This is a genomic window from Chryseobacterium sp. MHB01 (assembly GCF_034651565.1).
Classification (GTDB): Bacteria; Bacteroidota; Bacteroidia; order Flavobacteriales; family Weeksellaceae; genus Chryseobacterium; species Chryseobacterium nepalense.
In genome coordinates, this window is the sequence record NZ_JAYEDA010000002.1 from 230,686 (window position 1) to 346,028 (window position 115,343).

At 39.5% G+C, this 115,343-nt stretch carries 108 protein-coding genes and 2 pseudogenes (2 of these 110 only partly in view); 49 read left to right on the top strand and 61 right to left on the bottom strand.

Annotated features, from left to right (window positions below):
- From U9K52_RS04635 to U9K52_RS04645, 3 genes are all read right to left on the bottom strand, one after another.
- Window positions 1-808 carry the 5' portion of a multicopper oxidase family protein gene (locus tag U9K52_RS04635; protein ID WP_066434340.1) on the bottom strand. It extends 1,493 nt beyond the left edge of the window, so the window shows 808 of its 2,301 coding nt (coding positions 1-808); it begins with the start codon at window positions 806-808; its stop codon lies beyond the left edge, outside the window.
- Window positions 809-874: 66 nt separating this feature from the next.
- Entirely contained in the window at window positions 875-1,318 is a 444-nt protein-coding gene (locus tag U9K52_RS04640) for a DUF3347 domain-containing protein (protein ID WP_082738211.1), read from the bottom strand.
- Between the two features lie 35 nt (window positions 1,319-1,353).
- Complete coding sequence (locus U9K52_RS04645; protein WP_027384830.1) at window positions 1,354-1,575, bottom strand: heavy-metal-associated domain-containing protein; 222 nt, start codon at window positions 1,573-1,575, stop codon at window positions 1,354-1,356.
- A gap of 370 nt (window positions 1,576-1,945) precedes the next feature.
- Between U9K52_RS04645 and hppD the strand changes: the two genes are divergently transcribed.
- From hppD to U9K52_RS04660, 3 genes are all read left to right on the top strand, one after another.
- Entirely contained in the window at window positions 1,946-3,106 is a 1,161-nt protein-coding gene (gene hppD / locus U9K52_RS04650; protein WP_066434350.1) for a 4-hydroxyphenylpyruvate dioxygenase, read from the top strand.
- 63 nt (window positions 3,107-3,169) lie between these two features.
- Window positions 3,170-4,003: a helix-turn-helix domain-containing protein gene (locus U9K52_RS04655; protein ID WP_066434353.1), complete on the top strand. Its 834-nt coding sequence runs from the start codon at window positions 3,170-3,172 to the stop codon at window positions 4,001-4,003.
- Between the two features lie 100 nt (window positions 4,004-4,103).
- The gene (locus tag U9K52_RS04660; protein ID WP_322925576.1) at window positions 4,104-4,514 is read left to right on the top strand and encodes an OsmC family peroxiredoxin; all 411 of its coding nucleotides are present in this window, start codon (window positions 4,104-4,106) and stop codon (window positions 4,512-4,514) included.
- 193 nt (window positions 4,515-4,707) lie between these two features.
- Here the strand turns inward: U9K52_RS04660 and U9K52_RS04665 are convergent, their stop codons facing one another.
- The 12 genes and pseudogenes from U9K52_RS04665 to U9K52_RS04725 form a co-directional block, all read right to left on the bottom strand.
- Window positions 4,708-5,241 carry a universal stress protein gene (locus U9K52_RS04665; protein ID WP_308196694.1) on the bottom strand — a complete coding sequence of 178 codons (534 nt, stop codon included), beginning with the start codon at window positions 5,239-5,241 and terminating at the stop codon, window positions 4,708-4,710.
- Window positions 5,242-5,334: 93 nt separating this feature from the next.
- Window positions 5,335-6,417 (bottom strand): annotated as a pseudogene (locus tag U9K52_RS04670) (Nramp family divalent metal transporter); the annotation flags it as partial.
- A 260-nt stretch (window positions 6,418-6,677) separates the two neighbouring features.
- Window positions 6,678-8,885 carry a heavy metal translocating P-type ATPase gene (locus U9K52_RS04675; protein ID WP_066434355.1) on the bottom strand — a complete coding sequence of 736 codons (2,208 nt, stop codon included), beginning with the start codon at window positions 8,883-8,885 and terminating at the stop codon, window positions 6,678-6,680.
- A 157-nt stretch (window positions 8,886-9,042) separates the two neighbouring features.
- Window positions 9,043-10,350: an efflux RND transporter periplasmic adaptor subunit gene (locus tag U9K52_RS04680; RefSeq protein WP_066434357.1), complete on the bottom strand. Its 1,308-nt coding sequence runs from the start codon at window positions 10,348-10,350 to the stop codon at window positions 9,043-9,045.
- Window position 10,351: 1 nt separating this feature from the next.
- Window positions 10,352-14,669: pseudogene (locus tag U9K52_RS04685) on the bottom strand (CusA/CzcA family heavy metal efflux RND transporter).
- Between the two features lie 40 nt (window positions 14,670-14,709).
- Window positions 14,710-15,123: a hypothetical protein gene (locus U9K52_RS04695; protein WP_066439815.1), complete on the bottom strand. Its 414-nt coding sequence runs from the start codon at window positions 15,121-15,123 to the stop codon at window positions 14,710-14,712.
- A 118-nt stretch (window positions 15,124-15,241) separates the two neighbouring features.
- A complete protein-coding gene (locus U9K52_RS04700) occupies window positions 15,242-15,733 on the bottom strand; it encodes a Fur family transcriptional regulator (RefSeq protein ID WP_219071566.1) in 492 nt (163 codons plus the stop codon).
- A 48-nt stretch (window positions 15,734-15,781) separates the two neighbouring features.
- A complete protein-coding gene (locus U9K52_RS04705; protein WP_185113527.1) occupies window positions 15,782-16,309 on the bottom strand; it encodes a DUF2652 domain-containing protein in 528 nt (175 codons plus the stop codon).
- A 118-nt stretch (window positions 16,310-16,427) separates the two neighbouring features.
- Entirely contained in the window at window positions 16,428-17,723 is a 1,296-nt protein-coding gene (locus U9K52_RS04710) for a TolC family protein (RefSeq protein ID WP_066439822.1), read from the bottom strand.
- 9 nt (window positions 17,724-17,732) lie between these two features.
- A complete protein-coding gene (locus U9K52_RS04715; protein WP_066439828.1) occupies window positions 17,733-20,864 on the bottom strand; it encodes an efflux RND transporter permease subunit in 3,132 nt (1,043 codons plus the stop codon).
- A gap of 3 nt (window positions 20,865-20,867) precedes the next feature.
- Window positions 20,868-21,938, bottom strand: coding sequence for an efflux RND transporter periplasmic adaptor subunit (locus tag U9K52_RS04720; RefSeq protein ID WP_050377138.1), 1,071 nt, complete (start codon window positions 21,936-21,938; stop codon window positions 20,868-20,870).
- 239 nt (window positions 21,939-22,177) lie between these two features.
- Window positions 22,178-22,768 carry a helix-turn-helix domain-containing protein gene (locus U9K52_RS04725; protein ID WP_066439830.1) on the bottom strand — a complete coding sequence of 197 codons (591 nt, stop codon included), beginning with the start codon at window positions 22,766-22,768 and terminating at the stop codon, window positions 22,178-22,180.
- 207 nt (window positions 22,769-22,975) lie between these two features.
- On the opposite strand from U9K52_RS04725, the gene U9K52_RS04730 reads away from it, so the two are divergent.
- From U9K52_RS04730 to dapB, 3 genes are read left to right on the top strand one after another with little or no spacing between them, the layout of a single operon-like run.
- Entirely contained in the window at window positions 22,976-23,242 is a 267-nt protein-coding gene (locus U9K52_RS04730; RefSeq protein WP_050377136.1) for a hypothetical protein, read from the top strand.
- 45 nt (window positions 23,243-23,287) lie between these two features.
- Complete coding sequence (locus U9K52_RS04735) at window positions 23,288-23,599, top strand: hypothetical protein (RefSeq protein ID WP_066439832.1); 312 nt, start codon at window positions 23,288-23,290, stop codon at window positions 23,597-23,599.
- Between the two features lie 11 nt (window positions 23,600-23,610).
- A complete protein-coding gene (gene dapB, locus U9K52_RS04740; RefSeq protein ID WP_066439833.1) occupies window positions 23,611-24,411 on the top strand; it encodes a 4-hydroxy-tetrahydrodipicolinate reductase in 801 nt (266 codons plus the stop codon).
- Between the two features lie 61 nt (window positions 24,412-24,472).
- Here the strand turns inward: dapB and U9K52_RS04745 are convergent, their stop codons facing one another.
- The 9 genes from U9K52_RS04745 to U9K52_RS04785 form a co-directional block, all read right to left on the bottom strand.
- A complete protein-coding gene (locus U9K52_RS04745; RefSeq protein WP_322925579.1) occupies window positions 24,473-25,603 on the bottom strand; it encodes an iron-sulfur cluster-binding domain-containing protein in 1,131 nt (376 codons plus the stop codon).
- 48 nt (window positions 25,604-25,651) lie between these two features.
- The gene (locus U9K52_RS04750) at window positions 25,652-26,068 is read right to left on the bottom strand and encodes a helix-turn-helix domain-containing protein (protein WP_109568750.1); all 417 of its coding nucleotides are present in this window, start codon (window positions 26,066-26,068) and stop codon (window positions 25,652-25,654) included.
- Window positions 26,069-26,173: 105 nt separating this feature from the next.
- Window positions 26,174-26,419 carry a heavy-metal-associated domain-containing protein gene (locus U9K52_RS04755; RefSeq protein WP_066439837.1) on the bottom strand — a complete coding sequence of 82 codons (246 nt, stop codon included), beginning with the start codon at window positions 26,417-26,419 and terminating at the stop codon, window positions 26,174-26,176.
- Between the two features lie 107 nt (window positions 26,420-26,526).
- Window positions 26,527-27,036, bottom strand: a complete 510-nt coding sequence (locus tag U9K52_RS04760) for a plastocyanin/azurin family copper-binding protein (protein WP_066439840.1) — start codon at window positions 27,034-27,036, stop codon at window positions 26,527-26,529.
- 169 nt (window positions 27,037-27,205) lie between these two features.
- Window positions 27,206-27,544: a four-helix bundle copper-binding protein gene (locus tag U9K52_RS04765; RefSeq protein WP_066436100.1), complete on the bottom strand. Its 339-nt coding sequence runs from the start codon at window positions 27,542-27,544 to the stop codon at window positions 27,206-27,208.
- Between the two features lie 250 nt (window positions 27,545-27,794).
- Window positions 27,795-28,184 (bottom strand): hypothetical protein, encoded by a 390-nt coding sequence (locus tag U9K52_RS04770; protein ID WP_066436101.1) that lies wholly within the window; start codon window positions 28,182-28,184, stop codon window positions 27,795-27,797.
- A gap of 48 nt (window positions 28,185-28,232) precedes the next feature.
- On the bottom strand, window positions 28,233-29,183 hold the full coding sequence (locus U9K52_RS04775) for a cation diffusion facilitator family transporter (protein WP_066436104.1): 951 nt from the start codon (window positions 29,181-29,183) through the stop codon (window positions 28,233-28,235).
- An 88-nt stretch (window positions 29,184-29,271) separates the two neighbouring features.
- Entirely contained in the window at window positions 29,272-31,683 is a 2,412-nt protein-coding gene (locus tag U9K52_RS04780) for a heavy metal translocating P-type ATPase (protein ID WP_066436105.1), read from the bottom strand.
- 90 nt (window positions 31,684-31,773) lie between these two features.
- Entirely contained in the window at window positions 31,774-32,337 is a 564-nt protein-coding gene (locus U9K52_RS04785; RefSeq protein WP_066436106.1) for a helix-turn-helix domain-containing protein, read from the bottom strand.
- A gap of 229 nt (window positions 32,338-32,566) precedes the next feature.
- Between U9K52_RS04785 and U9K52_RS04790 the strand changes: the two genes are divergently transcribed.
- The 8 genes from U9K52_RS04790 (at window position 32,567) to U9K52_RS04825 (ending at window position 44,898) form a co-directional block, all read left to right on the top strand.
- Window positions 32,567-33,412 (top strand): RteC domain-containing protein, encoded by an 846-nt coding sequence (locus U9K52_RS04790; RefSeq protein ID WP_066436109.1) that lies wholly within the window; start codon window positions 32,567-32,569, stop codon window positions 33,410-33,412.
- A 262-nt stretch (window positions 33,413-33,674) separates the two neighbouring features.
- Window positions 33,675-34,028, top strand: coding sequence for a helix-turn-helix domain-containing protein (locus U9K52_RS04795; RefSeq protein WP_109568748.1), 354 nt, complete (start codon window positions 33,675-33,677; stop codon window positions 34,026-34,028).
- Between the two features lie 11 nt (window positions 34,029-34,039).
- Window positions 34,040-34,348: a helix-turn-helix domain-containing protein gene (locus tag U9K52_RS04800; RefSeq protein WP_002978404.1), complete on the top strand. Its 309-nt coding sequence runs from the start codon at window positions 34,040-34,042 to the stop codon at window positions 34,346-34,348.
- Between the two features lie 85 nt (window positions 34,349-34,433).
- Window positions 34,434-35,912, top strand: coding sequence for a DUF3945 domain-containing protein (locus U9K52_RS04805; RefSeq protein ID WP_213189188.1), 1,479 nt, complete (start codon window positions 34,434-34,436; stop codon window positions 35,910-35,912).
- Between the two features lie 6 nt (window positions 35,913-35,918).
- On the top strand, window positions 35,919-38,012 hold the full coding sequence (locus U9K52_RS04810) for a type IA DNA topoisomerase (RefSeq protein ID WP_213189189.1): 2,094 nt from the start codon (window positions 35,919-35,921) through the stop codon (window positions 38,010-38,012).
- Window positions 38,002-38,883: an ORF6N domain-containing protein gene (locus tag U9K52_RS04815; protein WP_109568747.1), complete on the top strand. Its 882-nt coding sequence runs from the start codon at window positions 38,002-38,004 to the stop codon at window positions 38,881-38,883. Before U9K52_RS04810 ends, U9K52_RS04815 begins: the two co-directional genes overlap by 11 nt.
- Before the next feature lie 146 nt (window positions 38,884-39,029).
- Window positions 39,030-39,467: a DUF1896 domain-containing protein gene (locus U9K52_RS04820; protein ID WP_066434609.1), complete on the top strand. Its 438-nt coding sequence runs from the start codon at window positions 39,030-39,032 to the stop codon at window positions 39,465-39,467.
- Entirely contained in the window at window positions 39,454-44,898 is a 5,445-nt protein-coding gene (locus tag U9K52_RS04825; RefSeq protein ID WP_213189190.1) for an N-6 DNA methylase, read from the top strand. The genes U9K52_RS04820 and U9K52_RS04825 overlap by 14 nt, the downstream gene beginning before the upstream one ends.
- Window positions 44,899-44,963: 65 nt before the next feature.
- Here U9K52_RS04825 and mobC read toward each other — a convergent pair whose 3' ends face one another.
- From mobC to mobA, 3 genes are all read right to left on the bottom strand, one after another.
- Window positions 44,964-46,961: a conjugal transfer protein MobC gene (gene mobC / locus U9K52_RS04830; RefSeq protein WP_109568746.1), complete on the bottom strand. Its 1,998-nt coding sequence runs from the start codon at window positions 46,959-46,961 to the stop codon at window positions 44,964-44,966.
- Between the two features lie 101 nt (window positions 46,962-47,062).
- Window positions 47,063-48,349, bottom strand: coding sequence for a conjugal transfer protein MobB (gene mobB, locus U9K52_RS04835; protein WP_066440843.1), 1,287 nt, complete (start codon window positions 48,347-48,349; stop codon window positions 47,063-47,065).
- Window positions 48,350-48,357: 8 nt separating this feature from the next.
- Window positions 48,358-48,789 (bottom strand): conjugal transfer protein MobA, encoded by a 432-nt coding sequence (mobA, locus tag U9K52_RS04840; RefSeq protein WP_322925582.1) that lies wholly within the window; start codon window positions 48,787-48,789, stop codon window positions 48,358-48,360.
- 698 nt (window positions 48,790-49,487) lie between these two features.
- Here mobA and U9K52_RS04845 point away from each other — a divergent pair.
- The 4 genes from U9K52_RS04845 to U9K52_RS04860 are packed head-to-tail and all read left to right on the top strand — an operon-like array spanning window position 49,488 to window position 52,174.
- Window positions 49,488-50,255, top strand: coding sequence for a ParA family protein (locus U9K52_RS04845; RefSeq protein ID WP_003002404.1), 768 nt, complete (start codon window positions 49,488-49,490; stop codon window positions 50,253-50,255).
- A gap of 12 nt (window positions 50,256-50,267) precedes the next feature.
- Window positions 50,268-50,672 (top strand): DUF3408 domain-containing protein, encoded by a 405-nt coding sequence (locus U9K52_RS04850; RefSeq protein ID WP_002978223.1) that lies wholly within the window; start codon window positions 50,268-50,270, stop codon window positions 50,670-50,672.
- Window positions 50,673-50,674: 2 nt separating this feature from the next.
- Complete coding sequence (locus tag U9K52_RS04855) at window positions 50,675-51,310, top strand: hypothetical protein (protein ID WP_002978226.1); 636 nt, start codon at window positions 50,675-50,677, stop codon at window positions 51,308-51,310.
- Between the two features lie 30 nt (window positions 51,311-51,340).
- Window positions 51,341-52,174 (top strand): hypothetical protein, encoded by an 834-nt coding sequence (locus U9K52_RS04860; protein ID WP_115050585.1) that lies wholly within the window; start codon window positions 51,341-51,343, stop codon window positions 52,172-52,174.
- Window positions 52,175-52,339: 165 nt separating this feature from the next.
- Here U9K52_RS04860 and merA read toward each other — a convergent pair whose 3' ends face one another.
- Genes merA through U9K52_RS04890 form a run of 6 tightly spaced genes read right to left on the bottom strand, consistent with a single transcriptional unit; the run spans window position 52,340 to window position 56,326 of the window.
- A complete protein-coding gene (gene merA, locus U9K52_RS04865) occupies window positions 52,340-53,992 on the bottom strand; it encodes a mercury(II) reductase (RefSeq protein ID WP_115050584.1) in 1,653 nt (550 codons plus the stop codon).
- A gap of 30 nt (window positions 53,993-54,022) precedes the next feature.
- Complete coding sequence (merB, locus tag U9K52_RS04870) at window positions 54,023-54,634, bottom strand: organomercurial lyase (RefSeq protein ID WP_002978232.1); 612 nt, start codon at window positions 54,632-54,634, stop codon at window positions 54,023-54,025.
- 19 nt (window positions 54,635-54,653) lie between these two features.
- On the bottom strand, window positions 54,654-54,908 hold the full coding sequence (locus U9K52_RS04875) for a hypothetical protein (protein WP_228370512.1): 255 nt from the start codon (window positions 54,906-54,908) through the stop codon (window positions 54,654-54,656).
- A 43-nt stretch (window positions 54,909-54,951) separates the two neighbouring features.
- Entirely contained in the window at window positions 54,952-55,299 is a 348-nt protein-coding gene (locus U9K52_RS04880; protein ID WP_002978237.1) for a heavy-metal-associated domain-containing protein, read from the bottom strand.
- Between the two features lie 47 nt (window positions 55,300-55,346).
- A complete protein-coding gene (gene merTP, locus U9K52_RS04885) occupies window positions 55,347-55,952 on the bottom strand; it encodes a mercuric transport protein MerTP (protein ID WP_002978239.1) in 606 nt (201 codons plus the stop codon).
- Window positions 55,949-56,326: an ArsR/SmtB family transcription factor gene (locus tag U9K52_RS04890; RefSeq protein WP_002978241.1), complete on the bottom strand. Its 378-nt coding sequence runs from the start codon at window positions 56,324-56,326 to the stop codon at window positions 55,949-55,951. The genes merTP and U9K52_RS04890 overlap by 4 nt, the downstream gene beginning before the upstream one ends.
- Before the next feature lie 378 nt (window positions 56,327-56,704).
- Here U9K52_RS04890 and U9K52_RS04895 point away from each other — a divergent pair, with 378 nt between their 5' ends.
- The 14 genes from U9K52_RS04895 to U9K52_RS04960 all read left to right on the top strand — a co-directional run bounded on the left by U9K52_RS04895 (window position 56,705) and on the right by U9K52_RS04960 (window position 67,391).
- Window positions 56,705-57,010 (top strand): DUF4134 domain-containing protein, encoded by a 306-nt coding sequence (locus tag U9K52_RS04895; protein ID WP_034871415.1) that lies wholly within the window; start codon window positions 56,705-56,707, stop codon window positions 57,008-57,010.
- Between the two features lie 11 nt (window positions 57,011-57,021).
- On the top strand, window positions 57,022-57,354 hold the full coding sequence (locus U9K52_RS04900; RefSeq protein WP_115050582.1) for a DUF4133 domain-containing protein: 333 nt from the start codon (window positions 57,022-57,024) through the stop codon (window positions 57,352-57,354).
- The gene (locus U9K52_RS04905) at window positions 57,351-59,855 is read left to right on the top strand and encodes a TraG family conjugative transposon ATPase (RefSeq protein WP_322925584.1); all 2,505 of its coding nucleotides are present in this window, start codon (window positions 57,351-57,353) and stop codon (window positions 59,853-59,855) included. Before U9K52_RS04900 ends, U9K52_RS04905 begins: the two co-directional genes overlap by 4 nt.
- A 27-nt stretch (window positions 59,856-59,882) precedes the next feature.
- Window positions 59,883-60,515, top strand: coding sequence for a DUF4141 domain-containing protein (locus U9K52_RS04910; RefSeq protein ID WP_322925585.1), 633 nt, complete (start codon window positions 59,883-59,885; stop codon window positions 60,513-60,515).
- 3 nt (window positions 60,516-60,518) lie between these two features.
- Window positions 60,519-61,514: a conjugative transposon protein TraJ gene (traJ, locus tag U9K52_RS04915; protein WP_024566595.1), complete on the top strand. Its 996-nt coding sequence runs from the start codon at window positions 60,519-60,521 to the stop codon at window positions 61,512-61,514.
- Between the two features lie 19 nt (window positions 61,515-61,533).
- The gene (gene traK, locus U9K52_RS04920; RefSeq protein ID WP_322925586.1) at window positions 61,534-62,157 is read left to right on the top strand and encodes a conjugative transposon protein TraK; all 624 of its coding nucleotides are present in this window, start codon (window positions 61,534-61,536) and stop codon (window positions 62,155-62,157) included.
- An 11-nt stretch (window positions 62,158-62,168) separates the two neighbouring features.
- On the top strand, window positions 62,169-62,597 hold the full coding sequence (locus tag U9K52_RS04925; protein WP_002978258.1) for a hypothetical protein: 429 nt from the start codon (window positions 62,169-62,171) through the stop codon (window positions 62,595-62,597).
- A 23-nt stretch (window positions 62,598-62,620) separates the two neighbouring features.
- Window positions 62,621-62,908 (top strand): hypothetical protein, encoded by a 288-nt coding sequence (locus tag U9K52_RS04930; protein WP_002978260.1) that lies wholly within the window; start codon window positions 62,621-62,623, stop codon window positions 62,906-62,908.
- Window positions 62,895-64,244, top strand: a complete 1,350-nt coding sequence (gene traM, locus U9K52_RS04935) for a conjugative transposon protein TraM (RefSeq protein ID WP_115050580.1) — start codon at window positions 62,895-62,897, stop codon at window positions 64,242-64,244. Before U9K52_RS04930 ends, traM begins: the two co-directional genes overlap by 14 nt.
- 24 nt (window positions 64,245-64,268) lie before the next feature.
- Entirely contained in the window at window positions 64,269-65,162 is an 894-nt protein-coding gene (gene traN / locus U9K52_RS04940; RefSeq protein WP_115050579.1) for a conjugative transposon protein TraN, read from the top strand.
- Between the two features lie 20 nt (window positions 65,163-65,182).
- On the top strand, window positions 65,183-65,743 hold the full coding sequence (locus tag U9K52_RS04945; protein WP_323673781.1) for a conjugal transfer protein TraO: 561 nt from the start codon (window positions 65,183-65,185) through the stop codon (window positions 65,741-65,743).
- Between the two features lie 12 nt (window positions 65,744-65,755).
- On the top strand, window positions 65,756-66,205 hold the full coding sequence (locus tag U9K52_RS04950; RefSeq protein WP_074964051.1) for a DUF3872 domain-containing protein: 450 nt from the start codon (window positions 65,756-65,758) through the stop codon (window positions 66,203-66,205).
- Window positions 66,206-66,307: 102 nt separating this feature from the next.
- A complete protein-coding gene (locus U9K52_RS04955) occupies window positions 66,308-66,580 on the top strand; it encodes a molybdenum ABC transporter permease (protein WP_003002444.1) in 273 nt (90 codons plus the stop codon).
- Between the two features lie 10 nt (window positions 66,581-66,590).
- Complete coding sequence (locus U9K52_RS04960) at window positions 66,591-67,391, top strand: TIGR02391 family protein (RefSeq protein ID WP_002978276.1); 801 nt, start codon at window positions 66,591-66,593, stop codon at window positions 67,389-67,391.
- Between the two features lie 39 nt (window positions 67,392-67,430).
- Here the strand turns inward: U9K52_RS04960 and U9K52_RS04965 are convergent, their stop codons facing one another.
- Both U9K52_RS04965 and U9K52_RS04970 read right to left on the bottom strand, forming a co-directional pair.
- Window positions 67,431-70,082, bottom strand: coding sequence for a hypothetical protein (locus tag U9K52_RS04965; protein WP_115050576.1), 2,652 nt, complete (start codon window positions 70,080-70,082; stop codon window positions 67,431-67,433).
- On the bottom strand, window positions 70,082-71,683 hold the full coding sequence (locus U9K52_RS04970) for a hypothetical protein (protein WP_322925587.1): 1,602 nt from the start codon (window positions 71,681-71,683) through the stop codon (window positions 70,082-70,084). The genes U9K52_RS04965 and U9K52_RS04970 overlap by 1 nt, the downstream gene beginning before the upstream one ends.
- Before the next feature lie 169 nt (window positions 71,684-71,852).
- Here U9K52_RS04970 and U9K52_RS04975 point away from each other — a divergent pair, with 169 nt between their 5' ends.
- The 3 genes from U9K52_RS04975 (at window position 71,853) to U9K52_RS04985 (ending at window position 73,106) form a co-directional block, all read left to right on the top strand.
- Window positions 71,853-72,164, top strand: a complete 312-nt coding sequence (locus U9K52_RS04975; RefSeq protein WP_135834316.1) for a helix-turn-helix domain-containing protein — start codon at window positions 71,853-71,855, stop codon at window positions 72,162-72,164.
- Window positions 72,145-72,444, top strand: a complete 300-nt coding sequence (locus tag U9K52_RS04980) for a helix-turn-helix domain-containing protein (RefSeq protein WP_049038341.1) — start codon at window positions 72,145-72,147, stop codon at window positions 72,442-72,444. The genes U9K52_RS04975 and U9K52_RS04980 overlap by 20 nt, the downstream gene beginning before the upstream one ends.
- Before the next feature lie 272 nt (window positions 72,445-72,716).
- Window positions 72,717-73,106: a response regulator transcription factor gene (locus U9K52_RS04985; protein WP_037438467.1), complete on the top strand. Its 390-nt coding sequence runs from the start codon at window positions 72,717-72,719 to the stop codon at window positions 73,104-73,106.
- Between the two features lie 11 nt (window positions 73,107-73,117).
- Here the strand turns inward: U9K52_RS04985 and U9K52_RS04990 are convergent, their stop codons facing one another.
- The gene (locus U9K52_RS04990) at window positions 73,118-74,107 is read right to left on the bottom strand and encodes a hypothetical protein (RefSeq protein ID WP_322925588.1); all 990 of its coding nucleotides are present in this window, start codon (window positions 74,105-74,107) and stop codon (window positions 73,118-73,120) included.
- Window positions 74,108-74,202: 95 nt separating this feature from the next.
- The gene (locus U9K52_RS04995; RefSeq protein WP_219071557.1) at window positions 74,203-74,670 is read right to left on the bottom strand and encodes a DUF1905 domain-containing protein; all 468 of its coding nucleotides are present in this window, start codon (window positions 74,668-74,670) and stop codon (window positions 74,203-74,205) included.
- A 397-nt stretch (window positions 74,671-75,067) separates the two neighbouring features.
- Here U9K52_RS04995 and U9K52_RS05000 point away from each other — a divergent pair, with 397 nt between their 5' ends.
- Together U9K52_RS05000 and nhaA are read left to right on the top strand one after the other, a co-directional pair.
- Complete coding sequence (locus U9K52_RS05000; RefSeq protein ID WP_322925589.1) at window positions 75,068-76,111, top strand: IS110 family transposase; 1,044 nt, start codon at window positions 75,068-75,070, stop codon at window positions 76,109-76,111.
- 221 nt (window positions 76,112-76,332) lie between these two features.
- Window positions 76,333-77,520, top strand: coding sequence for a Na+/H+ antiporter NhaA (nhaA, locus tag U9K52_RS05005; RefSeq protein WP_002978293.1), 1,188 nt, complete (start codon window positions 76,333-76,335; stop codon window positions 77,518-77,520).
- A 2-nt stretch (window positions 77,521-77,522) separates the two neighbouring features.
- On the opposite strand, the gene arsB is transcribed toward nhaA, so the two are convergent.
- The 20 genes from arsB to U9K52_RS05105 form a co-directional block, all read right to left on the bottom strand.
- Window positions 77,523-78,563, bottom strand: coding sequence for an ACR3 family arsenite efflux transporter (gene arsB, locus U9K52_RS05010; protein ID WP_002978295.1), 1,041 nt, complete (start codon window positions 78,561-78,563; stop codon window positions 77,523-77,525).
- Window positions 78,564-78,565: 2 nt separating this feature from the next.
- Complete coding sequence (gcvH, locus tag U9K52_RS05015; RefSeq protein WP_002978297.1) at window positions 78,566-78,943, bottom strand: glycine cleavage system protein GcvH; 378 nt, start codon at window positions 78,941-78,943, stop codon at window positions 78,566-78,568.
- A gap of 16 nt (window positions 78,944-78,959) precedes the next feature.
- On the bottom strand, window positions 78,960-79,733 hold the full coding sequence (locus U9K52_RS05020; protein WP_002978299.1) for a metallophosphoesterase family protein: 774 nt from the start codon (window positions 79,731-79,733) through the stop codon (window positions 78,960-78,962).
- Window positions 79,734-79,776: 43 nt separating this feature from the next.
- Window positions 79,777-80,904 carry a chromate efflux transporter gene (gene chrA, locus U9K52_RS05025; RefSeq protein WP_002978301.1) on the bottom strand — a complete coding sequence of 376 codons (1,128 nt, stop codon included), beginning with the start codon at window positions 80,902-80,904 and terminating at the stop codon, window positions 79,777-79,779.
- Window positions 80,894-81,325 (bottom strand): DoxX family protein, encoded by a 432-nt coding sequence (locus U9K52_RS05030; protein WP_002978304.1) that lies wholly within the window; start codon window positions 81,323-81,325, stop codon window positions 80,894-80,896. Before U9K52_RS05030 ends, chrA begins: the two co-directional genes overlap by 11 nt.
- A 12-nt stretch (window positions 81,326-81,337) precedes the next feature.
- Window positions 81,338-81,811 carry a DUF6428 family protein gene (locus tag U9K52_RS05035; protein WP_002978305.1) on the bottom strand — a complete coding sequence of 158 codons (474 nt, stop codon included), beginning with the start codon at window positions 81,809-81,811 and terminating at the stop codon, window positions 81,338-81,340.
- A gap of 66 nt (window positions 81,812-81,877) precedes the next feature.
- Window positions 81,878-82,207 (bottom strand): ArsR/SmtB family transcription factor, encoded by a 330-nt coding sequence (locus tag U9K52_RS05040; RefSeq protein WP_002978307.1) that lies wholly within the window; start codon window positions 82,205-82,207, stop codon window positions 81,878-81,880.
- A 111-nt stretch (window positions 82,208-82,318) separates the two neighbouring features.
- On the bottom strand, window positions 82,319-83,854 hold the full coding sequence (locus U9K52_RS05045; RefSeq protein WP_002978310.1) for a SulP family inorganic anion transporter: 1,536 nt from the start codon (window positions 83,852-83,854) through the stop codon (window positions 82,319-82,321).
- Between the two features lie 474 nt (window positions 83,855-84,328).
- A complete protein-coding gene (locus tag U9K52_RS05050) occupies window positions 84,329-85,135 on the bottom strand; it encodes a PRTRC system ThiF family protein (RefSeq protein ID WP_156309112.1) in 807 nt (268 codons plus the stop codon).
- Window positions 85,135-85,857, bottom strand: a complete 723-nt coding sequence (locus U9K52_RS05055; RefSeq protein WP_156309113.1) for a PRTRC system protein B — start codon at window positions 85,855-85,857, stop codon at window positions 85,135-85,137. Before U9K52_RS05055 ends, U9K52_RS05050 begins: the two co-directional genes overlap by 1 nt.
- Window positions 85,854-87,017: a hypothetical protein gene (locus U9K52_RS05060; protein ID WP_156309114.1), complete on the bottom strand. Its 1,164-nt coding sequence runs from the start codon at window positions 87,015-87,017 to the stop codon at window positions 85,854-85,856. Before U9K52_RS05060 ends, U9K52_RS05055 begins: the two co-directional genes overlap by 4 nt.
- Window positions 87,018-87,032: 15 nt before the next feature.
- The gene (locus U9K52_RS05065; protein ID WP_037438461.1) at window positions 87,033-87,251 is read right to left on the bottom strand and encodes a PRTRC system protein C; all 219 of its coding nucleotides are present in this window, start codon (window positions 87,249-87,251) and stop codon (window positions 87,033-87,035) included.
- 18 nt (window positions 87,252-87,269) lie between these two features.
- Entirely contained in the window at window positions 87,270-87,881 is a 612-nt protein-coding gene (locus U9K52_RS05070) for a PRTRC system protein E (protein ID WP_156309115.1), read from the bottom strand.
- 12 nt (window positions 87,882-87,893) lie between these two features.
- A complete protein-coding gene (locus U9K52_RS05075) occupies window positions 87,894-88,076 on the bottom strand; it encodes a 3-isopropylmalate dehydratase (protein WP_156309116.1) in 183 nt (60 codons plus the stop codon).
- A gap of 18 nt (window positions 88,077-88,094) precedes the next feature.
- Window positions 88,095-88,436, bottom strand: coding sequence for a hypothetical protein (locus tag U9K52_RS05080; protein WP_322925590.1), 342 nt, complete (start codon window positions 88,434-88,436; stop codon window positions 88,095-88,097).
- A gap of 11 nt (window positions 88,437-88,447) precedes the next feature.
- The gene (locus tag U9K52_RS05085) at window positions 88,448-88,930 is read right to left on the bottom strand and encodes a hypothetical protein (RefSeq protein ID WP_003002504.1); all 483 of its coding nucleotides are present in this window, start codon (window positions 88,928-88,930) and stop codon (window positions 88,448-88,450) included.
- A 52-nt stretch (window positions 88,931-88,982) separates the two neighbouring features.
- The gene (locus tag U9K52_RS05090) at window positions 88,983-90,056 is read right to left on the bottom strand and encodes a DUF932 domain-containing protein (RefSeq protein ID WP_322925591.1); all 1,074 of its coding nucleotides are present in this window, start codon (window positions 90,054-90,056) and stop codon (window positions 88,983-88,985) included.
- 45 nt (window positions 90,057-90,101) lie between these two features.
- On the bottom strand, window positions 90,102-90,494 hold the full coding sequence (locus U9K52_RS05095; RefSeq protein ID WP_112376281.1) for a single-stranded DNA-binding protein: 393 nt from the start codon (window positions 90,492-90,494) through the stop codon (window positions 90,102-90,104).
- Between the two features lie 648 nt (window positions 90,495-91,142).
- Window positions 91,143-92,393, bottom strand: a complete 1,251-nt coding sequence (locus U9K52_RS05100; protein WP_045754447.1) for a site-specific integrase — start codon at window positions 92,391-92,393, stop codon at window positions 91,143-91,145.
- A gap of 381 nt (window positions 92,394-92,774) precedes the next feature.
- On the bottom strand, window positions 92,775-93,890 hold the full coding sequence (locus U9K52_RS05105) for an ATP-binding protein (protein WP_248394275.1): 1,116 nt from the start codon (window positions 93,888-93,890) through the stop codon (window positions 92,775-92,777).
- 256 nt (window positions 93,891-94,146) lie between these two features.
- Between U9K52_RS05105 and U9K52_RS05110 the strand changes: the two genes are divergently transcribed.
- From U9K52_RS05110 to U9K52_RS05120, 3 genes are read left to right on the top strand one after another with little or no spacing between them, the layout of a single operon-like run.
- Complete coding sequence (locus tag U9K52_RS05110; RefSeq protein WP_248394276.1) at window positions 94,147-95,445, top strand: hypothetical protein; 1,299 nt, start codon at window positions 94,147-94,149, stop codon at window positions 95,443-95,445.
- A gap of 1 nt (window position 95,446) precedes the next feature.
- Window positions 95,447-96,040, top strand: coding sequence for an LPS export ABC transporter periplasmic protein LptC (lptC, locus tag U9K52_RS05115; protein ID WP_248394277.1), 594 nt, complete (start codon window positions 95,447-95,449; stop codon window positions 96,038-96,040).
- Between the two features lie 4 nt (window positions 96,041-96,044).
- Window positions 96,045-97,088 (top strand): anhydro-N-acetylmuramic acid kinase, encoded by a 1,044-nt coding sequence (locus tag U9K52_RS05120; RefSeq protein WP_322925592.1) that lies wholly within the window; start codon window positions 96,045-96,047, stop codon window positions 97,086-97,088.
- A gap of 26 nt (window positions 97,089-97,114) precedes the next feature.
- Here U9K52_RS05120 and U9K52_RS05125 read toward each other — a convergent pair whose 3' ends face one another.
- Complete coding sequence (locus U9K52_RS05125) at window positions 97,115-97,504, bottom strand: SRPBCC family protein (RefSeq protein WP_263602569.1); 390 nt, start codon at window positions 97,502-97,504, stop codon at window positions 97,115-97,117.
- Window positions 97,505-97,543: 39 nt separating this feature from the next.
- On the opposite strand from U9K52_RS05125, the gene U9K52_RS05130 reads away from it, so the two are divergent.
- Window positions 97,544-98,155 carry an NUDIX hydrolase gene (locus U9K52_RS05130; protein WP_282569135.1) on the top strand — a complete coding sequence of 204 codons (612 nt, stop codon included), beginning with the start codon at window positions 97,544-97,546 and terminating at the stop codon, window positions 98,153-98,155.
- On the opposite strand, the gene U9K52_RS05135 is transcribed toward U9K52_RS05130, so the two are convergent.
- On the bottom strand, window positions 98,148-99,419 hold the full coding sequence (locus U9K52_RS05135) for a UDP-N-acetylmuramoyl-tripeptide--D-alanyl-D-alanine ligase (RefSeq protein ID WP_322925593.1): 1,272 nt from the start codon (window positions 99,417-99,419) through the stop codon (window positions 98,148-98,150). The genes U9K52_RS05130 and U9K52_RS05135 overlap by 8 nt on opposite strands.
- Window positions 99,420-99,482: 63 nt before the next feature.
- Window positions 99,483-101,078, bottom strand: a complete 1,596-nt coding sequence (gene gldJ, locus U9K52_RS05140) for a gliding motility lipoprotein GldJ (protein WP_248394281.1) — start codon at window positions 101,076-101,078, stop codon at window positions 99,483-99,485.
- Between the two features lie 164 nt (window positions 101,079-101,242).
- Here gldJ and porU point away from each other — a divergent pair, with 164 nt between their 5' ends.
- The 3 genes from porU (at window position 101,243) to U9K52_RS05155 (ending at window position 109,193) form a co-directional block, all read left to right on the top strand.
- On the top strand, window positions 101,243-105,139 hold the full coding sequence (gene porU / locus U9K52_RS05145; protein ID WP_322925594.1) for a type IX secretion system sortase PorU: 3,897 nt from the start codon (window positions 101,243-101,245) through the stop codon (window positions 105,137-105,139).
- Window positions 105,140-105,199: 60 nt separating this feature from the next.
- Entirely contained in the window at window positions 105,200-106,363 is a 1,164-nt protein-coding gene (gene porV, locus U9K52_RS05150; protein WP_263602565.1) for a type IX secretion system outer membrane channel protein PorV, read from the top strand.
- 547 nt (window positions 106,364-106,910) lie between these two features.
- On the top strand, window positions 106,911-109,193 hold the full coding sequence (locus U9K52_RS05155) for an FUSC family protein (RefSeq protein ID WP_312172629.1): 2,283 nt from the start codon (window positions 106,911-106,913) through the stop codon (window positions 109,191-109,193).
- Here U9K52_RS05155 and U9K52_RS05160 read toward each other — a convergent pair.
- Window positions 109,174-109,788 carry a 4'-phosphopantetheinyl transferase family protein gene (locus U9K52_RS05160; protein WP_248394289.1) on the bottom strand — a complete coding sequence of 205 codons (615 nt, stop codon included), beginning with the start codon at window positions 109,786-109,788 and terminating at the stop codon, window positions 109,174-109,176. The genes U9K52_RS05155 and U9K52_RS05160 overlap by 20 nt on opposite strands.
- A gap of 179 nt (window positions 109,789-109,967) precedes the next feature.
- Between U9K52_RS05160 and ahcY the strand changes: the two genes are divergently transcribed.
- The 5 genes from ahcY to U9K52_RS05185 form a co-directional block, all read left to right on the top strand.
- The gene (gene ahcY, locus U9K52_RS05165; protein ID WP_248394291.1) at window positions 109,968-111,281 is read left to right on the top strand and encodes an adenosylhomocysteinase; all 1,314 of its coding nucleotides are present in this window, start codon (window positions 109,968-109,970) and stop codon (window positions 111,279-111,281) included.
- Between the two features lie 204 nt (window positions 111,282-111,485).
- Complete coding sequence (gene yiaA, locus U9K52_RS05170; RefSeq protein ID WP_248394293.1) at window positions 111,486-111,878, top strand: inner membrane protein YiaA; 393 nt, start codon at window positions 111,486-111,488, stop codon at window positions 111,876-111,878.
- A 238-nt stretch (window positions 111,879-112,116) separates the two neighbouring features.
- On the top strand, window positions 112,117-113,670 hold the full coding sequence (locus U9K52_RS05175) for a BspA family leucine-rich repeat surface protein (RefSeq protein ID WP_322925595.1): 1,554 nt from the start codon (window positions 112,117-112,119) through the stop codon (window positions 113,668-113,670).
- A 21-nt stretch (window positions 113,671-113,691) separates the two neighbouring features.
- Window positions 113,692-115,074 (top strand): BspA family leucine-rich repeat surface protein, encoded by a 1,383-nt coding sequence (locus U9K52_RS05180; RefSeq protein ID WP_322925596.1) that lies wholly within the window; start codon window positions 113,692-113,694, stop codon window positions 115,072-115,074.
- 2 nt (window positions 115,075-115,076) lie between these two features.
- Window positions 115,077-115,343, top strand: the beginning of a protein-coding gene (locus tag U9K52_RS05185) for a BspA family leucine-rich repeat surface protein (RefSeq protein ID WP_322925597.1). The gene runs 1,233 nt beyond the window's last position; the window shows 267 of its 1,500 coding nt (coding positions 1-267); it begins with the start codon at window positions 115,077-115,079; its stop codon lies beyond the right edge, outside the window.

Genomic DNA, 115,343 nt, shown 5'->3' on the forward strand with positions numbered 1-115,343 from the left:
AGTAAGACGATGCACCCCCATTGGAAATGCGTAAACGTACTTTATCGCCTGCTTTTAAGGGCTTGCCGTCAATGCTTTTTAAATCGGTATGATGATTACCGTTCATCATTACACGGTCGTAATACACATCGCTCACGTCCATTGCCAACATACGCTTCCATTCGTTGTTCAGCTTGGTTTTGAATTTTCCGCTTCTAATGGCTTCGGCGTAGCTTTGTGTTGCGCCTTTCCTTATCGCAAACCAGTCGCTTGCTGCGTGCAGCATACGGTGTACATTTTCGGGCTTCAGGTTCGTCCATTCGCTTAGCATTATGGGAATTTCCGGTAAATCGTCAATTCCTTTCCTAAATGTTTTATCATCAGCCCTTTTGCGCATTATAAAGCTGCCGTACATTCCAATCTGTTCCTGCAATCCCGAATGTGAGTGATACCAATGCGTTCCGTTCTGAATAATCGGAAATCGGTAAGTATAAGTTGCGCCCGGCTCAATCGGCATTTGCGTTAAGAAAGGTACGCCGTCTTCCTTATTCGGCAGGAACAAGCCGTGCCAGTGCAGGGATGTACTTTCTTTTAACTGGTTATGCACTACGATTTCTGCCGTGTCGCCCTCTGTAAATTCAAGCGTGGGCATCGGGATTTGCCCGTTTACAGCAATTGCCCTCTTTTCCTTGCCCGCATAATTTACAAGCGTATCTTTTACATACAGGTCGTAATGAACTACCTTTTGTGCAATGCTGACTTGTGATATAAAGATTGCCAACAGGGTTAGCGGCAACAGCTTTTTGTAAAGAAATTTTTGATTATCCATTTTAAAAATCGCATTGGTTATAAAGATTAAAAGGCATTGCCCATTGAGCAATGCCTTTGTGGGTTATTATTTAGTTTCGGTAACTTTACCACAAGTAAGCATAGAAGAACCGTAGTAAGGATTTTTAATCTCCTTTTCTTTGCTTAACCAATATGCTTTTTTCATCGGGCAATATTGGTAGTAAACGGGTTGGTTTACTTTGTCTGATGATTTTACCACTTTCCACAGTACGGTTGATACTTCGTTGAAAGCGGCTCTTTGCTTTTCAAGGTTGTTACCTGCCTTACTTAATTTGTCGGTGGCTTTCTGCAATTCTGCTTTCTGTGCAAAATCGCCCTCGCTCTTAACGGCTTCGTTCAGTGCGCTAATGGCGGTGCTTGCCGCTTTACTATCGCTGCTTACCAAAGCATTTTTTACGCTGATGTAGTTGTTCAGCAGGTTGCCTGTATTTTGCGCAAAGGCAGAAAATCCAAACAACATTACGGTCATTGCTACTATTAACTTTTTCATTTTTTTATCCTTTTTAATAATGAGTGAATGGCTGATTATTCTGAAATGGGTTCAGCTTTAAACCCTTTTTTCTTGATGATGGCGACAACCTCGTCTTCGGTAATGCCCTCTGCTTTTACAGTCAGGATTTTATCGGCGTTGGTCGTATCAACGTTCCATTCGCAGATACCGCCTGCGTTATCTAAATCTGCCTGCACTTTTGATACACAGTTGCTGCAATTAAGGTTTGTCTTGAATTGAAGATTTTTGCTTTCCATTGTCTTGAACTTTTATTTGTTTTTGCTGATACAAAAATCGGTAGATAATGCGCTAAGCTGTTTGTGAAATTCCTTGTTTGATTTATGATATTTACTGATTGCATTTCAAAAACGGTTCCGCTTGTAATATTCCGGCTTTGTTTTATGACTTTTACTGATTATAGTGCTCGTTCAGAATAAGCGGAATACTTTTATCGAAGTATAACGCTAACTGTTTTATAAAATGGCTATCAAAACCTTTCTCTCCGTTTTGCATCGGGCTATGTTGTAGCTTCGGGTTCCCAACCCCAACACGATTGCACAAATCTTCTTTGTGCAACAATCTTTATTGCAAAATCACACATAACATAATTTTTAAAAATCATATATAATGACAAACGATTTAAAGAACGTCGAATATGGCTTGGATAAGATATTCGAGGGCGCACAAGATTTTTTACCGATTTTAGGAACAGACTACGTGGAATTTTATGTAGGCAATGCGAAACAGGCTGCTCACTATTACAAATCAGCTTTCGGGTTTCAGTCGTTGGCGTATGCCGGACTGGAAACAGGCTTACAGGACAGGGCTTCTTACGTGGTAAAGCAGGACAAAGTGAGACTGGTATTAACGACCGGGATGCGCTCTAATTCCGAAATTAACGGACACGTAAAGAAGCACGGCGACGGCATCAAAGTAGTGGGTCTTTGGGTAGAAGATGCCCGCAAAGCCTTTGAAGAAACCACGAAAAGAGGTGCTAAAGCCTATATGGAACCAACTGTAACTACCGATGAAAACGGCGAAGTGGTACAATCGGGCATTTATGCGTATGGCGAAACGATTTTTATGTTTACCGAACGCAAAAACTACAACGGTATATTTATGCCGGGCTATGAGCAATGGGAAACCGAATATAACCCTGCGCCTGCGGGACTAAAATATATTGACCATATGGTGGGCAATGTGGACTGGAACCAAATGGACACCTGGGTAAAATGGTTTGAGGATGTAATGGGATTTGAGAACTTCCTGTCATTCGATGATAAGCAGGTTTCTACCGAATATTCTGCCCTGATGTCTAAAGTAATGGCAAACGGTAACGGCAGAATTAAATTCCCGATAAACGAACCCGCAGAGGGCAAAAAGAAATCACAGATTGAAGAGTACCTTGAATTTTACGAGGGCGAGGGCGTTCAGCATATTGCCGTAACTACGGATGATATTGTAAAGACCGTAAACGACCTGAAATCAAGAGGGGTTGAATTTCTGTCAAGACCGCCACAAGCGTATTATGATGCCATTCCTGAACGCTTAAAAGCGCATATGCACCGCTTTAAAGAAGATATCAAGGAATTGCAGGAGTTGGGTATTCTGATTGATGCGGACGAAGAGGGCTATTTGTTACAAATCTTTACCAAACCAGTTGAAGACCGTCCTACATTTTTCTTTGAGGTTATTCAAAGAATGGGTGCAAGAGGTTTCGGCGCAGGAAACTTTAAGGCATTGTTCCAATCTATCGAAAGAGAGCAAGAACGCAGAGGAACATTATAATTTTTGTAACTTTAGCAAAGTCCTGATTTATTTCAGGGCTTTGTTGTTTATATAAAAAGGAGAATGGATATAGCGACCGAGAACAATCAGGATAAAATGATAGGTTATTTCGATTTTTTTGGAATGCCAGATGGGATTGTAAGCAACACAGTTTGGTTTGACGAGAATTATAAAATTGTTTTCTTAAAAGAAGGACGTGTTAATGTTGATTTTGTTGACTATGATTTTGAAGAAAGTACATTGCTTTTCTTTAGTATAGGGCAACAATTCAAAATATCTAAAAATTCGGAAGGAAGCATTGTTTATTTTAACCCGAATTTCTATTGTATCGCTTTTCACGATAAAGAGCTTGCTTGTGACGGACTTCTTTTCGACAACGTTTTTGAACTTCCTTTTATAGCGCTCACCGCACATCAAAGAGACATTTTTCAAAAAATACTTATTTCTATTAAAGAGGAAATTGCGGTAAAAGATTTTTGGGCGGAAGAAATGATTAAGACCTATATCAAGCAGGTTGTTATTTTTGCTACCCGAACTCTTGCAAAAAAGGACTACGATATTTATCACCCCGTATCATTCGATAAAGAGCTGGCGAGAAAATTTAGCCAATTGGTAGAGCAAAATTATCGAACTATCCACTCCGTAGCAGATTATGCATCTATGCTCAATCTTACACCTAAAAACCTCAACCGAAAAATAGTAACAGAAAAACAGATTGCTCCAAATACAATTATCAAAAATCGAATTATCCTTCAGGCAAAAAGATTACTTGTCAATACAACGTTAAGCATTAAAGAAATCGCTGTTTATCTCGGGTACGAAGACTATTCTTATTTTCTTCGCTTTTTCAAATCACAAACGGGCTCTTCACCTCTTACATTCCGAAATTCAATGTAACCCTACTTATGGGTAAAATGTCCTATTAAGTGTGAAGTATGTGTATTGATAGCCTTTCTCTGAAGCAGTAATTTTGTTATGTAATTAAAAATAGAGTACAATGAAAGCAAAAATCACAGCTAAATGGCAAGGTAATTTTAAAAACGGAAATGGAAATTTTGATGCATCGCGTTCTACTATTGGTAGAAGTGTTTTTAAACACAATAAAGCAGAAGGAGAAACTACTGCTACTAATCCGGAAGAATTAATGGCGGCAGCGCACGCAGCTTGTTACACAATGACATTAAATTATATCCTCACGAGCAACGGTATAGAGGCAGAGAAAATTGAAACATCCTGTACTATAACCGCAACAAGCTTCGATATTACTAATTCCGATTTGGTACTGGATGCAGAAATACCTGGTTTAACCAATGAAGATTTTTTAAAATACGCTGAACAGTCAAAAGCAATGTGTCCTGTAGGAAAAGCATATAATTTAGAAATTTCATTAACTGCCACCTTAAATTAAAATCAGGTCAATTTTGGGGGATTGAGTTCATTAGTTTAATCAAATTAAAGTCACGGTATATCCCGTGACTTTTTAGTTTGCAATATTTACATAAAGTACTTTAAGAACTTTGGATTAACAACCCAAGAAGCGACGACAATAGCAGTACGCACTTCCAACAATTCAGTTTATTCATATTATCAATTTTTAAAGGTTAAATTTTTACTATTTCAGTGTTTTCTTTAGGGATAACCAGCACAGGTACATTTACCAAATGCCTTACCTGATTTATGGTTGCGCCGTACAACAAATCTTTCAATCCCTTATGCCCGTGTGCACCCATTACCACCAGTTCAGCACCGGACTGATTGACGATTTCGGCAATGGCATTGGCAGTCCTTCCAAAGCCTAGTTTTGCATCAGCAAAATATCCGTTGTCCTGTAACTGCTTTGCGTATTCCTCCAAAAACTCCCTGTCTTTTACAGTTTCCTCGTCGGTACTGTCGTGAAAGTGCGATGCGGATGCCACACTCTCCACGATATGAATGAGCGTGTACCTGCTGTCTTTACCGCCCTGCGTAATGGCGTGGTTGATAACCTTGTGGTCAAGGGTCTTAAAATCCACAGTAAGCGCAATATTCCGGTATGGCACGAATGGTTGTAGCTGCAAAGGCTCCGGCTTGTCGTGCGGTGTTATTTCACAAAAGGCTTTTCTACTGAATAATGGGTACAACGTAGTATATGCCATCAAAATGATAAAACCTATCCCACCCAAAATGATTAAACTTTTACAAGCTATGTTACCTGAAGTAGCAAAAAAACTAAATGCTTCCTCTGCTAATAGTTTGGAATTTAGATACACCAGTAGGATTGTTATAACCCAAGCCGTTATTTTTATCAAGGGCTTGATGGCAAATTTGCCCATTGTCCTTTTATCACTTACAAAATGTATAAGTGGAATAACTGCAAAACCCAGTTGCATACTCAATACCACCTGGCTGAAGATAAGCAGGCTATCTACATTGTCCTCGCCATTGATTAGGATTACCAAAGCTGCCGGAACTATGGCGAGTAACCTCGTGATAAGCCTTCTTAATAAAGGGTTTATTCTAAACCGCAGATAACCCTCCATTACGATTTGGCCGGCAAGCGTACCTGTAATGGTACTGCTTTGCCCGGCAGCTATCAATGCTACGGCAAAGAGTTTGGCTGTAAAATTACTTCCGAAATGTTGAGGTAATAGCTCGTAAGCCTGCTTTAGCTCCGCCACATCAGAACGCCCGGTTTTGTAAAAAACCGTAGCGGCAAGAATTAATATAGCAGCATTTACAAACAATGCCATATTTAATGCAATAGCACTGTCCCAAAAATTTAGCTTGATTGCTTTTTTGATGCTGGCGTCATCACGGTTAAACTTTCTTGTCTGTACCAATGCAGAATGGAGGTATAGATTATGTGGCATTACCGTCGCACCGATAATGCCGATGGCGATATACAATGCTGTATCGTTCTGAATGTGTGGTATCAGTCCTGTCGCTATTTCTCCTACATTGGGATTAGCTACCCATATTTGCACAAGGAATGACATTCCGATAACGAATATCAATCCAATAATAAAGGCTTCTAGTTTTCTCATTCCCCATTTTTGTAGGGTCATCAACAAGAATGTATCTAACGCAGTAATTGCAACACCCCAAATCAAGGGCATTCCTGTAAGTAATTGCAAGCCTATCGCCATACCCAATATTTCAGCAAGGTCTGTGGCCACAATAGCTATTTCTGCAAGTAGATACAGTATAAAGTTTATTTTCTTCGGGTATGTTTCCCGGTTTGCCTGTGCCAAATCCCTATTACGAACGATGCCCAACCTTGCTGACAAGCTCTGGAGCAATAAACCCATAATGCTACTCATCAACAAAACCCAAAGTAATGAATATCAGAACTGGCTGCCACCCGCCAAACCAGTTGCCCAGTTGCCTGGGTCCATATACCCAACACTGACAAGATAAGCTGGCCCGAAAAAAGCCAGTACTCTCCGCCAACGGGATTTACCAGGAGTGGTCGTATCGACTGAATTATGTATTTCGCTTAGTGAAGCCTGTGATTGTTGTTTACCCATTTCCAAAATTGCTTACGATAAAAAAACTGCCGCAAAAATAATCTTGCGGCAGTCCAACTTAACAATTAAAACTTCATTCTTTGTATCCGCACCGCATTAAGAATTGCTAATAAGGCTACACCTACATCGGCAAATACAGCTTCCCACATTGTTGCTAATCCTCCTGCACCAAGTATAAGCACGATTGCTTTTACTCCGAATGCCAATGCTATATTTTGAAAGACGATTTTTTTAGTCTGTTTTCCGATATTAATAGCCATTGGTATTTTGGATGGCATATCGTCCTGTATCACAACATCGGCTGTTTCAATAGCAGCATCACTTCCTAAACCGCCCATTGCGATACCTGCATCACTCAACGCAATTACTGGAGCATCATTTACACCATCACCTACAAACGCCACGCTGCCATTACGGGATTTGATTTCCTTTACTTTATTTACTTTGTCTTCAGGTAATAAATCCCCATACGCACTGTCAATGCCCAACTGTCCCGAAACAAACTGAACAACGGTATTTTTATCACCACTCAACATTGTGGTTTTTACACCCATTTTACGCAGATTTTCAATTGCTGCTTTTGCATCTACTTTAATGCTGTCCGAAATGGTTAAATATCCTACGAACTTTCTATCATAAGCAATCGCTATTACTGTGTAAACTATGTTTGCGGTATCTGCATCGTGGCTGATGTTAAATTTATCGAGCAATTTGAAATTACCTACTAAAAGCTCTTTACCGTTAACGGTGGCTTTTAATCCGTGTCCTGCTATTTCTTCAACATTTGCTAAATTTACGTCGGCATCTACCTCTCCCCAATAATTGTGGATTGCGGTTGCAACAGGGTGTGTACTTTGACTTTCCAATACGTTGACGAGGTTGAGTATTTCGTCTTTATTGAATTCTGGTTTGATAAAGACTTCCTGGACTTTGAAAACACCTTCGGTGAGGGTTCCCGTTTTATCCATCACTACATTTTCTACTTTGGCAAGAATATCAAGGAAATTAGACCCTTTAAGCAGGATACCGTTTCGACTTGCTGCCCCAATACCACCAAAATAACCCAGAGGGATGGAGATTACCAAAGCGCAAGGACAAGAGATAACCAGGAATACCAATGCTCTATACAACCATTCACTGAATACATAATTATCTACGAAAAGTGCGGGAAGTAAGGTAATAGCAATAGACAGATATACGACTATCGGCGTATAAATTTTGGAAAATTTACGGATAAACAACTCGGTTGGTGCTTTTTGCGATGTGGCATCCTGAACCAGTTCCAAAATTCTGCTTAACTTACTATCCGAATAATCGGTTGTTACCTTTATTTGGCTTACAGTGTTGAGGTTAATCATACCTGCCAATACAGCTTCGCCTTTACTTTTTGTATCAGGTTTGCTTTCTCCTGTAAGGGCTGCTGTATTGAAAGAGGCGGTTTCTGAAATCAACTCGCCGTCCAATCCCAATTTTTCGCCCGGCTTTAACTGAATAACATCGCCTATGTAAGCATCTTCAGCTTTTACAACAATAGGCTTACCTGCTCTGATAACCGTTACCTCATCAGGGCGTTGGTCTAATAGGGCTTTAATATTACCTTTTGCTCTTGATACCGCAATAGTCTGAAATACTTCACCTACGGAGTAGAACAGCATTACAGCTACTGCTTCAGGATATTCGCCAAGTGCAAATGCACCGATTGTCGCAATCGCCATCAAGAAAAATTCTGAAAAAAAGTCTTTGTATCGGATACTTTCAATAGCTTCTTTGATTACTGGCAATCCGACAGGTAAATAAGCGATAACGTACCAGGCAATTCTAACCCAACCAGTGAACCAGTTTTGAGTAAAGTAATTATCAAAACCGATAGCAACAAGTAATAAAGCTAAAGATATACCCGCAGGCATAAATAACTGAAATGGCGTTTTGCCCTCTATGTCGTGACTGTGGTCGTGGTCATCACCGTGGCTGTGCCCGTGGTGATCGTGATTGTGTCCGTGGTGGTCGTGATTGCGTCCGCTTTTTTCTATATGGTTGTGGTCATCATCACAATGTTTAGTATCGGCTTTACTGCAACTTTTGCCGCCAGTGTGTCCGTGTCCGTCATCGGAATGATTAGCATCTTTCAGCAAATCTGATGCACCTGCATTTTTATAAATCTTTTCTGTTTTCAAACAGCATAGTTGATTTCCCTGTGTATCATATTTATGTTTATGCTCTTTTTTATTTACCAGGTTCAGACTATCGTCTGTACTACAACATATTTTTGACATATCTAAAATTTTTTTTATTTCTATTTGTAAAACAAAATTACTCTGCCATTTTGGGAACCTGGTTGCAAAAGCGAAACAGCTACCATTTTAGCAAAACCCTTATATTTGATTTACTGGCTGATTGCTTATTAGGAACAATCAGAGGGTATTTGTTATTTTAGTGTGCGTGAGCGTGACCGCCACCACCTGATAATTTCGCATTGATGAAAAACGCACCTTTGGTAACTATCCTTGCATCTTTGGGAATTTCCGTTACTGGAGTAATGCTCGTATAACCCATTTCTGTAACACCTGTAACCACTTCAATTTTTTCAAAATTTACCGTGCCTGCCGCTTCCTCTTTATGCGCTGTCTTTTCATCGCCGTGGTCGTGCCCGTGTCCGTCTTCTTCTCCGGCTGCCTGCGGCTTTTTGTTGGTAATGACAAAGATGTATTTCTTACCGTCCGCATCTACCACCGCATCATTTGGAACTGACGGGGAAAGCACATTGTTGAGGCTCACAATCGCCGTAATGTTCATCCCGTCAATCAGTCCCTTTACATTGCCTTTTACACGGGCGTGTATGGGAATGGTTTTGCTGTCGTTTTCAAACGCCGAACCAATACCGTATATCACGGCATCGTGCTCGTTTACCGGATTATTGGTCAGGGTAAAATGTATGGTCTGCCCGGTTTTCAGCAAGGGCAAATCTTTTTCAAATACATTCAAATGCAAATGCAGGGAACTGTTATCTACAATTTCAGCCACAGGCGAAGAAACATCTACATAGCTGCCGATTTTGCCGTACACATTGCTAATGGCTCCGCTAATGGGGCTTGTAACTATCAGTGAGGATTTAAGTGAACTGTTGCTGACTGAATTTGGATTGATGCCCATTAGCTGTATTTGTTGATGCAAAGAGGCTTTGCGGGTTCTTAACGCATTGAGTTCGGCGGTGGCATTTTGCAGGTTTTTCAATGCCCCGGCATTGCCGGTGTTCAGTTCTTTTTGTCTTTGCATTTCCTGTTCGGCAAAAGTTATTTTACTGTTGATGGTCAGGTATTCTTCCTGCAACTGGATAAACTGCGGGTTGGCAATGGTGGCAATAACCTGTCCTTTGCGTACATAGTCGCCAATCTGTACATTAATAGATTTTATCACGCCACCGTATAAAGAGGTAGCATTTGCCTTGCTACTGTTGGGCAAACTCAAAATACCGTTCGCTTTAATAGTGGCGGTTAGTTCTTTCATTTCCACCACACCGTATTTGATACCTACAGCTTCAATCTGTTGGGGCGTAAGTGCCGCAACGGTGGCAGCGCCCTCTTCGGCTCCGTGCTCGTGTCCGTGCCCTGTATCGGCTTTTGCTTCCGTTTTGTGCTCGTGGTTATGACCGTCTTCGCTTTCCTTTTTTTGACTATCTCCACAGGCGGTCAGGGAAACTGTAAAGAGTGCTGCTAAAAACATTTTCGATATATTGTTCATCTTATTTGTTATTAAGGTAATTGTATTGAATTGCTGAGTGATTGTAACTGTTCAGAACGTCCAGATAATTTTGGCGGATATTGATTGCCTGCGTTAAGAACTGGCTTAGTTCTGCAAAGCTGATATCTCCCGAGCGGTAGCTTTGTGACGCCGCTTCGGTAATATCCTTTGCCTGTTGCAGTCCCGATGTTTCAAAGAAGCTCAACAAAGCCATATTCTTTTCCATTTCTGCGATGGCAGATTTCTTGTCCGTTGCCATTACCTGCGTTTGGTAAGACAATAGGTTTTCCTGTACTTCCTTTTCCTTGTTGGCTACATTCACTTTGTTTTTATACGCACCTGCACCAAACAACGGGAAGCCTACCGAAACCGAAAAGCCCGTAAACGGGTCTGAAACGCCGTACAATCTCTGGCTGAATACCCTTGCTGAAAATTCGGGCAAATTGCTTTTCTTTTGTATCTTGATATTTGCCGCCGCAACGCTTACATTTTGCTGCTGCAACTGCAATACCGGGTGTACATTGTTTTCATCATACAAGTTCGTTTCCAATTTCTGTAACGGCTCATCTATTGGGAGTATCCATTCGTTACGATTGAGCAATACCATTAATTGCTGTTGCTGTATTACAATTTCCTTATTGTTCTGCTCCACGTAGGCTTTTAACTGTTTGAGTTGGGCATCTGCCGCAATCTGGTCGAGCTTTGCGACGTCGCCCGTTCTAACCCGAACCTGTGTTGTATTGAAGAGGTTGGTGTAAATGCTGTCAAGGCTTTTCAGTAACAGATTTTTATCCTGCAAAAACCACAACTGGTAATAAGCGGTTCTAACGTCTTTTCGGATATTGGCATTCATAACCTCTGTATTCAATTCGGAATATTTTAGCTGTGCTTTTAAATAGTCCTTGCGGGCAGCATATAAGCCGGGCCACGCAATACTTTGCGTAAGCCCGATTTTCCATATACCCGTTTTGTCCGATGGTCTTAAATCTTCATTTTCTACAAATACCTGTGTCATTGGTATATCGTTAGCGGTCTTTACATTGTATTTAGCCGCATCAATCTCCGACTTATTGACGTTGACCTGCCCATTGCTTTGCAATGCGGTATTAATAGCAGTATCTATGCTTACCCTTTCCTGGGCATTGGCAGTGGTCATACCTCCGATACCCAGTAAAAGAGCGATTACGGTTGTTTTCACACCTTTACTGTTTTTGAAATTAAATTTTGAATTGAATATGATGTAGAGCAATGGCAATACAAACAGGGTAAGAAATGTAGCCGTTATTAATCCGCCAATCACTACTGTAGCCAATGGCTTTTGTACTTCTGCCCCGGCACTGGTGCTGATTGCCATCGGCAGGAAGCCCAGTGATGCTACCGTTGCCGTCATCAATACCGGACGTAACCGGATTTTTGTTCCCTCGATTGTCCGTTTTATCACATCATCCAAACCGTCTTTTTTCAGTTGGTTGAATGTGCCTATCAATACAATACCGTTCAATACGGCAACACCGAACAGGGCAATAAAGCCGATACCTGCGCTAATACTGAAAGGCATTCCCCGCAGCATCAAAGCAAACACACCGCCGATGGCACTCATCGGGATGGCAGTAAATATCAAACCTGCCTGCTTGAATGAACGGAATGTGAAATAAAGCAATGCGAATATCAATAACAGCGATACTGGTACGGCAATCATCAGGCGGTTACTGGCTTCTTTCAGGTTCTCAAACTGACCGCCGTAAGTAAAGTAATACCCTGTGGGCAATTTTACTTTTTCGGAAAGCTGCTGCTGAATATCGGTAACAACGCTTTGCACATCACGTCCGGCTACGTTAAAGCCAATCACAATGCGGCGTTTTCCCGCTTCACGGCTGATTTGTGCGGCATCCAATTTGTAATTGACATCAGCAACCTGCGATATGGGTATCTGAAAGCCTGTATTAGTTGGTATCATCAGGTTCCTTACATCTTCGATGCTGCTGCGGTGTACGCTATCCAACCTTACCACAAGCTCAAACTGCCTTTCGTTCTCATAAATAACCCCGGCTGCTTTACCTGCAAATGCGGTACTCACAATATCGTTTACCTGTTGTATCGTCAGCCCGTAATTTGCCATCCGGGTACGGTCGTAGTCGATGTTAATCTGCGGCAAGCCGTTTACCTTTTCCACCTGTGGCGGTGTGGCTCCTTTTACCTGCTGTACTACTTCGCTAACCTTATTGGCATACACGCTTAACGTGTCCATATTCTCCCCGAATATCTTAACGGCAACGTCCTGACGAATACCTGTCATCAATTCGTTGAAACGCATCTGTATCGGTTGGTTCTTCTCAAAGAAAACGCCCGGAATAACGGACAGCCTTTCCATCATTTCATCCCCTAACTCGTTGTAGCTTTTCTTGCTTTTCCATTCGTCCTGCGGTTTGAGGATAATCATCATATCCGTAGCTTCAGGCGGCATCGGGTCGGTAGGCACTTCGGCAGCTCCGGTCTTGCCGACTACCATTTTAACCTCGTCAAATTCTTTAAGAATGCGGGATGCCTGCATCGACGTTTCTATACTCTGATTGAGCGAACTTCCCTGAGGTAAAATACAGTGAAAGGCAAAATCTCCCTCCTGCAACTGCGGGATGAACTCGCCGCCCATTCTGCTGAACAGAATAACGGCAACTACAAATACCGCAGTGGTAACGCCCACTAACCAATATTTAACCCTGATAGCTTTCTGCAACAAAGGTTGGTAGAAGCCTTGCAGCTTATCCATAAACTTGTCGCTGAAATTCGGCTTGTCGTGCCCTTTTTTCGGCAGGAACAACGCACACATCATTGGGATATAGGTCAAGGACAATATCAATGCGCCGAAAATGGCAAAGCCTACGGTTTGCGCCATCGGTGTGAACATTTTACCCTCAACGCCTACCAACGTCAGGATTGGGATATATACGATAAGGATAATGATTTCGCCAAATGCGGCACTTGTCCTGATTTTGGAAGCGGACAAAAATACTTCCTCGTCCATTTCGCTTTGGGTCAGTTTATTGGTGGATTTCCGCAAGCCCAAATGGTGTAGGGTTGCTTCCACGACAATAACGGCACCGTCCACAATCAAACCGAAGTCAATCGCTCCCAGGCTCATAAGGTTGGCACTAACGCCAAACACGTTCATCATCCCCAATGCAAACAGCATCGCTAACGGAATGGCTGATGCTACGATTAGCCCGGCTCTTAGGTTGCCCAGAAACAGCACAAGCACAAAAATCACAATCAAAGCTCCCTCAATCAAGTTCTTTTCCACTGTGTCCATTGCCCTGCCTACTAATTCGGTACGGTCTAAATACGGCTCGATGGTTACATCTTCCGGTAATGATTTCTGAATGGTGGGTAATTTCTCTTTTATCCGTTTTACCACCTCGTTACTGTTCTCGCCTTTGAGCATCATTACCACACCGCCCACGGCATCTACTTCTCCGTTATAGGTTAGTGCGCCGTAACGCACGGCACTACCGTAACGCACATCGGCTACGTCTTTAATAAAAATGGGTGTATGCCCCGTGATTTTTACGGGTATATTTCTAATATCTTTCCAACGAAGTAGCCAAGCCCACACCACGGATAAAATAAGCGTTAGGCTTCTTGTCGATATATGCACCGCCCGTATTCTGATTGTTTTGTTCCAGTGCGTTGAATATGTCGGGAATACTTACGGTCATCGCTCTCAATCGGTCGGGGTTTACCGCAACCTCGTATTGTTTCAATTCTCCGCCAAAGCTGTTTACTTCGGCAATGCCTGGCGTGCCGTACAACTGGCGGGCAACAATCCAATCTTGCATTGTACGCAGGTCTTTGGCGTTGTACTTATGCTCGCTGCCTTTTTTGGGGTGGATGATGTATTGATAGACTTCTCCAAGCCCTGTACTTACCGGAGCCAGTTCAGGCGTGCCGATACCTTTCGGAATTTTTTCTTCGGCTTCTTTCAGTTTTTCATTGACCAACTGCCTTGCAAAGTAGATGTCTACATTTTCTTTGAACACTACCGTAACGACGGAAAGCCCGAACCGGGATATACTTCTTGTTTCTACTAAATCGGGAATGTTGGCGATGCTCTGCTCAATGGGGAACGTAACCAACTGTTCCACTTCCTGCCCCGCCAGTGTAGGACAGGCAGTAATAATCTGTACCTGATTATTGGTAATATCCGGTACGGCATCTATTGACAATTTGGTTGCACTCCATACGCCCCAAATGATAAGAACCAATGTCATTATAGCAATGACGATTTTGTTCTTGATGCTGAATTTAATTATACTATCTAACATTTGAATTTGTATTAAGCCTGAAATGTTTTGTATTTGGTGTCTACTGCGGATATTCCATCATTAAAAAGCAGCCGGAATATCGGTCGTCAATCATAATGAGAATTACAGGCTCCCGCAGTTCGTCGAGGCTTTCATCGTAGAAGAAGTCATAAGATTTCATCAGGGCTAAATTGCCAATGATGACTTCGTGCCCGTTTACAAATCCTTTGATACCATAACCAGGTATCTCTTCAAATTTTTCGACCTTGTAATCGGATAGCGTGATACCCGGAAGAAATTTGAGCAAACTGCTTGCTATACGGTGCGTGGAATGGGATTGCATTGCTGCCGTATAAGCAATCACGATTTCTTTTTCGGGTACTGCACATTCAAAGGAAATTACATCAAACAGGCGGTTGCTTTTGTAGGCTGTATCTATATCTGCTGAATAATGATTTTTTATTGCCATTGTCATATTATTTTAATTTACAAGGCAAAATTATCAGTCGGTTTTGGGAACCTGGTTGCAAATACAAACAGCCATATCGGGAAATATGGCTGTTTGTAAATTTAAAGATGAGTATCATAAAATATTATTTTGTTTTAACGAACCTCGAACATTCGTTGCACATTCCTTTCATTACAAAATTGATACTCTCCAACAAAAATTTGTCGGGCAACTGGATAGGCGGAATGGCAATACTTTCGAGGCAGAAGGTATTCTTGCATCGGTTACAGTTAAAGTGCACGTGCAAGTCGCCAACGGTGCACATACAGTTATCGCTGCAAATAGAATACTTCATTGCGCCGGAGCCATCATCAATAGTATGAATGAGTAGGTTATCGTGAAAGAGGGTCAACGTCCTGAATATGGTCGATTTATTGACCGTTTCCAGTTCGGTTTCCAAATCAGTCAGGCTGAAAGCCTTTTTAAAGTCAGACATTCTTCTAAAGATTAACAGCCTAACCGAAGTTGGTTTTATGTTCCTGCGCAATAGTTTTTCTTCTAAATCTTTCATTTTGTCATTGTCGGTTTTAGAACCGTATTTAAAATCTAATGTAAAATTATAGAAGCTGCTATGCACAAGTATTATAATTTCCTTTGATAAATTTGTGATTTTTACTGTTAGGTTTTATAGGTAATGGATATAACCTATTTCGGGCAGGTATTTACAGTCTTCGCAGTTGTCATACGCAACGGTTGCTTTTTCGGGTTGGTCAAAATTGATTTCCAAAAACGCATTAGAAAATAACGCATATGGCGGGTATTCCGCAATGTGATTTTTCAGCATCTTGTGGGCTTCTACCACTGGTGCTCCGTAGAGCTTCTCGAATTTCCCGATTTTGTATTTGGTAAATTCCCCGTAGTGTACAATTATCTTTAATGATAAAGGAATTTCTATTGCCAGTTGTAATGCGAGGCGTTTGCATTCCTTTTGAAAATCGTTGTACATCTGTTCTATCTGCATCAATGTTTCTTCAAAGGTGGGCAGGTTGTGGTACTTGTAAAAAAGTATCGCATCGCCCTCAACCTCGGAAATTTCAAGGCAAAGGATATTGCTATCCATTACTGATTTGAGCAGGCTTTCTGTTATGTATTTTCCAACAAACATATTTGATTTGATAACGAAATCCGTAAAGCCTGAAATGTCGGGTATCATTATCATACCGTTTTTATTGGCAGTATCGTGTTGCATTTATATCATCGTATTAACCATTAAAAATGCAGGGGCTTGTTACCGTCCCCCGCAAATTGAGTGTATCTCACTCCAACAAAAACTATTTTATCTGCCCAGTAGCTTTGTGGTACACAGCTTCGGCTATTTTGTACCGTATTTTTGCATCCAACATATTGCTGTATGCTCTTTGCCAAAGCGTTTCAGCTATCAGCACATCTTCTCCGGTAATGGTTCCGGCTTTAAAGCGGTCATTGCTCAACTTCAAATTTTCGTCGGCTTCAATTAATGACGCCTGCATCAAATCAATGTTATTCGCCTGCAATTGCAGATTAAGCATTGCGTGCTCAATCTCCACCGTGATTTGGCTTTTCAGTTCTTTCAAACCGTATTCAGCCGAACGTATATTAGCTTCCTGCTGTTTTACTTTTTCTTTTCTGCTACCCCAGTCAAAAACCGGGATTTTCACGCTTAGCATACCAAAGTAGGTTAGCATATGGTTTTTGGTCGGGTCGCCAAAGTTAATACCCTCTTTTCCAAAGGCAGCCATTCCATTGAGCGATAAGCCTACCGATGGTTTCAGGTCGGCTTTGAGCATACTTTTGGTAAGCTGGCTCATTTTAATGCCATTGGTTGCCAACTCAATTTCCGGTCGGTTCGCATCGACAGCATCCAAAACACCCTGCTTAGAAAAGTCGCCCGTACTCAATGTATCGGCTACGTCTATACCTGTTGGGGCTTCCATCCCGATTAACTGGCTCAATCTTCTTTTTGCCAGGATGAGCTTATTCTCCGCAGCCTGCAAACGGGCTTCGTTTTCATTCTGGAGCACCTTTGCCCGCAATACATCGTTTTTGTAAATCAATCCTGCCCCAAACTGGTTGTTCAGGAATGTATAATGCGAAGCCAGTTGCTTTTTAACCTGCTGTTCCAGTTTGATTTCTTCCTTAGCCTGCACTAAAAGCCAGTAAGCGGTTTCGGTAGCCAGTAATACTTCGTCTTCCACCAATCGTTGTTGCGCATTGCTCATCTGTATATTGGTTTCTGCCATCTGCTTGCCGTACTTAATCTTACCGCCTGTGTAAATCGGCTGTGTAACGCTGACCATCGGTGCAAACCCGTATTCGGGCAGCATTGTGTTCAATGGCTCGCCAAAGTAAAAGGCGGTTGCCGAAGCATCCAGTTTTGGTCTGCCTGCCACATCCGCAATCAGCTTGTCGGATTGGGTGGCAATTACGTCTTCTTTAGCTTTGCCTATTCTGTTATTGTTTTTTAATGCCAGTTCTTTGCTTTCCGCAAGGGTTAGCTGCTGTTGTGCAAAGAGGTTGTTTGTTCCCTGCAAAAGAACGAAACCGCATATAAAAACCTTTATGACTGTTTTATATCTTTTCTGTAACATAATCCCTTTTTATGATAAATATTTTTGGTGGTGAACATCGGTATCGGTATTGCGCTCGTGCTGTTCATCCGATTGTTTGTTTTTAGGTGGTTTTACGAACCTGTAATACAGTACCGGAACGATAAATAATGTGGTAATCATTGATACCAGAATACCGATTGAAATGGTACTTGAAATCGGTCCCCATTCCGGCGAGCCACTCGCCATTAACGGTATCAAACCGATTGCTGCCGCCATTGAGGTAAGGAAGATTGGTCGCATTCTTCGTTTAGCTGCAAACAGGGCTGCTTCTCTAATCGTATGACCGTGCTCCCTTACCAGTTCATCTGCATAGTCCACGAGGATAATCCCGTTACGGACTACGATACCCAGTAAGGCGGTAATACCGATGATTGCCATAAACCCGAACTCGTACCCTGTAAGGAACAAGCCCAACATTGCGCCCAGTAAACTCAACGGGAACGAAGCCAGTACAATGAATACTTTACCCACACGCTTGAACTGGAATAACAGCACAAGGAAGATGAGAACGAAACTTATCATAAAAGCCTTTCCCATTTTGGGACCGCTTTCCAGTCCATCCTCATACTCGCCGCCGTAGGCAATCTTAATGCCTTTAGGCAGTTTCAGGCTGTCAATTTTAGGCTGTACTTCTGCAAATACTTCTGCGGGTTTTCTGCCCAACTGCGCTTCGGAAGAAACGGTTAAGGTTCTTAACCCGTTACGGTGTACAATAGCCCCAGTATGCCACGACGGTTGTAAATCTACCACCTGCTTTAGAGGAACCTTAGCACCGAATGTTGAATTGATGTACATATTGCCCAAAGCATCCAGATTTTCCCTGTCGCTTTCGTCTGTACGCAATACAATGTCGATGGCTTTATTGCCCTCCCACATCTGCGATACCGGGTATCCTTTTATCTTTGCACCCAATGCCTGTGCTATCTGCGCTTTGGTAACGCCCAAACGCAAGGCTACATCTTCTTTAACCACGGCTTTCAGCCCTACATAATCATTCTGATAATCGGTGCGCACCCAGTTAGAACCTTTAGTGTTTTCCAGTAATGCTGCAACCTGCTTGGCTACTTTTTTCTGCTCGGTCATATCCTTGCCAATCACACGGATTTCAATCGGTGCGTGCTGCTGCTTCTTGCTTAGCTGCCTAACCCGCACATAACCGTTCGGCAGGTAGTTGTTGAATTTCTGTACATACTCGTCTATCATTTCTGCCGTTGCATCTTTGCTTGTGGTATTGATGAATACCTGCGCAAAGTTTTCCCGTGGGTGCTCCGGTGCATAGGTAGAGTAGAAACGTGGCGAGCTTGTACCGATAAAACTTGCTGTGTTTACAATGCGCTTATCGCCTGCAATTTCCTTTTCTATCTTCTTAACGGCTGCTTCGGTTTCGTGGATATTCGTACCGTTATCCATCCACAATTCAAGGTTGAACTGGTTTCTTTCCACGATAGGGAAAAATTCGGTTTTAACCTGACTACCTACCACGAAAGACAGTAAGAAGATAACCAAACCTGCTACCAACGTAGTTTTCTGCCATTTCATACAGAACTCGATTGCCCGGTCGAAACCGTCCTGCATCCGGTCTAAGAAATTGCGTTTTTTGGGTTTATCATCGTGCTTTTTCAATCCTTTTTTCAGGAAGTGGTAACACATATACGGCGTAAGGAACAAGGCTACAAGGAACGAAACCGCCAAAGCTATGCTTACGGTAATCGGTATCCATTGCACAAACTCTCTCGTAAGCCCGGTAAGCGTAAATGCCAACGGCAGAAACGATAGGACAATGGTAAGCGTAGCCGTGAAAATGGGAACCATCAACTGCGTGGCACTCTGCCAGGCGGCAGTCCACGACGGTATTTTTTCGTCCACTTTCTCGATGTAATTATCCACTACGATAATGGCATCATCGACCACCATCCCCAGTACGATAATCATTGCCGCCAAACTAACCTGGTGCATTTCGATACCCAACAAATTGAGGATAGCAAATGTTACGGCAATGGTAACGGGTGCTGCAATGGCTGAAATGGTGGCAACCCTGAACGGCAGCAGGAGCATTACGACCAAGATAACGGCTGCAATGGCGATACCGAACTCGATAAAGAAATGCCCCAAATTCATATCAACCACTTCGGGTTGGTCAACAATGGTGCTGACCTGCACATCTGATGGCAGGATTTCTTTTACTTCAGCAACTTTCTGTGTCAGCGCATTACCCAAATCGACAATGTTCTGTCCGGGCTGCATTTCTACGGTCAGCATCATTACATCGTTTCCTGAAACGGTAATTTTGCTTTTCAGGTCTTCATATCTTCTCTCGATGTTGGCTATATCCCGCAAACGGATATTGCCGCCCTGCGGGGAACTATATACAATCAGGTTCCCGATTTCATTTTCATTCTGATACTGCGCATCCGTGAAAATAAGGAAACGGTTTTTGTCAATTTCAATATCGCCACTCGGAATAGTTACATTCTGTTGGCTTAATGTGTTTGTGATTTCGTTGATACCGAAACCGTATTGCTTCAATACATCTTCTCGCAGGGTAATAAATACCTGCTGCTTCTGTCCGCCGTAACGCTTGATTTTGGAAACGGACGGTATCGTCTTAATGCCGTCTTCCAGTTCATCCAAATAGTTTTCCAACTGGGCGTAAGAACGACCGGGGGCTGATACGGCAATCATCTGAACAACCACATCGCCGAAATCGCTGTTCACATACGGTCCCTGTACGCCCCGTGGCAATGCTAAAGGCATATTGGCATCCAAACCGTGCTGTAAAGTATTCCAGAATTTTTTGGTGTCCTTTACATAGTCCTGCAATTCTACCGTTACAACCACCTGTCCGGGCTTACTTTCCGAATGGGTTTTTTCTTTTTTGATTTCCTCGAAACCGAACAGGTATTGTTCCAGCTTGTCGGTTACTTCTTTCTCTATCTGCTCTTCGTCGGCTCCGGGGTAGAAAGCCACAACAAGCCCCTGTCTAACTGTTACACGGGGGTCTTCACTTCTCGGCATCGTCATTAATGAAATTAACCCGGCAAACACCATAATAACGGTAATCGCTATCGGTACTTGCGGAAATTTCATTGCCGCTTCAATGAGGTTTATCTTTCTTTTCATAAATTATTCAGATTTTGGGGCTGATGCTGTTACCGATGTAGTTTGCGCTTTTACTTTCTGCCCGTCTTTCACGTTATTTTGCCCGGCAAGGATAATGGTCTGGCTTTCGTTAAGACCATCGGTTATAATAACCGCATCGCCTACGATTTTGCCCACTGTAACCCTCGTCAGCTTAGCGGTGTTGTTCTTATCTACCACGTACACGTGCGGGATTTTATCTACATTGTTGATGATGGCGGTAAGTGGTACACGTACCTGCTTAACCTTTACCGGGACGCCTGCAAGCACTTCGGTAATCATTCCCGGCATCAGCACGCCGCCCGGATTGTCCAAGCGTACTTTAAGGGTAAATGCTTTTGAAATTTCATCGGCTACGGGATTAATGATGGTGATTTTACCCGTGAAATTGCGTTGCAATGTAGGAATATTCACATCTACCTGCATCCCTTGTTTAAAGCTGCCGATTTCGCTTTCGGGTACGGCAAACTGCGCATATACCATATCTGTTTTTACAATGGTAAAGGCAGGAACGCCCGGTGCTGCCATACCGCCAACCTCGGCAGTTTTCACGGTAATTATACCATTGGTAGGCGAATGCAAACGGCTGTCGGCAATGCGCTTGCGGTTGATTTTTTTGTTGGCTTCTGCCTGCGCTACTTTGGTCTTGATGTCGATGTAATCCTTTTCAGGGAAACTTCCTTTTTTGTACAGTTCATCAAATCTTCTGAACGCATCCTGGCTCTGCTCTAAACTGGCATTGGCAATCTGCAATGCCGCTTCGTACTCGGTGGCATCAATGCTTGCAAGAAACTGTCCTTTGCTCACTCGCTGCCCCTCATTTACACCCACACTGTTAATCGTGCCGGGAACGGCAAAACTTATGGTAGTCATATTGTCGGGAACAATGGAACCCGAATAGGAAACGGATTGCTCGGTTTCCGAACTGTTGATAGTGGCTACGGTTACTACCGGAGGCTCATCTTTTAACTGTTTTTCTTCTTTTTGTTTGCAACTCTGTATCAATCCGGCTCCGATAAGGAAGAGGGATAACAAACCAATTTTACTTGTTCTCATCTTACATTTATTTTGTTACGCTTCTTTGTTTAGTTAAACTTTGAAAATTTTAAATACAGGGGCAAAGGTCGGGTTACAGCTAAGGTGCAGCTATACGAAATGACGGGTAAAAGTTGTGAAATTTACTTTTTTGATTTGGTGGTATCTGCCTGAAACAAACAGAGCTACTGATGTTTCAGTAGCTCCGATGCCTGCATTAAAAAAATAGCAAAATGCTTGGGGGATGGATTGGAAAACCCTTAATGCGGGGGTTGCGCTTCGTCCATCTGCATAGTAACGGCTTCCCCGTGTTCCTGCTTTACCTGCTTGAAATAGCTTGATGTAAAGCCCGTGTGTTTTTTCAACTGGTTGGAAAGGTATGCCTGACTGCTGTACCCCAGTACGTGGGCAATCTCGGTCAGCGACATTTCGGTATGTACCAAAAGGTCTTTTACCTTTTCAATCTTCCGACGAATGATGTACTTTTCGAGTGTAATTCCCTCCACTGAAGAGAATAAGGCACTCAATGTATCGTAGTTCTTGTGCAGCTTGCCACTGATTAAGGTTGTGAATTTGGTAGGTGTGCCGCTTTGCAGTTGCAACGTGATACCTTTCTCCACCAACTCTTTTATCCTGTTTATTGTCTTTTGGTTTTTGTCATACATCAGTTCCAAGCCGATGCCTTTCAGCATCGTTTTGATTACTCCCAACTTCTGCGAAAAGTCTGTCGTATCCTTTATGATGGCTTGCCCCAGTTTTATATCCAAAACCTCAAAACCCAAAGCTGTCAATTCCTGTTCAAGAACATAGGTACATCTATTGCACACCATTCCTTTTATTAATAGTGTCATATCTTCTAAAATGTATAAGTTCCTTTATTCAATGGTCAAAATTCTGCATTTGCCCCCGACAAACTATTATGATATTCCGGCTTTGTTTTGTGAAATTTTATGAAAATCGGTGCAGTAACATTAAATATCATAAACTAAATAAGGAAAAGTACATAGCTACTTCCGACCATCTTACGGAATTTTGTAATAGACAACATCCGTATAAAAATGAAGAACAAAAAGAGCAACGAACATCAGGTTTTAAAGGTGCTGAAAGATTACAACGCAGGTAAAAGCGGACTGGAACTTTTCGAGAAATACGGCGTTTACGGCACGAACATTTTTGAACTGAAACACAAATACAAGGATTTAGGGATGGATATTCTTGTAGAATTGGTAAATTTAAACGAAGAAAACAGCAGGCTGAAAACAATGTATGCCGAACTGTGCATACAGCACCGGAAGCTCAAAGACCTGCTGAAAGAAGATTTCTGACAGGACAGTCGGGAGCGGTAAGCAGCAATTTAAAATACTATTACTATGACAAATGTAACGTACAAATACGCTACGGTTTTGGTAGCAATACAGAACCTACGCAACGAGGGGTATAACGTGGATTTCAATCTCGAAGAGAACTGTTTAATCTGCGGCGATAACAAATATACCATTGATGATTTTGAGATTGAGCAGGTCTATCGCTATGAGGGCGAAAGCAACCCAAGCGATGAGGCTACGGTGTATGGCATTGCCTCGAAAGACGGTTTAAAAGGAATTTTGGTTACGGCTTATGGTGCTTATACCGATAGTATGAGTACGGCAATGCTCCGCAAACTGGCACTAAAAAACGATTAAGATTTTAAAGTATGATAAAAGTGTTTATAGCCGGAGCCACCGGGTGGGCAGGCTCGGCAATCGCAAAAGGTGTTTATAACGAAAAAGGAATGCAACTGGCAGGCGGCTTGTCACGCTTCAATAAACAAGAGAATTTAGCCGAAATCCTGGATTTCGGAAATGATGAAATCCCATTGTTCGGAACCATAGAAGAGGCACTGGAGCAAGTGGATTTTGATGTACTTGTCGAATTTACCAAACCAGATATTGCCAAAAAGAATATCCTGTCAGCCTTAAATAAAGGAAAAAAAGTTGTGGTGGGTACTTCGGGACTTACTAATGAAGATTATACCGAAATAGAAAAGGCAGCCAACGATAATAACACTTCAGTACTTGCCGCAGGCAACTTTGCCATTACAGCCGTCCTGCTATTCAAGTTCGCTTCTATTGCTGCGCAGTATATTCCCAATTATGAACTCATAGACTACGCAAGCCAAAACAAAGTGGATGCGCCGAGCGGCTCGGTAGCGGAACTGGCGCATCGTTTGTCGGGCATACAGCAATCGAATATTACGGTTCCCGTTAAGGACACCATTGGCAGCAAAGAAACAAGGGGTGCAGATATTGAGGGCGTACAGGTGCACGCTGTAAGGCTTCCGGGTCACGTGTTGGGTATTGAAGCCATCTTTGGAATGCCGGACGAAAAGCTGATTTTAAGGCACGATGCGGGAAACAGTGCCGAACCTTATGTAAAGGGCGCAATCCTTGCCATCGAAAAAGTAAGCACGTTCAAAGGGTTGAAAAGGGGTCTTGATGCGGTAATGGATTTCTAAAAAAACAAAGTGCAAAATAATAGCTGAAACTGATATTTTGCCTTTTTTCTATACCCGGTATTTACTGCACCGTCACACAAACATCGGCATTCATCGGGTAGCTTTGGCAAAGCAAAATTATTCCCTCTGCGATATCCTGTTCTGTCAGTGCCCCGTTATGGAGCATCCGAACTTCGCCATCGGTTTTTACTGCCCAACAAGCCCCGCAGGTTCCATTCTTACAGGAACTCGCCACTTTGATATGGTGCTCTTTCATCGCATCCAGAAGCGACTGCTTCGGCTGTACCTCAATGAGCGATGTGCATTCATACGTTTGCTTTTCCTCGTTCTCGTAGTAGTCCTCGTAATAGTTTACAATCACATCTTTAACAGTACCGTCCGTTTCCAAATCGCCCGCATTCCCCGGAACCGGGTCGAAGTATTCCAAATGGATATGGTCTTCGGGAATGTACAAGCCCGTTAAGGCATCCTGGTACAAATCCATCAGCCCGTTGGGTCCGCAGATGTAATAATGGGCTGCAGCAACATCGCCAACCAGTCTTTTAATGACCGAACGTAAAACAAGCAGATTGAACCTGCCTGCAACGTGGTTGAGTTTGGTGGAAATAAAATCAGGTGCAGTAAAGGAATAACAAATATTCAATTCTTGCGCTGCCTGCATCGCTTCCAGTTCATTCCAAAATATGGTTTCTTCCGGTGTTTTATTGCTGTACACCAGTAAGGGTATCCGATTGCTGTTTTCAACGCTTTTCAGCATTGCGTATAACGGGGAAATACCGCTACCGCCTGCCAGTAAAACAATTTGGGATTGCTCGGCTATCGGTTTTTCTAAAACAAAGCTGCCAAATGGGGCTTCTATTTCCCAGGCTTCGATGTTGTCTGCATTATTTAAGATGTAATTGCTCATCTTTCCACCTGTAACCCTTTTAATAGTAATGGCGGGAAATTCGTCAGACGGCACAGAACTGAACGAATACGAACGTATGAGCAGTTCGCCGTTTACGGTAAGCCTGATGTTGAGGTACTGACCGGGCAGGTAGGTAAACGCCTGCTGCTCCGTGTCAAAGTATAGGGTAATGGTATCTTCGGTTTCCTTTATAATTTTATGTGTTCGCCACGTGTATTTCTTCATCCCTCGGTTTTTAATGTCTTGCATTGCTGATAAAAAGAAAACCTCTGCTCCTGTACACAAAGCGAGGTTTCATAAAGACTTCTATTTAAAAGTTTGCTGTTCTGATAATTATAGTTCGTTTTGCTTTTCCTGTTGTCTTCTGATGATTTCGAGCTTGTTTTTTCGTATCTGCTTAAAATGGGCAGACGTTAATCCCGTATAGGTCATTAATTGCTCGGACAGTTCCGTCGGCTTTTGATAGCCTAACGCCTTTGCGATTTGTGACAGCGATTGCTCGGTGTACACCAGTAACTCTTTTACCTTTTCGATAATGCGCCTGATATAGATAATTTCAAGGCTCATATCATATTTAACAAGGAACAGATTGTTCAACTGGTGATAATCTGCTTTCAATTCGTTTGTAAGCTGTACGGCAAACGGTGCAGATTTACCTGTGTCCAACCTGTTCTGTATAATCCGGTCTGCTACATTGCAAACTTTCGTCATTATCTCCGAACAGTCGCCTGAATTTTGTTTCTGTAACATTGCTTTTTATTTATGGAACGAGATTTAACTGTTTCATACGCTGGGTAGCTTTGGTAAAAAATACCGGAGAAGTACTGGTGTGCTTGCTCCGGGACTGTCCAAAACTTATCCGCAGCATCCTGTTGAACAACTTGAAGCCTTTCCGCTGTCGTCGCCGCCAACTTTGTAGCCTGCTTTTTCAATCGCCTCAACCAACTCTTCTTTCACTTCGTCGTTTTCAACTGAAACAGATAATTTTCCTGCTTCCAGTTTTTCTACTTTAATGCCGTCAATGTCTTTGATTGCTCCGTTTACTCTCGACTGGCAGTGTGCACTTTGCATATCTGGTATGCTTAATTCTACATTTTTCATTTGAACTTATTTTTTATTGTGATACAAATTTCCGTATTAAACGAGGTGTTACTATTATGGTATTCCCTGTAAGATTTGTGATTTTTACTGATTTTGAAATCGCCGTGTTATTCCACGATTAATTTACCTTTCATATAGATGTAATGACCGGGAAACGAGCACAGGAAATCATACGAGCCTTTTGCCGGAGCCGTAAAGGTAATTTCTGTGGTTTGCCCACCGCCAATCATATCCGTTTTTGCGATTACGGCGTTTTCCATTCCTTTAGGTATGTAGCCGTTGTCCTTAGCATCTATCGCAGCATTGGCAAAAGTGTTGAAGTCTGTGCCCTGGGCAAGTATAACAACATTGTGCCCCATTGCCTCAATCGGTGCTTTTCCGATGTGCTTTAAAATGAGCTTTACGGTTTCGCCTGCTTTGGCTTTCAGTTCGGTTTTGTCGAATTTCATATCATCGCCGCCGCTAATGGTAATTACATTTTCGTTCCCTGTTTCTGCGGGGGCAACTGTTTCTTCTATTACAGGCTGATTGCTCTCCTGTGTGGTCTTGTCTTTTTGCTGATTGTTGTTACAGGCAGTAAATGCGATTACCGACAATGCTAACACTAACTTTTTCATTTCTATTTGAGATTTTATTTTGTTATCTGATAGTGCAAATTTCAGTACATAAGGTCACTTCCTCATTACGCTTTTCCCTGTTTGATTTGTGATATTTACTGATTGGACAGGGCACAAAAAAGAGGGCTGCAATAACCCTCTAAATTTTAAACAAAAAAAAATGCCAGTATTACGCTGCCATTTCCTCACAAGCCTTTGCACAAGCTCTGCACGCTTCTGCACATTCTTTACAATGCTCCATACCCATTGCAGCGTGTTTCTCACACTCTTCAGCACAAGCGTTGCAAATGTCAGCACATAGTTTGCAAATCTCTTTGCTAAATTTACCATCAAGACTTAATACGTTTGCTGCCGCTTGGCAAATAGCTGCACATTCCAGGTCTAACTGGATACATTTCTTTACGTGTGCAACATCATCTTCATTTAAACAAGCAATGGCACATTGGTTACAGATAGCTACGCACTTCAGGCAAGCCTCGATACACGATTGAAATTTTGTTTGTATCATAATATAAAATTTAAAAAATTAAGAAATAGATTTTATACTGTTTCTAACAAATATCAGTCCCTTGCAAAAGAAATGCTTTGTAAAATTCCTTGTTTGAATTGTAAGATTTACTGATTTGATATTTCGTAATATAAGGCTATATAAATAAAACCTACCTAATATTATTTCTGTAAAGAATTAGAATAAAAAAAACGACAGTCCCAATTAAGGAACCGCCGTTTTAGCAAACGCAATAAAGCTAAGTTCTACATTATTTTTTCAGTTTGTCGGCAGGAGGATTGTAATCAGACAATGTTGTTACCCTTACGGTATCAACCCCGGTAATATCCCAAGTGATAGGTATCATAGTCATATACTCACATTTCGGACACATATCACCCTCTGAACCTATCATTTCTTTATGACCGGGACAGCCTGTAATCAAATGTCCGTGGGCATCAATCAGCTCGCCTTTTTCGTTCCTGTCTTTTGCTGTAATTTTTTCGGCGGGTTTTTCAACCACCTGTTCCGTAGCGTGGTCGTGCCCGTCGCCCTCGGTGTGTGCGTGTCCGTCTTTTGCTGTTTTGGTATCGCCCCCGCAAGATGCTAAGAAAATCGCTAAGGAGGCAAATACGCCTATCAATAATTTGTTCACTTTCATTTCTATTTATTTTTTAGAGATTAAAAACTTGATTTTATTCCAGTAAGATTAATGATTATGATGGTCGTGTGCTGACGGTTCAGCCTTTACAATACATAGCACCGAATTATCGTGTAGATGTGCTGGTGTTTCCAACTGGATGGTAACGTGATGGATATTCATATGCTCTAATTCGTGTTCTACTTTACGAAGTAATATTTCACTTTCTTCGATAGTCATTTTTTCATTTACAACGGCGTGGCACGTAAGTGCATTCAATCCACTTGTAATTGTCCAAATATGCAGGTCGTGAATACTTTTAATACCATCGGTTTTAAGGATTTTTTCATTGACCTTATCCACTTCAACATTTTCGGGTGTGCCTTCCATCAATACGTGTACCGATGATTTAGTAACTAAATACCCACTTCTCAATACCAGTATCGAAACAATAACGCTTGCCAACGGGTCTGCCCACCCCCAACCGAAAAACATAATGAGCAACGCTGCGATAATTGCACCAACCGAACCGAGCATATCACTGATGACGTGCAGGTAGGCTCCACGCATATTGAGGTTTTCCTTTACGTCAGCACCACGCATCATTATCCAGGCTACAAGCACATTAACCAATAAGCCTACAATTGCTACAATGAGCATACCTCCTGATTGAATTTCCGGTGGGCTCTGAAAGCGTTCTATCGCCTCGTAAATGATATAAACTGAAATCAGGATAAGTGTTGCACCGTTGATAACTGCTGCAAGTATTTCAAAGCGCTTATAGCCGTAGGTCTTACTGTAATCGGCTATTTTACTGCTGAACTTAAAGGCCATCAGCGCAATGAAAAGCGATATTGCATCACTCAACATATGTCCGGCATCGGCTAATAAGGCAAGGCTGTTTGTCAGAAAACCTCCCACTACCTCCACTACCATATATGTAGTGATGATTACCAAGCTAATGGTCAGGGTCTTTTTATTCGCAGTATGCGAGTGGCTGTGTCCGTGGTCTTGTCCCATATTTACTTGTGATTATTGTTTCACTGCTGCAAATATCAGCAGCAAAACGTTTCTATCTATTTTAATATTCTTTGTGTGATTTATCGGTTTACTTCTTCCATTTCAAACGTAAACTGTTACTTACCACACTTACACTACTCAACGCCATTGCGGCTCCGGCAATCATTGGGTTTAGTAAGAAACCATTGATTGGGTAAAGAATACCTGCTGCAATCGGAATACCTATAAGGTTATAGATAAATGCCCAAAACAGGTTCTGCTTAATGGTTGATACGGTTTGTTTTGATAGTCTTATGGCTTGAGGTATTTTGGTAAGGTCTGATGAAATAATGGTCATCTTCGCCACGTCCATTGCGATATCCGAACCTTTACCCATTGCGATACTTACATCGGCAGTTGCCAGTGCTGTACTGTCATTGATACCGTCGCCAACCATTGCTACTACTTTGCCTTGCTGTTGCAGTTCTTTCACAAAATCAGCTTTGTGCTGTGGCAAAACTTCGGCTTTGTAATGCTTGATACCAGTTTGCTCGGCGATAGCTTTGGCGGTAGCCTCATTATCTCCCGTCAACATATACAGTTCGATATCCGCATCCTGCATTTCTTTGATAGCCTGTACCGATGTCTCTTTAATTTTGTCGGAAATAGCGATTACAGAAAGAGCTTGTTTACTGTTTGCAAACCATATAACGGTTTTAGACTGTGTGCCCCATTCGTCCGCCTGCTTTTGCAGTTGGTCGGCAATGGTAATGTTGTTTTCGGCTAACAGTTTTTTATTACCTACATAGTAAGTGTCGCTGTTGTAATCGGCTTTTGCGCCTTTACCTGTTATACTGTCGAAGTTTGATAATAAAGTTGTAGAAACGCCCTCCAAATTTTTCACAACGGCTTCCGCTAATGGGTGCTCCGATTGCTTTTCAATGCTCAATAAAACATCTTTCGTCGCATCGTCATTGTTCAGCCATTGGATGCCTGTAACCTGTGGTCTTCCCTCGGTAATCGTACCTGTTTTATCCAGCACGATAGCGTTTACTTTCTTCGCTAATTCCAAACTTTCCGCATCTTTAATCAGGATGCCGTTTTCTGCACCCTTACCAACGCCCACCATAATAGCGGTAGGAGTAGCCAAGCCTAAAGCACAAGGACAAGCAATAACCAATACAGTAACGGCTGCTAAAAGACCTTGTACAACACCATTCTCGCCTCCTAAGAAGAACCAAAGAATAAATGTCAGGATAGCAATACCGATTACTACCGGAACGAAAATACCTGCGATTTTATCCACCAGTTTTTGTACGGGTGCTTTACTTCCCTGTGCATCCTGCACCATTTTGATGATTTGGGCAAGCATTGTTTCTTTACCCACTTTTACCGCCTTGAACTGGAAGCTACCTTTTTGGTTGATGGTTCCGGCAAATACCTTTTCGTTTTCCTTTTTCAGTACCGGAACAGGTTCGCCGCTTAGCATACTTTCATCTACATACGAATTGCCCGATACAACTGTACCATCCACCGCAATTTTTTCGCCCGGCTTAACCAAAATAATATCGCCTGCGTTTACATCTTCGATGGCTTTTTGTCTTTCCGTGCCGTCTGCTTCTATTACGATAACCGTTTTCGGTTGCAAGCCCATCAGCTTTTTAATGGCTGATGAGGTATTGCCTTTGGCTTTTTCTTCCAATAGCTTGCCCAATAAAATAAAGGCAACGATTACGGCTGCGGCTTCAAAGTACACGTGTGCGTGTAAACCTCTTTGATGCCAAAAGTCCATAAACAGCATATTGAATACGCTGAATATATAGGCGATACCTGTACTCAATGCGACAAGTGTGTCCATATTGGCAGAACGGTGTTTCGCCTGCTTCCACGCATTGATAAAGAAGTCTTTACCTAACCATAAAACTACCGGAGTGGCGAATGCCCACATTATTTCATTACCGTAAGGCATATCCATAAAGAACATACCGATAATGACCACCGGTAGCGATAGGATTACTGCCCAAATGGTTTTGTTTTTAAGTTTTCTGAATTTTTCGGCGTGGATAGCTTCTAAAGTTTCCTGTTGCTTGCTCTCGTCTTCGAGCAATAGGTCATAACCGCCGTCCTGTACCGCTTTCCTGATTTGCTCGGAATTGGTTATATTCGGCAGGAATTCAACGTTGAGGTTTCCCGTACCGTAATTCACTTCGGCACTTACTACGCCCGGCGTATATTTTGCCATACTCTCGGCACTGCCTGCACAAGATGCACAGGTCATACCTAAAACGGGATAAGTCTTTTTAACAGTGGGAACGCCGTAGCCTAAATCTTTAATTGCTTTTACAGCTTCGCCTACTACCTCGTTATCATTAACGGTAATAGCCGCCCTGCGGTTATTTAGCTCTACTTTGTGGGTTTCTACGCCTTTTACCTGTGCCAGTCCTTTTTCGACGATTAATGCACAGTGCTCGCTTTCTACATCCTCTAAAGGAATGTAAATTGTTTCTTTATTGGTTGCCATATCTCGATTGCTTTATTTTCATAATGCAAAGGTGGCAACAATAAAGAGGAGTTCTATTGTGAAATTCTGGGTTTGATTTGTAAGATTTACTTAAACCTTATCCAGTGGCTTGCGCTTGTCTTCCCTTATCTGCTTGAAATGGCTCGGTGTAAGCCCTGTTACTTTCTTGAACTGGTTGCTCAAATATGCCACGCTCGAATAATTCATACGGTCGGCAATCTCGCTTAACGACAGCTCATCGTACACCAACAGTTCTTTTATCTTTTCTACTTTCTGTGCGATAAAGTACTTCTCAATGGTCGTACCCTCAATATCGGAAAACAGGTTGCTAAGGTAGTTGTAATCGTGGTGCAGCGCATCGCTCAACACATCCGAAAGATTGGTTTTCGCATCGTTGTCCTGATGGTGCACCAGGTCAATGATAACGTTCTTTATTTTCTCAATCATCCGGCTCTTCTTGTCGTCGATGACCTGAAAACCCAAAGGGTCTAAAACGTTTTCCAATGCCTCACGCTCTGCTGTGGTTAAATCTTTTTTAAGGATTATTTCGCCCAGTTTTATATTGGTAGCCTCTATGCCGAGTTTGTCGAGTTCGTTCTGAACTACGAGAATACAACGGTTGCAGACCATATTTTTGATAAATAATGTACTCATATTTCGCTAAATCACAATTCATTTTGTTGCATCAATACGCAACCACAAATTTAAGATTAAAAATTAAGTATTTATTGATTATGAGTGACTAAGTGATGCAAACGACGGTTTTCATAGGGGAAAATAGCTAAAATATTCCCCATTGTAGGGGAATATTGGCGGTTAAAGTGCTGTTTATTAATAACATTTGCTAAGGTACTCTGATATTGATAACGTAATCCTCCCTACTATGAGAAAGTTATTAGGAACTATTGTTACCGAAATTCAGGAGCAGGAACGGAAACTGTCAATTACGTGCTCGGGGCTAATTGAAGAGGCTTTTCAAATGACGGTCTTTCTTCAGGAGCTATTGGTTTCGGCAAAAGAATGTGTGCTAAGTTCGGAATTTGAGAACGATGCAAAAGAGATTGAGTTCTTTAAAATGATTAAGCCCCAAATCCTGGGCAAACTCATCTATTATAACAAGCTCTACCGGATAGAAACCTCGTGCCCGGTCAATAACGGGAAAATATATCATAACTATTTCTCGAACCATTTAACGGAGCTAAAGATTGAGTTTAGGGAACACATCTGCAACTCCCATTTTTATCGCTACTACCGTTCGGGCAGGGTGGATAAAGACCACGAATATTTTAAGCGTGGGCAGATAAACTACCTCGATGGGCTTAATAGTTACGTATTTGAAATCGACCCGCAATTCTCTACCTATTACGATTACAAAGTAGCCCGCATCCTCGCCAACGACCTCTTATACGCCTACCTCTTAACCAAAATCAGCCCCGAAGAAAATTCCGATACATTTTTCAGTAGCGCCAGCGAAATTAAAGAGCTATCCTGGACGGACAGCAAGAATGCTCTGATTGAGCTAACGTATGCCCTCTACGCATCAGGTGCTATTTCAGGAGGTAAGTTAGGCATCCGGAAGCTCACTGCTATTTCACAAGTGTTGTTCCGAATACCACTGACCGATGTGCATCACGCATTCCACCGTATGAAAACCCGTGCAGGCTCTCGCACCTTGTTTTTAGACCAGTTGAAACAAGCACTGGAAGAATATATGGATAAAGACTTATAAACACTCCATCAATAAAGGCTTTGAAAGCAATACGCATTCCGTATTGCTTTTTTTTGTGCCTGCGTTCGCCAATATATGGCAATTGGCGAACGGGCATATTTCCTTATCCCAAAATCGGAAAATCTGCCGAAACGCTTATTTAATAAGGCTTTCCGGCAAATTGTAAAATTTTCAAAAAACCGCTTTTTCAATTGGCAAGCATTGGCGGACAAACACTGCCACAATTCTGAATTTTGCCCTGTGAACATTAAACGACAGCGCAATGAATATAATAACAGTTGACGAAGAAGTGTGGCAGCACCTTAACGAACGGTTGAAAGCCATTAGCGAATATATCCTGAAACTGGAAGATACAAGCTATGATAGTTTGTGGCTCAACAATCACGAAGTCTGCCAGTACCTCCACATCAGCGAAAAAACATTGTGGCGTATGCGCACCAACGGGCAGATAGCCTTTTCAAAAATGTACGGGCAGTATTACTATACGATTGGTGCTATCAAGGAAATGCTTAACGCCAATGCCGTACAAACTACCGATGAGTATGTGGAGCAGCTTATGGCGAAAGGCAAAAGCTACATTAAACAAGGCAGAAAGCTAAAATCAGGTAATAAGTAAAAGTTTTGGGTATGAATATCGACAAAATGGAATTTGTGGCGTGGATGGAACGCATAATGGATAGGCTTGACATTCTCGGCAACCACATAGACGATTTACAAAAGAAGCGCAATAGCATAGACGGAGAAGAATTACTGGATAATCAGGATTTATTACAAATGCTGAAAATCAGCAACCGTTCCCTGCAACGGTATCGCTCCATCGGTAAGCTGCCTTACTATACCATCAGCGGAAAATTGTATTACAAACTATCCGATGTGCATCAGTTCATCAGGGAAAGTTTTAACCCGCCTTTGCCCAAACTGGATGCCAATAAGTGACAAACACTGCCTTTGAGTGCCACATAGTGCAATACGGTGCAGGCTTCCTTTACATTCGACAGCGAACTTTTAAAATTTTCAGAATATGAGTGAAGAAACAACTAATAAACAGGAAATGCCCGAACAGCTTTCGGACATATTACTCGTACTGGATAAAGAAAAAATGAAAATCCAGGCAGTGAAGAGTATCGACGAAAACGGGAAAATGGAAACCGTCGAACCCACGAAGAAAAACCAAAACCAGTTTATGCGTGTGGACAAAAGCGGCGATTTCTTTTCCAACTTCTTTTCCAATTTTTTCAGCCAGTTAAAGAACCCTACAAACTTTACTTTCTTCAAAGTACCCGCCCCTATTGCTGCTGAAAAAGCACAGGAATTACAAAAGCACGTAGATAAGCCCACTCCCGATGGCGAGAAAGTGCTGAAAGAACTCGAAGTAAAGGCAGAACCGCAACAGGACAAAAAACAAGAAAATCAAAATAATATGGCAACAGCACAAACAACAACGGAAACGAGTGAATATCGCTACAAGCCGGAGCAGATTGATTGGGACACAATGAAAAACCTCGGATTAAGCAAAGAGTATCTTGAAAAAAGAAACCTGCTTGACCCTCTATTAAGAGGTTACAAAACCAATGAACTCTTACCGATAGGCATTAACCTCGGCGGTTCTATTCTGCGCACGGATGCCCGCTTGTCTTTACAGCAAGCGGAAGACGGTAATGTTATCGTGGCAATACACGGTATCAAAAAAGAGCCTAACCTCCATTTTGAGTTTTTCGGTCACAAGTTTACGGACGAAGACAAGAAAAACCTGCTTGAAACGGGCAATATGGGGCGTGTAGTCAATTTGGTAAATTCTAAAACGGGCGAACTGATGCCGTCTATTATCAGCATTGACAGGCTTACCAATGATGTAGTGGCATTGCGAACTGATTTCATAAAAATACCTGATGAGTTAAAAGGTGTGAAACTGAATGACGAGCAAAAGCAAACCTTAATGGAAGGCAAACCGCTTTATCTGCAAGGTATGATTTCTACCAAAGGAACAGAGTTTTCTGCAATGGTACAGTTTAATGCGGACAAACGATATGTAGAGTTCCTGTTTGACAGAAGCAATAACCATCAGCAGGCGCAAACCAACCAACAAACCAATCAACAGGGCAATCAGCAGAATAATCAGCAAAGCCAACCGCAGGAAGCTCCGAAAACTTTCAGGGGCAAAGAACTGGACGATGAGCAGTACAACAAATTCAAAGCCGGGCAAACCATATATGTGGAATTGAAAGATAAAAAAGACCAACCCTACAAGGGTTATATCACTTTCGACAAAGATACCGGAAAGACCAACTTTGAATTTCCCGGTCAGTATAAAGCACGGGTAGAAACTGCCGAAACCCATAAAACACAGACTGCCGTTAATTCAGAGGGTAAGACCAATGAAGCAACCAAGAACATCAAAGAGCCTTTGAAGTCCGGGCAACAAAGACCGAAAAATGAAAAGCAGCAGGAACAACAAGAAAAACCCGAAACTCCTGCAAAATCCAAAGGCAGAAAAATGTAATACAGTATGAAAACAATTATAGCAGAAAAACCAAGCGTAGCAAGGGAGATAGCCGGCTTGTTGGGAGCATCTGAAAAAAAGGACGGCTACCTGACAGGTAACGGCTATTTTGTTACGTGGGCATTCGGTCATTTAATAGGACTGGGAATGCCCGAAGATTATGGGATTACGGGATTTGACAAAGCCGCTTTGCCTATATTGCCTAACCCGTTTTTATTGACCGTTCGCAAAGTCAAAAAAGATAAAGGCTATACTGCCGATGCTGGCGCATTAAAGCAACTGAAAGTAATCAAAGAATTGTTCAATAAAAGCGATAGCATTATCGTGGCGACAGATGCAGGTCGTGAGGGCGAACTCATTTTTAGGTACATTTATGAATACCTGAAATGCAACAAGCCGTTTGAACGCCTTTGGATTAGTTCGCTTACAGAAAAGGCAATTAGGCAGGGCTTTGACAACCTTAAAAACGGAAAAGAATTTGACGGGTTATATCAGGCTGCACAAGGCAGAAGCCGTGCCGATTGGCTTGTAGGCATCAACGCTACACAGGCGTTGAGCATTGCCGCAGGCAATGGTATTTACTCGCTCGGAAGAGTGCAAACTCCGACGTTGGCTTTGATATGCAAACGCTATCTCGAAAACAAAAATTTCTCTGTAAAGAAATATTGGCAGATACAATTGCTACATCACAAAGCACAGGTTGATTTCAAAAGTATTTCCGTTACCAAGTGGGATGAAAAGCATCTTGCTGATGATACGCTGAAAGCCATTCAGCGCAATGAAATTGCAACCGTTACATCGGTAGAAACCAAAAGCGTTACAGAACAACCGCCCTTGCTTTTTGATTTGACGGGCTTGCAAAAAGAAGCCAACAAAAGGCTGAAATTATCTGCTGAAGCAACGCTCAATATTGCGCAAAGCCTGTACGAAAAGAAGTTTATTACTTATCCCCGTACCGGAAGCAAATACATACCCGAAGATATGTGGGCAGAAATTCCCAACCTTGTGCGGGCATTGCAGAACCGTGAAGATTGCAAACAAGCCCTTACCAAAATCAAATGGGGACGGTTCAATAAACGTATCGTGAATGACCTCCGTGTAACGGACCATCACGGTTTATTGATTACCGACAAAGTGCCGTCTGTACTGAATGCAGATGAAGATAAGATTTACAATATGATTGCACTTCGCCTGCTCGAAGCCATATCACAAGCCTGTGTCAAAGAGATAACCGATGTATCATTGCAGGTGTTGCACTACGATTTTACGGCAAAAGGTTGTAAAATTCAGGAAGCAGGTTGGCGTTCCATCAAAGGAAGTTTTACCGATGATGGCGAAGAGCCAGTGCAGGAACTACCCGAACTGACTAAAGGCGATGAACTCAAAATAAAAGAAGCTGCCGTTTTGGAAAAGCAGACCAAACCACCAGTCCTTTATACCGAAGCCGGGCTTCTATCGGCTATGGAAACCGCCGGAAAAGAAATTGAAAACGAGGAAGAACGGAAAGCCCTGAAAAATATTGGTATTGGTACTCCGGCTACAAGAGCCGCCATTATCGAAACCTTGTTTACCCGTAATTATATCCAAAGGGATAAGCGTTCTTTAATACCTACAGAAAAAGGATTGCAGGTGTACGGGCTTGTTAAAGAACGCAAGATTGCAGATGTAGCTATGACCGCAGAATGGGAACTGGCATTGCAGAAAATTGAAAACAACGAAGCGGATGCCGGAGCATTTCAAAAGGAAATGGAAACCTATGCGAAATCTATTACCGATGAACTGCTGCAAACTTCTATTGCAAATACTAATCAGCCAAAATTGACCTGTCCGAAATGCAAAAGTCAGCAACTCATCATTCGTGACAAGATTGTGAAATGTTCTGATGAGGCTTGTAATTGGGTGCAGTTCCGTACCGTCTGCGGGGTACAAATCAGTATCGAAAATATTGTAAGCCTTATCAATAAGGGTAAAACGGCTTTAATCAAAGGAATGACGAGCAAAGCCGGAAAGAAATTCGATGCTTATATCGTGCTGAAAGAAAATGCAGAAACCTCCTTTGAGTTTGAAAAAAACAAAAGCAATAAGCGTAATGGAAAATAAATCGTCTATTATACCCAAAGAAATAAGGAACCTGATTTATACTATTCGGGGCAAACAAGTAATGTTGGATAGTGACCTTGCTGCCTTGTATCAGGTGGAAACAAAGAACCTCAACAAAGCCGTAAAACGGAATATCGAGCGTTTTCCTGCTTCGTTCTGCTTTCAACTGACTGAAAAGGAAGTTGAAAACTTGAGGTTCCAATTTGGAACCTCAAGTTTAAATTACGGTGGCAGACGTTATTTACCCTATGCTTTTACCGAACAGGGGGTTGCAATGGCATCTGCCATACTCCGTTCGGACATAGCGGTAAGAATGAGTGTTCAAATAATGGAAGCCTTTGTAGAAATGCGGCGTATGCTCATTAGCAATGCTTCTTTGTTTCATCGGCTAGATAATATTGAATTGAAACAACTGGAAGCCGACCAAAAATTTGAAGAGATTTTTAAGGCTTTGGAAAGCGACAAGCTGCACAGCGAAAAAGGTATCTTTTACAACGGACAGGTTTTTGATGCCTATGCTTTTGTTTCTGATATTATCCGTAGTGCCGGAAGTTCCATTATCCTGCTTGATAATTATGTGGATGATACGGTGCTTACTTTATTGGGTAAGCGCAATGATAATGTAACTGCCACTATCCTTACCAAAAGTATCAGTCACCAGTTACGGTTGGATTTACAACGCTACAACAGCCAATATACTGTAATAGATATTGAGATTTTCTCCGATGCCCACGACCGTTTTTTAATTATTGACAATACAGAGCTTTACCATATAGGGGCATCGCTCAAAGACCTGGGCAAAAAATGGTTTGCCTTTTCTCGAATGGATATTGAAGTCGGCAGGATGCTCCAAATCCTTAACAAGCCATAAAAATGAACCTCTGAATTTTTCAGAGGTTTTTTATTGTCCATTACGCCAAATACCGCCTCTCAAAGCCAAACCCTGCAACATTCACAAAGGCATTTGCTTTCGCTTATAATTTTAGGATTTAAGTAAAATTCTAAACAAAATATAGTATGGACGTACAGCAAAAAGACCTATCGTATTTCAGATTACGACTGCAAGAATTATTAAACAGCAGCTTCCCCGAAAAGGTACACGACCAAAAATTTATAGACCAACGGTCTTCGTGGGCTGCCAACGCTTATGAGGGGGCGTTCCGGTCGGGAAACGCCTTAGAGCAATGCAATGAAATAGCTAATTACATATTGTTTGAGGGCTTACACTTCTCCAAGTTCGACACGGTTTTTAAAGTGGTATGCAATGAGTTTGATACCATAATGGCAGATGAGGAACTGCGACCGTTCGCCCTGAAAATGTTTCCTGTTTGCGAACCTGTATTTGCAGGATATGAATTAACCGATGATTTCATCCACGGGTTTGAGTTCGATTTACTCTATACCGAACTGACCGGAACCATCGCAATATGGATTGAGGAAAATGGGCTTCAGTAAGCGGTTCCATCTCCAACAGAATATTGATGCCCTGCGAATTGTTTTTAAACTGGAAAAGGAGAAACGGCAAGCCACCGTAGGCGAAAGACTGCTAATGATGCAATACAGCGGATTTGGCGGTCTTAAATTCGTTCTGAACCCCTTTGAAAATGAAATAGACATCAATAATTGGAGAAAAACGGAACACGACCTCTTTCCGATTACGCAGGAACTCCACCAACTACTCAAAGAAAATTCCGAAGACGATAAGCAATACCGCAGGTATGTGGATAGTATGAAAAGTTCTGTTTTAACGGCTTTTTATACCCCGCCAGAGGTCATAGATGCCATTTCATCAGCCTTGCGGGATAGCGGTCTGCATATTGATAAATTCCTCGAACCCTCCGCAGGTATCGGCTCATTCATACAATCCTTTTCGGAAAGTCAAAAAGCCAATGTTACTGCCTATGAAAAGGACTTGCTGACAGGCAAGATTTTAAAGCAGCTCTATCCCGAAAGCAATGTACGTGTAAGCGGTTTTGAGGAAATTCCCGAAAGGGAACAAAACAGCTATGATGTAGTAGCCAGTAACATTCCTTTTGGCGATACTTCCGTATTCGACCTTTCTTATTCCCGAAGCAAGGACAATGCAAAAATACAGGCTGCCCGAAGCATACACAATTACTTCTTTCTGAAAGGTGCTGATATGCTCCGTGAGGGTGGTTTGTTAGTTTATATCACTTCACAAGGCATATTGAACAGCCCTAAAAACGAACCCATACGCAGGGCGTTAATGCAGGATAATAATTTGGTATCGGTTGTAAGATTACCTAACAACCTGTTTACAGAATATGCAGGTACGGAAGTGGGAAGCGACCTGATTATCCTGCAAAAAAATACGGCAAAAGAAAATCTGACCGACAGGGAAGATCTGTTTTGCCGAAGCAATCCAACCGAATACAATACACCAGGCAATGCCTTGTTTCAAAACAGTGCAAGGATTGTGCATACAGACTACAAATTAGATACTGACCCATACGGACAGCCTGCCTTAATCTATACGCATAAAAATGGTGTTGATGGGATTGCCAAAGATTTGAAACAAATGCTTTCCGAAGATTTCGGTAAGCATCTGAATTTGGGTTTATACAAAGGCAAACGGAACGATGAGCCTATTATACAAATTCCGATTGAGCCAAAGGTTATACCTCCGGTAATAGAGCCTGTAACCATTCGGCAAAAACTACAACCCGAACCAACTCCGGTAGTCCGTCAGGAAAGCCCGCAGGAATTGAAACAACTAAGCATTTTCGACCTGTTTGAAAGTGCGGGCGAACCTGTTGCCGTAATTGCGTTACCCAAAAGAACTACCCGAAGCAAAAAGCAAAGCACCCGAAAAAGCAGAGATACAATAGGTCGCCAAACCGATCTGTTCAGTGGTGCATTGCAGCAAACCTATATACCGCCAAAAACCAACGGTACTGCTAACGGTACTCCAAAGATAAACAGCAAAAATCAGGAAGCAATTGGCGACCTGTTTTCACAAATAAACGGGAATGGCCAGACTGATAAGTCAGCCGTTCCCAATGCCATTAATAACGCCATTCCCGAACCTACCCCGTATAGTGGCGAACTGCAATCATTCCACCGTAATGATTGCCTTGTTGCGGATAATGGTTGGGTTGGTTATCTGCAAGATGTCGAAAGAAACGAAGAAAAATCATCAGCAACCTTTCATACATTGCAATTACCGACTTTACAAAAAGCAAGAGCCGAAGCCTATATTGCCGTAAGGGACAGTTATATTAACCTCTATCAAAAAGAAGCTGAAAGGCAAACCGAACACAAGGAAGAACGGGAAACGCTGAACCTCCTTTATGATGCCTTTACTAAAAAATACGGCAATCTGAATGCTGCCGACAATGCCAAGCTCATAAAGACAGACAGCGCAGGTAAGGAAATACCGTATCTGGAGCGTATTATCGGGGGCGTAATTCACAAAGCAGATATATTCAGCCGCCCCGTTAGTTTTTCTACTACCACATTAGCAACCGACAATCCCGAAGAGGCTTTAGCGTCATCGCTGAACAAATACGGAAGCGTGGATTTGGATTTTATGTCCGAAATCAGCAGCCTGCCTGCCTATACGCTGAAAGAAGCCTTGCACGGGCGGTTGTTCTACAATCCGCTACAACAGGAATATGAAATTGCTGAACGGTGGATAGCGGGCAATGTTGTTGAGAAAGCAAATGATGTACGAGCATATCTCGAAAACAATCCTGATGATAAGGAAGCCAAAGAAAGCCTTACCGCTTTAGAAGAAGCCCGACCAAGACGGATTGAATTTGAGGAACTTGATTTTAACCTCGGTGAACGGTGGATACCCACGGGAATTTATGCCCGGTTTGCTTCGCATTTGTTTGATGCCGATGTACTGGTTCATTATTCGGAAAGCTCCGACGACTTTTCCGTAAAGTGTCATCAGGGCAATATGCACATTTGGGAAAAATATGCAGTCAAGGCAGAAAGCCGAACATTTGATGGTATTGCGCTGCTCAAACACGCCCTTGTCAATACCACGCCGGATATTACCAAAAAAGTAATGGTTGGCGACCAAGAGGTCAAGGTACGGGATATGGAAGCCATACAAATGGCGAACACCAAGATTGATGAAATCCGTACCGCCTTTACCGACTGGCTACACGCACAGAACGATGAGTTTAAAAACAGGCTGACCGACCAATACAACGATACCTTTAACTGTTTTGTTCGCCCGAACTATGACGGCAGCCATCAGGACTTTCCGGGATTAGACCGAAAGGCAGCAGGTATTGAAGACCTGTATTCAAGCCAAAAGGACACCGTTTGGATGATAAAACTGAACAACGGCGCTATCTGCGACCACGAAGTAGGTGCAGGAAAAACGCTGATAATGTGTACAGCAGCACAGGAAATGAAGCGGTTGGGCTTAGCCCATAAACCAATGATAATTGGGCTGAAAGCGAATATACCTGCCATTGCTGAAGACTACCGCAAAGCCTATCCACACGCTAAAATCCTTTATCCAGGTATTGATGATTTTACACCTCAAAAACGCCTCCGGATTTTCGGGGATATTAAAAACAACGATTGGGATTGTGTGATACTCACGCACGACCAGTTCGGAATGATACCGCAATCGCCCGAAATACAAAAGGAAATCCTCGAAATAGAATTAGACAGCGTAGAGCGCAACCTCGATGCCCTGCAATCGCAAGGTAAGGAAGTAACAAGAGGGATGCTTGCGGGTGTAATCAAAAGGAAAGAAAATCTTGAAGTAAAACTGAAAACACTCCAACACGATATTGAAAACCGCAAGGATGATATTGTGGACTTCAAAATGATGGGTATAGACCATTTGTTTGTGGACGAAAGCCACCAGTTCAAAAACCTGATGTTCAACACCCGTCATACAAGGGTAGCCGGACTGGGTAATGTGGACGGGAGCCAAAAGGCACTTAACCTGCTCTTTGCTATCCGCACCATTCAGGAGCGAACCAATGCGGATATGGGTGCAACCTTTCTTTCAGGTACAACCATCAGCAATTCCTTAACAGAACTGTACCTGCTGTTCAAATACCTGCGCCCTCGTGCATTGGAAAAACAGGGCATTCATTCTTTTGATGCGTGGGCAGCTATCTATGCAAGGAAAACGACCGATTATGAATTTTCGGTAGCCAATAATATAGTCGCTAAAGAGCGTTTCCGCTACTTCATCAAAGTGCCGGAACTGGCACAGTTCTATTCTGAAATCACAGATTACAGGACGGCAAAGGATATTGGTATTGACCGCCCCGAAAAGAATGAGGTATTGTACAATATACCGCCAACGCCCGACCAAGAAGATTTTATCCAAAGCCTGATGCAGTTTGCTAAAACGGGCGATGCTACTTTGCTCGGAAGATTACCGTTATCGCAAAGGGAAGAAAAAGCAAAGATGCTCATTGCTACGGACTACGCCCGTAAGATGTCCCTTGATATGCGAATGGTAAGCGGAATGTATGACGACCATCCCGACAACAAGGCTTCGCATTGTGCGGCAAATATTGCCAAGTATTACAACCAGTTTAATGCACAAAAAGGAACACAGTTCGTTTTCTCTGATTTGGGAACCTACAAGCCAGGCGAATGGAATGTGTACTCCGAAATAAAACGCAAGCTCGTGGAAGACCACGGCATACCTACAAACGAAGTAAGGTTTATTCAGGAAGCCAAAAATGATAAGCAGCGTAAAGACCTCATCAACGGAATGAACGAGGGTAAAATCCGTGTGCTGTTCGGCTCTACCAGTATGTTGGGAACGGGTGTTAATGCACAGAAAAGAGCCGTTGCCGTTCATCATTTAGATACGCCGTGGCGACCGAGCGACCTTGCACAAAGGGACGGGCGGGCTATCCGAAAAGGCAACGAGATAGCCAAATTCTTCGCTGATAATAAAGTTGCTGTGATTATCTATGCCGTTGAAAAATCTTTGGATAGTTATAAGTTCAACCTGCTGTATAACAAGCAACTTTTTATCGACCAGTTAAAGACTAATAACCTAAGCAAAAGAACGATTGATGAGGGAAGTATGGACGAAAAATCGGGAATGAACTTTTCGGAATATGTGGCAATCCTATCAGGAAATACAGACCTGTTGGATAAAGCCAAACTTGAAAAGCAGATTGCCGGATTGGAAAGCGAAAAGCAGGCGTTTAACCGTTCTAAATCCAGTGCCAAATTTAAGGTGCAGGATTATACGGAAATGTTGCAAAGTACCCAATCCCGTTTGAACCGGATGAGTACAGACTGGGAAAACTTGCAGCAACGCCTACAAAAGCATTCAGACGGAACAATCGCAAATCCGGTGCTGTTGGATGGCTTACCGCCGAATGCAAACCCGAAACAAATCGGTACGAAACTCAACCAGATTGCGGATAAAGCTCGTACCGCAGGGCGATATGAAGAAATCGGCAGCTTGTATGGTTTTACGCTGTTGGTTAAAACTGAAATCTCTGAAAAAGAGGGAGCAGATATTAGGGTAAACCGTTTTTTGGTTCAGGGCGAGGGCAACATCAAATACACCTACAACAACGGCATAATGGCGAAAGACCCTGAAACCGCAGCAATGAATTTTTTGAGGGCTTTAGAAAAGCTGCCGGGCTTTATTAAGCAGGAGCAGGAGAAAATTTCTGAAATACAAAAAGACCTGCCCATACTTCAGGAAGTGGTTAACGGTACGTGGGCTAAGGAAAGCCGATTGAGCGAACTTAAAACGGAACTGGCTGCTGTTGAGAGGAAAATACAGCTATCCATTACACCGGAAACAAAAGCAGATACTCCGGAACAAGTGGAAAAGCAGAAAGAAACCCCAATGGTTCAGGAAAGCATTGTACGGGCAAAAGGTATTCATATACCTCGTGGTATATTGTAGTAATATAGCATACGGGCAAAATAAAAGGGAGGTGTTAGACGGTGTTAGACTTCCCTTTTATTTTATCACTCCTGTACCAAATGCTGTAAATCGGGGTCATTCTTGATGCGTTCCATTTCACTTACAACAATATTTAGTATATCTGATTTTATCTGTTTGTAATTGGCTTCAATTTCCTGCTTCATTTTATCTTCACCCTGCTTATCAACAAAGGACAGGATTTCCGGTATTTTCTGATAGGCTTTTGTTTCGGCAGCAACTGTTTCATTATCTACCACAATTTCGGCGTGAAATATTTTTTGCTCGATACGTTCATCAAAGTTATCCGATACAGAACCTACAAACATACCTTGTGTCAAAGTTGAGATTTTTGATGCAGGTATGAGGCTGTCTAACTGTGTGGATATCGAAGTAGATTTATCATTTCTGTTAATGGTCATACTTTGGCGTTTCTGCAACACCTTGCCGAAGCGTTCAGATAAACTTTTTGCCGTTTCTCCAACCACCTGACCACTGAATATATTACCAACCGTGTTCTGTATTACCTTGCTCTCTTTGTCGCCGTAATCCCTCGTTAATTGCGAAAAGTCCTGAAAGCCCAGGCAAACGGCTACCTTATTACTTCTCGCCGTTGCGATAAGGTTATCCAGTCCCCTAAAATAAATTGTGGGCAACTCATCTATGATAACCGAACTCTTTAACTGCCCTTTTTTATTGATGAGTTTTACAATCCTTGAATTGTACAAACCCAAAGCTGCGGAGTAAATATTTTGACGGTCAGGATTGTTACCAACGCATAAAATCTTCGGCTCGTTCGGGTTGTTGATGTCGAGCGTGAAGTCGTCGCCAGTCATTACCCAATAAAGCTGCGGGCTTATCATTCTTGATAAAGGAATTTTTGCAGAAGCAATTTGCCCCTGTAACTGGTCTTGTGCGCCGCCTTGCCAAGCATCCATAAAGGGCGATAAATAATTCTCTAAATCAGGGTATGAGGTAAGAATTGTGAATACGTCCGAATACTTTTTATTCAGTAATTCAATGGCGTGCGGGAATGTGCAATACTTGCCGTTTTCATAGATTTTCAGATACCAAATAATAGCTGCAAGCAAGATAATTGGGCTTTCCACGAAAAAATCCCCTTGCTTCTGTATCCACGACCTGTTGAGGTTCAGCATTATGGTATAAGCTGCTTCGTAAGCATCGGAAATATCCGTCATAAAGTCGGGATTGAGTGGATTGCAACGATGGCTCTTGCGTGGGTCGTCAAAATTTATCACATAGAATTTCGGCTGAATTTTATACTTGTCGCGATGCTTCAGTAAGTGATTGTAGGCAATGGTAGAAAGGTCGTCGAATTTGAAATCGTAGATATACATACTAAAGCCTTTCTCAATCTGCTGCTTGATGTAGTTATTTACGATAGCATAGGATTTTCCTGAACCCGGAGTACCCAACACGATAGATGCCCTGAAAGGATTTACGATGTTTATCCAACCGTTGTTCCATTTGCCCTTGTAGTAAAATTTGGTGGGCAAGTTGACGGAGTATTCATTTTCCATCAGCTTGGTTTCCTGTTGGAAGCTCTCGTTTTCATTATTGAAAACGTCGTCCATAAGGTTAGTACGGAGCAAACGGCTCATCCATACACCTGCCATCAATAAGGAGATATAACCTAAAGAGATGGTAAGGATATACAGAAATGTGCCTGTTGCCGGAGATAGCTTTAATAATGAGGTATTAAGAAAAAACAGCACAAAGCCTACCCCCAAAGCCACATAAATTTTAGACCAGGTTATCTTCTCATTTTTTACGCCTTTCGTTCCTAAGCAACTCAAAGCCAACAAAACCAAAGCAAATGCTTTGGTGTATAAGGTATGTGAGAACAAACCTGCCGTTCTGTCGAAATTGCCCAGTATTTTGTTGATTACTTCCAACGTCCACCCACGTTCTAAAAAGAAACCGTAGCAGAACCAATAAAGGTGCATCAGTACCAAAAGAATACTGACTGCCCGCATAAAAGCCATTATCTTGGCAAGCCCTCTTAAATCGTCTTCTCCCTGCATTATTTTAAGTTTTAATGTTCGGGCGTGAATTTAAAGGCTCTATGGAGTGGCTATAAGAAAGTGGCAGCCAGTGGCGTTGTGTGGCAGTATTTGGCTGATTACTATTTCTGACCTCTTTGGCGTTTGCGTTTCTTCTTCATCTTGTTAGCAAAATCCAATTCTTCATAATCCTCGCCCTGGGCTTCGGGTAGCAAACCGCCCAATGCTTCAATCAAACCGTCTTCGTGTTTTTCCGTAGTTAAGAAATCGAACAAATGGTGTGCTTCTTCCGCAGGAAGATCCGCATCATTTGATGTGGATATTTTGGGTTGCTGTAAAGCAGGTTCTTTTATCTCCGGTTTGATGTTATTGTTCCAATAATCATTAAAGACATTGGCAGAAAGTTCCTTTGCTAAGCGTGAACCGTTCCAAACCGTTTTAGAATTATGGTCTATAAAAGTCATTCCGTAAATGCGACCTGTATCATTCCGGCGTACCACTACGTTAATGCCCTGTTCAGCCAATTGCTTTTTGAAAGCCTGCTCATCGCTCGTTGTTTTCAGGGCAATGGTAGCGGCAGCTTTTAGGGTTTGCTTGCTTGGGTGGTCTTTTAAAGCTGTTTTGCATTTCGCAAAATGCAATTCCAAAGCAGGTAGCCCTGCGCCCTTGCCGAAGAGGGAAGCCTTAAACGGATGCCCGGCTCTTTCGCCTTTTTCATTTAATGGAATGTACAATAAACCCTGCTGCATTTTTCCCTGCAATTCTCCTTCGATTTTCTCGGCGGTAATATTGAAAAGAGATAGCAAGGCATTGTATTCGCCCAAACTTTGGTACTGGTAATAGTTCGGCAGGTGTCGGACTACCGAAGCGATTTGGCTTTTTACATCGCCTGCCCTATAATCTACCGGACGGAAAACCTTATCATTCTGATTGCGCTCTTTATCTGTTGCGGGTATCAACCCGTGTTTTTTTTCCAACTCCCGGCACAGGTTCATAGACCGCATTTTCTCGAACTTATCCGAAATTTTTTTGCCCTGCTCATCAACACAAACCGATACAATATGGATGTGGCTGCGGTCAATATCGGTGTGTTTGAATACTACAAAAGGCTGTTCGCCGTAACCCATTTCACGCATATATTCCTCTGCTATTTCCCGAAATTTATCATCGCTTACCTTGTCATTCGGGTCGGGGTTGAGCGAAATATGCAAAGTATGTTTCTCGGTATTTCGGTTGGCAATCAGATAGGGCGCAAAAGATTGGGCTAATTGTGCAACGGAATAATGCCCGTTAGCGGTTTCAATTATCTTATTGGCGAACAAAATTTGTCCGTTTTCATTTTCTACTTTGAGCTGATTGTACGCCAATGCTCCGTATAAATTCCCGCTTCTGCCAATCTTTGCTATCATTTCTACCGCTATTTTTTGAGGTATTTTGCATCAAATTCCTCGCTCATCTGAATGATTTTTTGACAGAGCATCGCCATTTCAGCCGTTTGTTTTTCCAGTTTGTACAGGAATGCTGCGGCTTTTTTCTCCGAAAAATTCTTGTACCACAGCTTTACAATTTGGTTGTAGTTCACGCCTATGGAACGGAACTGGCTGTGAAAAGAGGTCAGCCGCATATAAAAATCAACTGTTCCTTTGTCAATCTGAATGGTCTTTATGGTCTTGTCAAAGATGCAGGACGTAATAAAATGCGCCTTTACCTGCATACCTGATTTGTCAAAAAGAGCAAGAAAACGGGCGTGTTCCTGCTCGTTAAAGGAAATCGTGTATCGGATGTTCGCCGGGTCTTTTTTCGGGCGGCGTCCGGTCTTCTTCTGTTGCTTATTGTTATTATCATTCATCACTAATCCATTTTAAATCCATACAAAACCCTGACTTCGGAAGGTGTTTTCTGCCCCTGCAAAGGGCAAGTTGTTTTGAGCATCGGAAATCATTCCGAGATGCTCAAAACACAACTTGCCGTGTTCTGTTGAACACAAAAATCCGCCCTGCGGGACGGATTAAATGTAATAGGGAAAAACGGCTCGATGCCGTTCCCGTTACCTTCCGTTTTGTAAAAAGACTTTTGCATAAATCCGTTAATAAAAATATTTGTACAAAGTAAAGCCCTGTTTACGAAAGCATTGTATTGTATAGTAGTGCCAAACAGTGCCTTTGAACGCCAAACACTGCCACAGCTCAATCAGCGGTTAAATCAATCGCTTTATTTGCCGTATAATTTTAGTGCAGGTAATAAAAAATGTATCTAAACAAAGAAGAAAATCAGGTTTGCAAACAGGTAGTTTGGAATAAAAGCATAAGGTTTTAAAAGCATAAAACAATAAAAGTGTAAAAGCATAAAAGCGGTAAAGCAATTTACCTGTTGCAAGTTTTTCCACTTGCCAAAGAATGTACCTGACAAGGCAAAAATGAAAGCAGATACCTGTGCAGGAAAGTACCCAAAAGGGAATGCAGGAATATAGGAATGAGGTAATAATCAGATAAACCAATATTCAATCCTGCAAAACAAATAAAGTGTGTAACAATAAATTTTTAAATAATGGAAACAACAAAGAAAACTTTAAAAATCAGCTTCTCCACCCAAAAAGGCGGTGTGGGAAAATCTACAATGACCACTTTGCTGGCAAGTGTGCTTCACTACCGTTTAGGTTTTAATGTGCTGGTGATGGACTGTGACTTTCCGCAGCACAGCCTGACCAATATGCGTGAACGGGATAAGAGAACCATAATGCAGAACGACTACCATAAAAAGGCGGCAATGAAGCAGTTTCAAGCCATCAACAAAAAAGCGTACCCGATTATTAAATGCAAAGCTGAAACAGCTTTGGAGAAAGCATCGGAATACAGAAGCCAGTCGGTGGTTGTACCGGATGTTATTTTCTTCGACCTGCCGGGAACAGCCAATACCAAAGGCGTACTGACTACCTTAAAAAAAATGGACTTCATCTTTTCGCCCATTACTGCCGACCGTTTGGTAGTGGAAAGTACATTGAGCTTTACCAAAGCCTTTCTCGGACTTCCAAAAACGGACGAGGGCAATCCCGAACAAGAGATGTGGCTGTTTTGGAACCAAGTGGACGGCAGGGAAAAAACAGGTTTGTATGATGCGTATCAAAGTGTCATCAAAGAACTCAACCTGCCTATAATGGAAACAAGAATAATGGATAGCAAGCGTTTCCGAAAGGAAACAGACGATACAGGTAGTTATGTATTCCGGTCAAGTTTGCTGCCTGCCGAACCACAGTTAATGAAAACAACTAAAATGGATTTGTTTGTCGAGGAATTTTTAAAAATCACTCATCTATAAAAATAGTAAAGTATGGCTTCAGATAACAAAAACAACGATTTTGAAAAGCCCAATGTTGATGAGGAATACCTTATGAACATCATAAGCGGCGATGAGCCTGTTGCTCCACCGAGCAATAACAAAAAGCAGGATGTACCAAAGGAAACAAAGCCCAGGGAAAAAGTCCGTAACAGTTCATCAAAGAAAGCGGACTATGAGGAAACGTTTTTGGTCAATCGGTTTCCATCGGGGCGTAACGGCAAGGTCGTTTACATACGTCCCGAATACCACGAAAGGTTAATCCGCATTGTGCAATTAACAAGAGAAGAAAAGACTACACTCTATTCTTATATCGACAACATCCTTGAACACCACTTTAGGGAGTTTGGGGATGATATTACTGATTATTTCAACGAACGTTTTAAACCCATTTTATAGTTATGGAAATAGTAATTGTGATATGCCTGCTGATTGTGATTGCCCTGCTTGTGCAGGACAAGATTGTAATCAAAAAAAGTTCAGAAAGAAAACCGATACAGGAAAAAAGCAACCCTAAACTGCCCGATATTATGGGGCAACCTAGACCTAAGAGAAGCCTTTCGGTGCCAAACAATGCCACCGAAAGCCAAGTTGAAAAACCAGAAATAAATCCTGATAATTTTGACATAGAATACGACGAAAATGAAAACGTCGGCATTCAAATTCCGCAGGAAGAGCTGGACGAAGTTTTCAGTAATATGCCTGATTTTGGGGAAGAGGAGGAAGAATGGAATAGGTACGAATTATCCGATGGCGATAACGGTTTCGCCCAAGGGGTTACCTTTGAAGAACTAAGCTCCGTGGGGATACTGCTTCAAAAAGAAAAACTGGAGCAATCTCAAAAGGAAACAGCGATAGCTATAGTTCAGAAAATACAGGGAACCGAATTATTCAGCCTTTTGGAAAATTCTATGGAAGGCACTTCTCGTAAAATAGCAGAGCTATTGGATAGTAGCCTTTCTTCTGAAACGGAAACCAGTTCTTCCACTTTGCGGAAAAATGATTTGGAAAATTTCGACATTGGGGAGTTTGTATAGACTTCCCTTTGTCTTTTAAAACAACGAAGTATGGAAAGAGAATTGCCCAGTATAAATATCGAGGGAACAGATTTCTTGATCGATATAAATAAGGTCGAGTTAAGGGAAAAAAACAATCCAGTCAATACCATTTCAATTTACGTAATGAGCGATGTAGAAGATGGCTACGCTTTTAACTATAGTCTACAGGAGAAGAACATTCCGAACCTTATAAGTAACGGAGAAGACACTTCAGTAAAGATACCGGAACTCGTTGTGCTTGATCCAGCAGGAATGGCAGAAAAGTATAAGCTAACACCCCAAGAATTAGAAAATAAAACAGACTTCGACTTGATGGTGGATCAGACGGCATTCAATGACAGAACCCAAAAGGGAATGCTTCCTACAATCAATATTGAAGGTCATACATTTTATGTTGATATACGCATGGATATGCTTCGCCCCAAAGATGATTTCTTGTCAAAAGGAATTGTCTTTGATGAAATAGATCATTATTTCTCCGAGGAAGCGAATGCTTACATCATTCCCTACAACCCTAAAACACGCGAATTTCAAGAGTTAGATTATGATAGTATTCTGGTATTTCCAAAAGACCTTATCGCCGTTCAATTTCCTTTTCAAAGAGATCTTGATCCAATTGGTTGGAACCGAAACGGAGGTTGGAATATCAAAGAAGATTTAAAGCGTATAGGTCTAAAATCTCATTTTGAAGCAAAGACAATTCCCTGGAAGGAAACATTCCTACCACAAATAATAACAGAAAATCTGATGGTGCTGAAAGAAAAAACGATCAAGAAAAAACTCCAAAACAAGTCTGTTTCCTTTTCAAAAAAAGAGCAAGGAAGCAAAGGGCGAAAAATGTAACCTCTTTAAAAGAGGATTAGTAAGAAGCACGTCGAACATCATTTTGTTCGATGTGCTTCTTACTAATAGCTACCAATTAAAATGGCACTCACTGCCAAGTAATTCCTCTCACTATCAATTTTGGAAAACGGTGGAAATTAGGGGCTAAAAGCACAAACCTATTCATCAACTCGCACAACAACTCAACTTTGAGACGTCCTTTCCAAATGTTATGGCTGCTAATTTTATGCCTTCTCCTAATGTCAAATAAGGATAGAAACTCTCAGCCAATTCCCTTACTGTAATACCGTATTTGATAGCCATACTTAATAGTTGAATAAGTTCCCCGCCTTCGGGTGCAACTACTCTTGCACCTATCAGTTTGTCAGTTTCGGTATTGCGAATGAGTTTGATAAAACCCCTTGTGTCGTTTGCTGCAATGGCTCTCGGTACGTCTTTAAGTTCCAGTTTTGAAACTTCAAATGGAATGCCTTTTGATTCTGCCTGTGCTTCATCTAAACCTGCCCCTGCAATTTGTGGGTCAGTAAACACCACCCAAGGTAAAGAAGAATAATCGGCTTTATTATCTGTTCCTGAGAACGCATTTTCAACGGCAATTTTACCTTCAAAAGCGGCTGTATAAACAAATGCAGGGGTGTTGGTTACGTCACCTGCTGCGTAAATGTTAGGTAGATTGGTTTCCATTTTTTCATTTACAGCGATATGTCCGCTTTTGGTGAGTTCCAAACCAATGTTATCTAACCCTAATTGGCTTGTATTGGCTTTTGTGCCTGTGGCAATTACTACCTTACCTTTTTCTATAATTTGCGTAAATGAACCGTCAGCACATTTACAGTGAATGATGGTTTCATTCCCTTGTTTCTCGAATTTCACGGCTCTGAAATTAGGTAAGATTTCAATGCCTTCTTTTCGCATTTGGGTTTCCAATGCTTCACTGATGTCTGGGGTTTGTGTCCGTAGAACACGGTCGGTAAATTCAATGATTCGGACTTTAACGCCTAAACGATTGTACGCCATTGCAATTTCCAAACCTATGTAACCTGCTCCCATAATGGTCAAGCTTTCGGGTTTTTCTTCCAAGTCGAAAAGGGAAACGTTGGTCAAGTAGTCAATTTTGTCCAATCCTTCAATAGTCGGAATGTTGGTCGTAGCTCCCGCAGCAATTAAAAATTTGAAGGCTTTGTATTCCTTGCCATCAACCAAAATGGTTTTGTTGTCTTTGAATTTTGCCCAACCTTTTAGCATAGTCAGGTTTTCAAAATCGCTTACCACATCCATATATTTTTTCTCTTGAAGTGTGGCTACTAATTTTTTCTTGTCTTTGATGATTTGAGCGAAATCAATATCAACTCCTTTTGGCTTGATGCCTTCAAAGTTGGAATGTGTAGCGTGATAAGCCGACTCGCCTGCACGAATAAGATTTTTAGAAGGCACACAACCCACGTTGACACAAGTACCGCCAAAGTCCAAACCACCGTTTACCATTAAGGTCGATAAACCTAAACTTTCGGCTTTGATAGCTGCCGAAAATGCAGCCGAACCACCACCGATAATTATTAAATCAAATTGATTATTCCTACTATTTCCATTTTCAGAAATTTCACTTTTTACACGATAGTTTTTTGTGCCGTTAATGGTATTGATGATTTCTTCTTTACTTGTTTTGGTAGGGTCAAAAGAACATTCACAAGTAGCTTTTGGGTAGCTCACATTGGCTTCTTTAACACCCTCATTTTGTGAAAGCATTTTTTTTATTCCTGTGGCACAATGGTCGCAGGTCATACCTGCAATTTCCAATTTTATTTTTTCTTCTTTCATCTTATTTTTTTAATTTATTTAGGACTATACTTAACAACATTTCATTCCTATGTTTTTAGGCTCAAAGAAATCCTCAAGCGTCAATATTTTTCCATCAGGATTATTTTTTAACCATTGTTTTGCTGTTCTTTCGCTTGCAAAAAATGAAACGTGATTACATAGCGACCCTTTAATATTGCAGGTGTCAACAGATTCTACCCAAGAAATAAATAAAGGATAAGGAGTTGTCCATAATAGCTGACCTCCGTTTATTTGTAATTCTATGAGAGAACTATCAATTGGGTCGGACGAATGAACATTGACTTCCACATCTAACCATTCAGCAAACAGAATGGCATCTACTACACACCATGTGTATAACATCTTACCATTTACAATAAAGCGATGTTTGGTAGGAACTGTAGATAGACCAGAAAATGCAATAATATTTCCTTGTACATCGGTTTCGCCCAGTTTATTCAAAATAGCGTCCGCTTTATCTTTGGACACTTTTATTAGTTTATAAAATCTGTTTTTAGATATAGAACTGCCTTGCATCAATTCTTGAAATATTCGTAAAATAAAATCGCTATTCTTTATCTTAAATTCAGAAAAAAGAATGTCGTTTAATTGACCGTCAATATATTTTCGTTGATTTTTCATAAGTTTTCTATTTTGGGTTTTACTGCAAACATGCTTTACTTCCTATAATATCGCCATCTGATGCACTCCAGATATAAGAAAGACCATCTCCTGTTGCTGTAGCTGTTACTTTTGTGGTTGCCCCAATCGCAATGGTGCTTTGTTCCGCACTCAAATCTGTGTAAGAAATGGTCGAAGTACCTGTTGGGGTGGAAGAATTAGTACCGGGAGTTGAAGAATTTGTTGGTTTTACTTCCGGTTCCTGTACTTCTTTATTACAACTAGCTACTATCATCCCGATAGTAACAATGCCTAAAATTAATTTTACAGTTTTCATATTATTTAGAATTTTCTTTAATGATTTCGGCTTTATAACCTGTTTTTTCAATTACTTTTATGATAGCTTCAGGATTTGTTTTGCTTGGGTCGTACTGGATAGTTGCCAAATCGCCCGGATATTCCACTTTGTGTTCAATAATGCCGTCCACTTCTTTGAGGGCATTTGAAATATGGTTGGAACAACCTGCACAAGTCATTCCCGTGATTTTCAGTTGCAGGGTCTTACCTTCTTGCTGGTTTGTATTTGCTGTTTGTGCTTTACTGTCAGTCGGTTTGCAACATTGAGCATTAAGCTGAGCAATTCCAATTAGGAACAAAGCACTCAATAGAATTAAATTCTTTTTCATAGTATAATTATTTAATTAAGTTCTTAAATACGAGGGGCAAAAAAATACTATTTCTTGCCAACCACTTTGTAACCTGTACCGTTGATGGCTTCTTCAATTTGAGCAAGACTCACTTTGGTTTGGTCAAATTCTACTTTGGCAGTCGCTTCTTCATAAATCGCATCTACCTTAACAATGCCTGGCAATTTGTTCACATCATTTTCTACGTGTGAAGCACAACCATTGCAAGTCATTCCTTTTACATCAAAAGTTACCGTTTGGATGTCAGAAGCATTGACGATTACAACTTCCTTGTTGTCGTTTGAAGGATAGAAAATGTGTGCGTAGTTCGGAAAAGCGAGCATCAAGGCTGCAAATACGGTTACAATTCCCAAGAATGTTTTGGTCTGCATAAAGGGTTTCTTTTCGTCTTCTTCGCAATCACATTGAATTTCTTCGGCTGTTCGTGGTTTAAGTTTCTGATACCAAGCAAAACCCAACACCAAAACAGTGATACCGATTAGATAAGGTCTTGCTGGTTCCATCCACGAAAATGTAGATGCCACTCCTGACGCTCCTGAAATAAGAGCCAATACAGGTGTAATGCAGCAAAGTGATGCTGCTACTGCCGAAAGCACTCCCGCTCCGACAAATCTGTTGTTTTTCTTGTTCATACTGTTTCCTTTTTTGAATTGTTTATGATGTGTTTAAAAAATGGACGAAGTAAAGTCAGTTGCTCTTGTTTCAAAGAGTAGAAAATGGTTTGTCCTTCTCTTCTCCCTTCAATGACGTTTCCGTCTTTTAGTTTTCTGAGGTGTTGCGAAACGGCAGGAATGCTCATTCCGAGAATGTCTGAAAGGTCGCAAGGGCAGAGTTCGTTTTCTTCTTCTAAGAGAAATAAGATTTTCAACCTTACTTCGTTTCCTGCCAATGCTAAAAGTCCACTCAGTTGGCTGAATGCCTTGTCGTTGGTTTGAAGTATTACTCTACAATTGTCTATTTGAACCTTGTCGGCAAACACACGGATACACGATTGATTGTTTTCCATAATTTCCTTGTTTAGGATTTAATAACGCAGCAAAAATACAAATAGTTTTCTTATTTAAGCAAATACTTAAATGATAATTTTAATAAATCTTTTTTTTAAGCGGTGGGTCTCTTGGGACTTTGTTAAGGGGATAAATAAATACCCAGTGTCTTTTTAGGATAATGGAAAACTTATAAAATCATAAGGGAGAAATTTTATCAGCTATTCTGTATCGAAATGTTTGGCATTTTTTCATGCTCCATTATCAACTATAACGCCACTCACTGCCAAATCATTCCTTTGACTGTCACTTTATTATAACGCCTTGATTTCTGAAACACCTTTGTTCAGAAAGCCCGCGAGAAGTGGGAATACAATAACAAATTAATGTGTTTAATCATGAAAAAACAAAGAAAAAAAGTTTTGCTGGCAGCTACATTGATGCTCTCAGGAATCGGTGCATTCGCCCAGGGAAATGGTACAGCAGGTATCACAGAAGCTACCCAAATGGTCACCTCTTATTTCGATCCCGCCACACAGCTTATCTACGCTATTGGTGCCGTAGTAGGACTCATCGGAGGTGTTAAAGTGTACAACAAATTCAGTTCGGGCGACCCCGATACATCCAAAACTGCGGCAAGCTGGTTTGGTGCGTGTATCTTTTTAATCGTGGCAGCTACCATCCTGCGTTCATTCTTTCTTTAATCCTCTAGTTTATGAACAATTACAACATAAACAAAGGCATAGGAAGAACGGTGGAATTTAAGGGTCTGAAAGCACAATACCTGTTCATTTTCGCAGGTGGGCTGCTCGGCACGCTCATCTTCGTGATGATACTATATATGACTGGCTTAAACTCTTACATCTGCCTTTTTCTCGGAGCAGGCGGTGCTTCGCTGATTGTGTGGCAGACCTTTTCACTGAACAGGAAATACGGCGAACACGGATTAATGAAGATAGCCGCTAATAAAAGGCATCCTCGATACATCATCTGTCGCAAGCCTGTACACCTCTATTTAAAATTCACATCTAAACAGAATGCAGTATGAGAAATGTATCTAAAACAACAACGCTGGAAAATAAATTTCCTTTATTGGCGGTAGAAAACAACTGCATTCTTTCCAAAGATGCAGATATTACCGCCTGCTTTGAGGTTCGTTTGCCGGAACTGTTTACTGTAGCTTCTGCGGAATATGAAGCCATTCATTCCGCCTGGCATAAGGCTATCAAGACCTTGCCTGATTTTACAGTTATTCACAAACAGGATTGGTATATTAAGGAAAGCTATACGCCCAATTTGGCAATCGAAGACCAGAGCTTTTTATCGAAGTCTTACCAACGTCATTTTAATGAGCGACCGTTCCTAAACCATTACTGCTACCTCTTTTTAACCAAGACAACTAAAGAGCGTATGCGTATGCAAAGTAATTTTTCATCGCTTTGCAAAGGTTCGCTGATACCAAAGGAAATCAGGAACAAGGAAACAATACACCGCTTTATGGAAGCGGTGGCACAGTTTGAACGTATCGTGAACGATAGCGGTTTCATAACCCTGAAACGTCTTACCGAAGATGACATTATCGGAACGGACGAAAAACAGGGATTATTGGAACAGTACCTTACGCTATCAAGGGAAGCTGGAACACCGATGCAGGACATCGCTCTCGGAACGGAAGAAGTCCGTATCGGGAACAAAAGGTTGAGCCTGCACACCTTGTCCGATACTGACGATTTACCCGGAACGGTATCGGCTGATACCCGTTTTGAAAAGCTATCTACCGACCGAAGTGATTGCCGTTTGTCATTCGCCGCACCTGTGGGCTTGTTGTTAAACTGCAACCACATTTACAACCAATATTTGTTTTTGGATAACAGCGAAGCCAATCTACAAAAGTTTGAGAAGTCCGCAAGGAATATGCACTCACTGGCTCGTTACAGTCGTGCCAACCAAATCAACAAAGAGTGGATAGAAAAGTACCTAAACGAAGCCCACAGTTTTGGGCTATCTTCTGTTCGTGCTCACTTCAACATTATGGCGTGGTCGGATGATCCGGCAGAACTGAAACAGCTAAAAAATGATTGTGGTAGTGCTTTAGCATTGATGGAATGTAAACCCAGACACAACACTACCGATGTAGCAACATTGTACTGGGCAGGAATACCGGGTAATGCAGGTGATTTTCCCGCAGAGGAAAGTTTTTACACCTTTATCGAACCTGCATTATGCTTCTTCACGGAAGAAACCAATTACCACAATTCGCCATCACCATTTGGTATCAAGATGGCTGACCGCCTGACTGGAAAGCCTATCCATTTGGATATTTCGGATTTGCCGATGAAACGTGGAATTATTACCAATCGTAACAAGTTCATACTCGGTCCATCGGGAAGTGGTAAATCTTTCTTCACAAACCATATGGTACGACAGTATTACGAACAAGGCGCTCACGTTTTGCTTGTTGACACTGGTAATTCTTATCAAGGATTATGCGAACTCATTAAAGGTAAAACTAAAGGCGAAGACGGTGTTTACTTCACCTATACCGAAGATAATCCGATTGCCTTTAACCCTTTCTATACCGATGATGGTGTGTTCGATATTGAGAAGCGGGAAAGTATCAAGACTTTGATACTAACCTTATGGAAACGTGACGATGAGCTGCCAACCCGTTCTGAAGAAGTTGCCCTTTCCAATGCTGTAAGCGGTTATATCGAACGTATCAAACAGCAAGATGTGTCCCCGTCATTCAACGGTTTCTATGAGTATGTAAAAGGCGATTACCGCAAGGTGCTGGAAGAAAAGCAGGTCAGGGAAAAAGACTTTGACATTGCCAACTTCCTGAACGTACTCGAACCCTATTACAAAGGCGGGGAATATGATTACCTGCTGAACTCCGATAAGCAGTTAGACCTCTTATCCAAACGCTTTATCGTGTTTGAGATTGATGCTATTAAAGACCACAAAATCCTCTTTCCCATTGTGACCATCATCATTATGGAAGTGTTCATCAACAAGATGCGCCGATTGAAAGGTATTCGCAAGCTCATCCTGATTGAAGAGGCTTGGAAAGCGATTGCCAAAGAAGGAATGGCGGAGTACATCAAGTACCTGTTTAAGACCGTCCGTAAATTCTTCGGAGAAGCGATAGTAGTAACGCAGGAGGTCGATGACATTATCCAGTCGCCCATTGTGAAAGAAAGTATCATCAACAACTCCGACTGTAAAATCCTGCTTGACCAACGCAAGTATATGAACAAGTTTGATGATATACAGGCGATGCTCGGACTTACGGACAAAGAGAAAGGGCAGGTACTTTCCATCAATATGAACAACGATGCCAGCCGCCTTTACAAAGAGGTTTGGATTGGCTTAGGTGGTACGCACTCGGCAGTCTATGCCACCGAAGTTAGTTTGGAGGAATACCTCGCTTACACGACCGAAGAAACCGAAAAAATGGAAGTGATGCAGCTCGCATCCGAACTGGACGGTAATGTAGAACTCGCCATTAAGCATATCGCAATGCAAAGGCGGGACAAAGTAAATCAATAGTCATTAACATTTTAAAATTCAGAAACAATGAAAAAAGTATTGTATCTGGTGTGTACGGCAGTGATGCTCGCCGTAGCACCGTCAGCAAAAGCCCAGTGGGTTGTAACCGACCCCGCAAATTTGGCTTCAGGAATTATCAACTCTGCGAACGAAATCATACAGACTTCTTCGACCGTGAGCAATGTGATAAAGAACTTCAACGAAGTGAAGAAAGTGTACGACCAGGGCAAGGAGTATTACGATAAGCTGAAAGCTATCAACAACCTTGTGAAAGATGCCCGTAAGGTGCAACAAACGGTATTGTTGGTAGGCGATGTGTCCGAAATGTACGTGAACAACTTCGGCAAGATGATGAACGACCCAAATTTCACACCGCAGGAATTGGTCGCTATCGGCAACGGTTATTCGGCATTGCTTAATGAAAGTACCGAACTGCTAAAAGAGTTGAAGCAGATTATAACCGCCACAGACCTTTCACTCAATGACAAAGAGCGTATGGATGTTATTGACCGTGTGTATAAAGAGGTAAAGGATTACCACAGCCTTGTACGCTACTACACCAACAAAAATATTTCTGTAAGCTACCTAAGAGCGAAAAAGAAAAACGATGCCCAAAGAGTGCTTGAACTCTACGGAACTGCTAACCAAAAATACTGGTAAACTATGGAATGGGATAATCTTCACGAACTCCTGCGGTCGCTTTATGATGATATGATGCCGCTTGCAGGCGATATGGCGGCAGTCGCTAAGGGTTTGGCGGGATTGGGAGCATTGTTCTATGTAGCATTAAAGGTTTGGCAGGCTTTAAGCCGTGCCGAACCTATTGATATGTTCCCTTTGCTTCGCCCGTTCGCTTTGGGGCTTTGCATAATGTTCTTTCCCACCATTGTTTTGGGAACCATCAATGCGGTACTAAGTCCTGTGGTAGTAGGAACCCACCAAATACTCGAAGACCAGGTGCTTGACCTGAACAAGCTGCAACAGCAGAAAGACCAGTTGGAATACGAGGCAATGGTAAGAAACCCCGAAACCGCCTATATGGTATCAGACGAAGAGTTTGATAAAAAACTGGACGAACTGGGATGGTCGCCCTCCGACATTGGAACAATGGCGGGTATGTATATGGACAGGCAAGCCTACAAGATAGAGAAAGCCATAAAGGACTGGTTTCGCAATCTACTGGAAATACTCTTTCAGGCGGCGGCTTTGGTCATTGATACCATACGAACGTTTTTTCTGATAGTCCTCTCCATACTCGGACCAATAGCCTTTGCTATTTCCGTATGGGATGGCTTTCAGTCCACGCTCACGCAATGGCTCACGAGGTACGTCAGCGTTTACCTGTGGCTTCCCGTTTCGGATTTGTTCAGCTCAATGTTGGCAAGAATACAATCCCTCATACTCGAAAGGGATATAGCAATGCTTGCCGACCCGACCTACATACCTGATACGAGCAATACCGTGTACATCATCTTTATGATTATCGGCATCATCGGGTACTTCACAATCCCGACAGTAACAGGTTGGGTAATCCAAGCCGGAGGCGCAGGAAACTTTACCCGCAATGTAAACTCCACAGCGATGAAAGCCGGAAATATCGCCGGAGCAGGCGCAGGCTCAACAGTTGGAAACATCGGCGGTAAACTGATGAATAAATAATCATTAATCATTCTAAAAAATGGAATTTAAAACGCTAAGAAATATCGAAAACAGCTTTAGGCAGATAAGACTATATGCCATTGTGTTTGCGGTTCTCTGCATTGGCGTGGTAGGTTACGCCGTATGGCGTTCCTACCGCTTTGCAGAAGAACAACGCCAAAAAATCTATGTACTGGATAATGGTAAATCCCTGATGCTTGCCTTGTCGCAGGATGCGAGCATCAACCGCCCGGTTGAAGCAAGGGAACACGTCAGGAGATTTCACGAACTGTTCTTTACGCTTGCGCCTGATAAGAACGCTATTGAAAGCAATATGAGCAGGGCATTCAACCTTGCCGACAAAAGTGCCTTTGATTACTACAAAGACTTGTCGGAAAAAGGCTATTACAGTCGTATTATATCAGGAAACGTACAGCAACGCATCGAAGTAGATAGTGTGGTCTGCAATTTCGATACCCATCCTTATGCGGTACGAACGTATGCAAAACAATTCATCATTCGGTCAAGCAATGTAACCAGGCGTAACCTAATTACTTCCTGCTACCTAGTCAACTCCGTTCGCTCTGACAACAACCCACAAGGCTTCAATATCGAAAAATTTGCAGTCGTGGAAAACAGGGATATAGAAGTCATCGAACGCTAAAAAACAATCTTATGGAAACATTATCAGATTTAAACACGTTCGCAAAAATCCTTACAGAAAAAGGATATAACGGCTATTTTCATACGCAGGGTGCGTATGCCGGAAAGCTGAAAGAAAGTATCAGCGATTACCTTGAAAGCTGCCAAAAAGGTGCAGATACTTTGCCTAAACAAGACTTGTTGTTGACAGGCTACCTACAATGGTCGGGAGAAGACAAGCCAAGTGTAGAATGCAGTATGTGGGTAAATTATCTGAACGGCAAATTCTCACTCAACAGAATGGAGGTGGCAAGAAAAGACCAATTTGGGCAATTGCTAAAAAAATCGGAACTGACAAACCTCTCTTTAATAGTCGTACCCAATGCAGTTGAGGTTATTGCTTTGGTTAATGATGAACAAAAGCAAAATGTGGGTAAAATCTCCAAGCGGTTCAAGCTCTAACATCATCATAAAAAATTAAGAGTATGAAAAAACTAAGAGCAAATATGGATAGGTATTTTGATAAGCTCGACGAACGTTGGCAGGCATTGCCAGTGCGCAAGCAGCACCAATATACCCTGTACTTTTTTGTGGGATATCTACTGCTTACCGCAGGTGTAATTTTCAAAGTCTGGTACGATACCTCAAAGTCTGGAAACGATATGATCATAGAGCATATCGAAAATCCTGTCCTCAAAAAAAATGGAAGTCCTGCAAGATTGCAGGATAGTGTATCAACAATTTTAAAAAATCAAATTTATGAAAGAAAATGAGAACAAAAAATCGGTTGTTCGGGTAACGGAGGGGAACTCGACAGCAACTGCTGATGTGTTGCAAGACGGCACACAGAATAATAAGGAGAAGCTCAAAAAGCCCTTAATTTTCGGCTTAATGGCGATTGTTTTCGTGGGTTGTGTGTACCTCATATTTAAACCATCCGAAGACAAAAAGACAATTGAAAATGTAGGGCTGAACGATGCGGTACCAGAGGCTACTGGAACTGGAATGCCTGCAGACAAAGGCAAGGCGTATGAACAGGAAATGCTCGAACGCAAAGAGCAGGAAAAACGCAATGCATTGGCTACACTTTCAGACTACTGGAATACAGAAGACAAAGAAGAGCCAACCGACGAACCGTTTAATGAAGAAGGGGAAAACAACAGCTTTGGCGGTAGTGGGAGAAATTCGGCAAGAAGCAGTAACCCTGCTTTGAACAGCTATCGAAATAGCCAAAGCGCATTGAGTTCCTTTTATCAAGATGATAACGCTGAAACAATGGAACTGCGTAAGCAGGTGGACGAATTGAAAGAAAAATTATCAGAAAAGGATGTGCCACCTGTGGCCACAGTTGATGACCAATTGAAGCTAATGGAGAAATCCTATGAAATGGCAGCAAAGTATCTGCCAAAAAATGCGAATACCGAAAATTCAACACCTGCTAATGGTGCTGTTCCGGATGCTGTTAGTGCTATGGCTACTAACCAAAAAGAGCATTTTGTATCGTTCACATCAGCAAGAAAAAATACAGTATCAGCCCTTTACCGTGAACCATCGGACAGTGCTTTTTTAGCGGATTGGAGCGAAACAAAGAACCGTGGGTTTTATACCGCTGGTTCTTTGGAACAAATGGCACAACCCAAAAACAGTATCAAAGCCTGTGTACACGATGCCCAAACAGTAGTTGGCGAAACAGGTGTGCGTTTACGATTATTAGAGCCTGCAAAAACACCGAGCCGTACCATTCCAAAAGGAACGATTTTAACGGCTAATGCGAAATTTCAGGGAGGGCGTTTACAACTAAAAGTTACCTCGATAGAACTGGAGGGCAATATCATCCCGGTAGATATAACCATTTACGATTTGGACGGACAGCAAGGCTTGTACGTTCCTTATTCGCCCGAAATGAATGCCCTTACTGAAATGGCAGGCAATATGAGCCAGACAGGCGGAACAAGCGTAATGCTCACGCAAAATGCTGGACAGCAGGTTGCAGCAGACCTTAGTCGTGGCGTGGTACAGGGAATTTCGGGCTACTTCGCCAAAAAGGTAAGAACCCCAAAAGTTACGCTGAAAGCAGGATATCAAGTCTTCTTGGTATCTAAAAAATAATGTTGAACTCAAATAATTTTAATAATGAAAAATCATTTAAAAACCTTTTGGGCAATTGCCCTGATACTCGGCTTTGCCGTACAATCTTTTGCACAAGACAGCATCAGAACTCCGCTTGCATTAGGCAAGATAGAACCGTATAAAATGGAAGTTACCTACGATAAAACTTCGCACTTGATTTTTCCGACCGCTATCCGTTATGTGGATTTGGGAAGCGAATATCTAATTGCAGGAAAAGCAGAAGATGCGGAAAACGTGTTGCGTGTAAAAGCAACGGTAAGGGATTTCGAACCTGAAACCAATTTTTCGGTCATTACGAATGACGGACGTTTTTACAGCTTTAATGTGTATTACAGTTCTTACCCGGAGGCAATGAGCTACGACCTACTTACAATGCAAAAGGCAGTGGATAAAGCCAATGGAAACGATGTGCTTTTTGAAGAATTGGGCAATAATTCGCCTTCACTAGCAGGCTTGCTATTAGAAACAATTTACAAAAATGATAATCGGATTGTAAAGCACATTGGGGCTAAGAGTTTCGGCATTCAGTTTATTCTCAAAGGCATTTATATCCACAACGGCAAATACTATTTCCATACGGAATTGAGAAATAAAACCAATGTGCCTTTCCAGATTGATTTTATCAATTTCAAAGTAGTAGATAAAAAGGTAGCCAAACGTACTGTGGTACAAGAACGCCCGATGATACCCCTCAGAACTTACAAGCCTTTGGACGAGATTGGCGGGAAACTAACCGAACAAAACGTGTTCCTGTTAGACCAATTTACCATTGCCGATGACAAGGTACTGTTGATTGAGATTTTCGAGAAGAACGGTGGCAGACATCAAACTTTGCAGGTAGAAAATTCGGATTTGATAAAAGCTCGTTTAATAAACGATATGCACCTAAAATTTTAATAACATTTTAATCCAATAATATGAAAAAGTATATCTATACCGTGATGCTCATCTTGATGGCCATCACGGTTACACAGGCACAAAGAATGCTCCCAAAACAGAAAGGACTGGAAGTAAGTACAGGTGTAGTATCCAACGATAAAATTGGCAATGATTATTACCTCAATATTGGAATGACCGTGAACGGTAAAAACGGGAACTATCAGCTTTGGGCATTGGAATACACCCACCAATACCACGACTACAAAGACCTCCGCATACCGCAGGAAACCTACACTTCCGAAGGCGGCTACAGTTTCTTCCTTTTGGGCGATGCTCGTAAAAACATTACGCTGAACTTCGGAATAACAGGTGTTGTCGGTTATGAAAGCATCAATCGTGGCGAAGCGATGTTGTATGACGGAGCAAAGATTTTGAGCGAGGATAACTTCATCTACGGAGCTGGTGGACGGCTCACTCTTGAAACATATCTATCAGACCGTTTTGTGTTAATCCTGCAAGGACGCACAAAAGTATTTTGGGGTACGGACTTAGAGCAAGTCCGACCATCCGCAGGTGTGGGATTAAGGTTTAATTTTTAAAAACTTAAAACAATGATAGCAATATTTAATAAATTCAGAATAGGATTAGTGCCGATATATGTAATGCTGGCAATCCTAACAGCTTCGGTAACTTTAGTGTCTTGTAGTAAAGATGATGAACTCGAAATACAGAACGATTTTCCTTTCGAGGTAAACGTGATGCCAGTTCCAAAAGATGTAGCCAATGGACAAACGGTAGAAATACGCATTGCCATACAGCGAACAGGCAATTACAGCAACACACAGTATTTTCTTCGCTATTTCCAATTTGACGGACAAGGCACATTGCGGTATTACGATGAGCAACCATATTTACCGAACGATTTATACCCATTACCCACAGAGCAATTTCGGTTGTACTATACTTCAACATCTGCCGTTTCGCAATCCTTTGATGTTTGGATTTCGGACAGCTTTGGAAATGAAAAACAGATAAGTTTTCAGTTTAATAGTGCTGATTAAAAACAATGAAATCCTGCCACAAAAAGCAGGATTTCTCTTTTTAAGGAATATTAAAACTGTTTTTTTTTGTAAATTTAAAAAGTAGATTTTAAGTGTTTTGTTATGGTCGCATCATTGGTTATAGGAATAATATTTTTGATTGCAGGTTTAGGACTTCGCTATTGGCTTAACCGACGAAAGTTTTACAGGCGTGGTCCGATGGGAGCCGAAGGTTTTTCATCTTATGAAAGTTCGGTTTTCATTAAATTTATTGAAAAGGTTGGTAAATGGATAGCTTATGGATTGATTATATTTGGACTTTTATCACTTTGGGTTTATTCTCGTGAGAAAAAAGATAGGGAAATCCAAAACATGGAAATCCAGAAACAGAATTAATCATTTTTAAATGACAAAATCCTTTGATGACATAACCTTGCGAAATATATCTGACATTATATCAAATCTATTAACGCATACAAAAATCACAGAACATTTAGCTGGTGCTAATATTTCTCAATCGCAAATTGGTACAAACAAAACCGACAGACTTTTTTATGCATTAAAAGAAAAGCAAATACAAGACAATTGTGGAAATAATGTATTGGCATTTGTAGTTAGGTTATTAAATCCTAAAAGATATAATTCCGAAGACGAATTTGAAAGAGACAGAACAACTATCAATGAAAAATTAGTTTACGAAGGGATAGAAATTGATAAAACCGGACAACCCCGACTAGTTGAAAAGGCTAAAACCATTTCAGAAGCTAAAAGCAGGTCACTTAAAATCAAAGAAAAAGTACACGGTATCGGAGTTCATTCAGAAATTTTACCATACTGCGAAGCCGAATGGCTGAAAGAAAATTATTTTCACTCTATACTAGAAATCACAAAAAGTGTTGCGGAAAGACTTAGGCAGAAAAGTGGCTATACTTCAGATGGAGCAGATCTGGTTGATGATTGTTTTGCTTTAGGAAAAGACAAAAGACCTATGCTTGCTTTTAATATGCTGAATAATCCAAGCGAAGAAAGTGAGCATAAGGGTTTCGGCAACTTCTGTAAAGGATTTTTTTCTATGTACCGAAATCCAAAAGCGCATAACCCGAAAATATTAGAAGACACTCAACTTTCAGAAATGACTGAAGTATTGGTTGTAGCCACAATTATTCATAACAAACTTGATAACACTTACAAAACAGGACTTAAATAGCGCAAATCGGATAACCCAAAAGTTATCCGATTTTTTAACTTACAAATCGGTGCATATAAAAGATGAGAGTTTTAGAGGTAAATAAATTTCGTCTGGACTGTGTTTTATGTAATCTTCTTTATCATAGTCCCACATAAAGCCAGGTCTGATTAAAGTAAAATCGTTTGTTTTATTTACGTACTGAACGTAGCTATAACCCCAAGGCGATTTGTAAATAATTTGCCCGTTAACTGCTGATGTATCAAAGTTCTTATCTTCAATCTGTTCAATCACTTTTATAAACGAAGGACATAGTCTTTCGTAAAATATCTCTAAGTTTTTTTCAAATCCTTTTGTTCTGTTTTTCAGCTCGGAAATTCTAATATTAATTTTGGATTTTAATTCTACAAAATTGCTATTGAAATCATCTACATTCCTACAACCTAAATAATGAAGTGCATTTAAAGCCATAGTAAAAAAGTAATGTAATTCATCATCTTTCCATCGATTGTTAATTAAGCAAACAATTGTATTTATGAGTGCCTCTTTTTTTAGTTCCTCGATTTTCTTTTTTGTATAGTCAAATTCATACGCTTTAAATCCGCTTCTTGCCAGCATCAAAAAGTCGCCAATTAAGTTTAAACAACAACCCTTTACATTGTTATTGTCATAATCGTCTACAAATGGTAAATAACTGAAAAAATGGTGCGTGTCTTGTTCGTCATACTTTGCAGATTTCCCTCCGTATTCACTTATCAACTCAAGAGCGATTAAATATTTAGTCAAATCTGTAAGTGTAGGCCTATATGTTTTTGGTCGACTATTCCCATAGAGAATTTCTTGTTGGTAATTGTAAAGGTTATCAAAGTAGTTCATCAACTTTCTTTTTTCAGATTTAAGAATGACAAAAGAGAGGTTACGAACCGTTGCCACTTCTCCTTCCTCATTTCCATTTATGTTGCCTAAATCGTCTTCTTGCTCATCAATACTTATATCAGCTTGTTTATTTGTTGAAATTCCATTTAAATTGATGAACTTCAAAACATCTAAAACACGTAGGGAAAGAGAAGAGAGTAGAAGGTTTTTTTCAAATCCAGAATTTTCTATTGCTTTATAGGAAGAGAGATCGTAAAGTTTTTCAGGTTCTTTGTCATCATTCAGCTTTGTAAACGTGCTTCTCCTACTATCTAAAAAGCTGGCTCCTGTCTCATTTTCTGTTTCGTCAAAGATGGCGTAATGCAACAAGTCAAGAACTTTACTTAGTTCGCCATTTTGAATTTCGCTATAAATTTTCTCAATTTCCTCTGTTTTTGGGTTAGGATGCGTTTTCGCCAAAAGGAAATAATCGGAAATTAATAGTTTATTTGAGATAATCCCATCATTAACATTTGTCAATTGCACATATAGGAAACTGCCTAATTCTAAATTGACTGTTATTTTTAGCTCTTTCTCATAATTTGAGAATGTTTTGGAATACAAAAATCGGTTTTGTTTATCGAAGAAAACAACCTTAAATTCATCGGTATAGGTGCCATTGGAATGAAGTATAAATTCATCATAAATCAACTCTGCCGATAGCAGTTGCAGTTTAAATTGATTATTCTCGATTATAGTTTCATAAATTGATTTAATTGTAGTCGTTGTAAATTCATCGAGGGTTTTACTATTGCTTGTTTTCAGTTTTATGCCTAATTGATTTAACAATCCACCTTTTTCTGACTGAATAAGAAGTGAAACTTCTGCATTTGAATTTTTGCCCAATAATCCCAATCCTGCGGGTGTAATATTGGCACTACCGAACAAGCAAAACTCTTTTCCATTTTTTGTCTTGAAATGAATAATCTTCCCGTGAAGTTTTGATTTTGAGTTTCCAGATTTTGCATATTGGATTTTGCTTACGCCTGCATCACACCAATCGTAAAATGTAAACGCTTTGCTCACTTGCATTGCAGAAGGGATTAAACCACTTTCATCCAATATGACTTTTACTATGGCTGAAGGAAAAAGAGAATTAAGTTCTTGCAATACTTTCCCATTTTTGTCATAATATGGAGAAATGGTAGTTATTTCTACTACTTTCTCATTGCTAAGATGTTTTAAAAGTTCGTTCCAAATAGAAGTTGTTTCAGTATTAAACAGGAAAGCGACCTTCTCTTTTTGCGACGTTTCGAAAAATTGAAATGGTTTTGTCTTTGGCAATTCATTCAGCCATTTAGAATGTTCAAGTATCCATTTTGTAGTTTTTTCATTCATCTGTCCTTTAACTGACGATGAAAGAGTTGATAGATAATCCCAAGCTGACGAAAAGATTGATGAATTTTCGGTTGAACGAATATCAAAATGAAATGCTCCCCAAATCTCATCATTGTTACCATTTCCAGAATTTGTAAGGTTTCCAGAACCAACAATAAGCAATCCTTCTTTTTCACCAAACAACATCCAAATTTTTGGATGGAATACTGACTTTTGGAAAACAGGATAAAGTGAATAACCGGCAGAAAGTTGCATTTCTTCTCCTGTAGCTTGTTGCATTAACTCTGAATAATAATGTCCATCAATAAAAACGTTGATGTTTCTCACGCCACAAGAACGCAACCATTTCATTGCTTTCATTTCAAAAAAATAAAAGTCAAAGCTGAAGGTAGTAAGAATTGCAGAATGATATCTTCTGCTTCCTATCAATGTTAGTATGTTTTCTCTTTCTAACATCATCAGTCAATCAGAATTTTCTTATGTAATGGCAATAAAATCCTTTGGTTGTTGATTACATGTAAATCAAACATTATGTTTTGCAAGGCGTTCATTCTTGGCGATGTGTTTCTTGGTGGAAATGTATCTATGAAACGGATGTATTGTTCCTCAATAAAAAATTTGTGAGTAGCCTGTGAGCCGTTGCCCATTTTTCTGAGTGCAACCATTGAGTGCCTGTAAATAATTTTGCGTAAAATAAATTGTTCAACAAAATCTTGAAGTGTATCATTTTCTGCTGTGTGAACTGTCAAGATGCCATCAACCATATTCCCATCCCTTTCTATCTTTTTTCTGCTCATAAATTCTTTCAATGGATGAAGTTGCTCTCTATTATTTTTGAATATTTGAAGCAAAAGCATAAAGCCATATTTTGCTACTATAACAGGGTCGTTTGTTGCATCAATTTCCTTTTTGATGTTTTCCTCATCTTCTGTGTCAGGGATTAACTCCAAAATTTCTGCAAGTGAACTTGTTGGCTCTGTAGCTTGCTTTAGCTCTTTGCATATTTCATTTGTAATACTGCTTGAAAATTTCTTTACAAACAATGGTAGATATTGGTCTTGTTGGAAATCGTAAAGATGTTGTAATACAGCCCAAAATATTGTTCCGCAACTGTACTGCCAATACTCATTTAATTGATAGCAGTACCAACCAATATTAGTTTCCGTTTCAGGATAACCATTTGTTCCCAATTTCTTTCGGTAACTTTCCAATAGAAAACTATACCAGTCGTAATTATTTTCATTTTTAACAGCTGTATTTAAGAGCGACAAAATTGTTTCCCTTCTGTGAAAAGTAAAACGTTCTTCCATTTCTTGACTTGGATCGTCTTTGTCCAAAAGCATTTCTACATATAGTTGCCATTCGGCATTTTCTGTTTGTATCGTATCAATCGCAAAATACTTTATCAGTTCTGAAATATCATCTTGGTAGAGTTTTCCTTTTTTGATATTAATATAAAATAACTCTTTTATTTGTGGTGACAATGATCCTTCAAAAGCCTCGGCTAATTGTTCCCCAGAAACTTTTTGTCTTGGGTGTGGTTTACTAATGTTGTAAATAACATCTCCATCATCATTTATTGCTGTAATAATTAAGGAAAGTGCCTGCATTGCTCCGTAATAATATTGTCCGAATGCACCGGATGGATATTTCCAATAAACATTTTTATCGGTATTGTCCTTGTCTGCTCCTTCGGCTAAGTCAAAATAAGTTTCCTCAGCTGTATTTATTAGGTTTGAAGCAAAGTTACTTCCTGTTATCTGTTGAACTCCTTTACGCTCGCTTTGCATAATTATGGCAATCATCAATTCAGCTCTGCGGATAAAACGATATTGTTCTTTTGAGTTGCCTTTCTTCTCGGTCTTGAAATAGAAGTCTAAAAGCCAACAATAAAACCCATAATAACGGAGACGATTAGTCAAATTGGAAATTCCAGGCAACATAGTGGCGTAAGTCGCTTCTGAGGTTGTTTGAAGGCCTAACGGGTCAAGTCCAGTGATTAGATTTATTGATGCTCCCCAAAACGGATAATTTGAATTGCCTTTTTGTAATACTGCCATTTAAAATTAATTTATCAGTAACCTATATTCTTCAAATTTACAAAATAAACTATCTTGAAATTTATATCGTGGCGACAAATACTACCTTTCAACGACAATCAATACAACATTTCACAAGCCTTTACAAATAATTGATAAATTCGACTTCCACAGCAAAATTGAGCAGATTATGGAAGTTATCGCAATACAAAAATCCGCATTGGATGGAATGACAAATGAACTGAAAGCACTTTTGGAATTGACCGAAAATGCCACAATGAAATACATTTCAATTTTCAAAGAAGAAAAATGGCTAGATAACCAGGAAGTTTGTTTGATGATGAAGATTACTAAACGGACTTTGCAGACCTACAAGGACAAAGGGCTGTTACCTTATTCCAAACTGAACCGCAAGAATTATTATAAACTCTCGGACGTACGGGCTTTGCTCGAAGCTGGACAGCCGTACAATACCAATGATAATGGATTTACTGACGAATGATAATGAAGAAATCATTTCCCATCAAGAAATGATTTTGATATTGAGAGACCGTATTGAAAATATATTAAAAAACTATCGTCCCGTAATGAATGGAGAAATTTATTTGTCGGGCGAAGATGTATGCAAACTGTTACACATTAGCAAACGCACTTTACAGCAATATCGTGATGATAATATCCTGCCGTATATTCAGATTGGTGGCAAAATTATTTATAAGGAAACAGATTTGATGACAATATTGGAGCAGAATTATATCAATCACAAAACTAATTCAGACTAAGCTTTTTTATTGCATTAATACATCTAATAGCAAGAGTTTAGTATCTTTGCTATGTAAAATATAGAAATACTTAAAGTGTTTTTGCTTTAAGTCCCACATTGAAAACTGGTAATTTTTAGACAACGGGACGATAAGGAAGAACGCTCATGCCATAGGCGTGGGCGCTCGCTTATTCGTTGTCGGGTATACCAGTGCCTCAATGTGCGGTAAGTGTAGTGGCCTGCGCTTTCTTTTTGTGCAGGGCTACATCAACTTTAAAAAAGTATGATGATATGAAAACTGGTACATCCCAACAAAAAATTACACTCGCCTTTATCAATGATAAAAGCCCAATTTTAGATTTCATTTGTAAAGACCTCATTGCTTCAGGAACTGAAGTCTTATTTCGTTCGGAAAGCATTGAAGATGGACTATCACAATTATCTTCATTAAATGAACTCCCAAAAATTTGTATTATCGACCTTGATTTTTACAACAAGAATGTTTTTGTTGAACTTCAAGAATTAAGAACAAAATATCCAACTATAAAACTTATTGCACATAGTGATATTGATGATGAGAAAGTAGGTAAATATCTTTTAGATATTGGTTTTTCAAGTTACTTGCTGATTGGTAATGATGCGGAATATTTTAGAAAAGTAATAGAAGCCGTTATCAATTAGGATAAAATTCACTAATTCTCATACAAAATACTAGCGATTTTTTTATCATTTAGTACAAACCTTATCTGCTCATATTTTTGAGTAGGGTGCATATCCTTTTCTGTAACTGGCGGAAAATATTTTACTCCAATAGTCACGTTTGGTAAACTAAAACTCCAAGATGACCTGATTTTAAAATTCTTACCACACAATTGTTGATTGGATGAGTTCAGATATTCTTTGAATTTTGAAAGCCCTTCGATTTCAAATATTGTTTTCCAGTTTTTACGAACTTCAAAAACGATATTTTCGTCAAGATTTTTCAGGATACTACTTTCATCGGAACTGTTACAGGCGTTTATAAAATCTCTGATGATTTTTCGTGGTTGTTTTTGAATTTCTCTGATTTCTTTCTTTTTGTTTTCAAGATAAGTGCTAAAATCCTTGTCAACCAATTCAGATAACTTATAGTATCCTGAATGAAAAGCTTCTAATGGAGATTTGTATAATCTATCTTTAAAAAAAGTTGCTTCATCTGTTTCATTGGCTTTAAAATGATCCAGAAGCAAAAAACCTTTTTCTTCGGTTGTACTGTTAACACCATCCACAATGTTTACAAAGTAGAACTGCTCTTTATCTTCGAACAAAACTTTAATTTTAGAGTTGAATTTTTCAGACTTATTTGCCGATGCTTTCACAAGATATTTCGTTTCATCCAAAGGATTTTCAATCCGTCTTCCCCAGCCATCAGTAGATAATTCAGATTGGTATCGGGATATTTGAACCCGTATTTCCTTCCGTCCTTTTTCGAGGTCGGTGGTAAATTCATATCCAGGAAAAGAATTGAGAATAGCTGTGTCTAATTCCCATTCCTCATAATCACTTGTGAAATTTATTTGATAGCTAAATTCATATTCCCGAATGTAAACCGGAAATTGGAACTTGTTCCCGACAATTGTTTGCGCTAATAAGGTAATATCGGATTTTCTGTTTACGGTTATTGAGATTTCTGTTTCAATCATTTTGAAATTTATTTTTACTGACAGTTTTTAAAGTAATGCCATTTTTTTTCAAACCATTCTGCTTGAGAGTAGAAAGGAAATCAAGTGAAGACTGCTTAATCATTGTCGTCACCCAATTGGTCAATGTATTTCAAAATTATATTTACTTGTTTGTCCTCGGATTTTGTAGAGGATATTTTTTCAATAATTTTAATCCTATCTTCTTTTGGTAATTTATTGAACGATTTTAAAACCCCCGATTTTCTAAAAGTATCTAAAATTTCTTTTTCTGTAATCGACTCCTTTGAAGTCAATAAGTAAAGTGTAACAGTTACAGTGTCGCCACCACTTTTGCTGATTGCTTTCCTGATTTTGTCATTAATTGAAATTAGCTTGTCTTGTCCCCCAATTGTAAACAAATTAATACTGTCAATTGTGTAGTTGTCAATTGTACCAGATACTTTCAATGAACCCCATTTTCCTACGATATGTTTAGTGTTAGGTACTTGGATGTGATATGTCCAAGCACCTTTACCTGCTTCATATTTCAATTCAAGTTCCTCGTCTTTTACTAAGTATTCCATCTTTATGACCTGTATTATAGCTATACCGCTAACCCCTTAATTTAGAAAATTTGGGTATTTTGTATAGGAATTAGTCTATTTGTTTTAAGGACAAATTTAATGAATTAGATGCTAGGGTTATCGCAAATATTCTATTATAAACCATCATTAATCAGGCGACGTTCTTTTGCTTCTCCTATGTTTGTATAATATAATCTAAGTGAAGAAGGGCGAGAGCAGATTTTGCTTTAAATAGCCTATATGGTATATTCAAGAAAAGAAACTGCCTCCTCTTCTTTAACCTTTTAGAATCTGAACAGAATGTAAGGAATTTGCTCATTATGATGAGTCTTATAGCCAGTATATCCAGTCAGGAGAAAAGATGAAGAAAGGTTACCACTTACCTAAACCAGATAAGATGAAGGTATTATTAAAGCAGACAGTAGGAATTGATGTAGCACAAAATGAATTAGTTGTATCGCTTGGTCGAATGGATGAACAAATCAGCATAGAAGTTTATGCATACAAAGTATTTCCCAATACTCGAAAGGGTTTTTCAAGCCTTGTGTCATGGGTAAATAAGCAGACATCAATTACAACAGAAGTACGGTACGTAATGGAAGCAACAGGCGTTTATCATGAATCCTTAGCCTATTACCTATGCAGTATTAAAAAACAAGTCAGTATCGTTCTGCCAAACAAGATTAGTAATTATGCGAGAACACTTGACATAAAAACCAAAACTGACAAGAGCGCTTCACAAGCCATTTCGAGATTCGGTTTGGAAAGGCAATTGGAAGTTTGGCAACCTCCTTTAAAAATATTCAATGATTTGAGACAGCTTTGTCGGGAACGAGAGCAGTTGGTACATGAGCGTACAATGTTAAAAAATCAACTGCATGCAGAACGTACTTCTGAAACATCAAGTGAAAGCTCAGTGAAACGAACAAAAAAAAGAATAGCTCTTATTGATTCGCAGGAAAAAGAGATAAGAGAAGAAATTGCTATACTTATCAAAGGAGACGAAGTTCTACTAGAAAAGATGAATATGGTATCTTCTATTCCTGGAATTGGAAACTTAACCGCTGTAACCATTATAGCCGAAACTAACGGATTCGAGTTAATAAAGAATAAAAGACAATTGGTCAGTTATGCAGGATTAGATGTAAGAGAAAAAACATCTGGAACCTCAGTGAAATCCAAACCCCGAATATCCAAGCGGGGTAATCGGAATTTAAGGAAAGTAATGCACTTTCCGGCACTGGCTGCAATCAGGACTGATGAAATATTCAGAGATATTTTCTTAAGAATAGTTTCAAGGCATGGGATTAAAATGAAGGCTATAGTTGCCATCCAAAGGAAATTATTGGAATTGACATACATATTATGGAAAAGTAATGCCTATTATGATTCAGAATATGAACGCAAAATAATCTCATCAGAAGTTATAACATTACCATAATTAAGGAAATAGCCCCAACACAGTTCCTTACAATTTTAAAGTGTATTAGCTTACTAGCTATTATGTCAGGATTTTACATGCATAATTTTAATAGATCTTCACTACAAAGTGACACGGATTTATTACCCAAATTAAGCTTATTTCATAGATTTAGAACCCATCTATGAGGCAGAGTAAGTTAATATTGGTAAATTGCGATATTTAACTTTTACATTTAAAACATGAAGGATAAGATCAATCTAAATATTTTCAAAGACTTTGTTCAATCAAGTAATTTTGGAGGTTTCCTCCTTTTTTTATGCGTAGTGATTTCAATGATAGTGGCAAATACATCAATGGCCGTTCCGCTACAAAATTTATTGGACACAAAGCTGGGGTATGAAAATGAAGCCATACACCTCAATTATTCCGTAAGTATGTGGATCAACGACGGATTGATGGCAATCTTTTTTCTGTTGGTAGGTCTGGAAATTAAGAGAGAAATTGTTGAAGGAGAACTCTCTTCTCCTAAAAAAGCAATCTTGCCTATCCTTGCTGCTATCGGTGGAGCAGTTGTCCCCGCATTGATTTATTTATATTTTAATTCAGGAACCCCGACAGCTTCCGGCTGGGGTATTCCCATGGCTACCGATATTGCTTTTGCATTGGCCGTAATTTCGCTGTTAGACAAAAGAGTACCAACCAGTTTAAAAATATTTTTAGCGGCTTTGGCGATAGTGGATGACCTCATAGCTATTTTAGTAATTGCCATTTTCTATTCATCCGGAATTGAGTTAGGCTATCTAGGCTATGCCGGAATTGGAATACTAGTACTGATTTTGATGAACCGATTCAATATTAAGAATCCCTATCTATATCTAATACCAGGAGTGTTTATATGGTATTTTGTGCATCATTCTGGCATTCATGCCACTATAGCAGGTGTACTGGTAGCGATGACCTTGCCAACCAATGATACAGAAGTTGAATCTCCGTTAGAGAAACTAGAACATGCACTTGTAAAACCTGTTAACTTTCTAATTATTCCCATTTTTGCATTCGCCAATACAAATATTACAATTCATCAGGAAATGATAGAAGGACTGACTTCCCCTTTAGGTTTAGGTATTTCACTGGGATTGATTTTTGGTAAGCCCATTGGCATTGTTGTAACCTCTTTGATATGCTCTAAATTAGGGATAGGTCAACTTCCTGCAAACAGTAACTTTATTCACATTATTGGCTTAGGATTATTAGCTGGAATAGGTTTTACAATGTCCATATTTATATCTATGCTTTCATTTGACAATCAGGTTTTCATTGAAGAGGCCAAGCTATCTGTTTTAATAACATCACTCATTGCGGGTATAATAGGATATGTGATTTTGAATTTATCAAGTAGAAGAAAGAGTAAGAAGACTGAAATTTAAATTCAGTCTTTTTTACTATAATATTTCTCCTTTAGCCATAAACTTGCCTTTACCAATAATATCAGTACCGGAACTTCTACCAGTGGGCCGATAACACCCACAAATGCCTGTGGCGAATGAATGCCGAAAATCGATATTGCTACGGCTATTGCTAATTCAAAATTGTTTCCTGTGGCTGTAAATGCGATGGATGCGTTTTTGTCGTAAGGAACTTTAAGAGATTTATTGATAAAGAAGCTCACGAAAAACATCAACACAAAATAGATGATTAGCGGTATGGCTACTTTTACTACATCCATTGGTAATTCCAATATTTTATCGCCTTTCAAGCTGAACATTAATACTATCGTAAACAGTAAAGCGTACAAGGTAATTGGCGATATTGCGGGGACGAATTTTCGGTTATACCATTCTATACCTTTTGATTTTATAAGGAAGTAACGGCTTAAAAAACCTGCTAGGAATGGAATACCTAAATATATCAATACGCTTTCGGTAACATCTTTCATGGATACGCTTACATTGAAATTGGCTAATCCTAATTTTGCAGGTAATACGTTGATGAATAACCAAACTAAAAAGCTGTAAGTAAATATCTGGAAGATGCTGTTTAATGCAACTAACATAGCTGTATATTCTCTGTTTGCTTTAGCTAAGTCACTCCAGACGATGACCATGGCAATACATCTTGCCAAACCGATAAGAATTAAGCCTGTCATATAATCGGGTTCGTTACGTAAAAACAAAACCGCTAATCCAAACATCAATAGCGTGCCGATTACCCAATTGAGCAATAAGGATATGCCAATTACTTTTTTATCTCTAAATGCTTTGGGCAATAAGGAATAATCAACCTTTGCCAAGGGGGGGTACATCATTAATATCAATCCTATTGCCAATGGAATATTGGTAGTGCCAACAGATAAGCTGTTGGTAACATTAGAAATATTGGGAAAGAAATGACCCAAACCCACGCCAATTGCCATTGCAAGGAATATCCATAAAGTAAGGTATCTGTCTAAGAATTTTAATTTTGGTTGCATTGCTAATTTGTAAGTTCTTTATATTGGTTTGATGTCAATAAGTCTTCTAATTCTGTAATGTCTTTTATTTCAATTTTAATCAACCAACCGTCTTTATAAGGATGGTCGTTTATGAGTGTTGGTGCTTTCAAAAGTAGTTCGTTCGTTTCAGTGATTTTACCCGATACAGGCATAAATAAATCACTGACCGTTTTAACTGCTTCAACAGAGCCGAATACTTCGTCCTGCTGAAAACTATATCCAACGTTTGGTAAATCCGCATATACGATTTCGCCCAATTCACTTTGCGCAAATTCTGTAATGCCTATTGTACCTGTGTTGTCCTGTATGCTTATCCAGGTATGTTCTTTTGAATACTTTCTTTCGGTTGGAAATTCCATTTTTATAAATTTTAGATTAGTAACCTCTTCTTAAATTTTCTGCGTATTCGTTTGGTAAAATGCTTTCTTCAACTGCTTTTGCAGCCCTTTCAATATCATAATCAAAGCGTATAAATTCTACACTGATACTATCTTTGTCCAACACAGAACTGTTTTCATTAATCGTAAACATTACATAACCGCCTCTTACATCGCTGTCCTTCGGTTTACCAACCGAACCGATATTAATGGCGTGTCTGAAATGATTTTGACCGTCAATACCCGAATTTAAAACTCTGTGATAAGGTTTGTGTGTGTGTCCGAAGCACATAATGTCTGCATCGGCTTGCTCCATAATGCGAAGCATACTTTTTTCCTCACGGTCTTCAAAAAGATATTCGTTTATTTTTCTCGGACTTCCGTGTACCAAAAGCAAATTCAATTTATCTTCATTCAGTTGAAATTCTACTTTGATATGGGCTGGAAGTGTACGCAAATACGCTCTTTCTTCATCTTTCATCAAAGAATTTGTGAATGAAATAGAAATATTTCCGTTATCTTTTTCACTGTCTGTTTTGTAGGCACAACCGCATTCGTTGCTCATTCTGCCAATGCCAAAATCGTAATTTCCGGCAATGGTTGGTATTCTCCTTTTACGGATTTCGTTTACCACTTCGTTTGGCCAAATATTATAGCCCACCAAATCGCCCAAACAATAAATACTGTCTGGTTTTCTTTTTTCAACATCTTCAAAAAATGCTTCTAATGCAGGTAAATTGGCGTGAATATCACTGAATAATGCTATTTTCATTTTGTCTAATTTTTATTGTTTAAATATTTTGTTTAAGATAACTTTAGATAAGATTAAATAAATACCCTAATAATGCTCCTCCAATAACCACAAAGGCACTATTTATTTTTTTGAATTTGAAAACTACGATCGCACTTATCATTGCAATTAATATCGTCCGCCAATCAGTAATAGTTTCTTTGCCCATTGTAAGACAAATAGCGGCTATGATTGCAACAGATGCCACATTGACCGCATCGAGAAAAATGGACAGTCCTTTAGATTGGCGCATTTTTTTCATCAAGGGATTTAGCAATGCTACTAAAATAAACGACGGCAGAAAAATAGCAATCGTAGAAATAACTGCTCCGGATAGTCCGTTGATTTGATAGCCAATAAACGTAACTGAAGAAAAAACAGGACCTGGGGTAAACTGTCCAACAGCAATAGCATCCATTAATTGCTGCCGGGTGAGTAAGCCCGTTGCAACTAATTCCGTATCTAAAAAGGCGAAAAGAACATAACCGCTTCCGTAGAGGATAGCACCAATTTTCAGGAATATCCAAAATAATTTGGTATTTGTTTCAGACAGTAAGGGGCTTTGTGCGATTTGTAAGAATGCGAGCGGGATAAAACTTTGGAGCGTATTTTTTGTATCCTGAAGGTAATACAAGGCCATTGCCAGCAATCCCGCTCCAAACATCAAATAGATTTCACTAATGCCGAATAATGACAGTACCAAAACAAGAATACCTACAACCGCCAAGAATGTGGACTTTACTGATTTCTTTGCTAATGGAAAAACAGCTCCTATGATAATAGCGATGATTGCAGGTTTGATACCGTAAATAAAGGGCTGTACTTCGGGCAATTGTCCGTATTGCTGATACAACCATGCAAATATCCCGGTAATGAAAACCGCAGGTAAAATAAAGCATAACCCTGCAAAGATTAATCCTTTCCAACCGCCTTTGTCATAGCCGATGTGTATCGCCATTTCTGTACTGTTGGGGCCAGGAATGAGATTAGTAGCTCCCAACAAATCCAAAAAATGCTGTTCGCTCATCCATTTTCTTTTCACTACTACCTCCTGCTGCATCATAGCAATATGAGCCGCGGGACCTCCAAAACCAATAAAACCGAGCTTTAGAAAGAGTTTGGCAATTTCCTTTATTTGAATATCACGCTCCATTTCTCATTACGATTTTATCAATAGACCAATTACCTCCGCCTTTGATTAACAAAAACATACTTCCCAAAAGCATCGCCCAATCCGTACGGCTGCCGTGCAGCAATTCCCAAATACCCTCGCTAGCCAAAATAGATGTTTTGGTCGTGGCAATGGCAACCAGCATAATGATGATGAGCGGAATACTTGCTAACCTTGTAAGCAACCCCAGCAAAATAAACGCTCCGCAAAGGATTTCAAATATGCCTACAAAACTTCCAAAAAATTCAGGCGATGGCAAGCCAATTTTTTCAAACCGTCCCGCTCCACGAATGGCAGGAAACAGCAATTTTTGAATGCCCTCCGATAAAAAAACACCTCCAACAATCAGTCGGATTATGATTGTTGTCTTTGAATTATCTGTATGAATGATTTTTGAAAACATAAAAATTCAATTTTAACAACATCCGCCACCTGGAGTACAAGCATTAGCATTATTTACAGGCAGTTCTGCCAAATTTTTCTTTACTTTTTCGGAAGGAATACCGCAGGCATCTTGAGCCAAACAAGCTGTTGTTTTATTTTTCAGTACAAATGTATCTCCGTTGAAATCCAAATCATACTTACCAATCGTTTCGCTTTGGTATTCCACTTCAATTTCCGCATCTTCTATGCCCAATTTTTCTTCGGATAGCTTGATGATGTTTAATAGCTTAGCTGGCTTTAATTTGTGCTCGAAATCGTCTGCATTCCATAATTGGAAGTTTACAACTTTTTCCGAACGGATTACGCCACCACAGTCTATAAAGTTTTTAGTAATTTGTCCCACTTCGGTAACGTGGAAATGTTCTGGAACTAAGGTTCCGTTTTCTAATTGAAATCCAACATTTACTAATGTTGGCAGGATTTCTTTAATTTTTGATAGCTTCATATTTCTAATATTAACTCAATAAATGTTATATTGCAATGTTACGATGATTTGGTGTTAAAAAAAAGCTTAACAGCATTCTTTACTATTTACATTCTCGACAAAAAAGCTATTGAGTTCCTTCTTAATCTCATTCCAGACTGTTTCATTAATACAGTAACATACACTAGTTCCTTCTATATTTCCTTTAATGATACCAATATTTTTCAGCTCTTTCAAGTGTTGTGAAATTGTCGCTTGTGCCAATCCCAATTCTTCTACAAGATCATTACAGATGCAGGCATTTTGTTTAATGATATGTTGCAGTATAGCTATACGAGCAGGATGAGCCAGTGCCTTTAAAATACTAGCTAAATGGTTCTGCTGTTCTGTAAAAATTTCGGTTTTTGTGACACCCATCAGTTTTATAAAAATAAATATATCGCAATATTACGATAATAAATTTAAACAGCAATAATTTTTTTTAAAATTATTGCTGTAGTTGTAATATTAAACTTGGGTACTCCGATGCTATTTATTAGTCATTACTTTGTAGGTAGGATCTTCAATAATATTCACATCAATAACTGTTTCTGCATTTTTAAGTAATTGCCTGCAATCTTGGCTTAAATGACGTAAATGTAGTTTTTTACCTTCCTTGTGATACTTCTCCGTAATTTTATTTAAAGCTTCAATAGCAGACATATCAACTACTTTACTTTCCTTAAAATCAATTACAACTTCATTCGGGTCATTTAGTACGTCAAATTTTTCAATAAATGCGGCAGTAGAACCAAAGAAGAGCGGCCCAAAAATTTCGTAATGCTTTACACCATCTTCATCTACATATTTTCTTGCACGTATTCTTTTAGCACTCTCCCAGGCAAATACTAGAGCCGAAATGACTACACCAATCAAAACCGCTAAAGCTAAGTTGTGCAATACTATGGTTATAACTGCTACCAACATGCCAATAAAAATATCGTGTCGAGGCATTTTATTAATAATTCGAAAGCTGACCCACTCAAATGTACCTATAGCTACCATCATCATCACCCCGACTAATGCCGCCATTGGAATTTGCTCGATTACAGGACCAGCAACAAGAATGATCAATAAGATTGCTATGGCTGCAACTATTGAAGAAAGTCTGGCTCTTCCTCCAGCTCCTACATTCACTAAAGTCTGGGCAACCATTGCACATCCACCCATTCCTCCGAAGAAACCGTTGGTGATATTGGCTATACCTTGTGCGGCAGCCTCACGGTTAGATTGTCCTTTTGTGCCGGTTATTTCATCAACCATATTAAGCGTTAACAGACTTTCAATCAATCCAACCCCTGCCATTACCAAGGCATAAGGGAAAATAATTTTCAATGTTTCCAGAGTAAAAGGAATAGCAGGGATGTGAAATGAAGGTAAAGAGCCTCCTACAGAGGCGATATCAATAACTTTTTTAGTATCGATGCCGAAAAAATATACAATACCAAAGACAACTATTATTGCTACTAAAGATGCAGGAACCGCTTTTGTAAATTTTGGCAATATAAATACGATGGCTATAGTTAATAATGTCAATCCAGCCATTAGATAAAGCGCCGGCCCCTGCATCCAACCTTCTATCCCGTTTTCTACAACTTTAAATTGAGCTACCTGTGCCATGAAAATGATTACTGCAAGGCCGTTTAAAAAACCATACATTACTGGTTGTGGGATCAGGCGGACAAATTTACCCAGTTTAAAAATTCCTACTGAAAATTGCAGTACACCTGCTAATATAACCGCAGCAAAAAGATATTCCACACCGTGTGATGCTGCCAATGCGATAAGTACTACTACCGTTGCTCCGGCTCCCCCAGAAACCATTCCGGGTCTGCCTCCCAAAATTGCAGTAACAATACCCATTAAAAAAGCTGCATAAAGCCCTGTCAAAGGCGAAAGCCCTGCCAGAATAGCAAAGGATAAAGACTCAGGTATCATGGTCATAGCCACCGCAAGACCCGCAAGAATTTCGTTTTTGTAATTAATTTTCTGTTTGAAATCAAACAGATTAATAACTTTCTGCATAAAAAAGTATGTTTAAATATTAAAAATGTAAATAAAAAAGAGATGCACCAAAAGAAAAAACCTTTGGGTACGATAAAAAAGCCAATAAATTAAAATTGGGAAATATAACAGTTAGCCTAAGATCAAGGCGGAGTAACTTGGGATGATATTTGTACTGTTCTTTTCATTGAGTGGTGCAAAAGTACAATTTATAGTTATTGTACACAATTTAACACCAAAAAAACTAAAAAAAATTGTTTTACAACACAGAATCTTTTCTTTGGTCGCAGTGTGAAAAGAAAAGAAGTCAATACTAAATACAGCAAATGGGATAGCGAATATCCCACATAAAAATCTCGCAACCTGTTTGTTAAAATGTGAAGAAAGGGATTGTGTAACGGTGCATTTTGAGAAAGGGGTTGCACCAATTTTAAATGCAAAAATGCGTTTCCGACCGTAGGAAGGAATTGCATTTTTGCCCGCCGATTTCGGCTTTTAGGCAACTTTTATCGGGTGGGTGCGGAAATCTTTCAGATTGTGAAAAAATCCCTTGTATTCGGTCATTCCCTTGCGAAACAAGTTCCACAACAAAGAACAACCCATTTGTGTAAGCGATGAATTGATAAACAAATCTTGGTGTTCCAACGCTTCAGCAAGTGAGCAACTTGGCGTATTGTCCTCTTGCTCGGATTGCTTCAGCAATTCGCCAAATTCATCGGTAACAAATGGCAGGCTTGCCACCGTTTCGTACTTTTCAGAATTGGGTTGTTTTATCTCTCCGATAGTGGATAATATCACTTGTCCTGTATCTTGGCTGTTGCCAAAATCCAACCAATATTTTGGCTCATCTTGGTAGTGTTTGCGATAGCTTATTTCATTAAGAATTTCAGCAACGCCAAACCTCGCCTGCACATTGTCCACACACGTAATGGTAATGATTGCCCTTGCTTTTTCGGGAAGTCTGCCAAAATTGTCTTTTTCAAATTTTACCGTTTTGGCTTTCCAATTTGTTCCTGCCCAACGGTTGCAACGATTGATTAAAGCAACGGATTTATATAATCCTGTTTCACTTTCTGCAAATCGTTGTCTGCCCAAATTGGCACTCGTGATAACATCATCGTCCCAAAGGCGGACTTGTAACCCTGCGTGTCCCAACGCAATCAAACTTTCGTTTATTTCCATTAAAGCAGTCAATACTTTTGAGCCTGTGCCACCTGCCCCGATAAGGTTTACCGAAATCGGATTGGTAGGATTGAGCAGGTAATTATCTGTAAAATGTACTGCGGTTTTTGCTGTATTCATTACAATAGATTTTTAAGGGTTTTGTTGTTCTTTTTTAATACTTCTTTCGGAAAAGGTTTATCCGTATTGATAAGGTCTTTCCAAAGGTTTACAATGTTTTTTTTCGTCAGGTTTTCACATAATGAATGACTGAAATAAGAATTGAAAAAATAATGTTCCCACGCCTGTATAAATTCCTCAACCGAAGCCGAATTTTTAATATCAACACTCACCGTACCCATACATACATTGCCCTTTTCGTAGATATTGAAGAAAGGTGCATAATGCAATGGCGTTTTCTCGGTGGGTCTTCTGTCATTTGCCAAAGCAAATACGGTAAGACTGCTTTTGCTCGCTAACCATAGCATTGGCGGTACTTGTGATATTCCGCTGGGTATGCCCAAACTATCCACAAAATACAGTTTCCGTTGTTGTGTTTTAGTGTACCAAAGTACCGTACCTTTTTCCGCATTTGGATTGATATGCAGAATATTGGTAGGCAAAATTCCCTTTGGTTTTAAAAAGGCTTGGTTCTTTTCTTCATCGGTCTGTAAGGACTTTGCTAAAATATTGGCTTCCTTTACGGTTAATGGATGGGCATTGATAGGCATTCCGTTGCTGTCCATATCAAAATGCTCCACGTACATATCGTTTTCTGTTCCTTTGGTTTCATAGAAAACCAAAGCGGATTTTGCATAGTACAATGTTCCAAAATGGTCTTTTATATCTGTTGTTGTATTCATTTTTCTATCGTTTTGTATTCGTATAATATTCCACTCAAATCATTCAATAAACCAAATAAACGGTTCTCAAAATCAAGGTTTGCTGTTGGTATTTCACTTCCGTCAAATCGCTTGGAAATAGTAGGTTCTGCCATTGCTCCGTACTCGTTAAATTCATTGTTGATGGTATCTGAAAGACTTTCGTACAACCAGCCTTTAGTATCTGCAATAAATGAAATGTATTTTTCCATTCCGATTATTTCATTCTCGTCATTATCATAAGGGTCTTTTTCGGGCAATGTTGCGTTGCTAAAAATAGTGGTGTTCGGATATTCTGTGCAAAGGGCAAACGCATTACAAGCCACTTGCCAACATTCCTTGTCGAACATATCAACACTTTTAAATCGGTTCAAACGCTGTTCAAATACCTTTAGATTAGTTCGATTAAATAGCTTTTGTTCTATTCTATCGCCAATGTATTCGGCATTTCTCAATTCACTTTTATAGCTTTCAGTTTCTTCCGTTTCCTCGTCCTGTTCCACCCAATCGTTCATCATTTCGTAAAGCCAATACAAGTAACTTTCTTCCTGCCTGTAATACGGAATTTGAGCGATATGATACAGATAACTACATACCGATAGTAAAAGCTGTGCGGTCTTTTTACGCTTTGGGTCTTTGAGCATTTTAAAGAGTGGCACAACGGGAATGTAATACAAGGTTGTTCCTGTGTTGTATCGTTCCTCGCCTATAAAATAGGTTTTCCTGCTATCCTTTACCAATCTGAAACCATCCCAATTGCTGTTGGTACGCTTTACTTTGTTTTCCATATCCCACATAGCCAATGTTATATTGTAGGGAAACTTAAAACTGTTGGTCTGCATTGGTTCAATCCTGTAATGCTCGGCAAGTTTGGAAAGGGACTTGTAAAAATCCCTCTCCGTTTTCTGACAAGCCTGTACGGATGGTGCCGTTTTTAGTTTGGGCAGAAACGTACACTTTAGAATACCATTGGTAGCATTGCTATTGGTACGGATTTCTGCTTGTCTTTCTGCACTTGGTTTGCGTCCTTTGGTCTTTGTAGCCAATTGGCGAACTCGCCCAACTGTCGGTGCAATTGCCGTTGTCGTTTCTGTTCGGGTATGCTGATAGTTCCCGATATGATGTTGCGTTGCATAATTCATCGCTTTAATATTTGGTTAACCTTTCGTACCCATTACACTCTCAAACTTGTACTCGACTGCATCGTCTTTTATTTGTGGTGCAGATACTTTTGCCGTTGTCAAAATCGGGTACATATTGGCGTAAAAATTCATTACGGCTTCCACGCTCCAACGTGGTTCGGGGTCGGTCAGTCTGATGTCCTGTCCTTTATCTTTGAGTATAAAAACTCTTTCTAATTGCGTTGCTAATAACATAATGTTCTGTTTTAATGATTAATATTCGTTTTCATCTTCGTGTGTTTCATCAATAGGATAATCGGCAGTAACTTCTTCCGCTTGTAGAAGTTTGGGGTTTGTTTCGTCAATTGCTCCGAAAAGGCTCGGTGTTGCGAATTTGTCGGATAATGCTGTTTTGCGTTTGCGTATCTCGTCTGCTTTTTCGGGAAACTCCGTTATATCGGGAACTTTTATCCACGCTTCACGGAACTTACCCTCTTTTTCCAACTCGTCCGCCTTTGCTATAGCATCTTTAAACTTCTTGTCTTTGGTTTCCTTGTCCTTTTTCGCTTTCTCGGTTTTTTCCTTTTCTATTGCCGATTGTGCTTTGGCTTCGTCCAATTGCTTTTGGAATTTTTCCATATCCACCATTAAGCCCGATACCTTTTGTATGGGTGTAGTTATCTGCTCAAAAAATCCCTCGTCAAACTCTTGGGGCGTGGCGTTAAAGGTCAATGGGGGAATTAGATTTTTTGCACTATCTCCGCATTGTTCGTTGTTGAGCAATACTGTTACAATTAGGTTGCTTTCTATCCCTTTTGAAATGTTCAGTTGCAATACTCCTGTAAAGTCCAACTGCTGTATCTGATTGAAAAAATTGGTGTTCATCGTTCTGAAATTTTAATTGTTAATACTTTTTTCTTTTTTAAGTTTCTCGTGCATATCTGCCCAATATTTCTGTCTTTCCTTGTCTGTTTCTGTTGGTGGGTCGTGCAGATATTCTTTATACCAACCAGTTTGCTGGATAGCTTTTATGAGGTCGGTAACTTCAACCCAATTCCCATTTTTATCTATGATTTTCATTGTACTTGGCTTTAAATGTTATTTGCTGATTTCCGCTATTTGGTCAATCCTGCCATATATGATACTTCGAAGACTTGTTTTGTCGGGAGCGTTGTATTCTAACCAACTGCCGTACTGCTTTACGATATAGGATTTTAAAACATCCTCAAAACCAAAACGATAACCCATAAGCGGTACAGCTCTTTTGAAATAGGCGTTTCGGTTTACTGCTTCTGCAAGCCAATTTTTTTCGGCTCGGTTCAATTTTTCGCCTTTGTTCAGTTTTTCCCTTAATAAGTAAACCTTTGCATTTTGCAGGGTTGCCAATTCGGGTACATCTTGGCGTACAAACTTTGTAGCTATTATTGTTACTATTTCCATTGCGGTAGATTTTAAGGTTGCTGATTTTTGATTTTTCGTTCCAACAAGGTTTCCAATATCTCGTAATCACTTTCGTAAATTTCTCCTTCGAAATGGTAGGTGTCCGTTTCTTCATCAAACCCGTATTGTTCAAAATCTTCGTCTTCCAAATAAATATCTGTGAGTAGCTTGTCATAAAATGTTGCCCTACCATATATAAGATTGCCCATTTCTTCATAATCCTGTGTAAAGTTCACTTCGTAATGTTCCGCTATCTTTTGAATTACTTCTATATTGGGCGACCATTTTGTTTCATACTGAAATTGCCCTTCATCGCCTTCATTCCAATAGATATTGAAGAAATAACCACCATTATTTTTAGAAATAAATTCGGGTAGTTGCCCTTCTTCGGTTTTTTCTTCCTTTTCCTTCATTGATTGAAAAAGTTCCTGTATTGCTGTGATTGTTTCGGGTTTCCCCTCGAATACAACTGTATTACTGCACCAATTTGCCATAACTTTTGTTTTTAGTAGGCTACCACCGATTAAAGCGGTAGCCTGTTGTTATTTAATTAAGGTTTAGGATTTCTGCACCATCTAAAGCAAAACCATTACACAATTCAAATGCTTTCTGTGATTTGAGTTGAGCAGTGCCACCCAATACAATGCTCTGCAACTTGGCTTCATCATTCTTGTAATTTCTTACGTTCTGATAGTAACCTGTAACCGCATTATAAGCTCCGAACAATGTTCCTTTTGTCGTATCCATTTGTTGGGTGTCGCTTATCATTGCGTATGCAAAAGCATCTTCAACGGTGTTTTTGAACACGGTGGAAATTTCATCTTCTGCACCTTTTTTGATAAGGTCAAGCGTTTCCTTATTCGGGCAAAGTGCCAATTGGATTAGCTTTTTAACTTCACGGTCTGATACCTTTACTTTTGCCCACTCATTAAAAATGCCCTCTAATTGGTTGCTCAATGTGTTGGCAAGTCCCATAATCTTGTGAGCGTTCTCGATACGTCCTTTTGCTCCCGAAGTGTGTTTGATACGGACAACATTAGTCATACTGCGTAATGAAGCGTTTAAGGTATTTTGGCAAACGATACGGATTGGTGTAAATGCGGCTGTGATACTTCCGCTACCATCGTGCGAAGTGGTAAGGAAAATGTACTTTTCCGTAACATCATCGCCATTGCCTACACGAATATAGTCGGGCAATTTGGCTGTGATAAAAATGCGTTCTCCGTTGCCTAATGCTCCTGCGGTTTCGTACAGAATGCCCTCATCACCGCCTACAATAGCATCAAAGAAATTAAAGGCTTCACGATTTTGTACGATGTGGTAATCCTTGCCGACTACTCCCAATACTTTATTGTTATCGGTGCGAATGTTAGCGTAATAATTAGGCACTTTTAATTCGCTACTGCCTATCTCTATACCATTGGTGGTTTCGATAATGCCGGAACCTTTGGTAAATAGTGGGGATTTTACGACTTCGTAATCTAATCCTGCGTGTTTGATAGCTTCCTCACTTGTTGGATATTGCTCTACGATTTGCCCCAAACCGTGCCACGCTTTTTGTTGTACGCTAAAAAATGAATAACGTCCTGTTCTCTCGTTGAAATTGATATTATGTGCCATAATGCTTAAAATTTTGATATTAAAAAATGGATTGAATGTTCTTGATTAAAATGGAAGGTCGTCTTCTGTACCTTTTCCTGCTGTACTGTTGTTTCCTGTTTGTGCAGTAGCTTGTACGCTTTCGGTTCTCTTACTACCTCCGTGCAATTTGATTTGTGAGGTATGGAAATTCAGTCCTGCTCTTGGCTCTCCGTCATTACCTGTCCACGCTCTTGTGCTTACTCGTCCCGATAGTTCTACCAAAGTGCCTTTTTTGAGTAGCTTGGCTACATTCGGAGTTATCCAATAAGAGCAGTCGAAATAGGTGGTTTGCTCTATGCGTTCGCCTTGTTTGTTTCGGTAGCTGTCGTTGGTCGCTACTGAAAAATTTACTACTTGTTTGTCCTGTGACGTTGTGCGTACTTCCGCATCCCTTGTCAGTCTTCCTGTGATGTTCATATTCTTTAATTTTTAGTTATTGATTTTGATTTTTTTTAGATTTATTCGGCAATGAGAGGAGGTGCTGTTTCGTTTCATTACCATTTCCAATGTTTTTAATCTTCATATCTGACATTTTTTTTTATTCGTTTAAAGAGCCGGAGTATGCTATGTTTCGTTTCACGAGCATAAAAGGTTCGTGTTTAGCATCACCAAGGTTTTGGAAAAAAATACTACCCAACGGGTGGAGATTATTTTCCAAACTTGCTTGACCTTTGTGATGCGTTAAGAACACGGAAATACCTTTGCTCTTGAAATGGGACAAAAAAGCATACGGGTCTTTGGATAAAAATGAATGTGGAAGCCAAGAAGATGGCATTGAGAAATGGTTCAGAGTGAATTGAAATACACATCCAATTCGCTGAATTTTTAAAACACTTTTTTAAAGCGGTGGGGCTATCAAAGCCACACTAACAGAGGATTAGAAAAATGTATTTGTGCGGGAGGAGTAGATGACAACATTTTTTAATCTTCTGTTCCAGAAGTAGCCGAAAAGCTCTTTTACAGAAAGGGAATAGCAGAGCGAAGTAAATGTGCTTTGGCTATAAAATATGGGCATAAAAAAAACAGAACCGTTAAGTTCTGCTCCTAATTTCAAATTGTGATTAACTATATAACCTGTAAAAACGCTTCTTCAATCTCCTTAAATTTAGGAGCTACCAAATCCATATCCTTACTAATCTTTTGGCTGGTAATTTTAGCATAAATCTGTGTAGTTGAAATGTTTTTATGTCCCATCATTTTGCTAAGGCTTTCAAGAGGTACGCCTTCGGTCAAAAACATCGTTCCAAATGTGTGTCTTGCGGTGTGAAAAGTTACTTTTTGTTCTGTTATAATTTCAGCTTTTTCAATTAATTTGCCAATGTGAGTATTGCAGGTTACATTGGTTGGAACTGGAAAGATAAACTCATTACGAGTGCTACCGAGGTATTTTTCTATGATACGTTTTGGGATTTCCATTAACCGAACATTAGAAGCAATATCTGATTTTTTTCTTCTGCTGATGATCCATTGGTGACCATCGAAGAAAGACTGAATATTGTTCCTTGTCAGTTTTTTAATATCCGCATAAGCAAGTCCGGTAAAACAACTGAAAATAAAAAGATCTTTCACAAGCTCATACCGTGGGTGGGGCGGTGCACACATCATCAGTTTTTCTACATCTTCTTTAAGAATATAACCCCTGTCAGTTTCTTCCATATTAATTTCATAATCTTGAAACGGATTATCACGTATCAAACCTTTTTTAATAGCCAATTCCACCAGACTTAGCACAGGCATCGTGTAAACCCAAACCGTATTATGTGTAGATTGTAAATCGTACCGAAGATAAAAATCAAATTCCCTAATAAAATCTCCAGTCAATTCCCGAAAGGCCATATCATCACGATGATAGCGTTCTTTGATAAAAGTGGTAAGATGATTATAAACCGTGATGTACTTGTTGTAGGTGCTTTGTGAACGTTCTTCCTTGTCAACCAATTTTTTAAAATCCTCATTTTTATCGTTAAAGACTTTTAGAATTGCATCATCCATTACACCAACACCCAAGAATGAGAGCTTTACTTTTTGGGAAGTAGCAAAGCCCTCGTGTTTCAGCATATCTTCATAAATTTTGTCGATACGCCCACGTATGTTATCCAACTTTTTATTAATATTTAAAGCTGTTGCGCTTTTGCCCTCAACTCTTCCATATTTTAGATCCCAATTGCTTGGGTCAATTTCTAACTTTGTCCCGAAAGTTTTAGGTGTTCCGTCAATGGTAATACGTGCCATAATCGGAGCATTACCATTTTTTTTCAGTTCGTTCTTTTTCAAGTAGAAAAGCAGTTTGAACGTTGATTTTTTTGTCTGCATCATAACTCAAATGTTTAATGTTTAAAATTAATTTACATTGAGTTACAAGGAAATACAAAAATAAGTGCAAAACACTGAAATATAACCGTTTAAACTAATAAGAAACCTCTATTAATCGGTAACGAATTAGTAACTTAACTTTGTCATTTCAAGCCCAAAATCTATCAGACACCGATTTCCAAATAAAGACTACTTCTTTATAAAACATTGTATAGCAACGGATTTAATCGTTTTGCTTAACTTTGCTTTTTACTAATCTTTTTTCTGAATAATAATAAAAATGTTATTAATGCTAAAACTGTTTGTAAGTATATTAAATATTTTTCCATTTTTACATCTTACCGCTGTAGTAATAGTTGCTGTGAGAGATAATTACTTACAATATTAACCTTTATGAATATAGCGTGATAATTTTATTCCCAGATCGGTCCACACGATTTTCGGGTTACCGTTTCTGGTGAGATGGAGATCGGCAGTACTGATTTCTTCAAGAATGCTTTCGATATTGGCTCCGCTGATGAATTTTGAAAACCCGAGCCAGTTGAATCCATTGGCATCAATTTTTTTATAAACCAGATCTTCCGACTGGTAATTCTGCAACAGAGCAAGCCTGAAAATTTCTGAACAGTAATTGAGGAAGTTTTTTTGCTTTTCCCGGTTCCAGCCGGCAATTTCCCTTGCCCACAAAATAATGCTTTTCAGGAACTCCGGTTTTTTCTTAACCATAAAAGCGTCCCTCACCCACTGAATAAAAAGCTTTTCAAATTCATCGCTTTTATTCCCCGATTGCATCAGCTTCAGAGCAGCATTAAGATCTCCTTGTGCCTGATGGATAATCTCTCCTGTTTTATCCTGAGAAATATTGAAATTCTTTTTCAGATATGCTTCGAGATCTTCATCGTTGATTCTCGGAACTTCCACAATCTGGGTTCTGGAAAGAATGGTAGGAAGAATATCGTTGGTACTTTCTGCGGTAAGAATAATAACGGTTTTTGCAGGAGGTTCTTCTAAAAACTTCAGGAATTTGTTGGCTGCTGCAATGTTCATTTTATCGGCACGCCAAACGATGAGGATTTTGGTTCCTCCTTCAAAACTTTTTAACGAAAATTTCTGGTTTTGGTCATCAACTTCATCGGCAGAAATAAAAAGCTGCTTATTTTCTGATTCCAGAAAGGCAGTCCAGTCATCATAGCTCGAATACGGAGAATTGATAATCATCTCCCGGAATTCTTCAAATTTGTTTTTGCTTAAAGAATTTCTGTTATCGGTAAAAACCGGAAAGCTGAAATGAAGATCAAGGTGGTTGAGATGTTCTACTTTTGAAGCAGCATGCTCATTTTCACTGCTTAAAATTTCTTTTGCATATGCCAAAGCCATGGGCAAGGTTCCGTACCCCTCTTTCCCAACAAAAAGCTGGGCATGGCTCACTCTGTTTTCGGCAATACTTTCTCTCAGAAGTTTTTTCAGATTTTCCTGTCCGGCAATGTTCTCCCAATTCATGGCTCAAAGATAAAGAAATTTATAATTTGTAGAATGTGAATTTTTACTTCGTAAGCGAATTTTGCGTCATAAATCAATTCTGAATTTTTATCATGTATATAAAAATAATGTACAAAAAATCATAAGCACAGCGAATTCACGATTGACCATTAACCATAATTATGTCTATTAATCGTCCTTAACAAACTTTAACCTCTTATAATTTTTACAATTCATTAATATTTAAGATATTTGCGCATTGTTTTAAAAATAAAGAATGAAAAAAATCTTTGTACTATCATTAATATCAGTCGGATACTTCCTAAACGCGCAGAATCTGAGTAATTCACCTTATGCGACCTACGGAATCGGGGATATTAAATATGATAATACGATCGAAACTTCCTCAATGGGAGGTATATCTACAGCTTTTATAAGCGATTTTACCAGTAATTTCAACTTTGCAAACCCTGCAAACAATGCTAATTTCGAGCTTACAAGTATTAAGCTGGAAGCTACCAACGAAAACAATTACTTTAAAACAGATTATAACAATACGAAGTCTACCAAACATTCTACGTATTTATCCAATATTTCCCTGGCTTTTCCATTATCTCCGAAACTGAAAATGGGGCTTTCTTATCAGCCTTACAGTTCCAAGAGCTATGAAATTGTTCATATCGATGACATTACAGACGAAAACGGTGTAGTATACGATAAAAGAGCCAACAGATTTAAAGGAAGCGGAACATTAAATACCGCTCAGATTGCATTAGGCTATAAAGTTAATGATAAATTTGCCGTTGGAGCCAGAGCCAACTACTATTTTGGTAACCTTTATGACCTAAATGAGCTTACTTATGCCAGCGCAGAGCTTATTAACGGTTATGAAACCAAAAACAGCATCAAAAATTTTAACTTTACGCTGGGAGCAAGCTATCAGAACCTAAATACAAGTACCGACAGAAAACTTACGATTGGTGCAACCACTACTTTTGGTAATACCAGTAATATGGCCACTGATTATGTAAACAGTACTTATTTCTATTCTGATGCCGGGCAAACTATAAAAGCCAATGAAAGTATTATTGAGAAAAGAAGTACGGATTCTAAAAATCTTATGCCGTTACAAGCCTCTTTAGGAGTAGGATACGGAGAAGAAAACAAATGGTTCTTATCCCTTCAGGGAGATTATAAAAAGGGAGAAAGCATTGCTTATTTCGGACAGTCCTTGGATCTTCAGGATTCTTACAGAATTTCTGCCGGAGGTTGGTATTTGCCGAATTACAATAACTTCAGAAGTTATTTTTCCAGAATCGTATACCGTTACGGAGCTTTTTATGAAAAGGGAAGCTTACAGATTGCTGGACAAAATATCAATAAATTCGGGGTTTCCGGAGGAGTTCTTCTGCCATTTAAGAACAGCAGCATCACAAGGATGAGCGGTCTTGAACTGGGCCTTGAAGTCGGAAAAAGAGGAACACTTAAAAATAATCTCATCAACCAAAACTATATTAACCTGAGAGTCGGTTTTAATTTTGCAGATAAGTGGTTCAGAAAGACTCTATACAACTAAAATGAAGTTCTTCAGAAACATATCATATAAAAAAAATATAGCATACCTTTTTAGTTGTGCTATATTTTTTATGGTAACATCCTGTGAGGAAGACCTTACCAATAACAAAGGTAAAAACAATAAAAACTTTGCTTCACAGATTATCAATAACGCCAATATTATTCAGCGGGATTCCGGTTTTGTAACGATGCGGGCCAAAGCTCCCATTATTGAAAAATATGAGCTTATCGACAGTCCTTATACCGTGGCAAGAAAAGGAGTGAATATTCTTTTTTTCGATAAAAAAAAGCCAAAAGTACCCGGAACAATAAAAGCAAAATATGCAAAATTCTACGATTACAAGCAATTTTACGAAGCCAGAGGTGATGTAAGAATTACAACGAATGAAAATGAAAGGTTTGCCATGCAGACCGTTTTCTGGGATCAGCGAAAGAAAAGAATTTATACCCGTGATACGGTATATGTAACGATGAAAGACGGATCAACACTGATCGGGGCACACGGAATGACCGCTAAGGATGATTTTTCCGAATATGTTTTTTACCAGAATTCGGGAGATTTTACTACCGACAAACTATCTGAAAAACAAAAATAGCATTATGACTTTCCATGCGATAGGACTGATGTCCGGAACGAGTTTAGATGGTCTGGATATTTGTTTTGTAAAATTTGAAAAAGTTCATTCCTGGAGTTTCGAAATTATAAAAGCTGAAACGGTTTCTTATTCTGAAAATCTTTACAATGACTTAAAGCATGCGATAGATCTTTCCGCAGAAAAACTGCTGGAATTGCACTCTGCATACGGATTTTTTTTAGGACAAACCGTAAAAAACTTTATTGAAAAGCATGGGCTTAAAAACATAGATCTTATTGCTTCTCACGGCCACACGGTTTATCATCAGCCTCAAAAAAAATTTACCCTTCAGATCGGTGACGGCCGTGCTATCAGGCTGGAAACAGGTATTCCTGTTGTTTATGATTTCCGGAGCCAGGATGTATTAATGGGTGGTAACGGAGCTCCACTGGTGCCAATTGGTGACAGGCTTCTTTTTTCTGAATATCATGCATGCCTTAATCTCGGAGGTTTTTCCAATATTTCATTACAGTCTGAAGGCAGGAGAATTGCTTTTGATATTGCCCCAGTAAATATTGTTCTCAATAAACTGGCTCAATATTTAGGTAAAGATTTTGATGAAAACGGAGATTTGGCAAAAAAAGGAACTATTCATGCAAGCCTTCTTTCATCATTAAATTCATTAGAATTTTACCATCAGCCCCATCCTAAATCTTTAGGAATTGAATGGTGTAATGAAAATATATTTCCATTATTTGAAAACGTGGACCATATTGATGCTATAGCGACATTTACCGAACATACTGCTTACCAGATTGCAGAGGTGATTAATAAAAATCATCTTAAAAATGTCCTTTTTACAGGCGGTGGAACGTACAATCACTATTTAATTGAAAAAATCCGGGATAAAACACAGGCTGAAATTATCATTCCTGAAAAAGAAATTATCGATTATAAAGAAGCCCTGATTTTTGCTTTGATGGGAATTTTAAGGTTGAATAATGAAATTAACGTACTTGCTTCCGCAACGGGAAGCCCGAATGATCACAGTTCAGGAATTATTGCATAAAAAAACCTCCGTTTGCGGAGGTGCTGTTATTTATAAGCTTCGATCTTATCGGTAAGGGTGTTGATAAAGTTCTGAAGAGGTTTTTCCACCATCATTTTAATAAACGGATTAAACTTTCCTTCAAACAACATCTGTACTTCCGTCTGGTTTTCATTAACAGGATGCAAAGCTGCTGTCAGTGAAAAATCAAGACTGGAGCTTGCCGATTTCAAGACTGCCTTATCACTGGTGACTTCATCTATTTTAAGAGCAATTTCCGGCATGCCCTGCAGCCCGAATTTAAATCCGTCTTCTCTCGTTTCAAACTTCTGTAAACCATCCGGCATGAAATCTTTGTAATTTTCAGGAGATTTCAGGATTTCTACCAGGTCTTTAGATGATTTATTCACAATAATCTTTCGTCCTTCTAAATTCATTTTTTATTTTTGTATTAAATTCTTAATTCTTACAAATATATGTATAAAGTTTTTGTGAACGAAAAAAAATTACTGTTGTCTAAGCAATCTGAAAACTTAGAAAAAACGCTTGGATACGAAAACGTCACAAGCCTGGAGATCGCTCTTGATCTTCTTGAAAATACATCTGTAAAGGAATTAAACGTTTTCGGGGAAAATATCGATGAGATCTGGTCAGAATTTCAGAAACTTTTCAGGATAATAGAAGCTGCAGGCGGTATTGTAAGTAATCCTGAAGGAGATATCCTTTTTATCAAAAGACTTGGAAAATGGGATCTGCCGAAGGGAAAAATGGAAAAGGGAGAATCCCGTGAAGAATCTGCGGTAAGGGAAATTGAAGAAGAAACAGGATTGCAGAATGTGGAACTGCTAAGCTTCATCAACACTACTTATCATATTTATATTGAAAGAAACGGTGATAAAGTACTGAAATGCACGCATTGGTTTGAAATGAACTTTGATGGTGAAGATACTTCAAAACCTCAGATTGAAGAAGGCATTACTGAAGTTGCCTGGAAAAATACCCTCCAGATCGAAGAAGAAGTTTTCCCAAGCACATTTAAAAATATCAGACTTATTATCAGAGAATTTTGGAATACAAAGATTAAATAAACTCTATTGCTTTTTCCAGAGCGATGCCTCTTGAGCCTTTCAGTAAAATATTTTTCGAGGAAATTATATTCTTTTTCAGGTATTCCGTTAGAGATGATGTTTCTTCAAAACTTAATGGCGAATGATTGACCGTTCTGAAAATTTTGCCTACCGTGATGATTTCATCAAATCCCAGATCCTGGGCAAGTTTCAAAATTGCCAGATGTTCTATTTCACTTTCGTCTCCCAGCTCAAGCATATCCCCTATGATGATTGTTTTTGAGCCTTCGAAAGTAATAAAGTTTTTGAGGGAAGCAGCCATCGAACTCGGGTTAGCATTATAAGTATCTAAAACCAGAGTTTTATTTCCTTTTTCAACAACCTGAGAACGCATATTGGTAGGAGTATAATTTTCAATAGCATGAATGACTTTATCAAAGTCAATTCCAAAATAAAGCCCCAGACTTGCCGCTGCACATAAATTGGTAAAATTATATTCCCCCGTAAGTTTTGAAACAGCTTTTTGGTTTTTATACATTAAACCTACAAAATTTTGTTCTGAAACCAATTCAAACTGATAATCCGATTCTGCATTTCCGAATGTAATTTTTCCTGAATACTCTTTTGTTTTCTCAAACTGGATGGGATCATTATCATTCACAAGAATTGTTTTGCCATTATTTTTAAGATAGTCGTATAGTTCAGATTTCCCTTTAATTACACCCTCAACTCCTCCGAATCCTTCCAGGTGCGCCTTTCCGAAATTGGTAATATATCCGAAATCAGGCATTGAGATTGTACATAAAAAATCAATTTCTTTCTGATGATTGGCTCCCATTTCTACTACCGCCATTTCATGCTCAGGTTTAATTGAAAGAATGGTTAAAGGGACGCCAATATGATTGTTTAAATTTCCACGGGTATACTGCACGTTGAATTTTTCGGAAAGTACGGCATGGATAATTTCTTTTGTTGTGGTTTTCCCATTGCTTCCCGTTAACCCGATTACAGAAATCTGAAGTTTTTTTCTATGGTATCTTGCAAGCTCCTGTAAAAATTCTAAGGTTGAAGGAACATAAAAGATATTCTTTTCAGGGTTTTCGTAATCCTGCCGCTCTACAATAACAGCCAATGCCCCTTTGTTGACGGCCTCTTCAGCTAATGTGGCTGCATTGAAATTTTCTCCCGAAAAGGCAAAGAAAATATCATTTTTTTCAATTTTTCTGCTGTCTATTACAACATGTGCAGCTTTTAAAAACAAAGGATAAAACTGTTCTGTATTCATGGTTCAAAAATAAAAAACCTTCCAGAATTCCGGAAGGTTTTTTGAAAATTATTTTGATAAATATTATCTTCTTGTTCTACTCTTATCGTTTGCTCTTGCATCCTGAGCCACACGGAATCCAATCCATCCGTATGCTTTGTTTTGATCTTTATATCTTCTTTGTCCCGGATCCAACCAGTATGCTGTATCCTGCCAAGAACCACCTTTTACAACTCTGACATCATTTGAAACTCCAGAAGTTCTTTCTTTTCTGTCTTTCTGTAATACTACTCTACCGTTCCCATCTACAATAAATCTTGATTTAGGAGAGTTGTACATATCGTACGTTGAAGCAGAATCAGAAGCATTTCTGTAGTCTAAAGAAGACATTCTGTCGCCATCTCTGTAGTTTCTGTAATCAGCAATGGTTTCTCTTTCAAAATGACCCGGAAGGTTTTTGTAAACCAATCTTCCGTCTGCCAAAGTATCATACTTGATGCTGTTTTCATCTACCATCTTGTAAGTACCGTCTCCGTTTCTTACAATAGCCTGAGGCATATTTCCTCTGTAATAGTTGAAGTCGCTGAAGTCTTCGTCAATAATTGGTCTGTATACATCTGCTGTCCATTCTGCAACGTTTCCGTACATACCATAGATCCCTAAATCATTGGAAGGAAATTGTCTAACATCAGAAGTCTGTGCAGAACCGTCGTTTTTCCAACCTGCGATACCGGAATAATCACCAGCACCCATTTTGAAGTTTTCAAGGAACATACCTCTTTCTCTTCCTTTGGTACCTCTTAGTTTTTCAATCTGAGGTGTTTTACCCATGTATTGGTTATACTCTCTGTTTTTAGCCATTCCCAGAGCTGCATATTCCCATTCTACTTCTGTAGGAAGTCTGAATTTTGTTACCATCGCAGCGTTCGGAGCTCTGTTGGCAGCAAGCAATCTTTGGTTTGTTGTTTTCAAACCTGTTTTCTGCTGCATTCTTTTTTCGTTGATATAGCCCTGCATTTCAGGATCATTCGATTTGAATTTATCCATATTGAATGCAGTTCCGCCTTGGTTATTAGATTCGTTGATATACAAATCCTTTGCGATAATACCTGCCTGCATCAAAGCTTTTTCATTAGCTCTGTCTGACAACCATTCGCAATATCTGTTTGCCTGAGTCCAAGATACTCCCACTACAGGATAGTAATCAAACTCCGGAGAACGGAAATACGTCTCGTTGTAATCATTTCTAGATAATTTGTTGTCCCACAATAAGGTATCCGGCAAAGCACCGTTGTAGATTTCCTTAAAGCTTGGATCGCTTGGAGGGAATACATACTTCAACCATGTAAGGTATTCGCGGTATTCGTAGTTAGTAATTTCAGTTTCCCCGATAAAGAAGGAACTTACCTGCATTCTGCGCGGTGAGTTATTCCAATCGTGCATAACATCATCTTTCACTAATCCCATTGTAAAAGTTCCACCTTCTACATATACCATTCCCGGCCAACCCTTTTGTTTTTGTTGCTTTCCTGCAAAAAACCAACCTTGTTTCTCGTTTGGTTTCCAACCTGTTTTGCTGACAAATTTTTTAGTACCGCCGCCATTATTAGATCCTCCGCAACTGGTTAATGCAAGTGTAGAACTTAATGCTATTAATGAAAACAACTTTAGTTTTTTCATAGTCGATATAAATATTTTCAAAGTACAAAGAAAAAATAAATTATTCAATAAATCAAGTAAAGAGTTGATTTTTTTGAAAAACGTTAACAAATTAATTTTATTGTATCACAATTTAATTATAAAATTTTCATTTATTTTGTAATTCAGAAATTTCAACAATAAACATGAAACAAAAAATTTCGCTTTTATTTTTATTAGGCTTCGTATCAACATTCTGGGCTCAGAGAATCTCCATAGAATGGGATGGCTCTAAAATCCGGGATTATGGTGATACCAAACTCAATCTTCCCAATTTTAAAAATCAGGGATTTTCATTCAGCCAAAATAACATTTTTATAACAACCAGACAACAGGTTGGTGAAAAGCAGTTAAAAGTTTCCAATCCTGTATGGGAAAATATCCCTGCAAAAGATTTATATGAGATAAGCAAAGATCTTCTTCCTGATTATGAAATTAAAGACGTTGCCTATTATAATTCTGAAGGAGAGCGATATGCAAATATTAATGTAGCATTATTTAAAAGAGAAAAAGGACAGGTAAAACGTTTGTCTTCATTTGAAATTTCAGAAACAAATACCTCCAACAGCCTCGGAAACACTTTAAAAGTAGGAACCACTACCAACCCTTTATCAACCGGAAATTTTTATAAGATTAAAGTTGACAAATCCGGGATTTTTAAAATTACGAAACAGTTTTTGCAGGACAACGGCATCAATCCTTCTTCTGTAAATCCTAAAAACTTCAGAATCTACGGAAACGGAGGCATCATGCTTCCCGAATTTAATCAGAATGTGAAATACAGTGCGCTTCAGGAAAATGCCATCCAGGTTGTGGGAGAAGATGATGGTGTGTGGCATGATAGTGATTATGCATTGTTCTATGCACAAGGACCGGATGGGTATAATCTTTACAATACTTCCAACGGAAACGGATTTAAAAGAACAGATACCAGAAGTGACAGAAGTGAGAATGTGAAAAACATTTATGAAGATTATTCTTATTATTATATCAATTTTGATAAAGGTCCGGGAAAAAGGGTTCAGAATGTGGACGTTAACCTTCCTGCTACTCCACTTATTACAAGATTTGATAATTATCAGGTAGTAAATAAAGACCAGAAAAATCTGATGAAAGTAGGGAGATTATGGGTTGAAGACACTCCGTTTACAACCGATAAAGCAGTAACTTTTACTACAGCCTCAGCCATTCAGGGTGGTGATGAGATACGATACAGAGTGCAGGTAATCGGATATAAATCACAGCAAAACAGCATATCCTTTGATATTAATACGCAAAATCCTTTAAACACGGTTATCCCATCTGCAAACTCCGGAGGAACCAATGAGTTTTTCCCATTGAGATATTCCGGGCTAATAACAGGACTGAGCGGAAATCAGATCACATTTAACCTAAAACCGAACATTACGGTAAATCCCAACGGAAATTTTTATGTAGATTATCTCGAAGTACAATATAAGGATAACCTTAGCTTCAACGGTACACAAATGAATTTCAGGGATTTCTCTTTGGTAAGCGGCAGCAATACCACTTATGGTTTCAGCTTATCCAATGCCTCTTCTGCAGAACAGATATGGGACGTTACAGACATCACCAATGCCAACAGAAGAGTGAATAAAGCAGCAGGAAATACAACATTTAATTTTGCTTATACTGCGGCAGACCAAAATTTTAATAATGAATTTGTAGCTTTTAAAGCAGATGCTGCCTATTCTCCACAATTTGTAGGACGTATCAATAACCAGAATCTTTCTGCACTTCAGAATATAGATTATCTGATCATTACCGTTCCGGAAATGATGGGACAGGCGCAGAGACTGGCTAATTATCATCAGACCAAAAACAATTATAATGTACAGATTGTTGATACGGACAAAATATATAATGAATTCGGGAGCGGAAGCAGAGATCTTACGGCAATCAGGGACTTTGTAACAAAGCTGAACACGCCTTTAGGAACCTTAAAATATGTATTTATTTTAGGAGACACTTCATATGATTTTAAAAACAGAGTCTCCAATAATTCCAATGTTGTGACAAGTTATCAAAGTGAAGAATCTTCCGATGTGATAAGATCTTTCGTTACAGATGATTATATTGTAATGACAAAACCACAAACAACCGAATTTATTACCAATAACCTGCCAGATCTCCCTGTTGGAAGACTTCCTGCTGCTAATGTGACGGAGGCTGCCAATATGATGGATAAAACCCTGGCTTATTACAACAATTTATCAGGACAGTCTACCCCATTCGGAGAATGGAAAATGAAGCTCGACTTTATCGTAGATGATGATAATGACGGCGGAACACCTTTCCATACCGTTATGAATAATTCTTTGGCCACGGTTTTTGAGCAGCCAACGCAGGTACTCAAAGAATACAATGTAAGGAAATTATATCTTGATGCTTTTCAGGCACAGAGTACCGCAGGAGGACAAAGGTATCCTCAGGTAAACCAGGCTATCTCAAATGACATAGGAAACAGTCTGTATATGTTCTATTTCGGACATGGAGGAATCAACGGATGGGCACAGGAAAGAGTTTTAACCTTATCTGAAATTCAAAATGCCAACAATTTTTCTAATGTGTACAGCAGATTTCCTTTTGTGTCGACCATTACCTGTGAGTTTACGCTTTGGGATGAGCCTGATACCTCTTCGGCAGGTGAGCAGTTCCTTAAAATGAAACAGGGCGGTCCTGCCGCTATGATTACTTCAAGCCGTGCCATTGATGTAGGATACGGAGTGGATTTTACCAATCTGTACACCCAGAATATTTTTAAACTGAATAATGATGATTTTCAGACACTCGGAATTGCACACCTGAACGCCAAAAAGCAAAAAGGTTCAGCAACAGACCACCTGAAAGTTAATTTTCTGGGAGATCCTGCGATGAAACTGAGCAGACCACAACGATTACTTGTCATTGATAATATTGACACTCCGGTTCCGGGACTTATCAGAGGTTTGGATTTTGTTAAAGTAACAGGACACATCAATAATCCGAACGGAACGATTAATACAACTTTCAACGGGCGTGTGGTCATTAATATTTTTGACAAAAGATTAAATAAAACCACATTGAATAACGACGGCGGCCTAACCCCTGTTTTACAATACACAGAAGAAGGAAGTGCTATTGTAAAAGCTTCGGGAACTGCAGTAAACGGAGTATTCACGGTAGAATTTTATGTACCTAAAGATATTAACTATGCTGTGGGACAAGGAAGAATTCTTGGGTATGCAGATAATAAAGCAAGCGATGTATTCAATAATCAGGCAGTACAGGTAGGAGATATCAATCCAAACGGGATTAATGACAACGAGCCGCCGAAAGTGAAACTTTATATGAATAACACCAACTTTGCCGATGGTGGTATTACAGATCAAAACCCAATGCTGCTTGCATGTATTACGGATGACAAGGGAATTAATTCTACAGGGTCTGGTATCGGTCACGATATTACTGTATATTTGGACGGCCAAATTATCAATACCGTTGTATTAAATGATTTTTTTGCTTCCGGAGAAGGAAACGGATGCCTCAATCCAAGTCTGGCAGACTATCAGAAAGGGAATGTTACCTATCCTTTCAGGAATCTTTCCACAGGGCAGCATCAATTGACATTTAAAGTTTGGGATATAAACAATAATTCCACAACTGCAACGTTAAATTTTGAAGTTAAGGATGAAGCAGACCAGCATCTGGTGATTAACAGACCGTTAAACTGGCCGAATCCTTTTACCAACAAGACATACATTCAGTTTGAACATAACTGTGATGATATGCTGGATGTAAATGTTCAGATATATACCATTACCGGAAAATTGGTAAGAACTTTATCTCAGCCGGTAGTTGCGGAACCGTTCCTACAGGGCTTTAGAACGCCGCGTCAGGCTATAGAATGGGACGGAAGAGATGATTTTGGTGCCACAGTAGCAAAAGGTACGTATATTTTTAAGATATTTGCAAAAAGTCAAAATCAAGAAAAATGCAAAGGAAGTGCTACAGCTGTAGAAAAAATGGTACTTTTGAAATAATTTTAAAACAATAACAATAATAATATCAATAAAAAACTGATAATATATAAAAGACAACATATGAATTTAACTACTAAACTGCTTTTAGGAATTGGGTTAAGTGCTGGCTTTTTAGGCTATTCTCAAGATTTAAGCCTTGTAAGACCTGTATTAACCGGAGCTCCTTTCTTAAGAATCGCGCCAGATGCAAGAGCTGGAGGTATGGGGGATCAGGGTGTCGTTACCTCTCCGGATGCTTTTTCTCAATTCTGGAATGCTGCAAAATATCCTTTCAGCAGAACAAGTTCTTCTGTGGGATTAAATTACACTCCGTACATGGGAAAACTTACCAATGATGTGTTTTTATTGTATGGAGCGTTCCATAAATTTTTAGGGCAGGAAGAGCGATCTACCATTTCAGCAAGTATTTATTACTTTAATATGGGTGAAGTGGATCTTACTCAGTTAGTAGGAAATGAAGTAACTTCATTGGGTACTTCCAAGCCAAACGAATTCTCAATTGACGTTGCTTATGCTTTGAAACTATCTGATTCATTCTCCGGTGCTGTTACCGGTAGATTCATCCGTTCAGACTTAGCTGGAGGATTCAATACAGATACGACTTTGAAACCAGCTAATAGCTTTGCTGTAGATGTTTCCGCGTACTATACTTCTCCAAGATTCTCAAGTTTTGGGAATATGGACGGAAAAATAAACGCAGGTTTTACTATTCAGAACGTAGGTCCAAAATTAGACTATACAGGAAACGAAGAATCAAGATCCTACCTTCCTACCATGGCAAGATTAGGACTTGGTTACGACATGTATCTTGATGATATGAACAGAGTAGGCATTAGCTTTGAAGGTTCTAAAATCCTGGTTCCGGGGTCGGAATATGTAGGAACAGATCCCAATACAAGACAACCGATCTATGAAGTTCCAAACGTGGGACCAATTGCTGGTATCGGAAAATCCTTTAAAAATCCGAATTCTATCATGATGAGTGGAGCCTTGGAGTATTCTTATGACAATGCATTTTCAGTAAGAACAGGTTATTTCCACGAAAGTGAAGAGCAGGGAGCAAGACAATTTGCTACTGCAGGTATCGGATTAAAATACCGTTCTTTTGGTCTTGACATTTCCTACCTTATCAATATGTCGAAAATCAATACTGCATTGGACAACACCCTGCGTTTCGGACTTACCTGGAACATCGGTGAAGAAACATCAAATGTAGATTATTAAGAAATACCATATATCAAACAAAAGTCTCATAATTTTATGGGACTTTTTTATTTTCAGAAGCTTTTGACTTCGTCGAATTGTAATTTATTATTTTTCAAGGAGCAATTTGATTACATCGAAAAGCAATATATATATTTTATTGGAAGCTTTTTCCCGCTCTCCGCACTCGCTATTTTATGTTTCGGATTGCGGCGGCTTCGCCGCCGCAATCCGAAACATAAAATGAGCTCAGACAATTGCTGCGATCGGGGCTATATTGCAGGACTGGTGACTTCGAGAACCTCAGTCACCATTGAAAATTCAGACTTTCTTAGCCAGCAATGAGCATTAAAATGTTGAAACTGTAAACTCTATAGTTTTTCATAGGTTTACACTTCTTAAAAATTTATTCAGATGGTTTAAAATTTGCTGATGAATTTCTCAGTATAAAAGAACAGTCATTATACCTATTAATATCTGAGCCGTATGATGAATAAGATCTAAAAAAATTCATATTTACCTTACCAACTAAAGCCTGCAATTCACATTTAACTCTTATTTTTGTAGTATGAACTATTCTGCGGAACTCAAAAAATTTGTTACCAGTCAATATGTATATTCTGCCATCAGGATTACGCTGGCTACTGTGCTTCCGTGTCTTGTTCTCGCCCATTTCGGCATTCTTAAAGAATACTTTCTCTTCCCTTTAGGAACAAGCTTTGTAGCACTTACAGATCAGCCGGGCCCTTTTATAAGAAGAAGAAACGCCTTAACATTTGCCATCATTTGCTTTGTATTTGTAGCATTGATAGCAAGTCTTGTGATGAATATCAAAATTCTGGTTTTTGCAGAAATTATAGTTTTCGGAATATTCTTTTCACTTATTGGCGTATACGGACAGAGACTTGCGGCAGTCGGTTCATTATCACTGGTTGTTCTTGCCATCTTTATTGACGGACATTTAACCGGCGCCAACATTCTTAAAAGCCTTTTGATTTTTGCATCAGGATGCATCTGGTTTTTACTGATTTTTTTAATTGTAACAACCATTCAGCCGTATAAGCTGGCCAGCCAGATGATCGGGGAAAATTATCTTCAGCTGGCAGAATTTTTAAAAATCAAGGCCAATTATTATCAGAAAAACCCGGATTTCGATAAACTGACAACACAGGTTATTGCCAAGCAGATTGAAATAAAAAACCTTCAGGAAGAAACCCGTGAAACCGTTTTTAAAACAAGAACTATTGTTAACGAATCTACTACGACGAGCCGGCTGTTAATGCTGATGTTCCTCAATTCCATGGATCTTCATGAAAAGCTGATGACTTCGGAAAGTAACTATCAGAAATTGCAGCAAAGTTTCGAAGACACTACGATTTTAGTAAAGATTCATGATTACCTCAACCTTCTTTCCGAGGAGATTACCAATATAGGGATATCGCTTCAGATTGGCACGAGGGCAAGACCTATTTCCAATCTTGAAGAAGAATTAAAATATCTGAATAATGACTATTTCGAACTGAGAAACAAGCGGATCTCCCCTGAAAACTTTGAAAACTTCATGGTTCTCAGACAGATCCTGATGCGCATTAATGAAATTACCAAAGAAATCAATGAAATTTATAAAGTTTTTTCCCAGAACGTTAAACTGGCCAAGAGTCTTTCTACAGGATTAGACCTCAAAAAGTTTATGCCTAATGAGGAAAAACTCAATATTAAAGTTTTAAAAAATAATATTTCATTCTCTTCATCTCATTTCAGACATGCCCTTAGGATTACGATTGCTTTGTTGATCGGATATCTGTTTTCTCTCTTTCAGCTATTAGGAATCGGGCATACTTACTGGATTTTGATTACTATTGTGGCAATTTTAAAACCGGCCTACTCTATTACCAAGAAAAGAAACCTGCTGAGATTGTACGGTACCATTGCCGGCGCAGTGATTGCTTATGCCATTCTGCATTATATCCAGGTGAACGAATTTCTTTTTGCCATTCTTTTAATGAGTATGATTATGTGCTTCAGCTTCCTGAAAGGTAAGTATTTCTGGGCTGTTTTATTTATGACGATTTATGTGTTCCTGAGCTTCAACTTCCTGAGCCCGGGCAATGTTAATATTATTTTCAGGGACAGGATTGTTGACACCATTGTTGCAGCGGTCATTACTTCACTAGTTGCTTATGTCGTACTTCCGGTATGGGAACATACCCAGAATCTGGATTTAATGAAAAAATCCGCAGAATGTAATCTGATTTATTTTCAAAGCGTAATTTCAAAATTCCTAGAAGAAGGTTTTGATATTCAGGATTATAAAGTAAAACGAAAAAATGCGATTATTTCGCTCGCCAATCTCTCTGATAATTTCCAGAGAATGATTTCCGAACCCAAAAACCAGCAGAAAAAACTGGAAGTTGTCCATCAGTTTGTTGCGACTTCCCATCTTATCACAGCCTACACAGCATCACTTTCACAATATGTAAAGGATGATGAAAAATATCCTGAAATCGATGCCGAAGGATGGAGCCGTAAAATTGAAGCGGAAATGCAGAAAGTCTGCAACCTTTTAAACGGCGATACAATAACGGAAATCCTGAAGATGGAGAGCAGAATCGAACCGGAAGATTCTTCTCTTGATGATCTTATTATGAAAAGAAAAACACAGCTCATAGAAAATGAAACCTATGATCTGAGGGATCCTGATAAGATTTCGCATCTTACAGAGCTTAAAAATATTCATGATATTCTTGAACTGATTTTTGATGTTGCCAAAGAACAGCGAAAAGTAATTGAGAAATATCAGAATGAGACTGAAAATAAAGAAACGCGTAAGATTATTCCTCAACAATCGTAAAGCAATATTCATCGAAAAATTCTACTCTGGCCTTCAACTCATCAGACATTGTATCATCATGCACTCTGCATTTGATATTATGGAGATGCTTCAGTTCAAAAGGTTTTACTTCATAATGCTTTTTTAGTGACCAGTGCTTGGAATGATGGATTTTATACATGCTTTCCTTTACGCTCCAGATAATGGTATAAAACGTTACTTCATTATCAAAAGGAATAAACCCTCTTTCATTTTCATAGGTGAATTTATCAATTACCCTGAGAATTTTAGGATTGAATTTCTCAATATCAATTCCTATTTTATTTTTGGAAATGGCTATAGCTGCAAACGGAAAAGAATGGGTAATGGAGATTTCAGCATCCTTCGGAGAAAGAAACGGTTCTCTTTCCTTATATAAAATTTTAGAGTTGGGTTTAAGGCCTTTCAGGAGTTTTCGGACCATTAAAACTTCTAGCAGCTTTTTGGGATGATAGTCTTTTACTTTCTCTGCATTTTCAGGTTCCAGAAGTTTATGAATATCAAGATCCTCTGTTTCATCATATTTCCATACGAGAATTGTAGCATTATCATCAGAAAAGTCGCGGTAAAGTGGCATTGATTAATTTATTGGTGTAAAATTAATGAAAATTTGTACGCTGAAATACCCTATAATGAATTTCAAAACAAATATGATATTTAGCACTTATCTCAAGTTCGGAAGATGCCGTTTTTATATATTAATTATTAGTTGTAATTTTGCATATTATTATTGAATTAAAACTTATTCATTTACATATGAGTACTACAACACAATATCTTCCTTACAAAGTTAAGGATATCTCCCTGGCAGAATGGGGAAGAAAAGAAATAAATCTTGCAGAAGCTGAGATGCCTGGTCTTATGGCAATCCGTGAAGAATACGGACCTTCTCAGCCGCTAAAAGGAGCAAGAATTGCAGGATGTCTTCACATGACCATCCAGACCGCTGTGCTTATTGAGACACTGGTTGCTTTAGGAGCTGAAGTTACCTGGTCTTCTTGTAATATTTTTTCTACTCAGGATCACGCTGCTGCGGCTATCGCTGCTGCCGGAATTCCTGTATATGCATGGAAAGGTATGAATGCAGAAGAATTCGACTGGTGTATTGAGCAGACTATATTCTTCGGCGAAGACAGAAAGCCATTGAATATGATCCTTGATGACGGTGGAGATTTAACAAATATGGTTTTTGATAAATATCCTGAATTAACCAAAGAAATCAAAGGTCTTTCCGAAGAAACCACAACAGGTGTTCACAGACTTTACGAGAGAATGAAGAACGGAACATTAGTAATGCCTGCGATCAACGTAAATGATTCTGTAACGAAATCTAAATTTGACAACAAATACGGATGTAAAGAATCTGCAGTAGATGCTGTAAGAAGAGCTACAGATATTATGCTGGCTGGTAAGAGAGTTGTAGTTTGCGGATACGGAGACGTTGGAAAAGGTACTGCCGCATCTTTCAGAGGAGCAGGATCTATCGTTACCGTAACTGAAATCGACCCGATCTGTGCGCTTCAGGCTGCAATGGACGGATATGAAGTTAAAAGACTGGATACGGTAGTGGATAACGCAGATATCGTAATCACGACTACAGGTAACTTTAACATTGTAAGAAAAGAACATTTCTTAAAATTAAAGGATAAAGCAATCGTTTGTAACATCGGCCACTTCGATAACGAAATCGATATGGCTTGGCTGAACGAAAACTATGGTCACACAAAATCTGAAGTAAAACCACAGGTGGATATTTATACCATTGAAGGTAAAGAAGTAATCATTCTTGCGGAAGGAAGACTTGTAAATCTAGGATGTGCTACAGGACACCCAAGCTTTGTAATGTCCAATTCTTTCTCAAACCAGACACTGGCTCAGATCGAGCTTTGGAACAATTCTGCAGCATACAAAAATGAAGTATACATGCTTCCAAAACATCTTGATGAAAAAGTAGCCGCCCTTCACCTTAAGAAATTAAGTGTTGAGCTTGAAACTCTTTCCCAGGAACAGGCTGATTATATCGGGGTAAATGTTGAAGGACCTTTCAAACCGGAATATTACAGATATTAATAAGCGCATTGCTTTTAGATATAAAACTCTCCTTTTCAGGAGAGTTTTTTGTTTCAGCGGCGGCTTCGCCGCCGCTGAAACAAAAAACTCTATAAATCAGACCGTTCTTCTTTTTATCATTTTAAACAATAAAATTTCAGAAATTAAGTTATGGTTTGCATTAAATTTAAATTAATATCTTTAGCCTTCTATTAAAACATTAACATGAAAAAACAAAAAGTATCGACTGCATTTGTAGCAGCGTCGTGGATCGCCTTGGGAGCAGGAATGATCGGATTTATTACGGGGCTGGTCAGAGCAGAAATGGAACTTAATGAGAAAGGATATTATTTCACCATTCTTTTGTACGGATTATTTGCTGTAGTTTCTTTACAGAAAGCTGTTAGAGACCGATTGGAAAACATCAGGGTGACAGATCTTTATTACGGCATTTGCTGGTTTGCCACCCTTTCTTCGCTTGTTTTACTGGCTATCGGACTTTGGAACGCTACCATTCTTCCGAGTGAAAAAGGATTTTATGCATTTGCATTTTTATTGGCGCTGTTCGGTGCCATTGCCGTACAAAAAAATACACGGGACAATATGATAGAAGATTAATCAGATTAATCAGTTTAACCATTCAATCATACAATGCTCATCAAATTTGATGAGCATTTTTATTTTACAGTATTTAATTCACAAATTAAAGATATTTATAGAAAAACACTATATTTGCTTTTAATAAGAAATATTCAATAATAACACATTAATTTTAAAAATAAATCAACAATATTTATCCAAATATTTAGATTAATAAAATTATACTTCGTTATTTCTCACTCCAAACTATATAACTATGAAAAAACTATTACTCATTACAATTTGTATTTTTTTCTTTCAGATTACGAAAGCACAGAATGAGTTTATTACTATTTGGCAGCCTGGCCTTGTTTCAAATCCCAGTGTTACTGTAGACGCTCCTTTTCAGGCAAATTCAAATCAAATCTGGTTTCCCGGCAATGGTGAAAATTATACAATTGAGTGGGAAGAAATTGGTTATCCGCTTCACAACGGAATTATGACGAACGTAACCTCTGCCAATCAGGTTTTAATTGATTTCGGAACATCAAGCGGAGATTCTTCCGGTGCAACTTACAGAGTAAAAGTCTCCAATGGAAACGGTGTTTTCAGACAAATAAAATTTGGAACAGCACAATTATTTAATGCTGCAGAATTGGTTATACCAATCTGGCAGATGTTTGGCAGCGCTGATAAAATAACAGAAATAGAGCAATGGGGAAACATCTCATGGATCTCTATGAATTCGGCTTTTAACAATTGCCAGTCCCTGCAACTTACTGCAACAGACAGCCCGAATCTTAACGCTGTTATAGATGTATCTTTTATGTTTTATGGAACTCCGCAATTTACAGGAGCTCCTTCTATGCAAAACTGGAATACGTCCAAAGTTAAGAACTTCAGCTTTATGTTTTCTTGTCTTACAAGCACTTCTACTATTCCTCACCAGTTCAATTCACCTTTTATAGGAAACTGGAATACTTCTTCAGCTACAGATATGAGCTATATGTTAGCCGGAAGAGCAGTATTCAATCAAAGTGTAAACAATTGGGACGTTTCAAAAGTTACCAATATGGCCTGGATGTTTGGTCAATGTGTAAGCTTCAATCAGCGATTGGACAATTGGAACACTTCAAGTCTTCAGGATATGCATTTTATGTTTCATATGATTCCTGTATTCAATCAGCCTTTAAATATGTGGAACACATCCAATGTTACAAATATGGCACACGTATTTCATGGCTGTACTTCATTCAATCAAAACTTAAACTCCTGGAATGTAAGTAACGTTACAACGATAAATACTTTTTTAACAGAGGCATCAAGCTATAATCAGTCATTCGAAAACTGGAATTTAGCATCAGTGAGCGATGCTTCAAGTATGATTGTAAATACTGCTATTGATTGCAACAATTACAGTAAAACACTTGTAGCCTGGGCAAACAATCCCAATACGGCAAACAATGTCAATCTGGGGTCTACAACGCCGGCAAAATACGCCTCAAATATTGTCAACGAAAGAGACTTTCTCATTAATAACAAAAACTGGATTATTTCAGGAGACTCAGTTGGAAGCTGTTTTCTTGCAACCTCTGAAATTAAAACCACAAAAGCAGCTTCAATTTATCCTAATCCCGCGAAAGATAATATCCATACAGAACACTTACATGGCGCTGAAAAATACAGAATTGTTGATGCATCCGGAAGACTACTAAAGGAAGGAAGGATAGAAAATGAAATCATCAACATCAGCACTTTATCAAAAGGAAATTACATTTTACAGATCGTAACAAAAGATAAAGTTCAAACTCATAAATTCATTAAAGAATAAAGAACATTGAAAATATTGCTCATGTTAAGATATATCGTAACTTTTTTATGCCTGATTTTTTGTCAAACATTAGAAGCCCAGAATGAGTTTATCACCATCTGGAAACCCAGCAACCAAAGTACTACTGTTTTTTCGGGATCCGGTTCTACGGTTAATCAGATCTGGTTTCCGGGATCTGGAAATAATTTTAACGTATCTTGGGAAGAAATAGGATTTCCTAACCATAACAGTAGCTTTACCGTAACTTCCGCAGATCATTTTCTCATCGATTTCGGAGCTCCTCTTAATCCAAACCCGGGTAGTGCCACTTACAAAGTTAAAATAAGCAATGGCAACGGAAATTTCCAGGCTGTAAAATTCCCTAATGAGGCATTCATTTCTCCAAGCCTTCGTATTCCCACCATTACTTCTTTCAATGGAGATACAAAAAAAATATTAGAAGTTTCGCAATGGGGAAATATCCAGTGGGCCAATATGGAATGGGCATTTTCAGAGTGTACAAACCTTGATGTAACAGCAACCGACATTCCGGATTTATCCTCTGTAAACAGCATGTTAGCCATGTTCTACAATTGCTCATCCCTTCTCGGAAATCCTACGTTCAATCTTTGGAACACCTCTTCCGTAAACAATATGAGCCACTTATTTGCCAGCGCAGGAAATTTCAACCAGCCGATTGGAAACTGGAATGTTTCGAATGTAACCAATATGGACTGGATGTTCCACTATCTCCCTAAATTTAATCAGCCTATCGGAAACTGGAATACTTCAAAGGTTACCAGCATGACGCATATGCTTCATATTTGTCTGGAATTCAACCAGGATATTACGGATTGGGATACTTCAAAAGTTACGGATATGAGGTCTATATTAGAACAGGCCTTTGCCTTTAACTATAGCTTGGGAAAATGGAATTTAAGCGTACTCTCCATGGCTGCAAGAATGATTGCCAGTTCGGGAATAGATTGTACCAACTACGGAAATACTCTGGAAGGATGGGCCAATAACCCTGCTACTCCTTCGGGAATCAATTTATACAGTGTGGCACCGCTTGTGTATAGTTCATCGGCATCTTTAGCGGCCAGGGATTTTTTAATAAATAATAAAGGTTGGTTAATATCAGGAGATAATTATATCATGGAATGCGAAGGTTTGCTATCTGCTTCAGAAAATCCTTTAAAAAATCAGATCAGTATTTATCCGAATCCTGCAACAGATTTTATTTATCTTAAAAATGAAAAAAATGCTACAGGATATACCATTGTGGATGCATCAGGAAGAATCGTTCTTCAGAATACTTTGCGTGATCATAAAATAGATATCAGCTCTCTGACAAAGGGAAATTATGTTTTACAATTCATGGTAAAAAATCAACTTTTGAATTTCAAATTCATTAAAAAATAAAGATGCTGAAAAAACTATCTTTTTTAATTCTTTTGATAAGTTTAGCCCAATTCCTAAAGGCTCAGAATGAATTTATTACGGTATGGAAGCCGTCTAATATCCAGACTTCTGCTTTACAAACCGGAGTTGTTTCTACAGATACTCAGATTTTCTTTCCAATGAGAGGAACTAATTTCGATGTTGCATGGGAAGAAATCGGATATCCGTCTCATAATGGAAACTTAACCAGCCTTTCTTCGAATCTTAATATCCTGATCGACTTCGGAATG

Coding starts and splice junctions, on each gene's coding strand:
- U9K52_RS04640 (WP_082738211.1), bottom strand. CDS start 1,318: ATGAAAAAGTTAATAGTAGCAATGACCGTAATGTTGTTTGGATTTTCT.
- U9K52_RS04645 (WP_027384830.1), bottom strand. CDS start 1,575: ATGGAAAGCAAAAATCTTCAATTCAAGACAAACCTTAATTGCAGCAAC.
- hppD (WP_066434350.1), top strand. CDS start 1,946: ATGACAAACGATTTAAAGAACGTCGAATATGGCTTGGATAAGATATTC.
- U9K52_RS04655 (WP_066434353.1), top strand. CDS start 3,170: ATGGATATAGCGACCGAGAACAATCAGGATAAAATGATAGGTTATTTC.
- U9K52_RS04660 (WP_322925576.1), top strand. CDS start 4,104: ATGAAAGCAAAAATCACAGCTAAATGGCAAGGTAATTTTAAAAACGGA.
- U9K52_RS04665 (WP_308196694.1), bottom strand. CDS start 5,241: ATGGCATATACTACGTTGTACCCATTATTCAGTAGAAAAGCCTTTTGT.
- U9K52_RS04675 (WP_066434355.1), bottom strand. CDS start 8,885: ATGTCAAAAATATGTTGTAGTACAGACGATAGTCTGAACCTGGTAAAT.
- U9K52_RS04680 (WP_066434357.1), bottom strand. CDS start 10,350: ATGAACAATATATCGAAAATGTTTTTAGCAGCACTCTTTACAGTTTCC.
- U9K52_RS04695 (WP_066439815.1), bottom strand. CDS start 15,123: ATGACAATGGCAATAAAAAATCATTATTCAGCAGATATAGATACAGCC.
- U9K52_RS04705 (WP_185113527.1), bottom strand. CDS start 16,309: ATGATACCCGACATTTCAGGCTTTACGGATTTCGTTATCAAATCAAAT.
- U9K52_RS04710 (WP_066439822.1), bottom strand. CDS start 17,723: ATGTTACAGAAAAGATATAAAACAGTCATAAAGGTTTTTATATGCGGT.
- U9K52_RS04715 (WP_066439828.1), bottom strand. CDS start 20,864: ATGAAAAGAAAGATAAACCTCATTGAAGCGGCAATGAAATTTCCGCAA.
- U9K52_RS04720 (WP_050377138.1), bottom strand. CDS start 21,938: ATGAGAACAAGTAAAATTGGTTTGTTATCCCTCTTCCTTATCGGAGCC.
- U9K52_RS04725 (WP_066439830.1), bottom strand. CDS start 22,768: ATGACACTATTAATAAAAGGAATGGTGTGCAATAGATGTACCTATGTT.
- U9K52_RS04730 (WP_050377136.1), top strand. CDS start 22,976: ATGAAGAACAAAAAGAGCAACGAACATCAGGTTTTAAAGGTGCTGAAA.
- U9K52_RS04735 (WP_066439832.1), top strand. CDS start 23,288: ATGACAAATGTAACGTACAAATACGCTACGGTTTTGGTAGCAATACAG.
- dapB (WP_066439833.1), top strand. CDS start 23,611: ATGATAAAAGTGTTTATAGCCGGAGCCACCGGGTGGGCAGGCTCGGCA.
- U9K52_RS04750 (WP_109568750.1), bottom strand. CDS start 26,068: ATGTTACAGAAACAAAATTCAGGCGACTGTTCGGAGATAATGACGAAA.
- U9K52_RS04755 (WP_066439837.1), bottom strand. CDS start 26,419: ATGAAAAATGTAGAATTAAGCATACCAGATATGCAAAGTGCACACTGC.
- U9K52_RS04760 (WP_066439840.1), bottom strand. CDS start 27,036: ATGAAAAAGTTAGTGTTAGCATTGTCGGTAATCGCATTTACTGCCTGT.
- U9K52_RS04765 (WP_066436100.1), bottom strand. CDS start 27,544: ATGATACAAACAAAATTTCAATCGTGTATCGAGGCTTGCCTGAAGTGC.
- U9K52_RS04770 (WP_066436101.1), bottom strand. CDS start 28,184: ATGAAAGTGAACAAATTATTGATAGGCGTATTTGCCTCCTTAGCGATT.
- U9K52_RS04775 (WP_066436104.1), bottom strand. CDS start 29,183: ATGGGACAAGACCACGGACACAGCCACTCGCATACTGCGAATAAAAAG.
- U9K52_RS04780 (WP_066436105.1), bottom strand. CDS start 31,683: ATGGCAACCAATAAAGAAACAATTTACATTCCTTTAGAGGATGTAGAA.
- U9K52_RS04785 (WP_066436106.1), bottom strand. CDS start 32,337: ATGAGTACATTATTTATCAAAAATATGGTCTGCAACCGTTGTATTCTC.
- U9K52_RS04790 (WP_066436109.1), top strand. CDS start 32,567: ATGAGAAAGTTATTAGGAACTATTGTTACCGAAATTCAGGAGCAGGAA.
- U9K52_RS04795 (WP_109568748.1), top strand. CDS start 33,675: ATGAATATAATAACAGTTGACGAAGAAGTGTGGCAGCACCTTAACGAA.
- U9K52_RS04800 (WP_002978404.1), top strand. CDS start 34,040: ATGAATATCGACAAAATGGAATTTGTGGCGTGGATGGAACGCATAATG.
- U9K52_RS04805 (WP_213189188.1), top strand. CDS start 34,434: ATGAGTGAAGAAACAACTAATAAACAGGAAATGCCCGAACAGCTTTCG.
- U9K52_RS04810 (WP_213189189.1), top strand. CDS start 35,919: ATGAAAACAATTATAGCAGAAAAACCAAGCGTAGCAAGGGAGATAGCC.
- U9K52_RS04815 (WP_109568747.1), top strand. CDS start 38,002: ATGGAAAATAAATCGTCTATTATACCCAAAGAAATAAGGAACCTGATT.
- U9K52_RS04820 (WP_066434609.1), top strand. CDS start 39,030: ATGGACGTACAGCAAAAAGACCTATCGTATTTCAGATTACGACTGCAA.
- U9K52_RS04825 (WP_213189190.1), top strand. CDS start 39,454: ATGGGCTTCAGTAAGCGGTTCCATCTCCAACAGAATATTGATGCCCTG.
- mobC (WP_109568746.1), bottom strand. CDS start 46,961: ATGCAGGGAGAAGACGATTTAAGAGGGCTTGCCAAGATAATGGCTTTT.
- mobB (WP_066440843.1), bottom strand. CDS start 48,349: ATGATAGCAAAGATTGGCAGAAGCGGGAATTTATACGGAGCATTGGCG.
- mobA (WP_322925582.1), bottom strand. CDS start 48,789: ATGAATGATAATAACAATAAGCAACAGAAGAAGACCGGACGCCGCCCG.
- U9K52_RS04845 (WP_003002404.1), top strand. CDS start 49,488: ATGGAAACAACAAAGAAAACTTTAAAAATCAGCTTCTCCACCCAAAAA.
- U9K52_RS04850 (WP_002978223.1), top strand. CDS start 50,268: ATGGCTTCAGATAACAAAAACAACGATTTTGAAAAGCCCAATGTTGAT.
- U9K52_RS04855 (WP_002978226.1), top strand. CDS start 50,675: ATGGAAATAGTAATTGTGATATGCCTGCTGATTGTGATTGCCCTGCTT.
- U9K52_RS04860 (WP_115050585.1), top strand. CDS start 51,341: ATGGAAAGAGAATTGCCCAGTATAAATATCGAGGGAACAGATTTCTTG.
- merA (WP_115050584.1), bottom strand. CDS start 53,992: ATGAAAGAAGAAAAAATAAAATTGGAAATTGCAGGTATGACCTGCGAC.
- merB (WP_002978232.1), bottom strand. CDS start 54,634: ATGAAAAATCAACGAAAATATATTGACGGTCAATTAAACGACATTCTT.
- U9K52_RS04875 (WP_228370512.1), bottom strand. CDS start 54,908: ATGATAGTAGCTAGTTGTAATAAAGAAGTACAGGAACCGGAAGTAAAA.
- U9K52_RS04880 (WP_002978237.1), bottom strand. CDS start 55,299: ATGAAAAAGAATTTAATTCTATTGAGTGCTTTGTTCCTAATTGGAATT.
- merTP (WP_002978239.1), bottom strand. CDS start 55,952: ATGAACAAGAAAAACAACAGATTTGTCGGAGCGGGAGTGCTTTCGGCA.
- U9K52_RS04890 (WP_002978241.1), bottom strand. CDS start 56,326: ATGGAAAACAATCAATCGTGTATCCGTGTGTTTGCCGACAAGGTTCAA.
- U9K52_RS04895 (WP_034871415.1), top strand. CDS start 56,705: ATGAAAAAACAAAGAAAAAAAGTTTTGCTGGCAGCTACATTGATGCTC.
- U9K52_RS04900 (WP_115050582.1), top strand. CDS start 57,022: ATGAACAATTACAACATAAACAAAGGCATAGGAAGAACGGTGGAATTT.
- U9K52_RS04905 (WP_322925584.1), top strand. CDS start 57,351: ATGAGAAATGTATCTAAAACAACAACGCTGGAAAATAAATTTCCTTTA.
- U9K52_RS04910 (WP_322925585.1), top strand. CDS start 59,883: ATGAAAAAAGTATTGTATCTGGTGTGTACGGCAGTGATGCTCGCCGTA.
- traJ (WP_024566595.1), top strand. CDS start 60,519: ATGGAATGGGATAATCTTCACGAACTCCTGCGGTCGCTTTATGATGAT.
- traK (WP_322925586.1), top strand. CDS start 61,534: ATGGAATTTAAAACGCTAAGAAATATCGAAAACAGCTTTAGGCAGATA.
- U9K52_RS04925 (WP_002978258.1), top strand. CDS start 62,169: ATGGAAACATTATCAGATTTAAACACGTTCGCAAAAATCCTTACAGAA.
- U9K52_RS04930 (WP_002978260.1), top strand. CDS start 62,621: ATGAAAAAACTAAGAGCAAATATGGATAGGTATTTTGATAAGCTCGAC.
- traM (WP_115050580.1), top strand. CDS start 62,895: ATGAAAGAAAATGAGAACAAAAAATCGGTTGTTCGGGTAACGGAGGGG.
- traN (WP_115050579.1), top strand. CDS start 64,269: ATGAAAAATCATTTAAAAACCTTTTGGGCAATTGCCCTGATACTCGGC.
- U9K52_RS04945 (WP_323673781.1), top strand. CDS start 65,183: ATGAAAAAGTATATCTATACCGTGATGCTCATCTTGATGGCCATCACG.
- U9K52_RS04950 (WP_074964051.1), top strand. CDS start 65,756: ATGATAGCAATATTTAATAAATTCAGAATAGGATTAGTGCCGATATAT.
- U9K52_RS04955 (WP_003002444.1), top strand. CDS start 66,308: ATGGTCGCATCATTGGTTATAGGAATAATATTTTTGATTGCAGGTTTA.
- U9K52_RS04960 (WP_002978276.1), top strand. CDS start 66,591: ATGACAAAATCCTTTGATGACATAACCTTGCGAAATATATCTGACATT.
- U9K52_RS04965 (WP_115050576.1), bottom strand. CDS start 70,082: ATGATGTTAGAAAGAGAAAACATACTAACATTGATAGGAAGCAGAAGA.
- U9K52_RS04970 (WP_322925587.1), bottom strand. CDS start 71,683: ATGGCAGTATTACAAAAAGGCAATTCAAATTATCCGTTTTGGGGAGCA.
- U9K52_RS04975 (WP_135834316.1), top strand. CDS start 71,853: ATGGAAGTTATCGCAATACAAAAATCCGCATTGGATGGAATGACAAAT.
- U9K52_RS04980 (WP_049038341.1), top strand. CDS start 72,145: ATGGATTTACTGACGAATGATAATGAAGAAATCATTTCCCATCAAGAA.
- U9K52_RS04985 (WP_037438467.1), top strand. CDS start 72,717: ATGAAAACTGGTACATCCCAACAAAAAATTACACTCGCCTTTATCAAT.
- U9K52_RS04990 (WP_322925588.1), bottom strand. CDS start 74,107: ATGATTGAAACAGAAATCTCAATAACCGTAAACAGAAAATCCGATATT.
- U9K52_RS04995 (WP_219071557.1), bottom strand. CDS start 74,670: ATGGAATACTTAGTAAAAGACGAGGAACTTGAATTGAAATATGAAGCA.
- U9K52_RS05000 (WP_322925589.1), top strand. CDS start 75,068: ATGAAGGTATTATTAAAGCAGACAGTAGGAATTGATGTAGCACAAAAT.
- nhaA (WP_002978293.1), top strand. CDS start 76,333: ATGAAGGATAAGATCAATCTAAATATTTTCAAAGACTTTGTTCAATCA.
- arsB (WP_002978295.1), bottom strand. CDS start 78,563: ATGCAACCAAAATTAAAATTCTTAGACAGATACCTTACTTTATGGATA.
- gcvH (WP_002978297.1), bottom strand. CDS start 78,943: ATGGAATTTCCAACCGAAAGAAAGTATTCAAAAGAACATACCTGGATA.
- U9K52_RS05020 (WP_002978299.1), bottom strand. CDS start 79,733: ATGAAAATAGCATTATTCAGTGATATTCACGCCAATTTACCTGCATTA.
- chrA (WP_002978301.1), bottom strand. CDS start 80,904: ATGGAGCGTGATATTCAAATAAAGGAAATTGCCAAACTCTTTCTAAAG.
- U9K52_RS05030 (WP_002978304.1), bottom strand. CDS start 81,325: ATGTTTTCAAAAATCATTCATACAGATAATTCAAAGACAACAATCATA.
- U9K52_RS05035 (WP_002978305.1), bottom strand. CDS start 81,811: ATGAAGCTATCAAAAATTAAAGAAATCCTGCCAACATTAGTAAATGTT.
- U9K52_RS05040 (WP_002978307.1), bottom strand. CDS start 82,207: ATGGGTGTCACAAAAACCGAAATTTTTACAGAACAGCAGAACCATTTA.
- U9K52_RS05045 (WP_002978310.1), bottom strand. CDS start 83,854: ATGCAGAAAGTTATTAATCTGTTTGATTTCAAACAGAAAATTAATTAC.
- U9K52_RS05050 (WP_156309112.1), bottom strand. CDS start 85,135: ATGAATACAGCAAAAACCGCAGTACATTTTACAGATAATTACCTGCTC.
- U9K52_RS05055 (WP_156309113.1), bottom strand. CDS start 85,857: ATGAATACAACAACAGATATAAAAGACCATTTTGGAACATTGTACTAT.
- U9K52_RS05060 (WP_156309114.1), bottom strand. CDS start 87,017: ATGAATTATGCAACGCAACATCATATCGGGAACTATCAGCATACCCGA.
- U9K52_RS05065 (WP_037438461.1), bottom strand. CDS start 87,251: ATGTTATTAGCAACGCAATTAGAAAGAGTTTTTATACTCAAAGATAAA.
- U9K52_RS05070 (WP_156309115.1), bottom strand. CDS start 87,881: ATGAACACCAATTTTTTCAATCAGATACAGCAGTTGGACTTTACAGGA.
- U9K52_RS05075 (WP_156309116.1), bottom strand. CDS start 88,076: ATGAAAATCATAGATAAAAATGGGAATTGGGTTGAAGTTACCGACCTC.
- U9K52_RS05080 (WP_322925590.1), bottom strand. CDS start 88,436: ATGGAAATAGTAACAATAATAGCTACAAAGTTTGTACGCCAAGATGTA.
- U9K52_RS05085 (WP_003002504.1), bottom strand. CDS start 88,930: ATGGCAAATTGGTGCAGTAATACAGTTGTATTCGAGGGGAAACCCGAA.
- U9K52_RS05090 (WP_322925591.1), bottom strand. CDS start 90,056: ATGGCACATAATATCAATTTCAACGAGAGAACAGGACGTTATTCATTT.
- U9K52_RS05095 (WP_112376281.1), bottom strand. CDS start 90,494: ATGAACATCACAGGAAGACTGACAAGGGATGCGGAAGTACGCACAACG.
- U9K52_RS05100 (WP_045754447.1), bottom strand. CDS start 92,393: ATGATGCAGACAAAAAAATCAACGTTCAAACTGCTTTTCTACTTGAAA.
- U9K52_RS05105 (WP_248394275.1), bottom strand. CDS start 93,890: ATGAATTGGGAGAACATTGCCGGACAGGAAAATCTGAAAAAACTTCTG.
- U9K52_RS05110 (WP_248394276.1), top strand. CDS start 94,147: ATGAAAAAAATCTTTGTACTATCATTAATATCAGTCGGATACTTCCTA.
- lptC (WP_248394277.1), top strand. CDS start 95,447: ATGAAGTTCTTCAGAAACATATCATATAAAAAAAATATAGCATACCTT.
- U9K52_RS05120 (WP_322925592.1), top strand. CDS start 96,045: ATGACTTTCCATGCGATAGGACTGATGTCCGGAACGAGTTTAGATGGT.
- U9K52_RS05125 (WP_263602569.1), bottom strand. CDS start 97,504: ATGAATTTAGAAGGACGAAAGATTATTGTGAATAAATCATCTAAAGAC.
- U9K52_RS05130 (WP_282569135.1), top strand. CDS start 97,544: ATGTATAAAGTTTTTGTGAACGAAAAAAAATTACTGTTGTCTAAGCAA.
- U9K52_RS05135 (WP_322925593.1), bottom strand. CDS start 99,419: ATGAATACAGAACAGTTTTATCCTTTGTTTTTAAAAGCTGCACATGTT.
- gldJ (WP_248394281.1), bottom strand. CDS start 101,078: ATGAAAAAACTAAAGTTGTTTTCATTAATAGCATTAAGTTCTACACTT.
- porU (WP_322925594.1), top strand. CDS start 101,243: ATGAAACAAAAAATTTCGCTTTTATTTTTATTAGGCTTCGTATCAACA.
- porV (WP_263602565.1), top strand. CDS start 105,200: ATGAATTTAACTACTAAACTGCTTTTAGGAATTGGGTTAAGTGCTGGC.
- U9K52_RS05155 (WP_312172629.1), top strand. CDS start 106,911: ATGAACTATTCTGCGGAACTCAAAAAATTTGTTACCAGTCAATATGTA.
- U9K52_RS05160 (WP_248394289.1), bottom strand. CDS start 109,788: ATGCCACTTTACCGCGACTTTTCTGATGATAATGCTACAATTCTCGTA.
- ahcY (WP_248394291.1), top strand. CDS start 109,968: ATGAGTACTACAACACAATATCTTCCTTACAAAGTTAAGGATATCTCC.
- yiaA (WP_248394293.1), top strand. CDS start 111,486: ATGAAAAAACAAAAAGTATCGACTGCATTTGTAGCAGCGTCGTGGATC.
- U9K52_RS05175 (WP_322925595.1), top strand. CDS start 112,117: ATGAAAAAACTATTACTCATTACAATTTGTATTTTTTTCTTTCAGATT.
- U9K52_RS05180 (WP_322925596.1), top strand. CDS start 113,692: ATGTTAAGATATATCGTAACTTTTTTATGCCTGATTTTTTGTCAAACA.